This window comes from Pseudomonas sp. FW305-70, assembly GCF_058783925.1.
In genome coordinates this window covers 1-95136 of the sequence record NZ_JBYSYZ010000007.1, presented here as the reverse complement: position 1 = coordinate 95136, position 95136 = coordinate 1, and the positions used below count along the sequence as shown (strand labels likewise).

Annotated in this window: 86 protein-coding genes and 1 pseudogene; 27 read left to right on the top strand and 60 right to left on the bottom strand. The window is 58.0% G+C overall.

Translation table 11 applies throughout. From position 1 onward, the window contains the following. Positions 1 to 303: 303 nt before the first annotated feature. Together AC3WN7_RS07900 and AC3WN7_RS07895 are read left to right on the top strand one after the other, a co-directional pair. Positions 304 to 723 carry an organic hydroperoxide resistance protein gene (locus tag AC3WN7_RS07900; protein WP_095966403.1) on the top strand — a complete coding sequence of 140 codons (420 nt, stop codon included), beginning with the start codon at positions 304 to 306 and terminating at the stop codon, positions 721 to 723. Between the two features lie 34 nt (positions 724 to 757). After that, on the top strand, positions 758 to 1771 hold the full coding sequence (locus tag AC3WN7_RS07895; protein WP_102674244.1) for an alpha/beta hydrolase: 1014 nt from the start codon (positions 758 to 760) through the stop codon (positions 1769 to 1771). Between the two features lie 173 nt (positions 1772 to 1944). On the opposite strand, the gene AC3WN7_RS07890 is transcribed toward AC3WN7_RS07895, so the two are convergent. Together AC3WN7_RS07890 and earP are read right to left on the bottom strand one after the other, a co-directional pair. After that, on the bottom strand, positions 1945 to 2514 hold the full coding sequence (locus tag AC3WN7_RS07890; RefSeq protein ID WP_007955690.1) for an elongation factor P: 570 nt from the start codon (positions 2512 to 2514) through the stop codon (positions 1945 to 1947). Between the two features lie 48 nt (positions 2515 to 2562). Then, entirely contained in the window at positions 2563 to 3705 is a 1143-nt protein-coding gene (gene earP / locus AC3WN7_RS07885) for an elongation factor P maturation arginine rhamnosyltransferase EarP (RefSeq protein ID WP_102674245.1), read from the bottom strand. Between the two features lie 124 nt (positions 3706 to 3829). Between earP and AC3WN7_RS07880 the strand changes: the two genes are divergently transcribed. Beyond that, a complete protein-coding gene (locus tag AC3WN7_RS07880; RefSeq protein ID WP_095966400.1) occupies positions 3830 to 4240 on the top strand; it encodes a hypothetical protein in 411 nt (136 codons plus the stop codon). A 2-nt stretch (positions 4241 to 4242) separates the two neighbouring features. Next, the gene (locus tag AC3WN7_RS07875; protein WP_095966399.1) at positions 4243 to 4725 is read left to right on the top strand and encodes a GreA/GreB family elongation factor; all 483 of its coding nucleotides are present in this window, start codon (positions 4243 to 4245) and stop codon (positions 4723 to 4725) included. 6 nt (positions 4726 to 4731) lie between these two features. Here AC3WN7_RS07875 and cysB read toward each other — a convergent pair whose 3' ends face one another. The 5 genes from cysB to AC3WN7_RS07850 all read right to left on the bottom strand — a co-directional run bounded on the left by cysB (position 4732) and on the right by AC3WN7_RS07850 (position 8686). Beyond that, positions 4732 to 5706: an HTH-type transcriptional regulator CysB gene (cysB, locus tag AC3WN7_RS07870; RefSeq protein WP_015094029.1), complete on the bottom strand. Its 975-nt coding sequence runs from the start codon at positions 5704 to 5706 to the stop codon at positions 4732 to 4734. Between the two features lie 113 nt (positions 5707 to 5819). Next, positions 5820 to 6323 (bottom strand): universal stress protein, encoded by a 504-nt coding sequence (locus AC3WN7_RS07865; protein WP_008023285.1) that lies wholly within the window; start codon positions 6321 to 6323, stop codon positions 5820 to 5822. 95 nt (positions 6324 to 6418) lie between these two features. Beyond that, complete coding sequence (locus AC3WN7_RS07860) at positions 6419 to 7324, bottom strand: 5'-nucleotidase (RefSeq protein WP_102674246.1); 906 nt, start codon at positions 7322 to 7324, stop codon at positions 6419 to 6421. Positions 7325 to 7349: 25 nt separating this feature from the next. Further along, on the bottom strand, positions 7350 to 8303 hold the full coding sequence (locus AC3WN7_RS07855; RefSeq protein WP_102674247.1) for a putative 2-dehydropantoate 2-reductase: 954 nt from the start codon (positions 8301 to 8303) through the stop codon (positions 7350 to 7352). After that, complete coding sequence (locus AC3WN7_RS07850; RefSeq protein WP_095966396.1) at positions 8300 to 8686, bottom strand: thioredoxin family protein; 387 nt, start codon at positions 8684 to 8686, stop codon at positions 8300 to 8302. The genes AC3WN7_RS07855 and AC3WN7_RS07850 overlap by 4 nt, the downstream gene beginning before the upstream one ends. Here AC3WN7_RS07850 and AC3WN7_RS07845 point away from each other — a divergent pair. Then, positions 8685 to 9128 carry a PilZ domain-containing protein gene (locus tag AC3WN7_RS07845; RefSeq protein WP_007973560.1) on the top strand — a complete coding sequence of 148 codons (444 nt, stop codon included), beginning with the start codon at positions 8685 to 8687 and terminating at the stop codon, positions 9126 to 9128. The genes AC3WN7_RS07850 and AC3WN7_RS07845 overlap by 2 nt on opposite strands. A 187-nt stretch (positions 9129 to 9315) precedes the next feature. Then, positions 9316 to 10392, top strand: coding sequence for a 3-deoxy-7-phosphoheptulonate synthase (locus AC3WN7_RS07840; RefSeq protein ID WP_007973561.1), 1077 nt, complete (start codon positions 9316 to 9318; stop codon positions 10390 to 10392). A gap of 85 nt (positions 10393 to 10477) precedes the next feature. Here AC3WN7_RS07840 and AC3WN7_RS07835 read toward each other — a convergent pair whose 3' ends face one another. Further along, positions 10478 to 10765 (bottom strand): GNAT family N-acetyltransferase, encoded by a 288-nt coding sequence (locus AC3WN7_RS07835; RefSeq protein ID WP_007973562.1) that lies wholly within the window; start codon positions 10763 to 10765, stop codon positions 10478 to 10480. A gap of 641 nt (positions 10766 to 11406) precedes the next feature. On the opposite strand from AC3WN7_RS07835, the gene oprI reads away from it, so the two are divergent. Further along, positions 11407 to 11658: an outer membrane lipoprotei OprI gene (oprI, locus tag AC3WN7_RS07830; protein ID WP_003199355.1), complete on the top strand. Its 252-nt coding sequence runs from the start codon at positions 11407 to 11409 to the stop codon at positions 11656 to 11658. A gap of 123 nt (positions 11659 to 11781) precedes the next feature. On the opposite strand, the gene AC3WN7_RS07825 is transcribed toward oprI, so the two are convergent. The 3 genes from AC3WN7_RS07825 to AC3WN7_RS07815 all read right to left on the bottom strand — a co-directional run bounded on the left by AC3WN7_RS07825 (position 11782) and on the right by AC3WN7_RS07815 (position 14782). Beyond that, the gene (locus AC3WN7_RS07825; RefSeq protein ID WP_095966395.1) at positions 11782 to 12756 is read right to left on the bottom strand and encodes a L,D-transpeptidase family protein; all 975 of its coding nucleotides are present in this window, start codon (positions 12754 to 12756) and stop codon (positions 11782 to 11784) included. 1070 nt (positions 12757 to 13826) lie between these two features. Further along, the gene (locus AC3WN7_RS07820; protein ID WP_003226812.1) at positions 13827 to 14120 is read right to left on the bottom strand and encodes a hypothetical protein; all 294 of its coding nucleotides are present in this window, start codon (positions 14118 to 14120) and stop codon (positions 13827 to 13829) included. 56 nt (positions 14121 to 14176) lie between these two features. Continuing rightward, positions 14177 to 14782 carry an arylesterase gene (locus AC3WN7_RS07815; protein WP_095966393.1) on the bottom strand — a complete coding sequence of 202 codons (606 nt, stop codon included), beginning with the start codon at positions 14780 to 14782 and terminating at the stop codon, positions 14177 to 14179. Between the two features lie 10 nt (positions 14783 to 14792). On the opposite strand from AC3WN7_RS07815, the gene AC3WN7_RS07810 reads away from it, so the two are divergent. Genes AC3WN7_RS07810 through greB form a run of 3 tightly spaced genes read left to right on the top strand, consistent with a single transcriptional unit; the run spans position 14793 to position 18512 of the window. Further along, positions 14793 to 15476 carry an ABC transporter ATP-binding protein gene (locus AC3WN7_RS07810; protein WP_095966392.1) on the top strand — a complete coding sequence of 228 codons (684 nt, stop codon included), beginning with the start codon at positions 14793 to 14795 and terminating at the stop codon, positions 15474 to 15476. Further along, positions 15476 to 17980 carry an ABC transporter permease gene (locus AC3WN7_RS07805; RefSeq protein WP_102674248.1) on the top strand — a complete coding sequence of 835 codons (2505 nt, stop codon included), beginning with the start codon at positions 15476 to 15478 and terminating at the stop codon, positions 17978 to 17980. Before AC3WN7_RS07810 ends, AC3WN7_RS07805 begins: the two co-directional genes overlap by 1 nt. 34 nt (positions 17981 to 18014) lie before the next feature. Further along, the gene (greB, locus tag AC3WN7_RS07800) at positions 18015 to 18512 is read left to right on the top strand and encodes a transcription elongation factor GreB (RefSeq protein WP_095966390.1); all 498 of its coding nucleotides are present in this window, start codon (positions 18015 to 18017) and stop codon (positions 18510 to 18512) included. A gap of 3 nt (positions 18513 to 18515) precedes the next feature. Here greB and AC3WN7_RS07795 read toward each other — a convergent pair whose 3' ends face one another. The 3 genes from AC3WN7_RS07795 to AC3WN7_RS07785 form a co-directional block, all read right to left on the bottom strand. Continuing rightward, positions 18516 to 18824, bottom strand: coding sequence for a hypothetical protein (locus AC3WN7_RS07795; protein WP_007973571.1), 309 nt, complete (start codon positions 18822 to 18824; stop codon positions 18516 to 18518). Positions 18825 to 19072: 248 nt separating this feature from the next. After that, positions 19073 to 19507, bottom strand: a complete 435-nt coding sequence (locus tag AC3WN7_RS07790; RefSeq protein WP_095966389.1) for a DoxX family protein — start codon at positions 19505 to 19507, stop codon at positions 19073 to 19075. Positions 19508 to 19610: 103 nt separating this feature from the next. Beyond that, a complete protein-coding gene (locus AC3WN7_RS07785) occupies positions 19611 to 21032 on the bottom strand; it encodes an MltF family protein (RefSeq protein ID WP_095966388.1) in 1422 nt (473 codons plus the stop codon). A gap of 224 nt (positions 21033 to 21256) precedes the next feature. Between AC3WN7_RS07785 and AC3WN7_RS07780 the strand changes: the two genes are divergently transcribed. From AC3WN7_RS07780 to AC3WN7_RS07770, 3 genes are all read left to right on the top strand, one after another. Then, the gene (locus AC3WN7_RS07780) at positions 21257 to 22066 is read left to right on the top strand and encodes a TatD family hydrolase (RefSeq protein ID WP_102674249.1); all 810 of its coding nucleotides are present in this window, start codon (positions 21257 to 21259) and stop codon (positions 22064 to 22066) included. Between the two features lie 204 nt (positions 22067 to 22270). After that, positions 22271 to 23752, top strand: coding sequence for a methyl-accepting chemotaxis protein (locus AC3WN7_RS07775; RefSeq protein ID WP_102674250.1), 1482 nt, complete (start codon positions 22271 to 22273; stop codon positions 23750 to 23752). A 221-nt stretch (positions 23753 to 23973) separates the two neighbouring features. Continuing rightward, positions 23974 to 24339 (top strand): Mpo1-like protein, encoded by a 366-nt coding sequence (locus AC3WN7_RS07770; protein WP_102674251.1) that lies wholly within the window; start codon positions 23974 to 23976, stop codon positions 24337 to 24339. Here the strand turns inward: AC3WN7_RS07770 and AC3WN7_RS07765 are convergent, their stop codons facing one another. The 3 genes from AC3WN7_RS07765 to AC3WN7_RS07755 form a co-directional block, all read right to left on the bottom strand. Continuing rightward, entirely contained in the window at positions 24340 to 25137 is a 798-nt protein-coding gene (locus tag AC3WN7_RS07765) for an acyl-CoA thioesterase (protein WP_102674252.1), read from the bottom strand. A 233-nt stretch (positions 25138 to 25370) separates the two neighbouring features. Beyond that, a complete protein-coding gene (locus AC3WN7_RS07760) occupies positions 25371 to 26129 on the bottom strand; it encodes a CHAD domain-containing protein (RefSeq protein ID WP_102674253.1) in 759 nt (252 codons plus the stop codon). A 100-nt stretch (positions 26130 to 26229) separates the two neighbouring features. After that, the gene (locus AC3WN7_RS07755; protein WP_095966382.1) at positions 26230 to 26508 is read right to left on the bottom strand and encodes a hypothetical protein; all 279 of its coding nucleotides are present in this window, start codon (positions 26506 to 26508) and stop codon (positions 26230 to 26232) included. A gap of 221 nt (positions 26509 to 26729) precedes the next feature. Here AC3WN7_RS07755 and AC3WN7_RS07750 point away from each other — a divergent pair, with 221 nt between their 5' ends. After that, a complete protein-coding gene (locus tag AC3WN7_RS07750) occupies positions 26730 to 27767 on the top strand; it encodes a patatin-like phospholipase family protein (protein WP_095966381.1) in 1038 nt (345 codons plus the stop codon). A 143-nt stretch (positions 27768 to 27910) separates the two neighbouring features. On the opposite strand, the gene AC3WN7_RS07745 is transcribed toward AC3WN7_RS07750, so the two are convergent. The 6 genes from AC3WN7_RS07745 to kdpF all read right to left on the bottom strand — a co-directional run bounded on the left by AC3WN7_RS07745 (position 27911) and on the right by kdpF (position 35986). Beyond that, positions 27911 to 28600 (bottom strand): response regulator, encoded by a 690-nt coding sequence (locus AC3WN7_RS07745; protein WP_095966380.1) that lies wholly within the window; start codon positions 28598 to 28600, stop codon positions 27911 to 27913. A 48-nt stretch (positions 28601 to 28648) separates the two neighbouring features. Continuing rightward, positions 28649 to 31300, bottom strand: coding sequence for a DUF4118 domain-containing protein (locus AC3WN7_RS07740; protein ID WP_095966379.1), 2652 nt, complete (start codon positions 31298 to 31300; stop codon positions 28649 to 28651). A 131-nt stretch (positions 31301 to 31431) separates the two neighbouring features. Then, on the bottom strand, positions 31432 to 31977 hold the full coding sequence (kdpC, locus tag AC3WN7_RS07735; RefSeq protein WP_095966426.1) for a potassium-transporting ATPase subunit KdpC: 546 nt from the start codon (positions 31975 to 31977) through the stop codon (positions 31432 to 31434). Positions 31978 to 32116: 139 nt separating this feature from the next. After that, complete coding sequence (gene kdpB, locus AC3WN7_RS07730) at positions 32117 to 34183, bottom strand: potassium-transporting ATPase subunit KdpB (RefSeq protein ID WP_102674254.1); 2067 nt, start codon at positions 34181 to 34183, stop codon at positions 32117 to 32119. 10 nt (positions 34184 to 34193) lie between these two features. Beyond that, complete coding sequence (gene kdpA / locus AC3WN7_RS07725) at positions 34194 to 35888, bottom strand: potassium-transporting ATPase subunit KdpA (RefSeq protein WP_095966377.1); 1695 nt, start codon at positions 35886 to 35888, stop codon at positions 34194 to 34196. 8 nt (positions 35889 to 35896) lie between these two features. Next, positions 35897 to 35986, bottom strand: coding sequence for a K(+)-transporting ATPase subunit F (gene kdpF / locus AC3WN7_RS07720; protein ID WP_007899818.1), 90 nt, complete (start codon positions 35984 to 35986; stop codon positions 35897 to 35899). Positions 35987 to 36337: 351 nt separating this feature from the next. Between kdpF and rfbB the strand changes: the two genes are divergently transcribed. The 6 genes from rfbB (at position 36338) to AC3WN7_RS07690 (ending at position 41868) form a co-directional block, all read left to right on the top strand. After that, positions 36338 to 37420, top strand: coding sequence for a dTDP-glucose 4,6-dehydratase (gene rfbB / locus AC3WN7_RS07715; RefSeq protein ID WP_015094007.1), 1083 nt, complete (start codon positions 36338 to 36340; stop codon positions 37418 to 37420). Beyond that, positions 37417 to 38289, top strand: coding sequence for a glucose-1-phosphate thymidylyltransferase RfbA (gene rfbA, locus AC3WN7_RS07710; RefSeq protein WP_015094006.1), 873 nt, complete (start codon positions 37417 to 37419; stop codon positions 38287 to 38289). Before rfbB ends, rfbA begins: the two co-directional genes overlap by 4 nt. Positions 38290 to 38338: 49 nt before the next feature. Then, a complete protein-coding gene (gene rfbD, locus AC3WN7_RS07705) occupies positions 38339 to 39208 on the top strand; it encodes a dTDP-4-dehydrorhamnose reductase (protein ID WP_102674255.1) in 870 nt (289 codons plus the stop codon). Positions 39209 to 39468: 260 nt separating this feature from the next. After that, a complete protein-coding gene (gene eat, locus AC3WN7_RS07700; protein WP_102674256.1) occupies positions 39469 to 40833 on the top strand; it encodes an ethanolamine permease in 1365 nt (454 codons plus the stop codon). A 142-nt stretch (positions 40834 to 40975) separates the two neighbouring features. Beyond that, the gene (locus tag AC3WN7_RS07695; protein WP_007973599.1) at positions 40976 to 41143 is read left to right on the top strand and encodes a DUF2897 family protein; all 168 of its coding nucleotides are present in this window, start codon (positions 40976 to 40978) and stop codon (positions 41141 to 41143) included. Positions 41144 to 41310: 167 nt separating this feature from the next. Then, the gene (locus AC3WN7_RS07690) at positions 41311 to 41868 is read left to right on the top strand and encodes a TetR/AcrR family transcriptional regulator (protein ID WP_095966372.1); all 558 of its coding nucleotides are present in this window, start codon (positions 41311 to 41313) and stop codon (positions 41866 to 41868) included. Here AC3WN7_RS07690 and fabF read toward each other — a convergent pair. From fabF to mtnA, 28 genes are all read right to left on the bottom strand, one after another. Further along, on the bottom strand, positions 41865 to 43139 hold the full coding sequence (fabF, locus tag AC3WN7_RS07685) for a beta-ketoacyl-ACP synthase II (RefSeq protein ID WP_095966371.1): 1275 nt from the start codon (positions 43137 to 43139) through the stop codon (positions 41865 to 41867). The two genes, AC3WN7_RS07690 and fabF, sit on opposite strands and share 4 nt — an antisense overlap. 31 nt (positions 43140 to 43170) lie before the next feature. Next, entirely contained in the window at positions 43171 to 43965 is a 795-nt protein-coding gene (locus AC3WN7_RS07680) for an SDR family NAD(P)-dependent oxidoreductase (RefSeq protein ID WP_095966370.1), read from the bottom strand. A gap of 481 nt (positions 43966 to 44446) precedes the next feature. Then, positions 44447 to 44782: a ComEA family DNA-binding protein gene (locus tag AC3WN7_RS07675; protein ID WP_095966369.1), complete on the bottom strand. Its 336-nt coding sequence runs from the start codon at positions 44780 to 44782 to the stop codon at positions 44447 to 44449. A 112-nt stretch (positions 44783 to 44894) separates the two neighbouring features. Continuing rightward, the gene (locus tag AC3WN7_RS07670) at positions 44895 to 46889 is read right to left on the bottom strand and encodes a polysaccharide biosynthesis protein (RefSeq protein WP_095966368.1); all 1995 of its coding nucleotides are present in this window, start codon (positions 46887 to 46889) and stop codon (positions 44895 to 44897) included. Between the two features lie 103 nt (positions 46890 to 46992). Then, positions 46993 to 48018 (bottom strand): MraY family glycosyltransferase, encoded by a 1026-nt coding sequence (locus AC3WN7_RS07665; RefSeq protein WP_095966367.1) that lies wholly within the window; start codon positions 48016 to 48018, stop codon positions 46993 to 46995. 64 nt (positions 48019 to 48082) lie between these two features. Continuing rightward, positions 48083 to 49045, bottom strand: coding sequence for a UDP-glucose 4-epimerase family protein (locus AC3WN7_RS07660; protein ID WP_015093997.1), 963 nt, complete (start codon positions 49043 to 49045; stop codon positions 48083 to 48085). A gap of 20 nt (positions 49046 to 49065) precedes the next feature. Continuing rightward, positions 49066 to 50193, bottom strand: a complete 1128-nt coding sequence (wecB, locus tag AC3WN7_RS07655) for a non-hydrolyzing UDP-N-acetylglucosamine 2-epimerase (protein WP_015093996.1) — start codon at positions 50191 to 50193, stop codon at positions 49066 to 49068. Next, complete coding sequence (locus AC3WN7_RS07650) at positions 50186 to 51196, bottom strand: polysaccharide biosynthesis protein (RefSeq protein ID WP_015093995.1); 1011 nt, start codon at positions 51194 to 51196, stop codon at positions 50186 to 50188. The genes wecB and AC3WN7_RS07650 overlap by 8 nt, the downstream gene beginning before the upstream one ends. 33 nt (positions 51197 to 51229) lie before the next feature. Beyond that, on the bottom strand, positions 51230 to 52087 hold the full coding sequence (locus tag AC3WN7_RS07645) for a dTDP-4-dehydrorhamnose reductase family protein (protein ID WP_095966365.1): 858 nt from the start codon (positions 52085 to 52087) through the stop codon (positions 51230 to 51232). Next, a complete protein-coding gene (locus AC3WN7_RS07640; protein WP_095966364.1) occupies positions 52084 to 53328 on the bottom strand; it encodes a glycosyltransferase family 4 protein in 1245 nt (414 codons plus the stop codon). Before AC3WN7_RS07640 ends, AC3WN7_RS07645 begins: the two co-directional genes overlap by 4 nt. A 222-nt stretch (positions 53329 to 53550) precedes the next feature. Beyond that, positions 53551 to 53955 (bottom strand): nucleotide sugar dehydrogenase, encoded by a 405-nt coding sequence (locus AC3WN7_RS07635; RefSeq protein ID WP_102674257.1) that lies wholly within the window; start codon positions 53953 to 53955, stop codon positions 53551 to 53553. A gap of 78 nt (positions 53956 to 54033) precedes the next feature. Further along, positions 54034 to 55245 (bottom strand): glycosyltransferase family 4 protein, encoded by a 1212-nt coding sequence (locus tag AC3WN7_RS07630; protein ID WP_146022386.1) that lies wholly within the window; start codon positions 55243 to 55245, stop codon positions 54034 to 54036. A gap of 15 nt (positions 55246 to 55260) precedes the next feature. Continuing rightward, positions 55261 to 56379, bottom strand: coding sequence for an EpsG family protein (locus tag AC3WN7_RS07625; protein WP_095966361.1), 1119 nt, complete (start codon positions 56377 to 56379; stop codon positions 55261 to 55263). Beyond that, positions 56379 to 57662, bottom strand: coding sequence for an O-antigen translocase (locus tag AC3WN7_RS07620; RefSeq protein WP_158247835.1), 1284 nt, complete (start codon positions 57660 to 57662; stop codon positions 56379 to 56381). Before AC3WN7_RS07620 ends, AC3WN7_RS07625 begins: the two co-directional genes overlap by 1 nt. Beyond that, positions 57652 to 58794 carry a dTDP-4-amino-4,6-dideoxygalactose transaminase gene (gene rffA, locus AC3WN7_RS07615; RefSeq protein ID WP_095966359.1) on the bottom strand — a complete coding sequence of 381 codons (1143 nt, stop codon included), beginning with the start codon at positions 58792 to 58794 and terminating at the stop codon, positions 57652 to 57654. Before rffA ends, AC3WN7_RS07620 begins: the two co-directional genes overlap by 11 nt. Further along, a complete protein-coding gene (locus AC3WN7_RS07610) occupies positions 58781 to 59353 on the bottom strand; it encodes an acyltransferase (RefSeq protein ID WP_102674260.1) in 573 nt (190 codons plus the stop codon). Before AC3WN7_RS07610 ends, rffA begins: the two co-directional genes overlap by 14 nt. Before the next feature lie 248 nt (positions 59354 to 59601). Then, on the bottom strand, positions 59602 to 60651 hold the full coding sequence (locus AC3WN7_RS07605) for an LPS O-antigen chain length determinant protein WzzB (RefSeq protein WP_095966357.1): 1050 nt from the start codon (positions 60649 to 60651) through the stop codon (positions 59602 to 59604). Between the two features lie 61 nt (positions 60652 to 60712). Then, on the bottom strand, positions 60713 to 60949 hold the full coding sequence (locus AC3WN7_RS07600) for a lipopolysaccharide assembly protein LapA domain-containing protein (RefSeq protein WP_095966356.1): 237 nt from the start codon (positions 60947 to 60949) through the stop codon (positions 60713 to 60715). Between the two features lie 24 nt (positions 60950 to 60973). Further along, positions 60974 to 61270: an integration host factor subunit beta gene (gene ihfB, locus AC3WN7_RS07595; RefSeq protein ID WP_095966355.1), complete on the bottom strand. Its 297-nt coding sequence runs from the start codon at positions 61268 to 61270 to the stop codon at positions 60974 to 60976. Between the two features lie 150 nt (positions 61271 to 61420). Further along, positions 61421 to 61702, bottom strand: coding sequence for a hypothetical protein (locus AC3WN7_RS07590; protein WP_095966354.1), 282 nt, complete (start codon positions 61700 to 61702; stop codon positions 61421 to 61423). Between the two features lie 209 nt (positions 61703 to 61911). Continuing rightward, a complete protein-coding gene (gene rpsA / locus AC3WN7_RS07585) occupies positions 61912 to 63603 on the bottom strand; it encodes a 30S ribosomal protein S1 (protein WP_007973639.1) in 1692 nt (563 codons plus the stop codon). Positions 63604 to 63723: 120 nt separating this feature from the next. After that, positions 63724 to 64413 carry a (d)CMP kinase gene (gene cmk / locus AC3WN7_RS07580; RefSeq protein WP_007973641.1) on the bottom strand — a complete coding sequence of 230 codons (690 nt, stop codon included), beginning with the start codon at positions 64411 to 64413 and terminating at the stop codon, positions 63724 to 63726. Then, on the bottom strand, positions 64410 to 66617 hold the full coding sequence (locus tag AC3WN7_RS07575) for a bifunctional prephenate dehydrogenase/3-phosphoshikimate 1-carboxyvinyltransferase (RefSeq protein WP_256585669.1): 2208 nt from the start codon (positions 66615 to 66617) through the stop codon (positions 64410 to 64412). Before AC3WN7_RS07575 ends, cmk begins: the two co-directional genes overlap by 4 nt. A gap of 28 nt (positions 66618 to 66645) precedes the next feature. Beyond that, positions 66646 to 67758 carry a histidinol-phosphate transaminase gene (hisC, locus tag AC3WN7_RS07570; RefSeq protein ID WP_102674262.1) on the bottom strand — a complete coding sequence of 371 codons (1113 nt, stop codon included), beginning with the start codon at positions 67756 to 67758 and terminating at the stop codon, positions 66646 to 66648. Between the two features lie 12 nt (positions 67759 to 67770). Beyond that, positions 67771 to 68865 carry a prephenate dehydratase gene (pheA, locus tag AC3WN7_RS07565; RefSeq protein ID WP_007939916.1) on the bottom strand — a complete coding sequence of 365 codons (1095 nt, stop codon included), beginning with the start codon at positions 68863 to 68865 and terminating at the stop codon, positions 67771 to 67773. Then, complete coding sequence (serC, locus tag AC3WN7_RS07560) at positions 68865 to 69950, bottom strand: 3-phosphoserine/phosphohydroxythreonine transaminase (protein WP_102674263.1); 1086 nt, start codon at positions 69948 to 69950, stop codon at positions 68865 to 68867. Before serC ends, pheA begins: the two co-directional genes overlap by 1 nt. A gap of 222 nt (positions 69951 to 70172) precedes the next feature. Beyond that, positions 70173 to 72827: a DNA gyrase subunit A gene (gene gyrA, locus AC3WN7_RS07555; protein WP_095966350.1), complete on the bottom strand. Its 2655-nt coding sequence runs from the start codon at positions 72825 to 72827 to the stop codon at positions 70173 to 70175. A 451-nt stretch (positions 72828 to 73278) separates the two neighbouring features. After that, complete coding sequence (mtnA, locus tag AC3WN7_RS07550; RefSeq protein WP_102674264.1) at positions 73279 to 74355, bottom strand: S-methyl-5-thioribose-1-phosphate isomerase; 1077 nt, start codon at positions 74353 to 74355, stop codon at positions 73279 to 73281. 108 nt (positions 74356 to 74463) lie between these two features. Between mtnA and AC3WN7_RS07545 the strand changes: the two genes are divergently transcribed. The 3 genes from AC3WN7_RS07545 to mupP are packed head-to-tail and all read left to right on the top strand — an operon-like array spanning position 74464 to position 77231. After that, positions 74464 to 75798 carry a TRZ/ATZ family hydrolase gene (locus AC3WN7_RS07545; protein ID WP_095966348.1) on the top strand — a complete coding sequence of 445 codons (1335 nt, stop codon included), beginning with the start codon at positions 74464 to 74466 and terminating at the stop codon, positions 75796 to 75798. Positions 75799 to 75856: 58 nt separating this feature from the next. Continuing rightward, entirely contained in the window at positions 75857 to 76555 is a 699-nt protein-coding gene (ubiG, locus tag AC3WN7_RS07540) for a bifunctional 2-polyprenyl-6-hydroxyphenol methylase/3-demethylubiquinol 3-O-methyltransferase UbiG (protein WP_007973655.1), read from the top strand. Between the two features lie 4 nt (positions 76556 to 76559). Then, positions 76560 to 77231: an N-acetylmuramic acid 6-phosphate phosphatase MupP gene (gene mupP / locus AC3WN7_RS07535; RefSeq protein ID WP_095966347.1), complete on the top strand. Its 672-nt coding sequence runs from the start codon at positions 76560 to 76562 to the stop codon at positions 77229 to 77231. A 22-nt stretch (positions 77232 to 77253) separates the two neighbouring features. Here the strand turns inward: mupP and AC3WN7_RS07530 are convergent. Beyond that, positions 77254 to 77331, bottom strand: a pseudogene (locus tag AC3WN7_RS07530) (outer membrane lipoprotein carrier protein LolA); the annotation flags it as partial. Positions 77332 to 77386: 55 nt separating this feature from the next. Here AC3WN7_RS07530 and AC3WN7_RS07525 point away from each other — a divergent pair. After that, the gene (locus AC3WN7_RS07525; RefSeq protein WP_095966346.1) at positions 77387 to 78127 is read left to right on the top strand and encodes a YciK family oxidoreductase; all 741 of its coding nucleotides are present in this window, start codon (positions 77387 to 77389) and stop codon (positions 78125 to 78127) included. Between the two features lie 367 nt (positions 78128 to 78494). Next, positions 78495 to 79421 (top strand): GGDEF domain-containing protein, encoded by a 927-nt coding sequence (locus AC3WN7_RS07520; protein WP_095966345.1) that lies wholly within the window; start codon positions 78495 to 78497, stop codon positions 79419 to 79421. A 136-nt stretch (positions 79422 to 79557) separates the two neighbouring features. On the opposite strand, the gene AC3WN7_RS07515 is transcribed toward AC3WN7_RS07520, so the two are convergent. Both AC3WN7_RS07515 and AC3WN7_RS07510 read right to left on the bottom strand, forming a co-directional pair. Then, a complete protein-coding gene (locus tag AC3WN7_RS07515) occupies positions 79558 to 80319 on the bottom strand; it encodes an iron-containing redox enzyme family protein (protein ID WP_219735577.1) in 762 nt (253 codons plus the stop codon). A 76-nt stretch (positions 80320 to 80395) separates the two neighbouring features. After that, on the bottom strand, positions 80396 to 82855 hold the full coding sequence (locus tag AC3WN7_RS07510; protein WP_095966343.1) for an EAL domain-containing protein: 2460 nt from the start codon (positions 82853 to 82855) through the stop codon (positions 80396 to 80398). Positions 82856 to 83157: 302 nt separating this feature from the next. Here AC3WN7_RS07510 and AC3WN7_RS07505 point away from each other — a divergent pair, with 302 nt between their 5' ends. After that, entirely contained in the window at positions 83158 to 87801 is a 4644-nt protein-coding gene (locus tag AC3WN7_RS07505; protein WP_102674265.1) for a deaminase domain-containing protein, read from the top strand. An 11-nt stretch (positions 87802 to 87812) separates the two neighbouring features. Here AC3WN7_RS07505 and AC3WN7_RS07500 read toward each other — a convergent pair whose 3' ends face one another. The 5 genes from AC3WN7_RS07500 to AC3WN7_RS07480 all read right to left on the bottom strand — a co-directional run bounded on the left by AC3WN7_RS07500 (position 87813) and on the right by AC3WN7_RS07480 (position 92215). Then, positions 87813 to 89630, bottom strand: coding sequence for an ABC transporter ATP-binding protein (locus tag AC3WN7_RS07500; RefSeq protein ID WP_102674266.1), 1818 nt, complete (start codon positions 89628 to 89630; stop codon positions 87813 to 87815). Continuing rightward, on the bottom strand, positions 89623 to 90225 hold the full coding sequence (locus AC3WN7_RS07495; protein WP_172435727.1) for a DsbA family protein: 603 nt from the start codon (positions 90223 to 90225) through the stop codon (positions 89623 to 89625). Before AC3WN7_RS07495 ends, AC3WN7_RS07500 begins: the two co-directional genes overlap by 8 nt. Positions 90226 to 90261: 36 nt before the next feature. Continuing rightward, positions 90262 to 91203: an oxygen-dependent tRNA uridine(34) hydroxylase TrhO gene (trhO, locus tag AC3WN7_RS07490; protein ID WP_095966339.1), complete on the bottom strand. Its 942-nt coding sequence runs from the start codon at positions 91201 to 91203 to the stop codon at positions 90262 to 90264. A 163-nt stretch (positions 91204 to 91366) separates the two neighbouring features. Further along, complete coding sequence (locus AC3WN7_RS07485) at positions 91367 to 91678, bottom strand: BolA family protein (RefSeq protein WP_102674267.1); 312 nt, start codon at positions 91676 to 91678, stop codon at positions 91367 to 91369. A gap of 12 nt (positions 91679 to 91690) precedes the next feature. Next, positions 91691 to 92215 carry a DUF2059 domain-containing protein gene (locus AC3WN7_RS07480; protein WP_015093967.1) on the bottom strand — a complete coding sequence of 175 codons (525 nt, stop codon included), beginning with the start codon at positions 92213 to 92215 and terminating at the stop codon, positions 91691 to 91693. Positions 92216 to 92406: 191 nt separating this feature from the next. Here AC3WN7_RS07480 and AC3WN7_RS07475 point away from each other — a divergent pair, with 191 nt between their 5' ends. Next, complete coding sequence (locus AC3WN7_RS07475; protein WP_102674268.1) at positions 92407 to 93801, top strand: class II fumarate hydratase; 1395 nt, start codon at positions 92407 to 92409, stop codon at positions 93799 to 93801. Positions 93802 to 93910: 109 nt separating this feature from the next. Here AC3WN7_RS07475 and AC3WN7_RS07470 read toward each other — a convergent pair whose 3' ends face one another. Continuing rightward, complete coding sequence (locus tag AC3WN7_RS07470; protein ID WP_095966335.1) at positions 93911 to 94873, bottom strand: DMT family transporter; 963 nt, start codon at positions 94871 to 94873, stop codon at positions 93911 to 93913. Positions 94874 to 95136: the final 263 nt, after the last annotated feature.

Sequence of the window (95136 nt, the reverse complement as noted above, 5' to 3'; positions counted from 1 at the left end):
GGCGGTGTGTCAGTCGATGTAAATTTCGAATGACAAGGCGCCTTCGCGAGCAAGCCCGCTCCCACAGTTGCTTTGTGCGGTGCCATAGAACCGATTCCCCGCCACAAAAAGTCGCCTGTAAAACCTCCATCCGCTCTAATTCAATAGTTTCAGCCAACCTCGTTTAACCGCTCGTCGGCCCTGGCAAATTTATTTTGTTTTTTATCTTGCGCACTAAACATTAGCGCGATACATTCATTTCGCACTTACTTAGCGCGCAAACATTTAGCGCAAAAAAATCAAACCCTGAACGAGGCTTTCACCATGCAAACTCTCTACACCGCAATCGCAACTTCCACCGGTGGCCGTGACGGTCGTGCGGTTTCCAGCGACAACATCCTCGACGTCAAACTCGCCACGCCGAAAGAACTCGGCGGTGCCGGCGGCGCAGCCACCAATCCTGAGCAACTGTTCGCCGCCGGCTACTCCGCCTGCTTCATCGGTGCCCTGAAATTCGTTGCCAGCCAGACCAAGCGCAGCATCCCGAGCGACGCGTCGATCACCGCCCATGTCGGCATCGGCCAGATCCCTGGCGGTTTCGGCCTGGACATCGACCTGCACATCAGCCTGCCGGGTCTTGAACAAGCCGATGCCCAGACACTGGTCGACGCCGCCCACCAGGTCTGCCCGTACTCCAATGCCACCCGTGGCAACGTCGATGTGCGCCTGCACGTAACCGTCTAAGCGCTGACTACCCAGGCCCGAACAGGAAACGAACATGAACACTTTCAGCAAAGTCTTGACCGGTACCCTTCTCGCTCTGTCGATCAACGGTGCGTTCGCAAGTAATGGGGTTGAACACAACACCCAGGCGTTCCTCGATGCGCTGAATGCCGGTACCGGCAAGCCGCTTGAACAACTCAGCCCGAAAGACGCCCGCGCCGTGCTGACGGGCGCGCAGGCCGGGGTGAAACTGACACTGCCAAAAGCCGATGTCAGCCAGAAGACCATTCAAGTCGATGGCCAACCGCTGAACCTGACCATCGTCCGGCCGGCCGGGGTCAAGGGTGAGCTGCCCGTGTTCATGTTCTTCCACGGCGGCGGCTGGGTACTGGGGGACTTCCCGACCCACGAGCGGCTGGTGCGTGACCTGGTGACCGGTTCTGGGGCAGCGGCCGTGTTCGTGAACTACACGCCGTCGCCGGAAGCCCATTACCCGGTGGCGATCAACCAGGCTTACGCCGCGACAAAGTGGGTGGCCGAGCACGGTAAGGAGATCAACGTCGATGGCAAGCGCCTGGCGGTAGCCGGCAACAGTGTCGGCGGCAACATGGCGGCCGTGGTTGCACTGATGGCCAAGGACAAGGGAACCCCGGCGATCAAGTTCCAGGCGTTGCTGTGGCCGGTGACGGATGCCAACTTCGAAACCGCCTCCTACAACCAGTTTGCCGAAGGGCACTTCCTCACCAGAAATGCGATGAAGTGGTTCTGGGACAACTACACCACCGACGCCAACCAGCGTAACGAGATCTACGCCTCACCTCTGCGCGCAACCACCGCCCAGTTGAAAGGCTTGCCACCAGCGCTGGTACAGACCGCGGGTGCTGACGTGTTGCGCGACGAAGGCGAAGCCTACGCCCGCAAACTCGATGAAGCCGGAGTGCCGGTGACCTCGGTGCGCTACAACGGCATGATCCACGATTACGGTTTGCTCAACGTGGTGAGCCAGGTGCCGGCGGTGCGTTCGGCGATGTTGCAGGCGTCTGAAGAGCTCAAGCAACACCTGAAATAAAAAACTGTAGGAGCGAGCTTGCTCGCGATGGAGGTTAACGATAACGCGTATTACCCGATGAAACGCGTCGCCTTCAAGTCCATCGCGAGCAAGCTCGCTCCTACAGGGTGGAATATTTCAGGCACAAAAAAGCCCGACTCAATGGTCGGGCTTTTTCATTCCTCAAGCAGTGCTTATTTGGCACGGCCTTTGTAGGAACCGCCTTCGCGGGTATCGATCTCGATCATGTCGCCGATTTCGATGAAGTCAGCAACCGACAGCTCGGTACCGTTCTTCAGTTTGGCAGGCTTCATTACCTTGCCGGAAGTGTCGCCGCGAGCGGAACCTTCGGTGTAGTCAACCTGACGCACGATGGTGGTCGGCAGCTCTACGGAAACCAGACGGCCTTCGAAGAACACGGCTTCGCAAACGTCGGTCATGCCTTCTTCCACGAATGGCAGAACGCTTTCGATGTCTTCGGCGTTCAGCTCGTACATGGTGTAGTCGGTGGTGTCCATGAACGTGTAGGAGTCGCCGCTGATGAAGGACAGGGTCGCTTCCTTGCGGTCGAGGATCACGTCGTCCAGCTTGTCGTCCGCACCGTATACGGTTTCGGTCTTGTAGCCGGTCAGCAGGTTCTTCAGCTTGGTTTTCATGATCGCGCTGTTACGACCGGACTTGGTGAATTCAGCTTTCTGAACCAGCCAAGGATCGTTGTCGATACGGATCACGGTACCGGGTTTGAGTTCTTTACCAGTTTTCATTGCGAATATCCGAATTTGGATGGGATTTACAAAAATCTAGGCCGCGTATCATATCCAATTTCCATAAAACTGTACCAGCGCCGTGGCAAGATCGGCCTGCAAGGCCTGTTCCAGACACCACGCCTCGGCGTGTTTTTCCAGCTCTGGCCAGTGTTTACGGGTGGATTGCCAGTGGTCGGGCATTTTTTCACCGGCGTTCCAGGCCCGCCAGAGACCGCTGATCGCCTCCCGTGCAGGGTCTGATAGCCCCTTCACATAGAGTTCGAGGAAGGCATCGAGCTTGTCCAGATGGATATCTTCTTCCTGCCGGTAGATGTGCCAGAGAAATGGCCGGCCCGCCCATTGAGCGCGCACAAAGGAATCTTCGCCACGCACGGCATTGAAATCGCAGCACCACAGCAAGCTGTCGTATTGGTCCTGGCGGACGAATGGCAGCACTTGCACGGTCAAGGCGTCACGCACATGCACGGCACCGGCCGCCAGCCCCTGCACACCGAGCCAACGCTCGACGTCGCCGAGAATCCGCCCTTCCGGCACCAGCAGATGAGTGGCCGTCGAATCGCCAGCCATCGCATCGAGCCAACTGGCCAACCCGGTGTTTTCGTAGGCAAACAATGAGATCAACTGTGCACCGGGTGCAGGATCAATCCCTAAACCGTGCAGGAATTCTCTTTGAGCTTGCGGGTCCTGCTGAAATTGCCGACGACGCTCAAGCAATCCGCGCTCTCGCAACAATCCACCAGTGCCCTTCTGGAAACCCGGGAAGAAAAAGAACTTCTGTACGTTCTTGTATTTCACCGAGGGCAAACCGTGACAGCCGATCACCCAGTCCTCGGCACTCAGGTAGTCGAGGTTCATCCACAGCGGAGTCTTTTCCCGTTCGACCATGGCATCCATATAGGCGCTCGGCAATTGGCAGGCGAATGCAGCAATCACCACATCGGCGGCTTCAGTCCGCTGCCACTCGGCTGGCCATTGGCGCACTTCGACGCCTTGCTGCCATTGCTGCGCAGCGTGGATGTCGATTGGCGGACACAGGCGCTCGAACGCTCGCAGATCATCGACCCATAGACGCACCGCCAGCTCATGTTCGGCCACCAGTTGCCGGGCCAGTCGCCAGGTCACGCCGATGTCGCCGAAGTTGTCGACCACGGTGCAAAAAATATCCCAGCGGGTGTTCAGTTCAGGCATTCCAGGCTCCCGTTGGCAAAGGCGCCGATTGTCCGCATAAATTACCCCGTGCAGAAGAGCCGACGACGATTATTCTTCATGCGACAATCGCCACTCGCCAGTGACCTTTCGCCAGGAAGCAACCATGCCCCACCGCCCCGCTCCGCGCCGATCCTTCCCGATCAGCCTCAATGCCCTGCAACTGACCGGCAGCATCGCCCTCGGCATGTGGCTGGGATTCATTGCCATTGTGCTGACCTGCTGGCTCGCTTCACGCCTGCTTTTCAGCGAACAATTGGCACCTGTAGCAGCAGCTGTGGAGCAATTGGCCAAGCCACCGGTGGTGACTCAACCGGTGCCGGACATCCCGCCACAAAGTCCGCTGTTCGAGCAATATGAAGAAAACCTGCGCAAGAACGAGCAGGCACAACGGCTCGATCAGGCACGCGGCAGCACTCGCAACCTGGCCAACCCGAACTGTCAGTTCTGGCTGCAACAGGACCGGACTGCACCCAGCGAAAAAAGTCGCGCCAACGTCCTGCAATTCTGCGATTGATCATGAATAAGCACACCGTCCACCAACTGATTCTCGACAAACTGCAGATCGATCTCGACATCGCCGAACGGGCCGCACAAACCGCCTACGAAACGGCGACCCACGAAGAAAACATCGCCGAAAACAAATACGACACCCTGGGGCTCGAGGCGTCCTATCTCGCGGCCGGGCAAGCCAAAAGGGTCGAGGAAATCCGCCAGTCACTGAGCCTCTGCCAGAGCCTGGCCCTGCGCCCGTATGACGAACAGCGGGGCATCGAAGTCGGCGCGCTGCTCGGGCTCGAAGACGGAAAGGGGCGCGAACAATGGCTGTTCCTCGCCCCTGATGCAGCCGGGTTGAAAGTTGACCTGGTGGGGCAACTGATCACCGTCATCACCCCGCGCTCACCGCTGGGCAAAAGCCTGCTGGGCAAGTTCGAGGGCGACGAGGTGGAAATTACGGTGGCGGGCGCTCGGCAACAGTTCGCTGTCACCGAGGTCGTTTAAACGGGCTTAATGGACTGGCAGTTCGACACCTTCGAACAGCTCTTCCAGTTCCTGCTTGTTGTGGCATTGAATGGCCTTGGCCATGACTTCACGGGTCAGGTGCGGCGCGAACTTCTCGATGAAGTCGCACATAAAACCACGCAGGAAGGTGCCGCGACGGAAGCCGATCTTGGTCACGCTGGACTCGAACAGTTCGCTGGCATCAAGTACGACCAGGTCGCTGTCGAGTTTGGTGTCGACGGCCATTTTCGCCACGATGCCCACGCCCAGACCCAGGCGAACATAGGTCTTGATCACGTCGGCGTCGGCGGCGGTGAACACCACTTTCGGCGTCAGGCCTCGATGGCTGAACGCTTCGTCGAGTTTCGAACGGCCGGTAAAACCGAACACGTAGGTCACGATCGGGTATTCGGCCAGCGCTTCGAGGGTCAGTTTCGACAGTTTGGTCAGCGGGTGCCCCTGAGGCACGACCACGCAGCGGTTCCAGCGGTAGCACGGCATCATCACCAGATCACCGAACAGTTCGAGCGCTTCGGTGGCAATGGCGAAATCCACGGTGCCGTCAGCGGCCATCTCGGCGATTTGCATCGGCGATCCCTGGTGCATATGCAGGGCAACGTCCGGGTATTGCTTGATGAAATTGCTGATCACCGGCGGCAACGCATAACGCGCCTGGGTGTGAGTGGTGGCAATCGACAGGGTGCCTTTCTTCTCATTGGAGAATTCCTGGGCGATCTGCTTGATGCTTTCAACCTTGCGCAGAATCTCGCCAGCGGTGGTGATGATGCGCTCACCGGCCGGGGTGACCCGGGTCAAGTGCTTGCCGCTGCGGGCAAAGACTTCGACGCCCAGTTCATCTTCCAGCAGACGGATCTGTTTGCTGATGCCCGGTTGAGAGGTGTAAAGGCTTTGGGCTGTAGCGGAAACGTTGAGGTCGTGGTGCGCCACTTCCCAGATGTAGCGCAATTGTTGAAGCTTCATATGAATCCCTCAAAGCAGGTAGACGCCACGGGCATCAGCGACGATATATAACTATATTAATGGCTCGAAGAATAAATCTAGAACTTTTTTATCAGATTGCCATTATTCGGGTCCTAGAGGTCCCCTTGACGACGACGTTGCACCAATGGCACCAGATAGACCGGCACCTTGGACAGTTGCAAGACACGGGCGGCGGTGCGGCCCAAAGGCGTTTCCGCACCCGCACCGTGGCTGTGACTTCCTACGATCAACAAATCCACGGAGAGTTTCTGCGCCTGGTCCAGAATCACCTGCGAGGGGTCGCCCTGCAGCACCCTGACCGCCTGAATCCGCTCCAGATCGTGCTCCCCTTCGTCCCCCAGTTCCTCACGAAAACTGTCGAGCACCCGCTGCTCGATACTGGCAATCACTGTATTCAGGCCCTGGCTGTGAAACTCGTTCAGCGCCTGTTCATCGAGATAACTTTGCAGCACCGATTCGGCAAACAACCCCATGGGCTCAACCGCATGCACGACGTACAAATTGGCATTGAAGGTGCGGGCCAGCTCCAGGGCATGCTGCATCACCACGGGCGCGTACAGGCCAAGGTCAGTGGCGTACAGCATCGAACGAATCATATGACCTCCTCGACTGCCAACATGGCGGACATTTGATTCAGCTTAGCAGTGCCTTGGCGACTACGACGTCCGGCGCAACACATTGAACGGCGGGCTTAAACCTTTTGCTCGTTGCTTATGCCGTGGGGCACATGACCGGTGGCGACGACCTCACGGGCCAACTCGCAGTGGCCGGCCTGATCGTCGAAAAACACATCGGCGGCGAAGGCTTCGAGAAAGGCGGACTTGGTCAGGCCGCCGAGGAACAGCGATTCGTCGAGACGGATGTCCCATTCGCGCAACGTGCGAATCACCCGCTCATGGGCGGGCGCCGATCGCGCCGTGACCAGCGCGGTACGAATCGGACAGGCGTCCTCCGGGAACTCACGCTGCAACAGGTTCAGGGCCGCGAGAAAGCCCTTGAACGGCCCACCGCGCAAAGGCTCGCGAGCAGCCTCACGCTCGCTGGCCTGGAACGCCTCCAGACCACCGGCCTGATAAATGCGCTCCGACTCATCGGAAAACAGCACCGCGTCTCCGTCGAAGGCAATGCGCAGCTCGTCGCTGGCCGCACGGCTGGCACCGCCAGACAGAATGGTCGCCGCGGCGAATCCGGCGTCCAGGGCACTGCGTACGTCTTCGGCGTGGGTCGAGAGAAACAGATCGCAGTCAAAGGCCTTGAGGTAGGGATACGGACTACGCCCGCCGACGAATGCCGCACGGGAAATCGCCAGCCCGTAGTGGTCGATCGAATTGAATACCCGCAGCCCGGTGTCGGCGCTGTTGCGCGACACCAGAATCACCTCGACCCGGGCGCGGCCCAGGCTATTGTTGAGGTTCAGGAGTTTCTGCACCAACGGAAAAGCATCGCCGGGCTCAAGGATTTCGTCTTCGTGTTCGATCTGATACTGCCGGTAGGCTTCGACGCCGCTCGACAGATAGACCTTGTGGCTTTCGCTCAAATCAAACAGCGCCCGCGAAGAAATCGCCAGCACCAGCTTGTCGTCAATTGCCTTTGGCATGCCCTTCCCCCTCAGGTCGGTCGACTCAGGTGTTGCGTCGATCAATGAAACACAAGCTGCGATACAAGGCCTCGATGCGCGGCATTTCACATCCCGCGGCCCTGGCGGCCGCCAGTGGTCGGGCGTAGATCGCCGCCAATTCGAGCGGCCGCTTGTGCAGGAAATCGTGGTACATGCTCGGCCAGTAGTCGGGCATTTTTTCGGTCACCATGAACAGGTGCTCGGCATACCCTGGCGGTACGTCGTGCCCGCAGGCAATTGCGCCTTGCACCACTTCAGCCATCAACGCCTTGATCAGTTCGCGACTGTCGGCATCGGCCATCAACGGTGTGGTGCTCGCCCCGAGCAAAACCGAGAGACCGTTGTAAGGGATATTCCAGACCAGTTTTTGCCAGCGCGCCTGGTGCAAGTTCGCCATGGCCTGGGAATCGAGGCCGGCGCTGCGGAACAGGCCGACGCCCTCCTCGACTATCGCAGTGCGTGTCGGCCCATCGGCGGGACCGCTGTGATAACCCACGTGCACCGCGCCCAACGCCTGATGGGTGATGACGCCCGGGGCCTCGCGATGGACGCAGATGTAGCAAAGTCCGCCGAGCACATGCAGCGAATCGGGGAGCAGCTCGCGCAGGCTGTCCTCCACGTCCAGGCCATTTTGCAACAGCAGCACCTTGGCATCCGGTGCCGCCGCCTGCAGGATGGCCGGTGCCAGATCTGCGTTGCTGGTGGTTTTCGCGCCTACCAGCAGCCAGTCGCAGGGCGGCATGTCTTCAGCCTTCGAGTAAGCCTGTACCGGGTTCAGTTTCAGCGCACCGTGGGGTGCGCTATCGACTTGCAACCCGTGCTCGGCCACGGCGAAAAACTCGCTGCGCAGCAGAAAATGCACATCAAAACCGGCACGCGCCAGCATCACCCCGTAGAACCCGCCGATTGCGCCGGCCCCGATAATGCCGATTATCGGCCTGGCAACTGTCCCCTTCATGGCAACTCCTCTGCTGTTCGACTCAACGCCTGGCGCACGGCTCGATTGAGCTCTGTGTCGGTCAGGCGCGATTTCAGTGCTCCGAAGAACTCGCCGTCGCGCACGACAAACAGCGCCGGCAAATGAAAGACCTGATAACGCTCGACCACCCCGCCGTTATTGCCGGCATCGATCCAGCACAGTCGATCGACGGCCAGATCGAGTGCCGGCAATTGTTCGCGGGCAAAACGGCAGCCGGCGCAGCCGACACTGGTGAAAATGACCAGCGAAACACCGCTCATCGCCAGCAGCCGTTGGTCGGCGTCAAAATCGGTCAGTTCCAATTCGACCACTATACTGGGGAGAACAATGTCAGATGGCCGACACATGGAGTCTGTGTTCATGGGACGATTCATTCCTCACCCTGACGATGTGCCTGTCGAATTAACCTTGCTCAAACCTGAGTGTATTTCGCGACGGCAGCTGCACACTATCAGCCTCGGGGGCATGGCTTGCAATTATCACCGCGCGTGGCGCTACGGCACGGCACTGGAAGTACGCATGCCGACCGTGAACCCGGACATGCGCTACCTGGGCTATGTCGCCTGGTGCCTGCGGCGCAAACGCGGTTATCTGGTGGGCATCGCCTTCGTCGACGAACAAACGCTGTTCAGCGCCCGAATGGGTGAGCAGGTGTGCCAGATCGAACGCTACTGCCGCCTGCATGAGTCCCACGAAGACTTGCAGGATGTTCAGGCCCTGGCGCTCGAATGGGTCCAGGAGCATGCCGACGAGTTCTCGCACGAATCGGTGCGCAAGGCTTTTGCGCAACCTGTGCCGGAATAGGGGCGTACTTGATCGGTTTGGCCCTCACGGCAGGGAAACTGACTGCGAAAGCCCACCAAACCGGCGTCTGCCCATTGTCGAGCCACGGTGTAACGCGCTAAGGTTCAGCTCCCCGACGCGCTTAATTTGCTGTGCTCCGCCGCGCGGGTTCGCTGGCGGCCGGCACCCGTGACCTGACGAGTAAACGATGGCTGATTTACCGATCAACGACCTAAACGTCGCCTCCAACGAGACGCTGATCACTCCCGATCAGCTCAAGCGCGATATTCCCCTGAGCGACGCCGCACTGCGCACCGTCACCAAGGGCCGCGAAGTCATTCGCAACATCCTGGATGGCACCGACCACCGCCTGTTCGTCGTCATCGGGCCTTGCTCGATCCACGACATCAAGGCCGCCCACGAATATGCCGAGCGCCTGAAGGTTCTCGCAGCCGAAGTGTCCGATACCCTGTATCTGGTCATGCGCGTGTATTTCGAGAAGCCACGTACCACCGTCGGCTGGAAAGGCTTGATCAACGACCCGTACCTGGACGACTCGTTCAAGATCCAGGATGGCTTGCACATCGGTCGCCAGTTGCTGCTGGACCTGGCCGAAAAAGGCCTGCCAACCGCCACCGAAGCCCTCGACCCGATCTCCCCGCAGTACCTGCAGGACCTGATCAGCTGGTCGGCCATCGGCGCGCGCACCACCGAATCCCAGACTCACCGTGAAATGGCGTCCGGCCTGTCCTCGGCCGTCGGCTTCAAGAACGGTACCGACGGCGGCCTGACCGTGGCCATCAACGCCCTGCAGTCGGTTTCCAGCCCGCACCGCTTCCTGGGCATCAACCAGGAAGGTGGCGTCTCCATCGTGACGACCAAGGGCAATGCCTACGGTCACGTGGTGCTGCGCGGCGGCAACGGCAAGCCGAACTACGATTCGGTCAGCGTTGCGCTTTGCGAGCAGGCGCTGAACAAGGCGAAGATCAAGCCGAACATCATGGTCGATTGCAGCCACGCCAACTCCAACAAGGATCCGGCCCTGCAACCGCTGGTGATGGAAAACGTCGCCAACCAGATCCTCGAGGGCAACAAGTCGATCATCGGCCTGATGGTTGAAAGCCACCTGAACTGGGGCGCCCAGGCGATCCCGAAAGACCTCGCCGACCTGCAGTACGGCGTGTCGATCACCGACGCCTGCATCGACTGGACCGCGACCGAAAACACCTTGCGCAGCATGCATGCCAAGCTCAAGGATGTGCTGCCTAAACGCGATCGCAGCTGATCGCCTGACGGCCTGTTCAAAAAGCGCACACAAAAAAACGCCGGGTAGAACCCGGCGTTTTTTTATGCATTCGTTTGACTGAAAGTCACTGACTCAGCTTGGCCGCATGCCGCTGGTGACGCTCCATGTAGCGCTCGACGTAGGAGCACGATGGAATGACGGTGTAGCCCATTTCGTCAGCGTACTCCAGCGCCTTCTCGGTCAAGGCTGCCGCAATACCGCGACCACGCAATGCGTTGGGCACGAAGGTGCGATAGATATCCAGGGTCTGTTTCCCCAGATCCATATAGGTCAGATAGGCACGATGACCGTCCACATTGGTCTCGAACTGATGACCAGCCTGGTCATGGTGGATGGACAACGCCTCGCTCATCACTACTCCTCGCGGGTCTGGAATTCCGACCCCTACCTTACCGATGTTTTTCCGGCGAAGGAACATCTACGCCACCCCGTGCCTGAATGGACACCGAGAAGAACTGCACCGATCTCGCGCTACCGAGCACGTACAAATAGTAGGCACCATTGGCAGAAATGCTCAAGGTGCGCTCGTCATCATGCCGGTTGGCGGGTGCTGCTCCGTAATCACGCAGGAATGGCTCGACCGAAGGTCACTCCGGGTCGATAGCCTGAACATTGCCGGATGTTGAGACTTAAGACGAGCGTCCGTTGTTAAAGTCACCTGAACATCGAGAAAGATAGTGAGAGGCGCCACGCAAAAGCCGAACAAAAGTGTAGACGAATCCATATAGGCGGACTTTAGCCAGCCGGGGAAAAAGAGCGCTGTGCCGAAGGAACTTTTTCTCGGCAGTTCGCTCAGCCACGGGCCTTGCAGCTGGATATTTTTTAAACAATTCAGTTAAAAGTTGCTCGAAAAAGAATCAACGCCTACAATTTTTTTTGCTTCTTGCTTCACGTCAGTTTTACTTACTACAAGTAATGGGTAGTATGTACGCCGGCTATTTCCTCAATCGGAGGAGATAGCTACTTAATAGAAAGTCCTTGAAGGGGAACACGATGAACAACGTTCTGAAATTCTCTGCTCTGGCTCTGGCCGCAGTTCTGGCTACCGGTTGCAGCAGCGCATCGAAAGAAACCGAAGCACGTCTGACCGCTACTGAAGACGCAGCTGCTCGCTCCCAGGCTCGTGCAGACGAAGCTTACCGTAAAGCTGATGAAGCTCTGGCTGCTGCTCAAAAAGCACAACAGACTGCTGACGAAGCTAACGAGCGTGCTCTGCGCATGCTGGACAAAGCTAGCCGCAAGTAATAATCCCTCGGGATTGTTATCAAGCCGACCCATTTTTTGGGTCGGCTTTTTTATTGCCCGGCGTTTCTCCAGGCAATAAAAAACCCGTCGACGCGGTCAGCGCCGACGGGCTCTTGACCCGCGTTACTGCAGCGGATCGATCGGCGTGCTCGACACCATCGGCGCGATGCCGTTGCCCGGCACCGCGATCTCTACCGGCAGGCCGTCTTCAGCGGCCACCACGTCCCGCACCACATCCCAGTTCATGCGCAGGTTGTTGGTGATGTCTTCACGTTTGAGCATCGCATTGATGACCGCTGTGTGCTTGTCGACCACCGACGGGTTGCCCTTGTCGTCCAGCGGCGTATGCGCCTCCAGATAGACCTTGCCGCCACTCATGCCGAACTTGTACGGGTCGTTGATGATCCGTACCGAGGTACCGACCGGCACCATGCCTGCCATTTGCAGCACGTTGTTGTTGAACATGCGGAAGCAGCCGTGGCTGGTGCGCATGCCGATACCGAACTTCTTGTTCGAACCGTGGATCAGGTAGCCCGGAGTGCCCAGGGTGAACTTGAACGGGCCCAGCGGGTTGTCAGGGCCTGCCGGCACAACGTTGGGCAGCGGGTCACCGTCTGCCGCGTGCTCGGCCTTGATCGACGCCGGAGGCGTCCAGGTCGGGTTAGGCGTCTTGGCGGTGATGCTGGTGTGGGCAATCGGCGAGCCCCAGCCTTCACGACCGATACCCAGCGGGAACGTGTACACCACGTTCTTGCCTTTCGGGTAGTAGTAGAGACGGTACTCGGCCAGGTTGATCACGATGCCTTCACGCGGGCCTGGTGGCAGGATGAAGCGGGTCGGCAGAATGATTTCCGTGCCGGCGCCCGGCAACCATGCATCGACACCCGGGTTGGCCGCGACCATTTCGGTGTAGCCCAGGTCATAGGCAGTACCAAGGTCGGCGAACGTGTCTTCGTACTTGGCCTTGATCACCTGCACCTGGCCGATGATGTCCTCACCGGGCGGTGGCAGGGGCAACTCCAATGCTGCAACGGGACCGGCCACAAAAAGGGCGGCAAGAGTCAGGCAGCGGGTGACGGCAGGAAAGCGCGGCAACATCCGGAAAATCCTTCGCATGATCAACAGAGGGTATAAGCACGCGATTGTACACTGCCGCCCGTTATTTCGGGGAGATGGCCCGATTGCAGGCAGTGCAAGGCGATTTTGCGATTATCCTCGCTCCCACATTGGGTCCCCGGTTTTACTCGGGACTTGTGGCCACTGAAGATCCCTGTGGGAGCGGGCTTGCTCGCGAAAGCTGCGTGACAGGCGACATGGATTTTTGAGGGTGTACATATCCGTTGCTGCGGTCACGGCCGCTTATGGTTCCGCTCTTACAGCGGGGCACTTTGGAAAAACGGAACGCCGCCCGGCCTGTAGGAGCGAGCTTGCTCGCGATGGAGGTCAACGATGATGCGGGGAGCCTGGCACCCCGCGGTGCTCTCAGGTTTTTCGCGAGCAAGCTCGCTCCTACAGAGCCCACTGCGCAGAACCTGCGCTCGGCCTCACGAGGGGGCGTACACCGCAAAAGCAAAGCGAGGCGGCCTACCGACCGGCCTGTTTGCTGGGTTCGTTCGTCTGTGATGTACCTGCGCCTGTCAGGCCGCCATCTCGAGCAAGCTCGCACAGGGGATTGGGTATACCTGTGAGAGGTTGGTCGGCTGGCAGGTCGCCTTCGCGAGCAAGTCGGATCGCCGCACCGCCGCTCCCACAGAAGAGCAAAAGCAGAACAGCCCACACCGCGCCGCTTCTCACCACTCATCAGGCCGAGCGTTAGCTCGCCTGCAGCTTGTGATCTTGATCCACCCGCCCCTTCGGCAGGCTGAGCGCAGGTGTTCATCCGGGGATGGGCGCGCAGCGCCGTTCGACGCAGTCGAACTCATTGCATGCAGGTCGAAGCGAAGCCGACCGGAGGGCAATGCCCCCGGATGAATACCGGAGCGAAGGAACGCCGAGCCTCAGCGAGGGGCCGTACGTAAGGGGCGAGACTTTTTGGTTCCTTTTGTGTCGTTTGACAAAAGGGACTCGCCGTCAGGGCGAAACCATAAGTGGCCGTTACCGCAGCAATGGATATGTACACGGTCAACAAAACACAGGTCGGCTATCAGGCCGCCTGGATTCCCGACGGATCAAAGCTCAAACCGCAATTCAGGCCAGATCGGCGACGTCCCCCGCTTCTGCGACTCAAGAATGGCCCGGCACAACGAACACAGCCGCTGATCCTGAAACACCCGGCGATCAACACTCGACCAGCGCGGTTGTGCCGGCAACAGGCTGCCGCACAGGGTCCGGTCAGCCGAGCCACCCAACTCCAGCTGACGGGTCACCAGATGCACCCGCACTTCCTGGCAGGCGAACAGATCCAGCTGTTCGTCAGGCTCGATCAGTTGATAGGCAAAGAGTGACCAGGCGGGACGCGGCATCGGGGGCTCCAAATCGGGGGCGCCACCTTAGCCGAAAGCCTGCGTCTAGAAAAGTGTCATAACAGCGGTTTTAGAGTAGGCCAGACATTTTCCAGCAACTTGTCCTGGGCCCCGGCGGCCGGGTGTATGCCGTCGGCCTGCATCAACTCCGGATGACCGCCCACGCCGTCGAGGAAAAACGGCACCAGCGGGATCTTTTTCTCATCGGCCAGGTTGCTGTAGACCTCGGCGAACGCCTTGGTGTAACGCGCACCGTAATTGGGTGGCAATTGCATGCCGAGCAACAGCACCTTGGCACCGCTGGCCCGAGAGCTGTCGATCATCGAAGCAAGATTTTGTTGCAATTGAGTTGGCAGCAACCCGCGCAGGCCATCATTACCCCCCAACTCGAGGATCACCAGTTCCGGTCTATGCTCTGCAAGCAGCGCGGGCAGGCGCGCCTGACCTCCGGCACTGGTGTCGCCACTGATGGACGCATTGATCACTTTGTCGTCGAAACCTTCGCGCCTGAGCCGTTGTTCAAGCAGAGACACCCACCCCAGCCGGGTATCCAGCCCGAAACCGGCGCTGATACTATCGCCAACGATCAGGACTGTACCCGCCGCTGCGTTTTGGGCCATGCACATCAAGGCCAGGCCAGCACTCAAAAACCAGACACGCATCGGACTCTCCATGGGCGCAAGCATTCTCATCGCGAAGGACCTTAGCAAAGTGGTTCCCAGCGCGGAAGGTGAACTGACCATCCTGCACGAACTCAGCCTGGAACTGAACAAGGGCGACAGCCTGGCCATCGTCGGCGCTTCCGGTTCCGGCAAATCCACCCTGCTGGGCCTGCTCGCCGGTCTCGACCTGCCGAGCAGCGGCGAAGTCACCCTCGCCGGGCAAGGCCTGAGCACCCTCGATGAGGACCAGCGTGCGCGCATCCGCGCCGAGCATGTGGGTTTTGTCTTTCAATCGTTTCAGCTGCTCGACAGCCTCAATGCCCTGGAAAACGTCATGCTGCCGCTGGAGCTCGATGGCCGCAAGGACGCCCGCGAACGCGCCACCGAGTTACTCCAGCGTGTAGGACTCGGCCAGCGCCTGACGCATTCGCCGCGCCAGCTCTCCGGGGGCGAGCAACAACGCGTGGCGATTGCCCGCGCGTTTGCCGCCGAACCCGATGTGCTGTTCGCCGACGAACCGACCGGCAACCTCGACAGTCACACCGGCGAGCGCATCAGCGACTTGCTGTTCGAACTCAACAAGGAACGCGGCACGACCCTGGTGCTGGTGACCCACGATGAACGCCTGGCCCATCGGTGCCGGCGCCTGATCCGTCTTGAAGCCGGCCTGCTGGTCGCCCCTGTGGAGCCTTGATGGCACGCCTGCCGCTGTTGCGCCTGTTCAGTCTCGCCATCCGCCAATTGCTGCGCGACGCCCGCGCCGGTGAATTGCGCGTATTGTTTTTTGCCTTGCTGGTGGCCGTGGCCGCGAGCACTGCCATTGGCTATTTCGGCGCCCGCCTGAATGGCGCCATGATGCTGCGCGCCACTGAGTTTCTCGGTGCCGACCTGCTCCTCGAAGGCAGTTCGCCCGCGCGCCCCGAACAGATAAGAAGCGGCACGGAGCTGGGACTGCAACATGCGCAGGTGGTGGAGTTTTCCAGCGTTATCGCCACCGACAACGGCATCCAGTTGTCCAGCATCAAGGCGGCCGATGACACCTACCCGCTACGCGGCGAACTGAAAAGCGCGCCCGCCCCGTTCGCCACGCAAAGCGCCGGTGGCGGACCGCAACCCGGTGAAGCCTGGGTCGAGGCACGCCTGCTGACCGCCCTGGACCTGAAGATCGGCGACAGCATCGATGTCGGCATGAAAACCTTGAAACTGGCGCGGGTGCTGACCTACGAACCCGACCGCGCCGGCAATTTCTACAGCCTGACGCCGCGGGTGCTGATCAATCTCGACGACCTTGCGGCAACCGGCGTGGTGCAACCCGGCAGCCGGGTCAGCTATCGCGAATTATGGCGAGGCAATGCCCAGGCACTCGAGATGTACCGGCAACTGATCAAACCGGGACTCGCCGCCAACCAGCGCTTGCAGGACGCCCGGGATGGCAACCGGCAGATCGGCGGAGCCTTGGGCAAGGCCGAACGCTACCTGAACATGGCCAGCCTGGTGGCGGTGTTGCTGTCCGGCGTGGCGGTGGCGTTGTCGGCGACCCGCTTCGCCACCCGCCGCTTCGATGCCAGTGCCTTGCTGCGCTGCCTCGGACTATCGCGCCGGGAAACCCTGGTGTTGTTCAGCCTGCAACTGACTGTGCTCGGGCTGCTGGCCAGCATCAGCGGCGCCCTCCTCGGCTGGCTCGCACAGCTGGGGTTGTTTGCCCTGCTGCACGACTTGCTGCCGACCGACGTACCTGCGGGCGGACTGTTTCCGGCCGTCGCCGGGATCGGCACCGGACTGGTGGCCCTGGCCGGTTTCGCCTTGCCGCCGCTGGCGGCTCTGGGCCGGGTTCCGCCATTGCGCGTGCTGCGCCGGGACATGCTGCCGATCCCTTCCAGCACCTGGATGGTCTACGGCGCGGCGCTGGGAGCCCTCGGCCTGATCATGTGGCGCCTGAGCCTGGACCTGGTGCTGACCTTTGCCCTGCTCGGCGGCGGCGTGATTGCAGCGCTGGTGCTGGGCGGTTTGTTGTTGCTGCTGTTGAAGAGCCTGCGGCGATTGCTCGCGCGTGCGTCCTTGCCCTGGCGCCTGGGCCTCGGGCAATTGCTGCGTCATCCGCTCGCTGCCGCAGGCCAGTCCCTGGCGTTCGGCCTGATCCTGCTGTCGATGGCGCTGATTGCGCTGCTGCGCGGCGAATTGCTGGATACCTGGCAGAACCAGTTGCCGAAAAACGCCCCCAATTACTTCGCCCTGAACATTCTGCCCGCGGATAAACAGGCCTTCACCGATCACCTGATCGCCGTATCGGCAAAATCGGCACCCTTGTACCCGGTGGTGCCGGGGCGCTTGATCAGCATCAACGGCGAACCGGTGCAACAGATCGTCACCAAAGAATCGGCCGGGGACCGGGCAATCCAGCGCGACCTGAGCCTGACCTGGGCGGCGGACCTGCCGGAGGGCAACAAGCTCACGGCGGGCAATTGGTGGAACGAACAAGCGCCAGACGATGTTCCCGGCGTGTCGGTGGAAGGCAAGGTCGCTGAAAGCCTGAAAATCAAGCTCGGCGATCATCTGGTTTTCAGCGTGGGCGGGGTCAATCGCGAGGCGAAAGTCACTAGCCTGCGGGAGATCAACTGGGATAACTTCCAGCCGAACTTTTTCATGATCTTCCAGCCCGGCACCCTCAAGGATCTGCCGGCGACTTACCTGACCAGCTTCTATCTGGCAGCGGGACATGACCAGCAGATTGTCGACCTGTCCCGCGCCTTCCCGGCGGTGACGATCCTGCAGGTCGAAGCCTTGCTGGAACAATTGCGCAGCATCCTCGCCCAGGTCACCCTGGCGGTGGAGTACGTATTGTTGTTTGTGTTGGCGGCTGGGATGACGGTGCTGTTTTCCGGCCTGCAGGCGACGCTGGACGAACGCATTCGCCAGGGCGCGCTGCTGCGTGCGCTGGGGGCCGAACGGCAATTGCTGGTCAAGGCGCGGCGCATCGAGTTCGGTTTGCTGGGGGCGGTCAGCGGCTTGCTGGCGGCATTGGGGTCGGAACTGGTGAGCCTGGTGCTCTACCGCTATGCCTTTGACCTGCCGTGGCATCCGCATCCCTGGCTGTTGCTGCTACCACTGCTGGGCGCGGTGCTGATCGGCGGTGCCGGTGTGTTCGGCACCCGTAGGGCATTGAACGCCAGCCCACTGACAGTCCTGCGCGAGGGTTGATAGACTCCAGCCGTCTCCACCACAAGAAGTTGCCATGAGCCGTTACCGCCCTCCCCGCACCGCCGGCACCGCGTTGATCACCCCCGAGGGTGAAGCGCGGATGCGCGCCGAATTCCATGAGTTGTGGCATGTGCGTCGCCCCCAGGTGACCCAGGCTGTCAGCGAAGCCGCGGCACAGGGTGATCGCTCGGAGAACGCCGAGTACACCTACGGCAAAAAGATGCTGCGAGAGATCGACAGCCGCGTGCGTTTTCTCACCAAACGCCTGGAAGCGCTCAAGGTTGTCAGCGAAAGACCCAGCGATCCGAACAAGGTCTATTTCGGCGCCTGGGTCACGATCGAGGACGAGGATGGCAAGGAGTCGCGCTACCGCATTGTCGGGCCGGATGAACTGGACCTCAAACAAGGCCTGATCAGCATTGACTCGCCATTGGCCCGAGCCCTGATCGGCAAGGCACTGGACGCCGAAGTCCGGGTCCAGACACCGACCGGTGAGCAGTGTGTTTATATCGTGGCGATCGACTACCCGTAAAACTCAAGGGCGGGTGATCAGCCCTTGCCGGGCAACGCGAGTCAGTTGCCTGATCACTTCGGGAGCGTCTTCGAGGCTGGGGGATTGAATCACTGCCAGATCAAAACTGTCGTCGGCGAAACGGGCGAGAGACTCACCGTCTTCGACAAACTGGATCAGAAAGGCAGCGGGACCGCCGGTACGACGTGGCCAGCCATCGAGATAACGCAAGAGCGTCGGCTGATGTTTGCCGCCAAGCAGGATTTTTGGATTGCGCTGGGTGAGATGTGCCGTGATCGGCGCGGGACGTACTACCGGGTTTAGTGCATTCATTGTGTCGTGTCTCTGCCTCAAAAGTCTGCATGGCAGGTGAGAGGCAACACCGAACCAGCGCTTTAGCGGTATTTCGAAGCCTGTTCCGGCTTCTATCGGCAACTGAATGAGTCACCTGGCGCCCCGCAAGTAGCTGTTTAAATCGGCGCATGAGCAACATCCTAGAGAAGCTGACTGGACAGTGTCAAGAATGACGCTCAACAAAAAAGACCCGCACGAGGCGGGCCTTTTTCCTTGAACCAGAGCGGTCAGCCGGCGATGACACGGTCCGCCGAGAGTTTGCCCGCACCTTCGATCAACACCGCGATACTGCCACCGAGCAAGGCCAGGGCGAATTCATAACCGTTGTTGGCCATGAACAGTCCATTGCTGATGTGCACCGAGAAAATCGCGACCAGCGACAGGAAGACCAGGCCCAATGCAGCCGGGCGAACCAGTAAGCCGATGATCAGCGCCAGGCCGGCAAAGAATTCGGTGCCGCCCGCCAGTGCCGCCATCAGGTAACCCGGCGTCAGTCCGAGGCTTTCCATGTACTGTGCGGTTCCGGCCAGACCATAACCACCGAATGCCCCGAAGAGTTTTTGCGCGCCGTGAGCGGCGAAAACAATGCCGACCACGATGCGCAGAACGGTCAGGCCGTAGCCAGCGCGGGTAAACAGTACCTTGTTGATCAGAGTGCTCATGCTGTTTAAATCCTTGTCAGTGTGTGTGGGTTGGGCGCCATATTAATCAATAAATCACATGTTAAAAGCGGAAAAAACCCACTATTACAATCAGATTAGTTGATCATTTGCGAGAGACAACCTTTTGTCCCTGGGGCTCCAACGACTCCCGCTCCCGGTCGAACGCCAAGTAATACTTGTTCACGCTATTAACATAGCTGACAGGCCCCATACCCACCTGCTCCATGGCCACGCGTTCGACCTGGAAGAACCACTGGTTGGGATTCAAGCCTCGCCGCCGGGCTTCGGTGCGCATGCCCTGAACCCGCTCCGGCCCGATGTTGTAGGCCGCCAGCACAAATGCCATGCGTTCTCGCTCGTTGAGTTTCGGGCTGGCAAAGAACTTGCGCCGGATCATCGCCAGGTACTTGGCCCCGGCCTGCACATTGCCGTCTACGTCCTGAATATTGCTGACCCCCACCCGCTGCGCCGCAGAAGGCGTGATCTGCATCAGGCCGGTCGGGCTGCCGCCACTGCGGGCGGTGGGCTGCAACGCTGACTCCTTGAAGGCCAGCGCCGCCAGGTTCAGCCAGTCCATGCCCTGGGCATCGGCGTGTTTCTGCAGCACCGGCCGGAGTTTTTCCAGGCGCTGGCGGTCCGTCTTGGCCAGCGGATAGTGCACTTGATAGAGACGGCGATAGATGCGCAGGAATGCAGCGTCCTGATCCGATGGTTTTTTGTAGACGGTGAGGAAGCGATTAATGCTGGCCCGCAGCATCGACGCATCGCGGCGTACGAACCAGAACTCTTCGCCCGGCTCACGGATGACGACCTGCTTGTCAAAACGCAGCTTGGGCAGGATCTTGCCCCAGCGTTCGGCAATCGGTTGCTCGACGATGGTCAGGTGAAAGATTCCACCCTGGACCATCTCCAGTACGTCCTCGACGGCAAGGCTCGGATCGACCCACTCGACGTTGACCGGCGGCAGTTTGTGCAAGGCGAGCTTTTGATTGATCTGGCTGACGGCATCCCCGGCGGCGCTGCCGGCGGGTAACGCCAGGGTCTTGCCGGAGAGCTGTTCAAGCCGGGTGTAGCGACGTTCGCCCTTGATGCCCACCAGGACCAGCGGGATGTTGCTGGCAATCGGCTCACTGGTGCTGACGGCAAAGCCCGGTTGCAGATCGAGCAACTCGCCTGGCGCCACCAGATCGCCCTCCCCGCGCTGCAAGGCGCCGAGCAGTTGATCCTTGGCCTTGGGAATGATCTTGAGGGTGATTTCCTGACCGTCACGGGCGTGGCCGTTGAGGTATTGCTCGAACGCTCTCAGACGATGGTATTCAACCCCGATCGCCTGCCCCTGGACTTCGCCGGAACTGTTGCGGCTCTGGTTGACCAGCACCCGCAGCACACGACTGCTGCGGATCTGCGCCAGGTCGCGCACCTCGCTGGCCGGTACGGCTTGCAGCGGCCCGGGCAGACGCGCGACCGCCGTCATCGGCAGTAGCAGCGAACAACACAGCAGTAGCAAAACCGAGGGACGAATCATCCACTCTCCGGAAAGAATATGAGGCCGCGTCAATGAAACGCGACGACAAAAACAGGGTGCCCAGGGCGCTGACAACGGGCGAAAGACCGGCACAATGATGGCAAAACTACCAAGCCAGCCTGGTCCGCGGCTCAAGAGACAGCGTTAACCCGTTGTAGTTCTTGGCTTTTCTTATAAATCCACGGCTCTGATATGCTTTCCGGCCTTTGGGCCGAGGTAGCACCATGCAACTCATCGATATCGGCGTCAACCTGACCAACGCCAGTTTTGCCGACAAACACCAGGCCGTACTCGACCGCGCCTACGCGGCCGGCGTGTGCCAACTGGTGCTGACCGGCACCAGTGTCGAGGGCAGCGAACAGGCCCTTGAGCTGTGCCGGCAACTGGACGCAAGCAATCAGCGCCTGTTTGCCACCGCCGGTATTCACCCTCACTGCGCCAGCGACTGGAACGCCGACAGCGCCAGACGTTTGCGCAGCTTGCTTAACGAGCCGAATGTGGTGGCCGTGGGTGAATGCGGGCTGGATTTCAACCGTGATTTCTCGCCACGCCCGCAGCAGGAAAAGGTGCTCGAAGAACATCTGGCCTTGGCCGTCGAATTGCAGTTACCGGTTTTTCTGCACGAACGCGACGCCAGCCAGCGTCTGCTGGAGATCCTGCGCGACTTCCGCGACCAATTGCCGGCCGCGGTGGTGCACTGCTTCACCGGGGAGCAGAAGGCGCTGTTCAGCTACCTCGACCTCGACCTGCACATCGGCATTACCGGCTGGATCTGCGACGAGCGCCGGGGCACGCATTTGCATCCGCTGGTCAGGGAGATCAAGCGCGGACGCCTGATGCTCGAAAGCGATGCACCGTACCTGCTGCCGCGCAGCCTGCGCCCCAAACCGAAAAACGGGCGAAACGAGCCGGCGTACCTGACCGAAGTATTGCGCGAAGTGGCACTGCATCGCGGGGAAAGCCAGGAGGATCTGGCGGCGCACACCACAGCCTGCGCACGGGCGTTCTACGGCTTGCCCTCCATCCCACAGTAAACACAGAACCTCCTGTGGGAGCGGGCTTGCTCGCGAAGAGTCAGTTTCAGACACCAAGGATGTCGACTGATACCCTGCTTTCGCGAGCAAGTCGGATCGCCGCACCGCCGCTCCCACATTGACCTGTATCAAAATCCGAATTCTGCATAGCGGCACAATAATGGCACCTTGCCAAAACTGTTTCCGCTATCAGAGAAGACCTCCATGGGTGCCTGGCTTAGCAATATCTCGCTGAAATACAAATTCTGGGCGGTCAACGCCGTCGCGTTCGTCACCACCCTGTTGTTGGTGCTGTACGCGGTGCAGCTTGAGCAGCAGGCCCGCAGTCACGCCTCCCAGGCTTCAGCCCAGGCCCAGGCGCGATTGCTCGAAGCCTGGCCCGCCGGGCAACCGCTACCCAAAATCGATAACCTGCTGACGTTCAATCGCGGACAAGCGCCTTCGCTGTTTGAACAACCCATTCCCGAGCTCATCAATGCAAACGGCTGGGTCGAGATCAACCCGATGCCGCTGTTCGGTGACAACCCGTTGATGGGCGCCGAAGTGTTCGCGCGCGCCGACGGGCAGCGGGTCGCCGTGATCGCCCACGGTCCAAGCCTGGGCCAGGTGTTCAGCGAGCGCTTCGCCCACTACGCGGTGGCGGTGTTCATCCTGATGCTGGCGATGCTCGGCGCATCGCAGCTGTTGATCCGCTTCCTGCTCAGCCAGCTCAACACCTTGAAGGACGTCATGTTGCACGTGGAGAAAACCGGCGACCTGTCGACCCGCGTGCCATTGGCTTGCAGCGACGAAGTCGGGCAGATGGCCAACGCCTTCAACGCCATGCAGGCCGGTTATCAACGGGTGGTCAACACCGTCGCCAGCACCGCCCGGCAACTGGATATCGGCGCCGCGCGGCTGGCGGCGAGCATGAATGAAGTGCGCCACGGCATGCTCGGTCAGCAAAGCGAAACCGATCAGGCCGCGACGGCGATCAATGAAATGACCGCCACGGTCTATCACATCGCCCAGCACGCGGGCGCCACCCGTGACCTTTCGCAATCGGCCGATACCCTGGCCGGTAGTGGCCAGGAAGTGGTGACGCGGGTGCAGCGCTCGATTGCCGGGCTATCCACCGGCGTGCAGCAGACCGCCGAGATGATTCAACGCCTGGCCGAGGACAGCCAGAAGATCAACGGCGTGGTCAACGTGATTCACAGCATCGCCGAACAGACCAACCTGTTGGCGCTCAACGCCGCCATCGAAGCGGCCCGGGCCGGCGAAATGGGGCGCGGCTTTGCGGTAGTCGCCGATGAAGTACGTAACCTGGCCAAACGCGTGCAAGCCTCCACGGACGAAATCACGATCATGGTGTCAGCGTTGCAGGCCGGTACGCGGGATGCGGTGGATTTCATGCAAGAGAGCTCGTTCAAGGCCGATGACTGCGTACGACAGGCGCAAGAGGCCGGCGCAGCCTTGGCTGAAATCACCGGCGCAGTGGCACAGATGCGTGAAAGCAACACGCAGATCGCCGTGGCGGCCGAGCAGCAGAGCCAGGTGGCGGAAGAGATGAACCGGGCGGTGGTGAGTATCCGTGACGTGACCGAGAACACGGTGCAGCAGACGGTTAATTCGGCGACCACCAGCAACGAGCTGGCGGCGCTGGCCGGGGAGTTGAGCAAGGCGATAGGTCAGCTCAAACTTTGAGGGCCTCTTCGCGAGCAAGCCCGCTCCCACAGGTGACCGCGTTCTTTCATAGGAATACGCTCAAAATGTGGGAGCGGGCTTGCTCGCGAAGGCGTCAGAACTGGCACCATCAATTCCAGTCATGGCACCTATCAAGCCAATAGCCAGCCTTGATTCGCCGCCGGCGTTGGCCGGGCCTATTCTTCATTACATGTGTTCAACATGGATCGAGGATCAGCATCATGGGCAAACGTCACCCCAACCTTCCCGCCTGGCAATGGCGAGCGTACCCGAACAATCATCAGCACCCGACCAATCTGGTGTTGCACCTGATCGCGGTGCCGCTGTTCATCGTCGCGTTTCTGCTGATCGTATCCGGGGTCTTCAGCCTGAGCCTGGCCAACATCGCCATTGGCGTGATCGGCGTGATTGCGGCGATGGCCCTGCAACGCCACGGCCACAGCATGGAAACGCAAGCCGCCGAGCCGTTCAGTGACCGCAAGGATGCAGTATCGCGCCTGTTGGTCGAGCAGTTTCTGACCTTTCCGCGGTTCTTCCTCAGTGGTGGCTGGTGGCGCGCCTGGCGTGAGCGCCACCGCCGTCACTGATCAGGCGAACACCGTCACCGTCTGCCGGCTCATGGCGATCAACCGGCCATCGGCGCTCCACATTTTCGCGGCGGCATGCCCGTAGCCGTCCGCGGCGTGCTCGGTCTCGACGAGGTATTTGCACCAGTCCAGGGTGGTCAATTCCAGCAGCGGTTGCACGAACTCGATGGTCCAGGTCAGCGTGCTGCCCATCGCCGGCTTCTTCAAAAACGGCATCAGGGCCGGCGGCCAGGCGTCCACCAGTGCGAGGATATGCGCCTCGCCGATGGCCTCCTCCTTGTCATCGCCGCGCAAGCGCACCCAACCACCCATTTGCCGCGATGTGCTACCGCTGAACGGCAACCCGCCTACACTCCAGCGCATCGCCAGGTGCCGCATGAACTCCGGGATGACGCCTTCGATAAAAGGCAATTCCTGGCACTCGTCCCAGTGCTTCATTTCAGGTGCCGGTTCAGCGGCCACGGCCACTACCGAAGGGCGCGAAGCGCCAAAGCTCCCCTGGATCAACGTCACCACCTGGCCCTTCTGCATCACCCGACCCAATACCTGGCTGACCGCCTTGCCTTCGCGCAATACGTCGACTTCAAAGCTGACTGGAACCTCGGGCTCAACCGGGCCGACAAAGGTGATCGCCAATGAACGTGCCGGGCGATCCGCTGGCACCCGGGCACGCATGGCTTCGTACTGCAAAGCCGCCACCACGCCACCGAAACTGGCGCGCCCCTGACCCCAGGAAGCCGGAATGGAGAGCTCCAGCGGCTGGCTACGGACAGCGTCAAGCAGTTCGGAAAAACGCATGAAAACCTCGGGGATCGGAAAAAGATGAGGGGATCTTAACCATCTGGCGAGAGGGATACATCGCCTATTCCGGACAAATTGACTGACAGATAAGTCGCGCTGGTTTCATGTCGAACACAAAACACCTGTGGGAGCGGGCTTGCTCGCGAAGACGGTTTGTCAGTCACCAACAATGTCCGGGCTGATGGCCTCTTCGCGAGCAAGCCCGCTCCCACATTTGTTCGGTGGTGATCTCAGGATTTGAAGCAATCGCGACTGAGCTTTTCCAGCACCCGGTCCGCACGGCTTTCTGCCTCGGCCATGGTGGCTGTCCAGACCGCGACACAGGGCTGCAAATCCGCTTCCTGTTCAGCCATGGCCAGCCATTGCACGCAATCGTGCCAGTCACCCAGCGCGCCCTGGGCCGATTTCAATCGGGGCATGGCCGCTTTCGGTAAACGGTCCAGCTCGGGGTAAGCGTCGATACCATAGCGCACGCGCTTGATCAGCAGGCGTAGCCGATGACGGTCGTGGGCCGGGTCGTGCAGTGCTTCGTCGAGTTTTTTCCACTGTTTGCCCAGACGCTTTTCGATACGCTTGCGCAGGCCCTTGAGCAATCCCTGGCGCTGGGCTGCGCGCAGAAAACGCGGAAACGCATCGAGCACGATCAGCAATTGCGCGAGCTCGGGACTGGCCGCAACGGCCGGATAGGCTTCGGCCATTTGCGCCATGCGCCACTGTGCAGCGTGAGGTTGACCGTGCTCAAGCAGGTACGCCGCCAGCACTTCGCGATCACGCAACGGCGTGGTCAGATCGCCCACCCGCGAGGCGGCCGCTTCCAGTTGTTCGACACCGGGCAACCCGAGCAAAGGCCGCAAAAGGCTGCGTAACCGACGCATGGTTGTGCGCAGATCGTGTAAAGCTTCAGGATCAGTCCGCTCTTTCAAGCGGGCCTGACAGGCCAGCAGACGAACTTCCAGGCCCAGGACATGAGCCACCAGCCGATCGATCATGGGGGTTTACTCCGTAAACAGCGCCAGGCTGCAAGCTACGAGCTGCAAGCCCGATGAGTCATGCAACTCGTAGCTTAGAGCCTGCAGCTGCTTTTTGCCTTCAACGCCCCGCGCGCGATTCACGAATATAGAAACGAGCCTTCTCGGCTTTCCTGGTGCAGCCTTCGAACCCTTCGAATTGCTGCTGGGTCTTGGCGGCGGTCAACAGCGACAGGGCCTTGGAGTAGCTGACAGTCCCGGCGAAACCTTCGACTTTGGCCAGGTCCAGTTCATGCCATGCCGCATCCAGGTTACTACCGCAACTGTCGCGGTAGGCGGTCTTTCCGGCACAACCGGCGAGTGCCAGGGCAATCAATGGCACACAGATCCAGGCTTTCATCACTTACTCCTCAAAAATAGGTCAACAGTCATGCAGGTAAGACGGTCTAGCACCTGAAAAGTGCCGTTGGTCCGCTGTGCGAACTATAGCGCTGACGAGAACAACCCTGTGCCGCCATGGAGTGTCGAAAATACGACGCTCTTGCCCCCTCGAACGACCATGACCGTTGAAGCATGACCCTCGATGGGTGCATTGTTGAAGCATTCAAACGAGGGCGATTCATGAAAAAGCGTGTCGCACTGGTATTGGGCTCGGGTGGAGCCCGGGGTTACGCACATATTGGGGTCATTGAAGAGATCGAACGGCGCGGCTATGACATTGCCTGTATCGCCGGTTGCTCCATGGGCGCAGTGGTGGGCGGGATCTATGCCGCCGGCAAACTCAACGATTACCGCGACTGGATCGAGAGCCTGGACTATCTCGACGTGTTGCGCCTGGTGGACGTCAGTTTTCGTCTGGGGGCGATTCGTGGCGAGAAGGTGTTCGGGCAGATTCGCAAGATCGTCGGCGAGATCAACATCGAAGACTTGCGCATCCCCTATACCGCCGTTGCCGCCGACCTGACCAACCAGCAGGAAATCTGGTTCCAGGAAGGTTGCCTGCACCAGGCGATGCGCGCCTCGGCAGCGATTCCCAGCCTGTTCACCCCGGTGATGCAGGGCAACCGCATGCTGGTCGATGGCGGCATTCTCAACCCGCTGCCGATCGTGCCGGTAGTGTCGAGCCATTGCGACCTGATCATCGCGGTCAACCTCAACTCCACCAACCAGCGCCACTATCAATTGCCGGTGATCCAGCGCCCTGCCGCGTTCAAGACCCGCTTCGACAACCTGATCAGCTCTGTCGGCTCGAAGTTGCCGTTCCGGCGTAAACAGGCGGAACAATTGTTGATCCTGGAGCAGGAAGCGTTGAAAGCCGAAGGTGCGGATTTCAATCCGTGGATCGAGTCCGCCGAACCCGAAGCCCAGCAACCCGCTGCAGCTCCGGAAGCCAGTGGCGCGCCCCGCTCCGCCGCCGGCTCGTTCATCATCGACAACGTCGGACCGGCGTCCTTGCTCGACTTGATCAACCAGAGCTTCGAGGTGATGCAGACGTCGTTGGCGCAGTACAAGATTGCCGGGTATCCGCCGGACATCCTGATCAACGTGCCCAAGCGCGTGTGCCGGTTTTTCGAGTTCTACAAGGCGCCGGAGCTGATCGCACTGGGACGGGAGATTGCGCGCGATACGCTGGATCGGTATGAGAATGAGCAGAATTGAAAGCCTGAAAGTTCTCGATTGAATGTAATGCCCTCTTCGCGAGCAAGCCCGCTCCCACAGTGAATCTTTGGTGTACACAAAATCCCATGTGGGAGCGGGCTTGCTCGCGAAAGCGCCAGATCAGTCACCACAAAATTTCAAAACTACTCACTCAACAACCGATACCCCACCCCCGCCTCGGTCACGATAAACCTGGGTTGGGTCGGGTCATCCGCCAGTTTCTGGCGCAAGTGCCCGACCACGATGCGCAAGTAGTGAGTGTCTTCGGTGTGTGTCGGCCCCCAGATGTCCTTGAGCAATTGCTGCTGGGTGATCACCCGCCCCGGATGCCGCGCCAGTTGCGCCAGCACGGCGTATTCCTTGCGAGTCAACGCGACTTCGATACCGTCGAGCAATACCCGGCGATACGCCAGGTCGACCGTCAAAGGACCGAAGCTCAGCGCCGCTGGCTGGGTTTCGCCGACGGGCGCCTGGCGCAGCAACGCACGAATCCGCGCCAGGAATTCCTGGATGCCGAACGGCTTGGTCACGTAGTCATTGGCGCCGCCATCCAGGGCCTCGACTTTCTGCCCTTCACCGGCGCGCACGGAGAGCACCAGCACCGGCACCGTCGACCACTCGCGAAAATCGCGCAATACCTGTTGGCCGTCCATATCCGGCAAGCCGAGGTCGAGCACCAGCAAGTCCGGTTTGTTCAATGCAGCCTGGGCCAAGCCTTCACTGCCCGTGCCGGCCTCCAGCACTTTGTAGCCCTGGGAAACGAGGCTGATGCGCAGGAACTTACGGATCTGCGGTTCGTCGTCGATGACCAGGATGGTCGCAGTCTGGCTCATGAATTCACATCAACAAAAAGAAGTGGCAAGAGAGTAGCGCAAGCACGATCAGGCTTCACTCTCGTATCCCGGCTGAGCCTGGAGCGGCAGGTGCAACGTGATGCCGGTGCCGCGCCCCTCGATGCCGTCGGCGACGCTGATACGCCCGCCATGGGCACCGACCATACCCTGACAGATCGCCAGCCCCAGCCCGGTACCCTGCCCACCACGATCCCCTCGCGCCGCGGTGTAGAACATGTCGAAAATCTTCGCCCGATCTTCCTCCGGAATCCCCGGGCCCTCATCGCTGACCGAAAAGAACAGCTCACCGTCGTCGGCCCCGGCGCACAATTGCAAACGCCCGTGGGGCGGCGAGAACCGCGCGGCGTTTTCCAGCACGTTGACCAATGCCTGTTCGATCAGCGCGGCGTGCACATACAGCAGCGGTAACTCAGCCGGCACGTCGGTACTGACTTGCAGCGGCGCAAGGACTGCACGCAGGCGATTGAGCGCACTGCCGACGATATCGGCCGGTGACACCCAGTCCCTCGCGAGCTTCAGGGCTCCGTGGCCGAGACGGGTCATGTCGAGCAGATTCTGGATATATCGATCAAGGCGCTCGGCTTCATCGCGGGTGCCTTCGAGCAGTTCACGCCGGTCCTCCAGCGGGATCGCTTCACCCAGGGCCAGCAGGCTATCGATACTGCCGCGCATGGACGTCAAGGGTGTGCGCAAATCGTGGGACACCGAAGCCAGCAAGGCACTGCGCAACTGCTCGGTTTCACCGTGCAGCCGCGCCGCTTCCAGATCATCGGCCAGTTGCGCCCGGGCCAGCGCCTGAGCCAGCGGCTGGCTCAGCGCGGTCAACAAGCGACGGCGCTGGCCGGTCAGGGTCTGGCCTTCCTTGGCGCACACGCCAAGCAGCGCGAGCGGGCCGTCCTCGACCGATAACGGCCACCACCACCAGCGGCCGAACGGCAAGGTACCGGTGCCCGCACCTGCCGGTTGATCGTGCTGCCAGGCCCAATCGGCGGCGGCGCGCTCAGCTTCGGTAAACGCCAGCGGGCCACCGGTTTCGACTTTCCAGCCGCTCTGCCCGTCGCGATTGAGCAGACACAGCTGCACGTCGCTCCAACCGTTGAGGTGCTGGGCGGCCGCACTGACCACGGCTTGGCGGTCGGTGGCGGCTGTCAGTTTGCGTGACAGGTCGAGCAATTCAGTGGTCTCTTCCTGGGTATCTCGCAGTGCCTGCAATTGCCTGCGCTGGCGCGCCGCGAGGTTGCCGGTGAGGGCTGCCATCAGCAGGAAAAACAGCAAGGTCAGCACGTCTTCTTCGCGCTGGATGCTGAAAGAGAAATTCGGTGGAATGAACAGGAAGTCATAGGTCAGGAACGACAGCGCCGCACAGGCCAGTGCCGGCCCGAGACTGCTGCGCACCGCCACCAGCAACACGGCGGCGAGGAACACCAGTGAAATGTTGGGCAGTGGCAGAACGCTCGCCACGGCCCAGGCCAGGGCGCTGGCCAGAACCGTCGCGACCACGGCCAGCGCGTAGTCGAACCAGACCAGTGACCCCATCGACCGCTGATGGGGTTGATGCTGTTGGTGATCGCCGTCGAGAACGTTGATTTCCAGTCCGCGCGCATTGCGCAGCAGCCGCGCCGCCAGCCCGCCACCGAACAGGCGTCGGCGCAATCTCGGCCGGGACTGGCCGACCAGCACCAGGCTGGCACGACGCTCGGCGGCATGCTGGATCAGGGTTTTCGCCACTTCACCGGCGCGCAGCAACACCACTTCGCCGCCCAGGCGTTCGGCCAGTTGCTGGGCGCTCTGCAGGCGCAGGCGGGACTGTTCGTCACGCACGCGGCCGTTGTCCACGTGCACCAGGCTCCAGGGCAGGTGCCGCCGCTGGGCCACGCGACTGGCATGCCGTACCAGACGCTCGGCCTGGGCATCGCCGTCCACCCCTACCAGCAAACGCCCGCGCACCGCTGGCGCCGCTTGTCCGAGTTGGCGATAGCCCAGGGCCAGATCGTTATCGACCTGAGCCGCCGCGGTTTGCATCGCCAGTTCGCGCAGGGCTGTCAGATTGGTCTGGGAAAAGAACGCGTCGATGGCCGCCCGCGCCTGCTCCGGCACATAGACCTTGCCATCGCGCAGGCGCTCGAGCAGTTCCCGTGGTGGCAAGTCGATCAGCAGCAGTTCGTAGGCTTCTTGCAGCACCCAGTCCGGCAAGGTCTCACGGACCTGCACGCCGGTGATACCACGCACCTGATCGTTGAGGCTTTCCAGGTGCTGGACGTTGACTGTCGTGTAGACATCAATGCCGGCGGCGAGCAGCTCCTGAATGTCCTGCCAGCGTTTTTCGTGACGGCTGCCGGGTGCGTTGGTGTGCGCCAGTTCGTCGACCAGCACCAGCTTCGGTTTGGCGAGGAGCAGACCGTCCAGGTCCATTTCTTCGAGCAACACACCACGGTATTCCGAGCGCACCAACGGCTGCTGCGGCAAGCCGCTGAGCAGTACTTCGGTTTCCGCTCGGCCGTGGGTTTCGACGACGCCGGCAATGATCTTCACGCCTTGACGCAGTTGGGTGTGGGCCGCCTGGAGCATGGCGTAGGTCTTGCCGACTCCAGGCGCGGCGCCGAGAAATACCTTGAGCCGGCCACGGCCATCGCGGGGCAGGTCTGCTAACAGCGCGTCGGCGCGGCCGGAGTTGCTCATGCTTGGAGTTCTCGTCTTTCAGATGTTGATGTAGTGATTGTCAAACCGTCTTCGCGAGCAAGCCCGCTCCCACAGGAGTACGCATTCCAATTGTGGGAGCGGGCTTGCTCGCGAATGGCAGCACCACGGACCTAAAGCTTTTCCAGCGCCAGATTCAACTCAAGCACATTCACCACCGGCGGGCCTACCAATGGCTGCTCGATGTGCGCGTCCAGCAGCTGTTGCAGTGACGCGACCGGCAGATTGTGCGCCGCCGCGACACGCGCCAGTTGATAGGCAATCGCCGCCGGTGGCAAGTGCGGATCGAGACCGCTGCCCGACGTCGTGACCAGCGCCAACGGCACGGGTCCCTGGCCGGGCACCAGCAGCTTGCCGGCTTCGTCGATCACCCGCGTGGCCAGGGCCGGGTTGCTCGGCGACAGGTTGCTGGCGCTGCTCGATACAGTGGCAAAGGCACCGGCCGAAGGACGCGGGTGGAACCAGGCGTCGCCGACGAAATCCTGGGCGATCAGCGAGGAACCGCGGACCTTGCCCTCGGCATCGCGCACCAGGCTGCCGTTGGCCTGATCCGGGAATACGACCTGGGCGACGCCGGTAACCACCAGTGGATAGGCGACGCCGGTGATCAGCGTCATCAGGACCAGCAGGCTCAGGGCCGGGCGTATCAATGTGGACATTTCAAAATCCTCGAATTCACGGAAAAAACCTGTAGGAGCGAGCTTGCTCGCGATGTAATTGAGAGCGCCGCGTACAGTCAGCAAGCACGCGTCATCGTTAACCACCATCGCGAGCTCGCTCCTACAGGGGCGTGTTCAGTCAAACCAGATGCAACGCCGTCAACAGCATGTCGATCGCCTTGATGCCCACGAACGGCACCAGAATCCCGCCCAGGCCATAGATCAGCAGATTGCGTCGCAACAGCGCCGCCGCACTCGCCGCCTGCACGCGCACACCGCGCAATGCCAGGGGAATCAGCACCACGATGATCAACGCGTTGAAAACGATCGCCGACAGAATCGCGCTCTGCGGACTGCTCAGGTGCATCACGTTGAGCACGCCCAGTTGCGGGTAGATCGCGGCGAACAGCGCCGGCAGGATCGCGAAGTACTTGGCCACGTCGTTGGCGATGGAAAAGGTCGTCAGCGCACCGCGGGTGACCAGCAATTCCTTGCCGATCTGCACCACGTCCAGCAACTTGGTCGGGTCGCTGTCGAGGTCGACCATGTTGGCCGCTTCACGTGCCGCTTGGGTGCCATCGTTCATCGCCATGCCGACATCCGCCTGGGCCAGTGCCGGGGCATCGTTGGCGCCGTCGCCGCACATGGCGACCAGACGACCGTCGTTTTGTTCGTGACGAATGCGCGCCAGTTTTTTCTCCGGCGTGGCTTCCGCCAGCACATCGTCCACACCTGCCTCAGCGGCGATGGCGGCTGCAGTCAACGGGTTGTCACCGGTGACCATGACCGTGCGAATGCCCAGCTTGCGCAACTCGGCGAAACGCTCGCGGATACCGGGCTTGACCACGTCCTTGAGGTGGATCGCGCCGAGCAACTTGCCCTCGGCGCAGACCAGCAAGGGGGTGCCGCCGCTTTGCGCGATCTTGTCGATTTCGCGGGACAGGGCCGGTGCCAGGTCCGCACGTTTCAGGCCGACGAAGGCCAGCAATGAATCCACCGCCCCCTTGCGGTACACGCGCCCTTGATAGTCGACACCGGACAAGCGGGTTTCGGCACTGAACGGCACGGCTGTCAGCAGGTCGGCGGACGGTTCCGGTTGCGGATGAGTGCCACGCAGGTACTCGACGATCGACCTGCCTTCAGCGGTGTCGTCGGCCAGCGACGCCAGCAACGCGCCTTCGGCCAATTCCCTGGCTGTCACGCCTGGCGCGGCATACACCGCCGAGCAACGACGGTTACCGAAGGTGATGGTGCCGGTCTTGTCCAGCAGCAGGACGTGCACGTCCCCCGCCGCTTCCACCGCACGACCGGACTTGGCGATCACGTTCAGGCGCACCAGACGATCCATACCGGCGATACCGATGGCCGACAACAGACCGCCGATAGTGGTCGGAATCAAGGTGACCAACAGTGCCACCAGGAACACCAGCGGCAGGCTGCCGTTGGCGAAGTGAGCGAACGGTTGCAGGGTGACGACCACCAGCAGGAAGATCAGGGTCAGGCCGATCAGCAGGATGTCGAGCGCCACTTCGTTCGGGGTTTTCTGGCGTTTGGCGCCTTCGACCAGGGCGATCATGCGGTCCAGGGTCGACTCGCCAGGGTTGGCGGTGATCCTCACCAACAGCCAGTCGGACACCAGCCGTGTATTGCCGGTAACGGCCGAGCGGTCGCCGCCGGACTCACGAATCACCGGTGCCGACTCACCGGTAATCGCCGCTTCGTTGACCGCTGCGATACCTTCGAGCACTTCGCCGTCACCGGGGATCATCTCCCCGGCTTCGACACGCACCACATCACCTTTGCGCAGGCTGGTGGCCGGCACTACCTGAAAGGTGCCATTGCTGGTTTTGCGCCGGGCGCTCAAGCCTTCGCTACCGGCCTTGAGGCTGTCGGCACGGGCCTTGCCACGACCTTCGGCCAAGGCTTCGGCGAAGTTGGCGAACAGCACGGTGAACCACAGCCACACGGCAATTTGCGCGGCGACGAAGGTCGGTACGGCCGTATCGGGAATGAAGCACAGCACGGTGGTCAGGATCGCGGTCAGTTCGACCACCAGCATCACCGGCGCACGTTGCAATTGCCGTGGGTCGAGCTTGACGAAGGCTTGCACCAGCGCCAGGCGCCACAGGGCCGAGATCGCGGTTTTCGGGGCTTCGGCCAACTTGGTCGGTGATGCAGGTTTTGAAGCTGGAACATGCATATTCATGATGGATTCCTTAGAAGCCCATACTCAGGTGTTCAGCAATAGGCCCCAGTGCCAGGGTCGGCAGGAAGGTCAAACCACCCACCAGCAAAATGGTCACGGTCAGCAAGGTCACGAACAGCGGGCCGTGGGTCGGGAAGCTGTTCTGGCCAATCGGTGCGGTTTTCTTCATCGCCAGGCTGCCGGCCAGGGCCAGAACCGGGAGGATGTAACCGAAGCGACCGATCAACATGCCCAGGCCCAGCATCAGGTTGTGAAACGGCGTGTTGGCACCGAAGCCACCGAACGCCGAACCGTTGTTGGCACTGGCCGAGGTGTAGGCGTAGAGCAACTGACTGAAACCGTGGGCGCCGGGGTTGCTCACGGCAGCCACCGGACCTGGCAGGCTGGCGGCAATCGCGCCGAGCACCAATACGCCAATCGGCATGACCATCAGGGTCACCACCAGCAATTGCACTTCCCTGGCTTGCAGTTTCTTGCCGAGGTACTCCGGCGTACGACCGATCATCAGGCCGGCGAGGAACACCGCGATCAACACGTTGAGCAACATGCCGTAGAGCCCGGCACCGACACCGCCGAAGATCACCTCGCCAACCATCATGTTGACCAGCGCGACCATGCCGCTCAGCGGGCTGAGGCTGTCATGCATGCCGTTGACCGAGCCGTTGGACGCCGCCGTGGTGGTTACCGACCAAAGCACCGTGGCGGTAGTGCCGAAACGCGCTTCCTTGCCTTCCAGCGGCGCCGTCTGCTCGACGGCTACGTTGTTCAGGGGCGGGTTCGGCTGGTATTCAGCCCATAGCGAGGTCGCGCCGCCGATCAGAAACAGCGCCAGCATGCAGGCGATGATCGCGCGACTCTGACGCAGGTCCTTCACGTAGTGGCCGAAGGTGAACACCAGCGCCACCGGGATCAGGATGATCGAGGCCACTTCGAACAGGTTGCTCCAGGCCGTCGGGTTCTCGAACGGATGCGCCGAGTTGACGCCGAAGAAGCCGCCACCGTTGGTACCCAATTGCTTGATCGCAATCTGGCTGGCAGCCGGGCCCAGGGGAATGACCTGGTCGACGCCTTGCACCGTCACCGCATTCACGTACTGCGCGAAGGTTTGCGGCACGCCCTGCCAGACCAGATACAGCGCCAGCAACAGGCACAGCGGCAGCAGGCCGTAGAGGGTGGCGCGGGTCATGTCGACCCAGAAGTTGCCCAGCGATGCCGTGGATTTGCGCCCGATGCCGCGGCACAGCGCAACCAGTACGGCCAGGCCAGTGGCGGCGCTGACGAAGTTCTGCACGGTAAGGCCGGCCATCTGGCTCAAGTAGCTCAAGGACGCTTCGCCGCTGTAAGACTGCCAGTTGGTGTTGGTCATGAAACTGACGGCGGTGTTGAACGCCTGCGTCCACTCCTGACCCGGCAGGTGTTGCGGGTTCAGCGGCAAATGGCCCTGGAACAGCAGGATCGCGAACAGCAGCAGGAAACCCGCAAGGTTGAAGGCGAGCAAGGCCAGGGTGTATCTCTGCCAACTCTGTTCGGCGTGCGGATCGACGCCGGCCAGCCGATAGCAACCACGTTCGACCGGGCCCAGGACCGGCGACAGCCACGTGCGCTGCCCCTCCATTACCTTGTAGTAGAAGCGTCCGAGAAACGGCGCCGGGACCCATACCAGGGCGAAAAACCCGAGGATCAGCCAATAGTCATAACTGTGCATAGCCGCTCCTAGTTCCGGTCCGCGCGCAACAGCGCAACCAACAGATAAATGAACAGCCCCACTGCCAACAGCAGTGACACTCCGTCCAGAACGCTCATGGAAGTTCTCCGTGTTACGGCGTATTGCCGCGTGTGGAGTCATTGTCGGAAAGAAGGCTGTAAAGGAACGAGACCGTGGGTGTGGGCCGGGCATAAAGAAAGCGTAAAAAGTGGTTTTACGCTGGGGTTATGGGGTGCGCGAAGGGGCTCCGGTACGGAGAAAACCGTGAGTTTCGCAGGTAAAGCTCTAAATTTTGCGCAAGATTTAGTGAGTGAAGGCGGCAAGTCATGGATAATCCAGCCCGATTGGCACGACGTAACCGAATACGAATGGGGTCAGGAATTCTTGCGCCTCCTCGCTCGTGCCTGCAAGCTACCGATATTCGCATTACTGAAAAAGGCTGGCCCAACATGCGTATCCTTATTACCGGCGGAGCCGGTTTCATAGGCTCGGCCCTTGTTCGCGAGCTGATCCAACACACTGAGCATGATGTGCTCAACCTGGACAAACTGACGTATGCCGGCAATCTCGAGTCGCTGACCAGTATTGCCAACAACACTCGTTACGAGTTCGTTCAGGCCGATATTGTTGACCAGGCCACCGTCAGTGCAGTGCTGGCGCGTTTCCAGCCTGACGCGATCATGCACCTGGCAGCCGAGTCCCACGTCGATCGTTCCATCGATGGTCCATCAGAGTTCATCCAGACCAACATCGTCGGCACCTACAGCCTGCTCGAAGCCACCCGTGCCTATTGGCAAGCCCTCCCGGAGCCTGAGAAAAGCGCCTTCCGCTTTCATCACATTTCCACCGACGAGGTTTACGGTGACCTGCACGGCGTCGATGACCTGTTTACGGAAACGACGCCCTACGCACCCAGCTCGCCCTACTCCGCCAGCAAGGCCGCGTCCGACCACCTGGTCCGCGCCTGGCAGCGAACCTATGGCCTGCCGGTGCTGCTGACCAATTGTTCGAACAATTACGGGCCTTTCCACTTTCCCGAGAAATTGATTCCGCTGGTTATCCTCAACGCCCTGGCCGGCAAGCCACTGCCGGTTTATGGCAACGGCCTGCAAGTGCGCGACTGGCTGTTCGTCGAAGATCACGCCCGGGCACTGCTCACAGTGGTGACCACCGGCAAGGTCGGCGAGACCTACAACATCGGCGGGCACAACGAACAAAAGAACATCGACGTGGTGCGCGGCATCTGTGCCCTGCTTGAAGAACTGGCACCGCAAAAGCCGGAGGGCGTTGCGCATTACGCCGACCTGATCACCTTCGTCCAGGATCGTCCTGGACATGACTTACGCTACGCAATCGACGCCAGCAAGATTGAACGCGAACTGGGCTGGGTGCCCGAAGAGACGTTCGAAACCGGCTTGCGCAAAACCGTTCAATGGTACCTGAACAACATGGACTGGTGCCGCCGTGTTCAAGATGGCAGCTATCAGGGCGAACGCCTTGGCGCCATCAATTCCAAGGAGTTGCTCCCATGATGAAAGGTATCGTTTTGGCAGGTGGCTCGGGCACACGCCTGCACCCGATTACGCTCGGTGTGTCGAAACAGCTGTTGCCGGTCTACGACAAGCCCATGATCTACTACCCGATCTCGGTGCTGATGCTGGCCGGCATCAAGGATATCCTGCTGATCTCCACCCCGCAGGATCTGCCGCAATATCGCAATCTGCTGGGTGACGGCAGCCAGTTCGGGGTGAACTTCAGCTTTGCCGAGCAGCCATCTCCGGACGGTCTGGCCCAGGCTTTCCTGATTGGCGAGGAGTTCATTGGCGATGACCCTGTGTGCCTGATCCTGGGCGACAACATCTTTCACGGTCAGCACTTTGGCGAACAATTGCAGAACGCGGCACAACGCTGTTCCGGCGCCACCGTGTTCGGTTATTGGGTCAAGGACCCCGAACGCTTCGGCGTCATCGATTTCGACAGCGAGGGCCGTGCGCTTTCGATCGAAGAAAAACCGAAAAAGCCAAAATCCAGCTATGCCGTAACCGGCCTGTATTTCTACGACAACGACGTGATCGAGATCGCCAAGGCGGTGAAACCTTCGCCTCGCGGCGAGCTGGAAATCACTGACGTCAACAATGCCTATCTGCAACGCGGAGACCTGCAGGTCGAGCGTTTTGGTCGAGGTTTCGCCTGGCTCGACACCGGCACCCACGACAGCTTGCTCGAAGCCTCTCAATACGTGCAGACCATCGAACACCGCCAAGGCCTCAAAGTCGCCTGTCTCGAAGAAATAGCCTATGAAAATGGCTGGATCAACCGCGAACAACTGCTGGAACGCGCCCAGTACTTCGGCAAGACGGGATATGGTCAGTACCTGGCCAAATTGGCAGGGGGAGAGTAATGAGCCTGTGTGAGCCCGATTTGCCCCATGGCGAGACTGAACCGTTCTCATGAAAGTACTCATCAATGGCAGACATGGTCAGGTCTCACACGAGCTGCAACGCCGACTGGGTGTGCTCGGCGAATTGATCGTATTGGGTCGCGAACAGCTCGATCTCGCGCAACCCGATCAGATTCGCCGCCAGGTGCAAAACCTCAGGCCCGACCTGATCATCAACGCGGCAGCCCATACAGCGGTTGACCTGGCAGAAAGCGAGCCGCAAGCAGCCTTTGCCATCAACGCGATCGCTCCCGGCATTCTCGCCGAAGAGGCGCTGGCTCTCGACATCCCGTTGATACATTACTCCACGGACTATGTTTTCGACGGATTGAAATCCGGACCTTACAACGAGGACGACACGCCCAATCCGCTCGGCGTATATGGTAAGAGCAAGTTGGCCGGTGAGCAGGCTATCAAGGACGTGCAAGGCAAACACCTGATCCTTCGTACCAGTTGGGTCTATTCAAACCATGGCCGTAACTTTCTGCTGACGATGCAGCGATTGCTGCAAGAGAAACCGGAGTTACGTGTAGTTGCCGATCAAATCGGAGCCCCTACCTGGGCCGGCACACTCGCCAACAGCACCCTTGCCCTGATTGAACACTGGCAGGCGCGCGAGGTGGCCAACTGGGGCATTTATCACTTGACCGCTCAAGGTGAGACCTCCTGGTTTGGTTTCGCTCAGGCAATCGGCGAAGCATTGCGACAACAGGGCAAACCCTGCGCCGCCCTGTTACCGATCCCGTCCAGCGACTACCCGACGCCTGCTGCCCGGCCGCTCAACTCGCGCCTGGATTGCAGTCGCTTGCAACGCGATTGGGGCGTCAGTCAACCTGACTGGCAGACGGCGTTGCGCGAGTGCCTTACCGAACAAACCTGAACATCAACGGCGGCCCGCGCTTGCTTTGAAACACGACGTATCCGCATCGCAGCGGCGTCGTGTAGCAGACAGGCGGGCTTGCTCGCGAAAGCGGCATTTGTAGCAACGACGCCCCCGACTGACGCACAAAGTTCGCACATTCGGTTGCGAACATCTCCGATACGACGCCTTTCAGCCCATTACGACGCCCCCTCGAAAAATGGCACGCCCACTGCACTGGCCTCCCCCCGAGCGTTCCAAACCACTCAGGGAGCAAGCGCATGAACACACAACTCAAACCCACGCTGGGCACGTTGCATCTGTGGGGCATTGCCGTCGGGCTGGTGATTTCCGGGGAGTATTTCGGCTGGAGTTATGGCTGGGGCGTGGCCGGGACCTTGGGTTTTCTGGTGACCTCTTTCATGGTCGCCACCCTGTACACCTGCTTCATCTTCAGCTTCACCGAGCTGACCACCGCCATTCCTCACGCTGGAGGCCCCTTTGCCTACAGCCGTCGTGCGTTTGGGGAAAAAGGCGGATTGATCGCCGGCCTGGCGACATTGATCGAATTCGTCTTCGCCCCACCGGCGATTGCCCTGGCCATCGGCGCCTATCTCAATGTCCAGTTTCCAGCCCTGGACCCGAAACACGCGGCAGTCGGTGCCTATATCCTGTTCATGGGTCTCAACATCCTCGGCGTGAAACTGGCGGCGACCTTCGAACTGGTGGTCTGTGTGTTGGCGGTCGCTGAATTGCTGGTGTTCATGGGCGTGGTGGCGCCGGCGTTCAGCTTCAGCAACTTCGCCCTCAATGGCTGGGCCGGCACCGACGTGTTCGGCGCTCCGGCGATCGCCGGAATGTTCGCGGCCATCCCCTTTGCCATCTGGTTCTTCCTGGCCATCGAAGGCGCCGCCATGGCCGCCGAAGAAGCCAAGGACCCGAAACGCACCATTCCCAAGGCCTACATCAGCGGTATTTTGACCCTGGTGCTGCTGGCGATGGGCGTGATGTTCTTCGCCGGTGGCGTCGGCGACTGGCGCACCCTGTCGAACATCAACGACCCGCTGCCCCAGGCGATGAAAACCGTGGTTGGCGAAAGCTCCGGGTGGCTGCACATGCTGGTGTGGATCGGCCTGTTCGGCCTGGTGGCGAGTTTCCACGGGATCATCCTTGGCTATTCGCGCCAGTTCTTCGCCCTCGCCCGCGCCGGCTACTTGCCGGCGTCCCTGGCCAGATTGTCGCGTTTCCAGACTCCCCACCGGGCGATCATCGCCGGCGGCGTGATCGGTATCGCGGCGATCTACAGCGACGGTTTGATCAACCTCGGCGGCATGACGCTGACGGCGGCGATGATCACCATGGCAGTGTTCGGCGCCATCGTCATGTACATCATGAGCATGCTCAGCCTGTTCAAACTGCGCAAAACCGAGCCAAACCTGGAGCGCACCTTCCGCGCGCCGTGCTACCCGCTGGTGCCGTTCATTGCGCTGATGCTGGCGGTGGTATGCCTGGTGGCGATGGCCTGGTTCAACACCTTGATCGGCCTGATCTTCCTGGGCTTCATGGCCGCAGGTTTCGTGTACTTCACGCTCACCGCGCAATTGCGCGCCGATGCACCGGCGGATGCGATGCTGACCGGACTTTGAAAGCGTTCAAGTGAAGCTTGAACAACAGGCATAGAATGGGGGTGATAGCGATGGAACTGCGATGAAATCCCGTCACTCAAAGTGCTATACGCGATCGGTTGGCGAACCCTCGTCGACCCGCCTGCTTTTCAAGGAGAATCCTATGCCCTGGTATGCCTGGTTGATTCTGGTCGTTGCCATTGGCTCGATCGTTGGTGGTCTGATGATGCTGCGCGACACAGCCCACAAAGTCGAACTGACCGAAGAGCAACGTAAGCGCGTCGCCGAACGCAATGCGGAAATGGACGCCAAGGAAGCGCAGGACCGCTGAATGAAAACCCCGCCTTGAACAGCGGGGTTTGTTTTTACGTGGTTTGCCCTGAAATCATGCCGCTTTGTACCCATATCGAAGCATCTGCATGCTTTTTAGAAATAGAAGTACAGTCACCATGCAATTTTCATTGGTTAATATGGGCCGCATTGATGCGGAGATATCAGATGCGTTACTCGCAGGACCATAAAGCCCAGACCCACCAACGCATAATCAAGGAAGCTTCAGCGCGATTTCGACGCGACGGTATCGGCGCGACCGGGCTGCAACCTCTGATGAAAGCGCTGGGCCTGACCCACGGTGGCTTTTACTCGCACTTCAAGTCCAAGGACGAACTGGTGGAAAAAGCCTTGCAAGAGGCTGGCGCACAAGTCGACGAATTGTGCGCGCAAATCTTCGCCGAGGAGCATCCTCTCGAAGCCTTCATCGACGCTTACCTGTCCGAATGGCATCAAACCTCACCTCACGAGGGTTGCCCGCTGCCGACCATTTCTTCGGAACTGGGGCTGCGTGGTCAACCGAGCCCCACCAGCGACGTCGTGCTCCAGGCGCGACTCGACCAGATCCGGCGCACCCTTGACGGAGAGCGCACCGCCGACCGCAGCATCGTCATCATGTCTACGCTGGTCGGCGCCTTGCTGTTATCGCGCAGCGTGGCCGACGCCGGGTTTGCCCAACGGATTCTCGACGTCGCACGCGAACACCTCAAACACCCGCAGGATTAACCCTGCCAACGCTTGAACAGCACACTGGCGTTGACCCCGCCAAATCCGAAGCCGTTGGACAACGCATATTCGATGGCCATCGGCCGTGCGCTGCCATGAACAATGTCCACGCCTTCAGTGGCAGGGTCCGGGTTTTCGAAATTGAGGGTCGCCGGCACGACCTGGTCGCGGATCGCCAGTAGCGTAAAGATCGCTTCGAGTCCACCCGCGGCACCGAGCAAATGTCCGGTCGCCGACTTGGTCGATGTCACGGCGATGCCGTTTTGCGCACCGAACAACGCCTTGATCGCCGCCAGCTCACCCAGATCCCCCACCGGAGTCGAGGTTGCATGAGCATTCAGATGCTGGACCTGAGCCGGTGAAACACCGGCCTGTGCCAATGCCAACGACATCGCTCGCCGCGCACCGCTGCCGTCCTCGGGACCGGCGGTCAAGTGATAGGCATCGGCGCTGGTGCCGTAGCCGACCAGCTCCGCCAGGGGCTTGGCGCCCCGGGCCAGCGCATGGTCCAGAGACTCGATGACCAGTAGCCCGGCCCCCTCCCCCATGACAAAGCCATCGCGACCACTGTCGAAAGGTCGTGAAGCGCGTTCAGGCGTATCGTTGTAAGCACTGGACAAGGCGCGAGCAGCGGCGAACCCGGCAAGGCTGACCCGATCGATCGCCGCTTCAGCACCGCCGCACACCGCGATATCCGCCTCACCCGCACGAATCATTCGCGCCGCGTCGCCAATTGCCTGAACCCCGGCGGCGCATGCCGTGACCGGCGCGCCCAGTGGCCCCTTGAAGCCATGCTGGATCGACACATGACCGGCCGCGAGGTTGACCAGAAATGAAGGAATGGTGAATGGAGACAAACGCCTCGGACCACGGCTATCGGTAGTCCGTACTGCGTCGGCAATCGCACCGAAACCACCCACGCCTGAACCGATGATGGTGGCCGTGCGCTCCTGGGCATTGGCATCCAGCGCTTGCCAGCCGGCTTGCTCCAATGCCTGACGCGCGGCTTCCATGGCGAACAGAATGAAGCGATCCATCTTCTTCTGTTCCTTGGGTGGAGTCGCCAGGTCCGGATCGAAACCCGCCTGCGGGTCATCCGCCAAGGTCGGCACCGCACCGCCGACCTTGGCCGGCAGATCGGCAACCACCTCATCCGGCAGATTACGCAGCCCGGAACGCCCGGCCAACAGCCGCTCCCAGACCACTTCGACACCGCTCCCCAGCGGCGACACCAGGCCCATGCCTGTTACAACCACACGACGATCATTCATACCGCTCACACCTCAATCTGATTGATGGCACTTACCGATAGCGGGCAGCAGCCTTGCTTTTGGACAGGTTAGGCGCCATCACAAGACGCGCCGCCACGAACGCATTCCAATCCGCCGCATCGGGCAATGAAGGAATAGTGATCAATTCACCCTGATCCAGACCCGACAATGCAGCATCGACCATCTCACCCGCCTCCATCACCATGTCCGCAGGAATTTGTGACGCATCGATGCCGGAGCGCTCCCAGATCTCGGTTCGGGTTACACCGGGCAGCACCGCCTGGATCTTCACCCCAGTGCCGTCCAGTTCGGCGTTCAACGATTGAGTCAGGCTCAATACATAGGCCTTGCTGGCGCTGTAGGTCGCGTTGAAACGCTCGGGAAACAAGGCCACCACCGACGCAATATTGATGATTGTGCCGCGCCCGGCCTTGGTAAAACCGGCTGCAGCCGCCGCGGCCAATCGCGTGACAGCGGTGATATTCAACTGAATCATTCGCTCCAGCTGGTCGATATCGGCATTGGCCAAAAGCCCGTCCGCCGCCACGCCGGCGTTATTGAGCAACAGACTGATACTCGAATCGCTGCGTAACCGCTGTTCGAGCTGCAGCACGTCTGCTTTTTGAGTCAGGTCCGCCTTCAGCACTTCAACCTTGATCCCATGCTCCGAACGCAGTTTGCTCGCGGCCGCCTCCAATCGCTGTTCGTCGCGAGCCACGAGCAACAAATCAAAACCACGGGCCGCCAACCGCTCGGCGTAAACCGCCCCTATACCGGAAGAAGCGCCGGTGACGAGGGCCGTACCTCGGGACTGAACTGAATTCATGACGGTGCTCCTGAAGGATGCTGAAGGACGCCTGACGCCAAGGCACTTCGACGCAAGCGGTATTTATTATACGCATAATTCAAACGAAATATGATAGCCGTAATTTTCCATATCCACGAAGCGGTCGGCTCTCGTCGGTGCCCAGGCCTGCATGAGAGAGTAGACCCTGTATGAACGCAAAACCGCGCCGAACCTCTACGATGGTATGAACGGTATTGCGGGCCGACCGATAAATGGCGGGGCGGATGAACAGTGCGTATTCAGCGGTGACTGAGCGACAGGACTTTCATGCGTCGAAGCAGCCCGATAGTCGATCAAAGCGATGTCTGATTGGCGACCCTGCTGAACAACGCGGGCCTGTACTTTGTCTGATTTCAGGTAACCGAAAAACCATTCAAGTACTGCGACTGGTCCGCCGGGCATAACTCTCGCTATAGACAAAGGCCGATCAATGACCGGCCCTTGTCGTCCAGTCCCGCCCCTAGTTCACCTCGATCCTGTCGCGGTTCCTGTCCAGAAGCGCTTTGCCGATACCCTTCACTTCCAGCAACTCGTCAACTGACGCAAACGCACCATTACTTTCACGATAAGCAACAATTGCTTTCGCTTTGGCCTCGCCCACTCCCGTCAGCTCACGTTGCAACGTAGATACATCAGCACTATTGAGATCGACTTTACCGGATGGCGCCTGGACGGCAACATCCTGCACCAGAGGCGCATTCATCGCCTCAGGCGCCTTGACAGGCGCGGCGATTGCCGTAAGAGAAGCACTGGTGAGGAGGGCGAATACCAGAGAGTAGAAACTGCTTGTACGCATAAGTGAAGCTCCATGCCGTCGTTTGAGAAAGCAGCTTTTCCGAAGCTGCTCTCCAAACCTAGGCTATGCCATGGGACTGTCAAAAATGTGTACGTTACAGCATATGAAACAATCAGGGCTCAAGGCGGCGCTGCTGGTAGATCCAGTCGACAATCTCACCGTCGGGGGTGTAGCCGCTGACAGTGTCGCGCAACAACTGGCGGACGCGCGTGTAGTCGTCCTGATCCACCGCTGCGAGCAACTCGGTCAACTTGCCCTTCAGCAAATCCCAGGACAGGTGATCCTCGTTGGCCGTCATGATCATCGGATGCTGTGTGGCTGCTACGTTGTCACCGATCAGTAGCTCTTCGTAAAGCTTTTCGCCCGGACGCAGCCCGGTGAACTCGATAGCGATGTCACCATGCAGGTTTTTTTCCGAACGAACACTCAGGCCGGATAAATGGATCATCTTCTCGGCCAGTTCAACGATTTTCACGGGCTCGCCCATGTCCAGGACAAAAACATCCCCCCCCTGCCCCATGGAACCCGCTTGAATCACCAACTGCGCCGCTTCCGGGATGGTCATGAAGTATCGAGTGATCTTCGGATGCGTGACCGTCAGAGGACCACCCGACTTGATCTGCTTGTGAAACAGCGGAATGACCGAACCCGATGACCCCAGGACGTTACCAAACCGCACCATCGTGAAGCGCGTTTTGTTCACACGGGAGACATTGCTCGTATCTCCGAACAAAACCGGAGCCAACTCACGACTCAGCGCTTGCAACGTCAACTCGGCAAGACGTTTGGTGCTACCCATGACATTGGTGGGACGCACGGCCTTGTCCGTCGAAATCAGGACGAAGTTGGCCACTCCTGCCTGAAGTGCGGCCTGGGCCGTATTAAGCGTGCCTATTACATTATTGAGCACACCCTCGGCAATGTTGTGTTCGACCATAGGCACATGCTTGTAGGCGGCTGCGTGATAAACCGTGTCCACTCGCCAGGTTTTCATGACGTCCAGCAACTTGTCCGGGTTGCGAACCGATCCGAGAATCGGCAGGAGACGGATGGACAGCGACTCTCGAGCGACCCGCTGCTCCAGCTCGGACAAAATGGAGTAAAGGTTGAACTCGCTGTGTTCAAACAGAAGAAGCGTTGTCGGGCGCAGCGCCAGAATCTGCCGGCAAAGCTCTGAGCCAATGGACCCTCCGGCGCCCGTGACCAACACGGACTGCCCCGTGATGCAATGTTCGAGTAAATCAGCCTGGGCCGGGACGGCGTCACGCCCGAGCAGGTCGGCAATGTCTACTTCCTGGATATCGTCGACCTTTACCCGGCCACTGGCCAGATCCATGAAACCCGGGACGCTACGAACGTGCAGCGGAAAGCCTTCGAGAAACCCGAGAATCTCGCGACGGCGGCCACGGTTTGACGAAGGAATGGCGAGGAGAATTTCCTGGGCACCGGTGTTATCGATCATCTGCTGGATGTGCTTGGGCTTGTACACCTGCAATCCGGAAATCACCCGGTCGGCGATCCCGCTATCGTCATCGATAAAGGCAACAGGCCGCATGACGCGCCCCATCCGCAAGGCTGCAACAAGTTGATTACCCGCCGACCCTGCGCCGTAGATAGCCACTTTCGGCAGACCGTCATCCCGGCTGGTAAACGGGACGTGCTGGGCGGCGCTGAACCAGTCGCCCATAAAGTACTGACGCATGGCCAGGCGCAGACCGCCGATCATGATCAGGCTCAACCACCAGTAGTTGAAAATGATCGAGCGCGGAACGACGTTTTGATGATTACTGTACCAGTACACCACGACGCCAAGTATCAGGGACGATAGTGTCACCGCCTTGATAATGGCAATGAGCGCGTCATTTCCAAAGTACCGCATGACCGCACGGTACATGCCAAAGCGAATGAAAAGAGGAATGGCGATGACAGGTGCACTGACAAAAAGCCAGACATGCTGAGTGAACGGGTTGACCAATTCGTCCACCCCAAGTCGCACGACAAACGCCATCCACAGGGCACACCAGACCAGCGAAATATCAGTCAGGACCTGCAGAATGCGTTTATGTCGTCTTGGCAGACTTAACAACTTTGCCCGAATCTTATCCATAACCCCTCTAAACACCTGTCGAAGCTCCTAGCATTGATACAGCAACTGCAGCTTTCGGTAACTCACTTACCGACAAAGCAATACTCAAAAACCAATGCGTTCATCACGCCTTGCCAGCGATTTCCAACTCGCCCGCGTGAAACTTGAAAGCCAGCAACACCAGAGGCACGTAGGCCAGGGCCACGCCTGCCACGCCATCGATATATTGCATGACGACCAATATAGCCACTGGCACTAACCACAACAAATTGATCGCAGCAATTGTCAGCGTGACCGCCCGATGGCTGCCATATTGTCGTGAAGCATACTGGTATCCATGACTGCGATGGGCCTCATAAACCTTATCCCCACGCAACAGCCGACGAATGAGGGTAAAGGTGGCATCAACAATAAAAACGCCCAACAATATGAGCCAGGCCCAGAGGAACAGTGGATTCGTCCATGCTGCATAGAGCGACATCACCGCCAGCACTATGCCCAGAAAACCACTGCCGGCATCGCCCATAAAAATCTTCGCTGGCGGGAAATTCCAGGCGAGGAAACCCGATACGGCCATCGCCAGCACCAGCGGAGCAATCGCGAGGTTGGTGTGGCCTGCGATCCAGTAGACCAGGCAAGCACCGACACAGGCACAAATCGCCTCGACGCTGGCCAGGCCATCAATACCATCCATGAAGTTATAGAGATTGAGCATCCAGACCAAGTAGAAGGCGCCGATGACATATCCGAACCAACCGAGACTGAACTCGAAGCCGAACAGGTTGATCGACGCCATCCCGCCAATCCAGATCAATGCCCAGATGGCACCCGCGAAATGCGCAAGCAGGCGCCAGCGCGCGGCAATATGCCCATGATCGTCGAGAAACCCGATGATCGCGATCCAGCCGCCGGCCCCCAGCAGAGCCAGCGCTATCGGCCAGGCGACGGCATCTGTCCAGGCCAGGACTGGCAACGCGATCAGAAAGCTCAGGACGATAGCCACACCACCACCCCGGGGGGTCGGGACCGAGTGTGAACTACGCGCATTAGGAACATCTATCAAGCTGCGTGCCAGCGCGTATTTGCGCAATGCACCGGTGCCCAAAAATGAAACACCCACCACCAACGCCAACAACCATATTGTGTTCAAAGGTCAACTTCCTGAAACAGCCACAATCAATTCTGCAATTGAACCGGCATTGCCATAAGCCAGCTTAGCGCTGCCTTTCCTTGTAGTAGTTGGCAGCCGAGACAAGCGCCTCATCGACGCTGACCGGCGGAATCCAGCCCAGCAACTCCCGAGTTTTGCTGATATCGACTTGCAACGAACCGCACAGACGTTGCGACAAAGCCTTCTTGCCGAGCAACTGCGCCCCTCGTTCAAGCAACACGCTTGGCACAGGCAACAGGCGGGCAGGTTTACCCAATGCCTTTGCCATCCGCGTCAACAATTGTGTCGTGGACAAATCCTCCCCGTCGCTGACGAGGAAAGTCTGATTGGCGGCGGCCGGATGACGGATGCAGGTCACGATCAAATCCGCAAGATTTTCCAGAGCGACCAGGCTGCGTCGATTATGGATAGCGCCGAACGGCAAGGGTATTCCCTTGTCCAGCCAACGCATCATGTTCAGAAAGTTGGCTCTCACGCCCGGACCGTAAACCAGTACCGGACGGATGATCACCACTTCCATCCCGCAAGTGCTCGCAATTTCACGCAGCCCTTGCTCGGCCTCCATTTTCGAAACGCCGTACGGATCACCTGGTGCGGGCGTCGCGTCGGCGAAGTAAGGCTGATTGAGCGGCGTACCTTCGCCATTCACCTTGATCGAACTGATGAACACAAAGCGGCGAACACCCGACGAGGCTGCCTGCCGAGCGAGGCTTAGCGTGCCCTCGACATTCACCTTGCGAAACGCCTCCAGCGGATCGGATTCGGTGTCATTCATGACGTGAACGCGAGCCGCGCCATGAATGACAACCTCCACTTGATCCAGCGCCTGAGACCAATCGGTATCAGCACTGAGCCCGGCGGTTCGAACGGTAATAACGCGCGACGGACAGTCAGGCAGGGCGTGCCCGCGAATGGCAGCCACCGGTTCCAGATCGTCAGAGGCCGCCAAGCGACCCAATACTGCGCGACCGACGAAACCCGTAGCACCTGTCAATAAAACACGCATTTTTCAAACCTCGACGACGCTCAGGATTTCGACCAGACAGTACGATTGATGTAGTCGGTGTAACTCAGTACGACCCGAACGACCTGCTTCGACACAGGACCTGCCTGGTAATCCCTGACAACCGGGATAACACGCTGGCTACGATCATGTTGGCTGGTAACTACACGTACGGCATCCAGAACACCCTCCACTTTCAGGCCGCTCATGATGAGAGTGCCTTCATCCATCCCTTCCGGACGCTCGTGCGCATTACGAATGGTAATGGCGGGCAGATTCAGAAGAGAGGCTTCCTCTGTGATGGTGCCGCTATCGGACAGCACGCAGAACGCCGACATCTGCAACTTGATGTAGTCGAGCAGACCGAATGGCTTCGAGAAGCGAATCAAGGGGTGGTCCAGCGATTCGCCTATCGCTTCCAGACGTTTGCGCGTACGAGGATGCGTGGAAACAATGATCGGGTACTGGTACTTGTCGGCCAGGGCTCGCAGCGTTTTGAGCAAGTCGCGAAGGTTTTCCGGCGTATCGACGTTTTCCTCACGGTGAGCGCTGATGATGAAGAACTTGTCCTGCTCCAGGCCTTCTCGCGCCAGCACGTCGGAAGTGAGAATTTTCGGCATGTAGTAGTCGAGCACCTCCTCCATATGCGAGCCGGTCTTGATGATGGTTTCAGGACGAATGCCTTCAGCGATCAGGTAACGCCGGGCATGTTCGGTCAAGACCATATTGATATCGCTGAGGTGATCGAGCACCTTGCGGTTCAACTCTTCAGGGACGCGCTGGTCAAAACAGCGGTTGCCGGCTTCCATATGGAACACCGGAATCTTGCGGCGCTTGGCGGCAATGACGGCCAGACAGGTATTGGTATCGCCGTAGAGCAGAAGTGCATCAGGCTTTTCGGCCTCGAATACTTCGTCCGCCTTCGAAATGACTTCGGCGATGGTCTTGGCTGCGGTATCACCGGCAGCCCCCAGAAAGTAATCAGGCTTGCGGATTTCGAGATCATCGAAAAAGACCTGATTCAATTCGAAGTCGTAATTCTGACCCGAGTGAACCAACACATGATTAACCTGCTTATCAAGCTCGGCAATAACGCGGCTCATCTTGATAAGTTCTGGTCGCGTCCCGACCAGCGTCATGACCTTAAGCATCAAGTTGCTCCTGAATGTATTCCAGATTCAACAGAACTTTCTTCACGCCTTCTACATCGAGACGCTCGGTGTTGTGGGAGGTGTAGTCGTCGAGATCGGAAATTTCCTGCTCGCCCTCGACAAAAAACTTCTTGTAGTTAAGGTCGCGATTGTCCGAAGGGATGCGGTAGTAGCGCCCCATGTCTTCGGCCTTGGCCATTTCTTCTCGGGAGATCAGCGACTCGTAGAGTTTTTCGCCGTGGCGAGTACCAATGACCTTGACGGCATTGTCGCGAACAAACAGTTCCTTGAGTGCCTGGGCCAGGTCCGCCACTGTCGAGGCTGGTGCTTTCTGGACGAAAATATCACCTTGCTCGGCATGCTCGAACGCGTGCAGGACCAGGTCAACGGAATCCTCGAGCGACATCAGGAAACGTGTCATGTTCGGGTCGGTGACGGTCAGCGGCTCGCCACTCTGCAACTGATTGATGAACAACGGGATCACAGAACCGCGGGATGCCATGACGTTACCGTAGCGGGTTGCGCAAATCACCGGGCCTGTCGCCGGAATCATCCGCGATTTGGCAACCATCAGCTTTTCAGCCATGGCCTTGGAAATGCCCATGGCATTGATTGGGTATACTGCTTTGTCGGTACTGAGTACGACAACGCGTTGCACGCCCGAAGCAATAGCCGCATTCAAAACGTTCTCGGTACCCATGACGTTGGTACGCACGGCTTCCATCGGGTAAAACTCGCAGGAAGGCACCTGTTTCAGGGCTGCGGCGTGGAAAATGTAATCCACCCCCACCATCGCCTGATCCAGGCTGTCGCGATCACGCACGTCACCGATGTAGAACTTCACCTTGTCATTCGACAAGGCAATGCGCATATCTTCCTGCTTCTTCTCGTCACGGCTGAATACACGAATCTCTTTTACATCAGTATCCAGAAAACGCTTCAACACCGTATGGCCAAACGAGCCCGTACCGCCCGTGATCATCAAAACCTTATTATCGAACATAACTACCTTCCCAAACCTGATTGAATTTAATGATCAACGCAACGCGCGCATCGATTTAACCAATTCCAACCACGACGGTGGAACGTAACCGGTTGCCGCCTGAAACTTCGAGGAGTTTAGTGAGCGATCTATGGAAACTTGACTATCCGCGATGATATCGATTTCTTTTTCGTAAACTTTCGCCACCATCTTCAGAAGAGACAGTTTGTCAATTGGCGCCACGGAAACATGATAAAGGCCATGGAGACCTGGATTCGGGATCACGTAATCGCGAATGACACGCGCCAATTCTGCGGTTGGAAGCCCCGAAAAAATGGCCTTCTCATAACCCTTGACCGGTGCGTTCTGGGACAGGAACCAGTCCACCAGCGAATACTGGCTCCCCAGTTCGTGACCAATGATCGAAGTCCGCAGGGTGATAGCATTCAGTTCATCGTGAAGCTCACCGATGTACTTGGACTTACCGTAGAGATCCTCTGCATCGGAGATGTCCTCTTCGGTGTACATGCCTTTGCGGCCAGAAAACACGCAATCGGTGCTGATATGAATCAGCCGGGAACCTGACAGCGTGCACAACTTGGCAATGCGATGCGGCAACATGGCATTGATAGGGAGTGCGGAAAGGGGGTCCTTGGCATCGGCCAATTGTTTGATCAGTCCGACGCAGTTGATGACGACGTCCGGCTTGACCCGTGCCAGCACCGAAACCAGCGAATCCTGGTCTAGCACGTCGACATTACTGATCAACGAACTGTGCATGTCCTCAGAAAAGTATCTTGCGCCACCCGGATTGCGCAAAGTGCCCCACACCTCGTAGTGCGGGTTTCCATGGAATTGCCTGAACACTGTACTGCCCAGCATTCCGGTGACCCCTAACACGAGAACTTTCATTTTGAGCTACCTTTTAATTCATTGATCCTGCTACTGAGAATTTCGACCAGACGCTGACTTTGCCGCTCCATTTCGAAATGCTCGAGGTAATACGCTCGACCTGCCTGTCCCATCGATTCCCGCTCATCCGAAGTCATGCGAAAAAGCTGCTCAATGCAATAGGCCATACCTTCGGCGTCTTGCGCCGCGGTGGTCAGACCGGCTCCCGCCTCTTGAATGACGCGCGCGCCCTCCCCGTCCAGCGCGGCGATAATCGGCCTCCCCGCTGCCAGGTAAGCCTGAACTTTACTAGGGATGGTATAGGAGAACGCCTCATCTTGCTTCAACGTCACCAACAATCCCTCAGCGCGACTGAAAAAATGCGGCATTTCAGTGGCTGCAAAGCGTCCGGCGAGTATAAGGTTGTCCAAACCTCGGGATTCCTTCTGGGTTTCGATCCAGCTCGACATACTGCCGCTTCCGACCAAAACAATCCTGACTTCCGACAAATGGCGAAGCTTGTCAGCTACCTCGATGAGGGTTTCGACCGACTGGGCAGTCCCCAGGTTTCCAGCAAAAACCAGACAGAAATGATTGTCTAGCTCCGCGAGCAAGGGGGCGGGAATCCGGGTCTCCTCGATACTCCGCGGTACGTCCTGATATGAGTTGGGGTAATACACAACCTTGCCAGGATTGGCGTAACGGGCGACCGGTTCTCGAAATGCCCTCGACTGAACAAGAAGCGTATCGACGAAGGCATAAATACCTTTCACCATCCAGCCCACAACGCGCAATATTGCTTTGTTCTTGATGAACCCGGTCGCACTCAAGCTCTCCGGCCAGAGATCCTGAACCCATACAGCCAGATGGTTCTTGAGTTTCCACTTCAAGTAAATCGCAGGAATTACTGAAGTAATAGGTGAAGGTGCAAACACAAAAATCGCGTCAAAATCTTCACCTTTTACTGCTGCCGGGTAAAACTTAAGTCCATTTAAAATAAACGAAAAATAGTTCAGCATCAGATTTTTTGCGCCGGAAGCACCACGTGGTCTGAGTGGTGCACGACAAACACTGACGGAAGAGTCGAATTTTTCTTCCTGATATCCAGAAGCACTGTAACCACCAAAGACAATGCCATCAGGGTAATTTGGCTTACCAGTAAGAACCTTGATGTCATGCCCTTGAGCCGCCAAAGTCTTGACCAAATCATTAATAATGAACGACTCAGGCCAGAAATATTGCGTTACCACCAGGATTTTCATCTAGCAAGCACCTTCTTTTGAGCGTTTGGCCAACGCGAGTAACTCGGACCAAGTATTTTTCGAGGTGCTTTCCCAATCAAATCTGCCAATCTGCAAACGGCTGCAGTCGACAACTTAGTCAATAGCTCGGGAGCTGATAGGGCCTCTGTCAGCACACCACCTATATTTTTCGAGTAAAACGGTATGGTTTTACGAAAACGAAAATCGAAAGAAATTATATTCCTAAACATCGTAATGATCGCGCAGCCGGCCGATGCACGAGCCCCCAATATTCAAATCGCGCAGAGCATTATCAATAGTCTCTGCCGCTTCGGTGACATTAATGCCTTGGGTCTTATGAGCCCCTGCCTTGATAAGGCTGCCATATAACAAATCGACCAGACCAGCGGTTTTCCGAGTGAATCCAGAGGTGACTTTTTTAATATTTTTTATTCGATGAAACTCAGACCTTAATACACTGCCAGGTACTTCACACGTAAAACCATGATAAGTTTTCAGCGCATCAACCCCAGTTTTTCCAAAATAAAACCCGACCTCGTTCACTTTCTTGCCAAACTCTACAGCCAGCGACAGGCCCACATAACCAAGACCCGCAACAGCCAAATTTACACCTTCGAGTTTAAGCATTTAATTTCCTTGCGACTAACTGCTGGACCAACCGTAAATGAGTCAAATATATGCAGGCCCAGAAACTCACGCAACATTTTACACGCTATCAAATCTTGACTTCAGAGCCTTTGGCCCAAGCTTCACAATAGAGTACACAAAAGAAAGTACAGCTCGGCATCTACTGAATCTAATCTTAAAGTCCGGATAACATGTCGACAAATCGATAAACCTTGAAGTTGTATCCTCAATATTAAACTGCCCAGCTTTATCTCTATGAGCATCAGACAGTGAATTATATTGGGCAACTTCCATTCGATATAGCATTTCTATGCATTCAAGAATAGGAATTCGACGCGTTGTTGCTGAAGCTTCGTTGTATGAGTAGCCGTCAATTTCTGAAAAAAACCCACACGTATCGGGAGTCGATATTGATTCTATCCCAACAATCGATGGCACACCCGCTGCAGAAGCTTCGATCAGAGTGGTACCAGAACCTATAAAGCAAAAAGCGTCATTAAAAATCTCAGGAAGATCCGAATACTTTACTTCACCCATAAAGTGCACAAACTGCGCTACACCACACTGGATCGAGTAAGCCTCTAGCGCTTCTCTTTCGGGCCCGTCACCATATATAAAATAATGAAAATCACCAACAAGTCGCAAGCTGGATAATATAGATATTACATGCCTATTATAAACCTTGAAGTCCACCAAACGACCAACAGACAACAGCTTTAATGACAGTTTGTCAGGATAACATTTACTATAATGCTCAAGTGATATACCCAATGGCAACAATGCCACATCACCAACATCTAAAGCCTTGTAAGTAGCTGCAATCTCCGCAGTACTCTCATTCGGAAACAGAGTAAGCTTTACATTTTGATCGTACAATTCAAGCATCTTTTCTCTAAAATATACATTTCGACCGCGCCACCAAACAATTTCTCGAGAATGATAGATACCGATAGATAATGCGTCGAAAGAATATTTTTTCCGCTGGAAATACACATATGACAAAGTTAATAAATCAACAACATGGACCACGTCAAAATGAGTATGAGAACACGCACTCGCAGGCACCAAAGCGTTTAGCCAACTGGACGCCCCAAAAAAAGGAAAATACTCAACAACACAAACTGTTGCTACAGACGATAGCTTTTGGAAGAGTAAGTCATCATGCTTATTGGAGAGCAAAATCACAGTGACGGAGTGGCCCTGCTTCTGTAATTCGGTGGCCAAACGGACCACGTAGGTTTCTACGCCCCCCATGGATAGGCCACCCATCACAAAAAGTATATTTTTCAATTTACTCTCTACTTACTAATTATTGAAATTAAAAAACTGAACTGCTTCACCTGTCCAACCTGCATTATCTGTCAGATTCAAGTATAAAGTCAGCCCTGCATACAACACTATTAGAGCGTAGCCCACCCACTTGCCAAACAGCGAAAAAAAGACAAACGGTAACAAGACGTACTCAAACATCGAAATAGCCGCATAACTCCTTCCCGCGACAATTGCAAAATCGCCCAATGCAATCCGTATAAACGTTGCGCAAAAAAAGAAGCAAAAAACCAACTCAAAATACTCATATCTACTTGAGATTGTGCGCCAGAAAGCCAAGGCTAACCCCACAAAAAACAAATTCTTTAAATTTACAGCACTAAACAAGGGTAACGGATAGTTATAAATTTCCGCATTGAGATACAGATTTATTTTCTCACCTATAAACCCAAAATTGATCAAATATGAAAAAAATGTTTGTATATCAAAAAGCGCCGTAAAAGTCAGAAGAAAAAGCGCGACGGCCGCGTACATAGTGCGACCTGGTCGAAGCTGATAAATAGCGAACGGTAGTAGAATCAACAATGATGACACATGCACAAATGCGGCACAGATCACCAGAAGCATGAACATACCGACCTTCCGCACAGGAATAAACGTCACGGCCCAAAATAGAAGCGCGGAAGCCAAACCAAGACGAATAGCATTTAGTTCTTTATTAAGATAAAAATGACAAAAATATACAAGGATCGCTGCGCCGGCATGGGGAGAAAAAAATTTTATCGCCCTGACATTCAGCGCTACAGAGGCTAATGCAACCACACTGAAAAGCACAAGAGGCTCGCTACCAAAACCGCGCAACATAGATAGCAGAGTAAAAAAACCGAGTTCCACATTGAACTGGGAGTAGTTATAACCGCATAAAAATTCATCACATCCAAAAAAAAACGGAATATCCGTGAACATTTGCGCGTAGGCAACGTCATCGCTACCTACGCCCAAACTCCGCAATGCCGCTAATATGACGAGAGCTATAGCCGACGAAAAAACCGCAAGCTGCTTGACCCACCCTTGTTTAATCAGCATTTCCGCACCGCCGGAAATGGTCAAAAATATGAATACCGCGTAAATAGGCCAAACAAACTCAAAAGACATCAGTTACGCACCCAAAACTTCAACGCAAGAACACTTACAAGAAAACACATGACATAGGACATCATATACGCAACCGTGACACCTTCTGCGCCAACAATAAACCGCCCAATCAACAAGCTTAGAGATACAAATAAACCAGCCTGAAAAAGCTCTGAAATAATGTAAATACGGGTTGCCGCCCTCGCAACCGCAACAAAACCAATGACATAGTTAGACGCTTTAAAAAAATCACCAACTAACTGGTATAGCAAAAACTCATTTAACCCCTCAAACTCTTTAGAGAGCAGCAAGGGGACAAAAAAATCCCGCCAAAAATAAAGCGTTCCACCTCCGACTGCGAAAACGACCATGACAAAAACTACAAATTTATGGGTAAGTCGCTCTACTTCCCTTTTATTATTAATCCTAGAAATCATCGGCATGAAATAGGATGCCAAAAAAACACTAAAAAAACCTAAGTATGCACTAGAGAGCCTAATCAGACCTTGCCAAATTCCCGCCTGGGTATAGCCAGCATTACTAATTAGATTTTGTCGTATATAAATTTCGACAACGGGAAATGCGACCGCACTAACGCACAACATTAAACTGAACCAGCTTAATTTTTTAAGTAAAAACGGATCTATTTTCCCACATCTAAACCTGAAACGTAGCGAAGACCTCAGATACAAATAAACACTTGGGAATACCGCCATTGCCAAGATCGATATAATCGCGATCGCCGCACCCGGCAACCCAAACTTCAATATCAGCAACCAAGCAAAAGGTAATGAGATTAAATTACCAACTATCTGAGCAACTGCGAACGATTTAACATCAGCAAGTCCATTTGCGACAGAGGAAAACAGCATATTAAAGGCAAGCAAAAACTGAAAAACCGATAACAGTGATATAACCCAGGCGAGACTACCATCCCCAAGTATGAACTCTGATATCGGATGAGCAAAAAGCAAAAACAACAAAGCAAAAACGACAGAAACGACAAATGCAAAAGCCGAGGCCGTACTCAAAAGCCTATAGAGATTAAATTTATTATTCCTGTACTCTGCGGAATATTTTATGACGCCATGAGCGATACCTCCGCCAGCCAGCAGAGCGAGTATCGAAGTCAGACTCATAAAGTGGCCAAGCTTCCCCAATCCGTCTGGCCCTAAATATAGAGCGATCAGTTTAAGAACGAGAAAGCCGACAACTATTTTTGAAGCCTGGGCGAGAGTGGTCAATACGGCGCTGGAAACAGCTTTCCGATATTGAAGCTTGTCGCTACACTCGTTACGCGCCACAGGACATAATCGCTGCAGTTACTTGGCTCTTGACCTCATTTTCCTCATCGGCATTCATACCTAACCAGAGAGGCAAACGAATAAGGCGCTCACTTTCACGGGTGGTAAACTTATCATCACCTGAAAACACACCAAGTTTTTTTCCAGCCGGCGCCGAATGCAACGGAATATAATGAAACACTGCACCAACACCAGCTTCCTTTAGTTTGCTCAGTACCGCTGTACGTACATTAATATCTTTCACTTTCATATAATACATATGGGCATTCGCAACACAGCCATCTGGTATCACAGGGAGATCAACAACCCCCTTTTTTTCATAAGACTTAAAATGCTGATGATACTTTTCCCAGAGGGCAAGACGCGCAGAATTTATATATTCACAACGCTCTAACTGACCATACAAATAAGCTGCCTGCAACTCACCAGGAAGATAACTACTTCCCACATCTACCCATGTATATTTATCAATCATCCCTCTAAAAAACTGACTGCGGTTTGTCCCTTTTTCCCGAATTATTTCTGCTCGAGCAACGAAGCGAGCATCATTAATAATCAACAACCCCCCTTCACCACCACTTGTAAAATTTTTTGTTTCATGAAAACTAAACGCAGCCATGTGGCCAATAGAGCCCAGTTGACGCCCTTTGTAAGTGGACATCATTCCCTGAGCAGCGTCCTCTATTACAAACAAACCATTGCGCTGGGCAATATCCATTATTGTATCCATCTCGCAAGCGACGCCTGCATAATGCACAGGCACGATCGCCTTGGTTCGAGATGTAATAGCACCCTCAATAAGAGTTTCATCAATATTCATTGTGTCTGGACGAATGTCGACAAACACGATTTTTGCCCCTCGCAGCACAAAGGCGTTTGCCGTACTAACAAAGGTATAGCTTGGCATGATGACTTCATCACCAGGCTGAATATCGATGAGAATTGCGGCCATTTCCAATGCCTGAGTACAGGAAGGCGTCAATAGCGCCTTGGCGCAGCCCAACGTTTTCTCAAACCACTGATGGCACAAAGCAGTGAACTCACCATCTCCCGACATTTTGCCACTGCGCATGGCACGGAGAACGTACTGATCTTCATTGCCAGTATATGGCGGTTTGTTAAATGGGATCATTTTTTTGCTCACTTAAAAATTCGACTTCGAGTTTCAGCAGATCTTTTTTACGTTGTTTTATAAGCTTCGCTGGCACGCCGGCATATATACCCCATGCCTCAGTCGACCTAGTGACTAATGCCATTGAGCCTATAGAACAACCTTCTGATATTTCAACACCCGGAAAAACAACCGCCCCTGCTCCTACAATGACATGTCTACCGAGTCGAACAGCGGAAAATTTCTCGTTTTTGAATTTTTTCGGAACGAGAGAGTTGGTCAATGTCTCGCCGCTATAATCGTCCGATTGCGAAAAGACTTTTACTCCATATGCCAATGTACAAAAATCTTCCATGACAATGCCAGGAATACCTCCGGCGACGAGGCACATTGGTGTGATGTGATTGTACCGACCAATTTTTACGCATCCCGAGATCACGCAAAAATCGTCAATCCTGGAAAAATCGCCTATCTCAATTTTTTCCGCATTGTAAATACACGCCTTGTCGCTGATCTTTACCTGCTTGCCAAGACTCTTGAAACCCAATTTTTGAAGTTCTTCGTCGGTTAGATAGGCCATTCTTGATGTACCAATTGAATTTGTAGTGCTAAATATTATTTTTCTACCATTACCAGTTACAAGCTTGCTTTAAGGCACATCAGCTAAGCCCTGCGTTTTCTGCTCACAACCAAGAGTAGTGATTGTAATGGTAACCGGTAACTATCAGTCGAAAACCATTGACTGTACATCCACGAACCTGATCTCGCACAATGCTATCGAAGAGTCAATGCAAGCACCCAATATCCAGCACTTGCCTTAGAGAAATCTCAAGAAAGCACTTTACGCCGCCCCCACAAATAACGAACCAAACCAATCAGTAAACCCAGGAGCCCGCCTCCAATCAAAGCCAACCCTATGGACAGCATCTTCTTAGGCTTGATGGGTTCATCAGGTAACTCAATAGATCCATCCTGCCGGTAAACAGAAACGCTGGAGGGATCAATCTGCAAGTCTTCATAGAAGAACTTCTTGATTTGAAGCATACGAAGATTTTTTATGAAGGGATCGTTACTTTTTCTGTCCTGCAAATTTTTTATTTCTGCACTTAACGCTTTGGTGCCTCGCATGTACGTCAACTGGCCATCCATGGTCGCAGTCACTTCGGCGGCAACATTACCAGCAATTATAGGAGGCTCTTCAAGACCAATCGACTGCGCAACCCTCAACGCTTCTTGTAGTCGGCTAATCGAATCATTCCGTATCCCACTCTCAGTCTGCCGCAAAATACTTATTTGCTGACCAATATTACGTGCGCGAACTTCTGCTTCCCGCGTAACGTTGGTAATCACCTCATTTTTAGAGGCTTTACCTGCATTTGCTGTGAAGGTTTTCACCCACTCGGTTGCGCGCGCAGGATCTTTATCCTGGACTGAAACTGAATATCGATCTGGTTGTTCTTTGGAGGGCAACCCTATAGTCAGCTTCTTTAAAAACCTTGAATACAATTCATCTTGTGAGTCTTTTCGATCTGCATCAGATAGCGATGGCAAATACACTTCTAGAAAGAATGCGCGACGCAAAGCCTCACTTTGCAAGTTGCGAGTAAAAACATCATACACATCCTTTACTGTATAAGGTGTAAGCTCCAACTCTTTGGTTCGACCATAGTTAAAATCGGCTATTCCATTTAAAGTTGGGGGAAGCAAATATACACGCGCCTCATAGACTGGCTTACTGATAAACGCATAAGCTGCCGCACACAAAACAACAACCAAGGTAGTGCACAGTATCATTACTTTTTGAGCCCAAATGGATCTCATCAACTCAAATAAATCTATCTCATCCGACCCGGGCTTGGTCGATGGGGCATTCGTCATTCTGGCCAGCCTTTTCTAGTATGCATTTATGATGTTGCGCTTCGTATTCCAAACTCGTATTTTAACTAATTCTAGGATGCCTTTTCTTCTTTTGCGCAAAAATAAAAGCTAGAAGCGGCCCTATTGCCATACCGCTCAGTAACACCAAAATTAGCGATATGGATAACGGAAGCTTCGGCGATGACCAGCCAAGGAACACCAGCGAAACGTCTTGCCTATTTTCAAGCACAAAAATGACTATCACAAATACAATCAGTAGTGCAGCTACAAAAAAAACTATGCGTTTGGCATTAGTCATCGGAAAACCACCCGTCGTTCCTGATTACAGCTCAACGTCTTCATCTTCATTCACCCGATCCCTCAGCTCCTTGCCTGGCTTGAAATGCGGAACGAATTTTCCGTCGAGACTGACAGACTGACCGGTTTTCGGATTACGGCCAACCCGTGGAGCACGGTAGTGCAGAGAGAAGCTGCCAAACCCCCGGATCTCGATACGGTCTCCGGTAGCCAGACACTGGGACATTTGCTCAAGCATGGTCTTGATGGCCAGCTCCACATCCTTGGATGAAAGCAGCCCTTGATGGGTGACAATTCGTTCGATCAACTCCGACTTCGTCATATTTTTCCCTTCTTTTTCAAGCAGCTAGATCAGCGCTCCAAAGGTTTTAGCACGCCGGCATGATTTTGAACAGCCCGAGTTTTGCCATACATCCCACCACCCCGGAATGCCTGATTCCTGGACCGAGGAGACCTCCGAGCCATCACTGTCTCATCGGCAAATCACCAGCATAGTGCGCGTCAGGAAACCTGCGGGATTGAAGCCGAAGGGGAAGCCATCTTCCTCTTCCTTGACATCGTCAGACCTCGCCACCACTTTATAGCCCGCCCCCCTGCACTCCTTGGCCGCGCGCTTGTAGCACTTATCCCAATTCGAACCGAGCCCCGAACAATCAACCTCAATGCCGCTCACCCCGCGCACTGCATGAGTTTTGGCATTGGTGGCACAACCCGCTAGCGCCAGCACTGCTACTGCGACAATTAGCTTGTTCATTCACGTCCTTTTGCCAGAAAGCCCAACGGGCGATCATTAGTCTCAAGCTAAAGACTAGCCGCAAACAAGCACTTGATCCGACTAAACAATCAGACATTTTCTCAGTAGCTTTGGTTCACGACTCGAGCAACCAAAGCAGGGCGCACCCCACCAAATTCCAGGCACAAAAAAGGGCGACCAAAGTCGCCCTTTTTACAGAAAATCAGAACTTAGTTCTGTTTTTCCATTTGTGCACGCAGCAGGTCACCCAGAGTGGTGGCCACAGGAGCATCAGTAGCTACTGGCTTGTCGCGCAGGCTCTGGATTGCTTCTTTCTCGTCTTCAACGTCTTTCGACTTGATCGAGAGCTGGATTACACGGCTCTTGCGGTCAACGCTGATGATCTTGGCTTCTACTTCTTCGCCTTCTTTCAGAACGTTGCGCGCGTCTTCAACGCGGTCACGGCTGATTTCGGAGGCTTTCAGAGTCGCTTCGATATCGTCGGCCAGAGTGATGATGGCGCCTTTAGCGTCAACTTCCTTCACGATGCCTTTAACGATGGCGCCTTTGTCGTTCTCTTGAACGTACTCGGAGAACGGATCGCTTTCCAGTTGCTTGATACCCAGGGAGATGCGCTCGCGCTCTGGGTCAACCGACAGGATAACGGTGTCCAGCTCGTCGCCCTTCTTGAAGCGGCGTACGGCTTCTTCGCCCACTTCGTTCCAGGAGATGTCGGACAGGTGAACCAGACCGTCGATGCCGCCGTCCAGACCAATGAAGATACCGAAATCGGTGATCGACTTGATGGTGCCGGAGATTTTATCGCCCTTGTTGAACTGGCCAGAGAAATCTTCCCATGGGTTAGATTTGCACTGCTTGATGCCCAGGGAGATACGACGACGCTCTTCGTCGATGTCCAGAACCATGACTTCCACTTCGTCGCCGACTTGTACGACTTTCGAAGGGTGGATGTTCTTGTTGGTCCAGTCCATTTCGGAAACGTGTACCAGACCTTCAACGCCTTCTTCCAGCTCAGCGAAGCAGCCATAGTCGGTCAGGTTGGTTACACGCGCGGTAACGCGAGTGCTTTCCGGGTAACGGGCTTTGATAGCAACCCATGGATCTTCGCCCAGTTGCTTCAGGCCCAGGGAAACACGATTGCGCTCGCGATCGTACTTCAGAACCTTGACATCGATCTCGTCGCCAACGTTGACGATTTCGGAAGGATGCTTGATACGCTTCCAAGCCATGTCGGTAATGTGCAGCAGGCCATCGACGCCACCCAGATCGACGAATGCGCCGTAATCGGTGAGGTTCTTGACGATACCTTTGACTTGTTGGCCTTCCTGCAGGGATTCCAGCAGAGCTTCGCGCTCGGCGGAGTTCTCGGCTTCCAGGACGCTGCGACGGGAAACGACAACGTTGTTGCGCTTCTGGTCCAGCTTGATGACCTTGAATTCCAGCTCTTTGCCTTCCAGGTGCGTGGTGTCGCGCACTGGACGGACGTCAACCAGAGAACCTGGCAGGAACGCACGGATGCCGTTAACGTCGACAGTGAAGCCGCCTTTAACCTTACCGTTGATAACGCCCTTGACCACTTCTTCGGCTGCGAAGGCTGCTTCCAGAACAATCCAGCATTCAGCGCGCTTGGCTTTTTCACGGGACAGCTTGGTTTCACCAAAGCCGTCTTCAACCGAGTCCAGAGCAACGTGAACTTCGTCACCGACGTTGATGTTCAGTTCGCCAGCGTCGTTGTAGAACTGCTCAAGCGGGATGAGTGCTTCAGACTTCAGGCCAGCGTGAACGGTTACCCAGCGAGCCTGGTAATCGATATCAACGATAACACCGGTGATGATGGAGCCTGCCTGAAGGTTCAGGGTTTTTAGGCTTTCTTCAAAGAGTTCCGCAAAGCTTTCGCTCATTTTAATTCCTGTTGATGAGGGCGAAGAAAACGCCCATCTCCACACCCCAGACGGTGTGGGTTAGTTTCATTTAAAAGAAGCCACCGCAGGACTATGACTGGTCCCCTGCGGCCTTCTTGGTCACCCGGCGATATCGCGGATGGCGATCTCGCTCATGATGCGTTCCAGCACCTGGTCGATGGACAATTCCGTGGAATCCAGCTGTATGGCGTCAGCCGCCGGTTTGAGCGGGGCTACCGCTCGCTGGGTGTCACGCTCATCGCGTGCACGTATCTCATCTAGCAGACTCGACAGACTAACACCCTCGACTTTGCCCTTCAACTGCAAATATCGGCGGCGTGCCCTCTCCTCGGCACTGGCGGTCAGAAAAATCTTCAGCGGCGCATCAGGAAAAACCACCGTTCCCATGTCGCGCCCATCCGCCACCAGGCCCGGCGCTTCCTGAAAAGCACGCTGGCGCTGCAGCAGCGCCTCGCGCACAGCGGGCAACGCAGCCACCTGGGACGCGCCGGAACCGACGCTTTCGGTGCGGATGACATCGCTGACTTCATCACCTTCCAGAATGATGCGTTGCAGCTGACCGTCCGTCGCCGCGATGAACTGCACGTCCAGATGAGCGGCAAGTTTCTTCAGCAACTCTTCGTTGGTCAGGTCGACACCATGGTTATGCGCGGCGAAAGCCAGCAGGCGGTACAACGCACCGGAATCCAGCAGGTTCCAGCCCAGGCGCTTGGCCAGAATCCCGGCTACCGTGCCCTTGCCCGAGCCGCTTGGCCCATCGATGGTGATGACCGGTGCAATGTTGTTCACGACTGCGCCTCTTGTGCCACACGAATGCCGACCTGTGCGCACAGCGCCAGGAAGTTCGGGAACGACGTCGCGACGTTGGCGCAATCATGAATGCGGATCGGCGCACTGGCGCGCAGCGAGGCAACGCTGAACGCCATGGCGATACGGTGGTCACCATGACCGTGCACTTCACCGCCGCCGATCTGGCCGCCGTCGATGATGATGCCGTCCGGGGTCGGTTCGCATTTGACGCCCAGCGCCAGCAGACCATCCGCCATGACCTGGATACGATCCGATTCCTTGACCCGCAACTCTTCGGCGCCGGTCAGCACGGTGCGCCCTTCGGCACAGGCAGCGGCCACGAACAGTACCGGGAATTCGTCGATGGCCAACGGGACCAACTCTTCAGGAATCTCGATACCTTTGAGTTTAGCTGCCCGCACACGCAGGTCAGCCACGGGTTCGCCGCCGACTTCACGCTGGTTTTCCAAAGTGATGTCCGCGCCCATCAGGCGCAGGATGTCGATCACACCGGTACGGGTCGGATTGATGCCGACATGCTCGAGCACCAGATCCGAACCTTCGGCGATCGATGCAGCCACCAGGAAGAACGCCGACGACGAAATGTCGCCCGGAACTTCGATGTGGGTCGCGGCCAGCTTGCCACCGGACTCAACCGATGCCGTGGCACCGTCAACGCTCACCGGATAGCCGAAACCGCGCAGCATGCGCTCGGTATGGTCGCGGGTCGGAGCCGGCTCGGTAACGGTGGTCTTGCCCTCGGCATACAGACCGGCCAGCAGCAGGCAGGATTTAACCTGGGCGCTGGCCATCGGCATGGTGTAGGTCAAGCCCTTGAGCTTGTTGCCACCACGGATGGTCATCGGTGGACGACCCTCTGCAGCGGTCTCGATCACCGCACCCATCTCACGCAGCGGATTGGCCACGCGATTCATCGGGCGCTTGGACAGCGAGGCGTCGCCGGTCAGGGTGCTGTCGAAGTTCTGCGCAGCCAACAGGCCGGACAGCAGACGCATCGAAGTACCGGAGTTGCCCAGGTAGATCGGGCCCGGTGCCGGCTTCAGGCCGTGCAGGCCAACGCCGTGAATGGTCACGCGTCCGTGGTGCGGACCTTCGATGACCACGCCCATGTCACGGAACGCCTGCAAGGTCGCCAGGGCATCTTCACCCTCGAGGAAGCCTTCGACTTCGGTGACGCCCTCAGCGAGGGAACCGAGCATGATCGAACGGTGGGAAATCGATTTGTCACCCGGTACGCGAATCCGACCGGACAGGCGGCCACCAGGTTGAGCCAGGAAAATCAGATCGTTGGAATTCATAGCGTCCACATAGGCCCTGCGGGCCAGGATTTTACTGAAATGCTCGCGGGCAACCCGGGCGCGAGTGAAAACGCCCAACAATTGGTGCCCATCCCCTGCATCGACCGCGTCGCGCAAGGCGTCGAGATCGCTGCGAAATGTATCGAGTGTGCGCAGGACAGCTTCGCGGTTGGCGAGGAAGATGTCGTGCCACATGACCGGGTCGCTACCGGCGATTCTTGTGAAATCGCGGAAACCGCCCGCAGCGTAACGGAAGATCTCAAGATTTTCATTGCGCTTGGCCAACGAATCGACCAGGCCGAACGCCAGCAAGTGCGGCAGATGACTGGTCGCAGCCAATACTTCGTCGTGACGTTCGACTTGCATGTGCTCGACATCGGCACCCAGCGCGCGCCACAAACGGTCGACCACGGCCAAGGCTGCCGGATCGGTCTGATCCAGCGGCGTCAGGATCACCTTGTGCCGACGGAACAGCTCGGCGTTGGAGGCCTCGACCCCACTCTGCTCGGAACCGGCAATCGGATGCCCCGGCACGAAGCATGGCGGCATCGTGCCAAATGCTTCAGTGGCAGCGCGCACCACGTTGCCCTTGGCACTACCGACATCGGTCAGGATCGCCTGCCCCAGGTCCATGCCAGCCAGACGCGCAAGCACTTTCTCCATGGCCAGGATCGGCACCGCCAGCTGAATGACGTCGGCGCCCTGACAAGCAACGCCCAGGTCTTCTTCGCAGCGATCCACCACCCCCAACTCGACCGCGAGCTTGCGCGATTGTGGATCGAGATCGACCCCGACCACTTCGCGACACATCCCGCTTTCGCGCAACCCCTTGGCAAACGAACCGCCGATCAACCCCAGACCGACCACCACCAGGCGACCGATCATAGGTTCAGCAGATTGCAGTGCAGTGACATCAACCACGAGCCAGAACCTTGGTCAGCGCATCCAGGAAGCGGCTGTTCTCTGCCGGCAGACCAATGGTGACGCGCAGGTGATTCGGCATGCCGTAGTTGGCCACCGGGCGCACGATCACACCTTCACGCAGCAAGCCCTGGAACACCGGAGCCGCCACTTGACCGAGATCGACGCAGATGAAATTGCCCTTGGATGGAATCCAGCTCAGCCCCAGCTCACGGAAACCGGCTTCCAGCTGCTGCATGCCGGACTCGTTCAACTGACGGCTTTGCGCCAGATACTCGTCGTCCTTCAACGCCGCACAGGCTGCGGCCAGGGCCAGGCTGTTGACGTTGAATGGCTGGCGCACACGGTTCAGCACATCTGCGACTACTGACGTGGACAAGCCATAACCCACGCGCAACGCCGCCAGACCATAGGCCTTGGAGAAGGTGCGGGAAACCAGCAGGTTCGGGTAGGCCGCCAGGAAGTCCAGGCCATCCGGCAGATCGCTGCCTTCGGCGTACTCGATATAAGCCTCATCCAGTACGACCAGCACATGCTCCGGAACATCCTGCAGGAATTCGTCCAGCGCCTCGGCGTCGAACCAGGTCCCGGTCGGGTTGTTCGGGTTGGCGATGAAGACCACGCGGGTATTGGCGTCGATGGCTGCCAGCATTGCCGGCAGGTCATGCCCCCAATCCCTGGCCGGAACGACCTTGGCCTGTGCACCGACCGCCTGAGTGGCAATCGGGTAGACCGCGAACGCATGCTCGCTGAACACGGCGTTCAGGCCTGGCGCCAGATAGGCACGCGCGACCAGTTCCAGGATGTCGTTGGAACCATTGCCCAGCGTAACCTGATCAAGTTCGACGCGGCACTGCCCGGCCAACAGGCTCTTGAGGGCAAAGCCGTTGCCGTCCGGATAACGGGTCAGCTCGGCCAGCGCATCGCGGATGGCCGCCAACGCCTTGGGACCAGGGCCCAGCGGGTTTTCGTTGCTCGCCAGCTTGATGATGCTGGCTGGATCGAGGTCCAGCTCGCGAGCCAGTTCGTCCACGGGCTTGCCCGGAACGTAAGGCGAAAGTTGTTGCACGCCCGGCTGTGCCAGAGCGAGGAAATTGCCACTCATTTGCTACCGCCCTTAGAGAACTGCTTTCGGGTAGGAACCCAGCACTTTGAGTGCCACTGCTTCCTGACTGATTTTTTCCAGCACACCTTTTACCAGCGGATCGCGGTGGTGGCCGACAAAATCGATGAAGAACACGTAGGTCCATTTGCCGCTGCGCGACGGACGAGTCTCGATTCGCGTCAGGTCGATGCCGTTGTCGTGGAACGGTACCAGCAACTCATGAAGCGCACCCGGCTTGTTGCTCATCGAGACGATGATCGAGGTCTTGTCGTCGCCGGTCGGCGGCACTTCCTGGTTACCAATCATGAGGAAGCGCGTGGAGTTATCCGGGCGGTCCTCGATTTTTTCGGCCAGACGGGTCAAGCCGTACAGACCGGCCGCCATGTCACCGGCAATCGCCGCCGAGTTCCACTCGCCCTTGACCCGCTTGGCCGCTTCGGCGTTGCTGGACACCGCCACGCGCTCGACATTCGGGTAATGGGCGTCCAGCCACTTGCGGCACTGGGCCAGGGACTGGGCGTGGGAGTAGATGCGGCTGATGCTGTCGGTCTTGGTGTTTTCACCGACCAGCAGGTGATGGTGGATACGCAGCTCGACTTCGCCGCAGATCACCATGTCATGTTCGAGGAAGCTGTCGAGGGTGTGGTTGACCGCGCCTTCGGTGGAGTTTTCCACCGGCACCACGCCAAAGTTCACCGCCCCGGCCGCCACTTCACGGAACACTTCGTCGATCGCCGCCATCGGCTTGCTGATCACCGCGTGACCAAAGTGCTTCATGGCCGCCGCCTGGGTGAAGGTACCCTCAGGGCCGAGATAAGCCACTTTCAACGGCTGCTCGAGTGCCAGGCAGGAAGACATGATTTCGCGGAACAGCCGCGCCATCTCTTCGTTGCCCAGCGGCCCCTGGTTACGCTCCATGACACGCTTGAGCACCTGAGCCTCACGCTCAGGACGATAGAACACCGGCACTTCGCCTTCGGCCAGCGAGGCCATCTTTACTCGCGCGACTTCCTGGGCGCAGCGCGCACGCTCACTGATCAGCTCCAGGACCTTTTCGTCCAGGGCATCAATGCGCAGGCGCAGTGCCTTGAGTTCTTGCTCAGACATTAGCCGTGTTCCTTCTCGAACTCTGCCATGTACGAAACCAGCGCATTGACGGCGTTGATGTCGACGGCGTTATAGATGGAGGCGCGCATACCACCCACGGAACGGTGGCCCTTGAGGTTCAACAGGCCACGCTCGTCGGCACCGGCCAGGAACGGCTTGTCCAGACGATCATCAGCCAGGCGGAACGGCACGTTCATCCACGAGCGGTCCGACTTGTTGATCGGGTTGCTGTACAGGCCGCTGGCATCGATGAAGCTGTACAGCGTGCGCTGCTTGACTTCGTTGAGCTTGCCGATGGCCTCGACACCGCCCTGCTCTTTGAGCCACTCGAAAACCAGGCCGGACAAATACCACGCCAGGGTCGGCGGGGTGTTGTACATCGAGCCGTTGTCGGCCGCGACCTTGTAATTGAGCATGGTGGGGCAAATGGAGCGGGCCTTGCCCAGCAGGTCTTCGCGCACGATATTGACGACGATACCGCTCGGGCCGATGTTTTTCTGGGCACCGGCGTAGATCATGCCGAAACGCGAAACATCCACCGGGCGCGACAGGATGTCCGAGGACATGTCGGCCACCAGCGGAACGTCACCGGTTTGCGGAATCCACTGGAACTCCAGGCCACCGATGGTTTCGTTCGGCGCGTAGTGAACGTAGGCCGCGTCTTTCGACAGCTTCCACTCGTTCTGACCGGGAATGGCGAAATAGTCGTAGGGCTTGGCGGTGCCGGCAACGTTGACATGGCCGTAGCGCGAAGCTTCTTCGATGGCTTTCTGCGACCAGATACCGGTGTCGATATAGTCGGCCGAGCCGTTTTCCGGCAGCAGGTTCAGAGGAATCTGCGCGAATTGCTGGCTGGCGCCACCTTGCAGGAACAGCACTTTATAGTTCGAAGGGATATTCAGCAGATCACGCAGATCCTGCTCGGCCTTGGTGGCAATGGACACGAACTCATCACTGCGATGGCTCATTTCCATGACCGACAGACCCTTGCCGTGCCAGTCGAGGAGTTCACCCTGGGCGCGCTGCAGGACAGCTTCGGGAAGCGCCGCAGGACCGGCACAGAAGTTATAGGCTCTCTTGCTCACATCCAATCTCGCTCTGATTTGAGGGTATCACATATCAGTCGACGCCAACTTGATGTGGGAGCGGGCTTGCTCGCGAAAACGGGCTGACATTCAGCAAAGATGTCGCCTGATACTCCGCTTTCGCGAGCAAGCCCGCTCCCACAGGGGATCTCATGGGCGTCGATATTTCATTACGGACAAACAACAAGGGGGCGAATTCTCATCCGCCCCCTGCTTACCCGCTTATTCCTGTGGTTCTTCGTCAGCAGCAGCGTCGAGTTGCTGGTCTTCAACGGCATCGTCGATCACGACTTCACCCTCGAACACCGCCCCCTCTTCACCTTCCAGTTCTTCACCTTCGATTTCCGAAGGTTCCTGAACCCGCTCAAGGCCGACCAGGGTTTCATCCTTGGCCAGTTTGATCAGGGTCACGCCCTGGGTGTTACGACCCAGGCTGGACACTTCGTCGACACGAGTACGCACCAGGGTGCCCTGGTCGGAAATCAGCATGATTTCCTCGCCGTCGAGCACCTGGACGGCGCCGACCAGGCGGCCGTTACGCTCGTTGCTGACCATGGCGATAACGCCCTGACCGCCACGCTTGTACTCAGGGAACTCGGTGATCGCGGTGCGCTTGCCAAAACCACGCTCGGAAGCGGTGAGAATCTGGCTGCCTTCTTCCGGGATCAGCATGGAAATCAGCTTCTGGCCTTCCGGCAGACGCATGCCGCGCACACCGCGGGCGGTACGGCCCATGGCGCGAACGTCGGATTCCTTGAAGCGGGTGACCTTGCCGCCGTCGGAGAACAGCATCACTTCACGCTCGCCATCGGTAATGGCGGCAGAAATCAGCACGTCACCTTCATCCAGTTCCAGTGCGATCAGGCCGACGCTGCGCTGACGGCTGAAGGATTCCAGCGGGGTCTTCTTCACGGTGCCGTTGGCGGTGGCCATGAAGATGTAGTGACCTTCGGTGTATTCCTCGACCGGCAGCATGGTGGTGATGTATTCACCGTCATCCAGCGGCAGCAGGTTGACCAGCGGACGACCACGGGCAGCGCGGGACGCTTCAGGGATTTCGTAGGTCTTCAGCCAGTACACCTTGCCCTTGCTGGAGAACAGCAGCAGCGTGGTGTGGCTGTTGGCAACCAGCAGGTGAGCGATGTAGTCCTCATCCTTGACGCCGGTCGCCGACTTGCCTTTACCGCCACGACGCTGGGCCTGGTACGCCGCCAGCGGCTGGGTCTTGGCATAGCCACCGTGGGAGATGGTCACGACGCGCTCTTCTTCCGGGATCATGTCACCCAGGGTCAGGTCGAGACGAGCATCGAGGATCTCGGTGCGGCGCACGTCGCCATACTCGGCGCGAATCACTTCCAGCTCTTCGCGGATCACTTCCATCAGGCGCGTGGCGCTATTGAGGATGCGGATCAGCTCGCCGATCTGGTTGAGGATCTCTTGATACTCGGCCAGCAGTTTTTCGTGTTCCAGACCGGTCAGGCGGTGCAGACGCAGTTCCAGAATGGCTTGCGCCTGTTCCGGCGACAGGAAGTACTTGCCGTCACGCAGACCGTATTGCGGATCGAGGTTTTCCGGACGGCACGAATCGGCGCCGGCACGCTCCACCATCGCCACCACGGCCGAGGACTCCCAAGGGGTGCTGACCAGCGCTTCCTTGGCTTCCGACGGCGTTGGCGACGCCTTGATCAGGGCGATGACCGGGTCGATGTTCGACAGGGCAACCGCTTGACCTTCAAGAATGTGACCACGCTCGCGGGCTTTGCGCAATTCGAACACGGTACGACGGGTCACCACTTCGCGACGGTGACGAACGAAGGCTTCCAGCAGGTCCTTGAGGTTCAGGATCCGCGGACGGCCGTCGATCAGCGCGACGATGTTGATGCCGAACACCGCTTGCAGCTGGGTCTGGGCATAGAGGTTGTTGAGGATCACCTCAGGCACTTCGCCACGACGCAGCTCGATCACGACGCGCATACCGTCCTTGTCGGACTCGTCGCGCAGTTCGGTGATGCCTTCGAGCTTCTTCTCTTTTACCAGCTCGGCGATCTTCTCGATCAGACGCGCCTTGTTCAACTGGTAAGGGAGTTCGGTGATGACGATCTGCTGGCGGCCACCGACCTTGTCGATGTCTTCGATCATCGAGCGGGCGCGCATGTAAATGCGGCCACGGCCAGTGCGGTAGGCTTCAATGATGCCGGCGCGACCGTTGATGATCGCAGCGGTCGGGAAGTCCGGACCCGGGATGTATTGCATCAGCTCGTCGACAGTCAGCTCGGGATTGTCGATGAGCGCCAGGCAACCGTCGATGACTTCACCGAGGTTGTGTGGCGGAATGTTGGTCGCCATGCCCACGGCGATACCGCTGGAGCCGTTGACCAGCAGGTTGGGAATACGGGTCGGCATGACCGCCGGGATCATTTCGGTGCCGTCGTAGTTCGGCACCCAGTCCACGGTTTCCTTATGCAGGTCGGCCAGCAGCTCGTGCGCCAGCTTGGTCATGCGCACTTCGGTGTATCGCATGGCCGCGGCGTTGTCGCCGTCCACCGAACCGAAGTTGCCCTGGCCGTCTACCAGCAGGTAGCGCAGGGAGAATGGCTGTGCCATCCGAACGATGGTGTCGTACACCGCGGTATCACCGTGCGGGTGATACTTACCGATCACGTCACCGACAACACGGGCAGATTTCTTGTACGGCTTGTTGAAGTCGTTGCCCAGCTCGCTCATCGCGAACAGCACGCGCCGGTGCACGGGCTTCAAGCCATCGCGCGCATCCGGCAGTGCCCGCCCGACAATTACGCTCATCGCGTAGTCGAGGTAGGACTGCTTCAGCTCGTCTTCGATATTGACCGGGAGGATTTCTTTGGCCAGTTCGCCCATGAGAAGCCTGATTCCTTTTTCTGGTGAAACTTCGTCAGGACCAACGAAGCTCGCCGCTGCAGGCTCGGTGCCATGCAGTGGCTTACGACAAATCAACGAGTTATGCCATGGATCTGCGCAGTAAAGGTCACCCCGCAGGGTAACCATGGAAACCGCCGGATGTTATCACAAGAGCCGCCACGCACCTATCCCCCAGATGCGCATGGAGAGTAGTTAGTTGACCGGTGACAGGCTTGAAGGGGACGAGAGGGGCTTAGAGCCGTGTTGAATGGAGAAATGGGGCTGGATTTTGGGTTGTTCGGTGCCTGTGCAGGCCTCTTCGCGGGCAAGCCCGCTCCCACAGTGGTTCTTTATTGTGCCGACGATTGCGGTCACACCTCGATCAACTGTGGGAGCGGGCTTGCTCCGGGCGGCGATCCGACGAAAGCGATTGAACAGACGCCAACGATAATTAATGCAGACGCTTGCGGCACATCAACTGCGCCATCTTCGCCGTGTCCGGGCGTTCGACAATGCCTTTTTCGGTGACGATCGCATCGATCAGATCCGCCGGCGTCACGTCGAACACCGGGTTGAAGGCATGGACATCGGCCCCGACGCGCTTGCCACCCACTTCCAGCAACTCGCGACCATCACGCTCTTCAATCGGAATGTCGTCGCCACTGGCCAGGTTCATGTCGATGGTCGAACTCGGCGCCACCACCATGAAGCGCACGCCGTGGTGCATGGCGTTGACGGCCAGCTGATAGGTGCCGATCTTGTTGGCCACATCGCCATTGGCGGTGATCCGGTCAGCGCCGACGATGACCCAGGTAGGGCCTTTGGTCTTCATGATATGCGCAGCGGCGGAGTCGACATTGAGGGTCACGGGAATGCCTTCATTGGCCAGCTCCCATGCGGTCAGCCGCGAGCCCTGCAGCCATGGGCGGGTTTCGTCGACATAGACCTGCTCGACCATCCCCTCGATGAATGCAGCGCGAATCACGCCCAGCGCCGTGCCAAAGCCGCCCGTGGCCAGTGCGCCAGTGTTGCAGTGGGTCAGGATCGCCTGGGCGTTGCCCTGATGCTTGCGGATCAGGTCGACACCCAGTTGCGCCATGGTCAGATTGGCTTCGCGATCACTTTCGTGAATGGCAATGGCCTCGGCCTCCAGCGCCTCCAGCGGATCGGCATTGTCTTTCAGGCGATCAAGCCGGTCGTGCATGCGACCCAGCGCCCAGAACAGGTTGACCGCAGTAGGACGGGAATCAGCCAGCAGTATGAAATCCTCTTCCAGCGCCGCATACCAGTCGCCACCTTCGGCAATCCGGGCACGGGCCGCGAGCACAATGCCATAAGCGGCACTAATACCGATGGCCGGCGCGCCACGCACCACCATCGAGCGAATGGCCTCGGCCACACCGGCTGCACTGGTGTAGGCGATCCAGGTTTCCTCGAACGGCAAAATGCGCTGATCCAGCAGATGGAGAGCGCCATCACGCCAATCGATGGCCTTTACCTTTTCCGCAGCCAACAGTCGATCGCGCATCCCTCACCCCGCACTCATGAACAAAAGCCGCCGATTATAGCGATCCCCCCGCGAAGACGCTCGGGTATACTTCGCCATCCTTTACAAAAGCACTGGAACCGACCCTCGATGCCGAACACTGCCGCTGCGCTCGACCTGTTATTGCTGCCGACCTGGCTGGTACCCGTCGAACCCGCTGGTGTCGTCCTCAAGGAACATGGCGTGGGCATCCGTGATGGACGCATCGTGTTTATCGGCCCACGTTCCGCCGCACTGAAGCTTAACGCAACCGAAATCCGCGAATTGCCCGACATGCTGCTCAGCCCCGGCCTGATCAATGCCCACGGGCACGCGGCGATGACACTGTTCCGCGGCCTGGCCGATGACCTGCCATTGATGACCTGGCTGGAAAACCACATCTGGCCCGCCGAAGCCAAGTGGGTCGACGAGGACTTCGTGCGCGACGGCACCGACCTTGCCATCGCCGAGCAAATCAAAGGCGGCATCACCTGTTTCTCTGACATGTACTTCTTCCCGAAGGTTGCCAGCGAACGCGTGCACAACAGCGGCATTCGCGCGCAGATCGCGATTCCGATCCTCGATTTCCCGATTCCGGGCGCCGGCTCCGCGGATGAAGCCATTCGTCAGGGCGTTGAACTGTTTGGCGATCTCAAGCACCACGAACGCATCAAAATCACCTTCGGCCCCCACGCACCCTACACCGTGGGCGACGAAAACCTGGAAAAAATCCGGGTAATCTCCGAGGAACTGGACGCCTCGATCCACATGCACGTGCATGAAACCGCCTTCGAAGTGCAGCAATCGGTCGAACAGCGCGGTGAACGCCCGCTGGCCCGCCTGGCGCGCCTGGGCTTGCTGGGGCCGCGTTTCCAGGCGGTTCACATGACCCAGATCAGCGATGAAGACCTGGCACTGCTGGTAGAAAGCAACACCAATGTGATTCATTGCCCGGAGTCGAATCTGAAGCTGGCCAGCGGGTTCTGCCCGGTCGAGCGTTTGTGGCAGGCGGGGGTCAATGTCGCGGTCGGCACCGATGGCGCGGCGAGCAACAATGACCTGGACCTGCTCGGCGAAACCCGCACCGCAGCCCTGCTGGCCAAGGCTGTCGCCGGCTCGGCCACCGCGCTGGATGCCCATCGCGCCTTGCGCATGGCCACCCTCAACGGTGCCCGCGCGCTGGGCATCGAAGCCGAAACCGGCTCGCTGGAAATCGGCAAGGCCGCGGACATGGTGGCTTTCGACCTCTCCGGTCTGGCCCAGCAACCGGTCTACGACCCGGTTTCGCAGCTTATATACGCCACCGGCCGGGACTGCGTGAAACACCTTTGGGTTGCCGGCAAGCAACTGCTCGACGACCGTCGCCTGACTCGCCTTGATGAACAACAGCTTTGCGCTGTCGCGAAGGCCTGGGGCCAGCGCATCAGCGGCCGTACCGAATCGTAAGCACCCCGGAACGCCATCCGGGGCAACAGGATTTTTCAAGTTTTAGAGGACTTAGACCATGAGCAACGTCGACTACGCCGAAATCGCCAAATTCGAGGCCCTGGCCCATCGCTGGTGGGACCGCGAAAGCGAATTCAAACCGCTGCACGACATCAACCCGCTGCGGGTCAACTGGATTGACGAGCGGGTCAATCTGGCCGGCAAGAAAGTGCTCGACGTGGGTTGCGGCGGTGGCATCCTCAGTGAAGCCATGGCCCAGCGCGGCGCGACCGTGACGGGTATCGACATGGGCGAAGCGCCGCTGGCGGTTGCCCAGTTGCATCAACTGGAATCGGGCGTCAACGTCGAATATCGGCAGATCACCGCCGAAGCCCTGGCCGAGGAAATGCCGGAGCAGTTCGACGTGGTCACCTGCCTGGAAATGCTTGAGCACGTGCCGGACCCGTCGTCGGTCATCCGCGCCTGCTTCCGCATGGTCAAGCCCGGTGGCCAGGTGTTCTTCTCGACCATCAACCGCAACCCGAAGGCGTACCTGTTCGCCATCGTCGGCGCCGAATACATCATGAAGCTGCTGCCGCGCGGCACCCACGACTTCAAGAAATTCATCCGCCCTTCCGAACTCGGTGCCTGGAGCCGCATGGCCGGCCTGACCGTCAAGGACATCATCGGCCTGACCTACAACCCGCTGACCAAGCACTACAAGCTGGCCGCCGACGTGGACGTCAACTACATGATCCAGACCCTGCGCGAGGAATAAGCCGATGCGAATCAGAGCAGTTCTTTTCGACATGGACGGCACCCTGCTCGACACCGCGCCAGACTTCATTGCGATCTGTCAGGCGATGCGTGCCGACCGCGGCTTGCCCCCAATGAACGACAAGCACATCCGCGACGAGATTTCCGGCGGTGCCAAGGCGATGGTCGCCGTGACCTTCGCCATGGATCCGGAATCGCCAGGGTTCGAAGCGTTGCGCCTGGAGTTCCTGGAGCGCTACCTCGTCGGTTGTGCGGTGCACAGCAAGCTGTTCGACGGCATGGCCGAGTTGCTCGCCGATATCGAGAAAGCCAACCTGATCTGGGGCGTGGTCACCAACAAGCCACTGCGCTTCGCCGAACCGATCATGCAACAACTGGGGCTGTCCGAACGTTCGGCGCTGCTGATCTGCCCGGATCACGTGAAGAACAGCAAGCCGGATCCGGAGCCGCTGATCCTGGCGTGCAAGATGCTCGACCTGGACCCGGCCAGCGTGCTGTTCGTCGGCGACGACCTGCGCGACATCGAGTCGGGCCGTGATGCCGGCACCAGGACGGCTGCAGTGACCTTCGGCTATATCCACCCTGACGATAACCCGCGTCACTGGGGTGCGGACGTGGTGGTCGATCATCCGCTGGAGTTGCGCAAAGTGCTCGATAGCGCGCTCTGCGGCTGCTGAATCTCTTTACTGAGTTCGCCCCTGTAGGAGCGAGCTTGCTCGCGAAAAACCTGAGAGCGCCGCGGGCATCCAGACAGCCCGCGTAATCGTTGACGACCATCGCGAGCAAGCTCGCTCCTACAAGGTTCGCTCGTTCTGATTTGTTGAGGTTTTTTATGTTTGATTATTCCGCCCGCCCCGAACTGCTCAAGGATCGGGTCATTCTGGTCACCGGTGCAGGACGCGGCATCGGCGCCGCAGCGGCAAAGACTTACGCCGCCCACGGCGCAACCGTGTTGCTGCTGGGCAAGACCGAAGCCAACCTGACCCAGCTCTACGACGAAATTGAAGCCGCCGGCCATCCACAACCAGCGGTGATCCCGTTCAACCTCGAAACCGCCCTGCCCCATCAATACGATGAACTGGCGGCGATGATCGAAAACGAATTCGGGCATCTCGACGGCCTGCTGCACAATGCCTCGATCATCGGCCCGCGCACGCCGATCGAACAGCTTTCCGGCGAAAACTTCATGCGGGTCATGCAAGTCAACGTCAATGCCATGTTCATGCTCACCAGCACATTGCTGCCGCTGCTCAAGCTGTCACAGGACGCCTCGGTGGTGTTCACATCCAGCAGCGTCGGTCGCAAGGGACGTGCGTACTGGGGCGCTTACGGCGTCTCCAAGTTCGCCACCGAAGGCCTGATGCAAACCCTGGCTGACGAAGTCGACACCGTGGCCCCGGTACGCTCCAACAGCATCAACCCGGGCGCTACCCGCACCAGCATGCGCGCCCAGGCTTACCCGGGTGAAAACCCGCTGAACAACCCGACGCCCGAGGAGATCATGCCGGTCTACCTGTACCTGATGGGCCCGGACAGCGCCGGTATCAATGGTCAGGCGTTCAACGCCCAATAACGACCGTACGTCGCTTTTTCGATGCCGCGCCGGCTTCCCGACGCGGCACTCGAAGACACCCCATGCACCTGTCAAACAAACGTCACACGCTGCGCCATACAGGTTGCAGATGATGCACAACCATTTGATTTAATACGAATTTTATTCTGATGAAGCGAATGGCACGACTTTCGCTCTAAGTTTGCTCAGACACGCAAGGTGAAAGCAGACGGGGTGAAGCATGGGTGCAGGAGTTACTCATCTTCCACAAAGCAGATTAAACTTGTACGAAATGTCCTACGGGACTGACGGACCAGTACGACGCGCAGCCCTAAGCCGCTCTCACCCAGCTTGTAAGACAGCCTTACTGCTCAGGGGCGCACGCCTAATGAAACCACCTTCCCAGACCAACGCAATTGACTTCGATAGCGCCAAATTGCAGCGCCTGGGCTTTGGTCAGCAACCGCCTCTTCTGGAACGGCCCGTCAACCTTGCGCAAATGCGCCAGCAACTGGGCCTGCAACTGCAAACCAGTCTGGAACCGCAGCGCATTCTTGGGACTTTCTATCGCGAGATTCAGCGATTGGTGCCGTTGGACGCCTTGTGCTACCTGCACAAGAGCAGTGATCTGCGCCTGGAGTTCGGCCAGCGTGGTCACCATTCCATCAGTTACAGCCTCAGTCACGATGGCGAACACCTGGGTGAACTGATTTTCCGCCGCAATCAGCGTTTCAGCGAACAGGAACAGGGCAATCTCGAATCACTGCTGGCTACGCTGCTGTTTCCGATGCGTAACGCGCTGCTATACCGTACCGCCACCCAAAGCGCACTGCGCGACCCGCTGACGCGCACCGGTAACCGCATCGCCATGGACCAGACGCTGCAAAGGGAAATCGAGCTGTCCCGGCGCCATCTGCAACCGTTATCGGTGTTGATGCTGGACATCGATCATTTCAAGCAGGTCAATGACACCCATGGCCACAGCACGGGTGATCACGTGCTCAAGGCGGTCGCCGCCTCGATCAAAAACCAGCTGCGCAACGTCGACATGGTGTTCCGCTATGGCGGTGAAGAGTTTCTGATACTGCTGTCCAATACCAGCCGCGAAGCCGCGGCCATGGTGGGGGAACGGCTGCGGTTTGCAGTGCAGGCTGAGGAGTACCTGGCCGACGGTCATACGATCGTGCTGACAGTCAGCCTCGGCTGTTCGACCCTGTTGCCCGGCGAGTCCGCCGACAGCCTGTTGCGGCGGGCAGACAGTGCACTGTATGTGGCCAAGCGCGAAGGTCGTAACCGGCTGGAGATGGCGGGCTGAGTCATTAGCTGCGACACAAGACAATGTGGGAGCGGGCTTGCTCGCGAAGGCGGCGTATCAGCTGACATCTAAGCTGAATGACACTCCGCTTTCGCGAGCAAGCCCGCTCCCACAGTTTTATTGCGTGATAGCTGAATCAGCCTTCGGCCAATGCCATCCGCTCACGCACGACCGGCGCCCGCTCTGCGTGCTCCAATTGCATGCAACGCTCGAGAAACAGGTACATGTAGTCGTAACTCTTGCAAACGGCCTGGCGCAATTCCACCTGCAGGGATTTGCTCGGGTTGGTGCCCGCCAATGTGCAGATGATTTCCAGGGCTTCCCACGGATGGGCATCGTCGTACTGGGCATGCATCTTCAACCACTTCATCGCCCGCTTGCGATCCTCCTCGGGGAACGAGGCGGCGTAGATACCGTTGGAACACACGAGCGCCGACCATTCCCCGGTCGCTCCTTCGATGGCGTAGTTGGTGGCGGCAATCGCAACGATCAGCGAGTCGGCCGAACTGGTGTGCCAGCACCAATGGCTCAACGCGTGAAGCTCCGGTGCAACCTGCTGTGCCTGCAGGTCCTCAAGGCTGACACCGTGCGCGCGACTCCAGTGCACCCAATAATCGGCGTGGTTCAATTCGACGCGGATGTTGCGCATCAGCCAGCGACGGGCCATGTCTTCGCCGGGATGACGGGCGAAGCGGGTCTTGGTCAGGTTTTTTGCCATATACAACGCGAACTGTTCGACCACCGGCCAACCACCGATCAGGTATTGGCGCATGGTCTTCGCACTGAGCTTGTTGTCTCGCATGCGTTGGTACAGTTCGTGTTCGACAACCCGGCGCTTGCTCTCGCTGCAATCCTGGATCAGGCGCTGGGCCCAGGCAGGGTAACTTGCAGCTTCCATGAGCGGTCCGGTTCGGTTGAATGTGTCGATCACTGTCGAGCTCCTTTTGATTGTGATTGTCAGACCGGCAGGAATTTCAACGGAACGTGCCAGGGGCCTTGAACAACATCGGCTGGGGCCTGGCAGGACGACTCAACAAGCTATCGCTGGTAAACAGATGCGGGCGTTCAATCACATACCCTTGAGCGTAATCAACCCCGATCTCCAGCAGTGCCTGCTCGATCTGGGGCGTTTCGACAAACTCGGCAATCGTGCGCTTACCCATGACATGGCCGATGTGATTGATCACCTCGACCATGGCGCGGTTAATCGGGTCGTCCAGCATATCCTTTACAAAACTCCCGTCGATCTTCAGGAAGTCTACAGGCAAATGTTTCAGGTACGCGAATGAGGACATTCCGGCACAAAAGTCGTCCAGTGAAAAATGGCATCCTAAGCCTTTGAGTTCATTAATGAATCTAATGGCGCTGCCAAGATTTGAAATAGCACTGGTTTCAGTAATTTCAAAACAAATCATTTCAGGCGGAATCGAATAGGTCACAAACTGTTCACGCAGGAAGTCCAGGAACGCCTCATCCCCGATCGTCGTGCCTGACAGATTAATCGCACACATGGCCAGCGGGCCTTGGCTTCGCTCGGCCCGACATTGGGCAATGATCTTGAACACGTTCTGCACCACCCAACGATCAAGCGAGCTCATCAGGCCATAACGCTCGGCAGCCGGAATGAAGCTGTCGGGCAAGATCATCCGCCCGGCTTCATCATGCAATCGCAGCAGAATTTCAATATGCCCGCCGTGCTGCTCGACATGACCCAAGGGGACGATTTCCTGGGCATACAGGCAGAAGCGGTTTTCCTCCAGCGCCATGTGCAAACGTTGCACCCAGGCCATTTCGCCGAAACGCAGGGACAGTTCCGAGTCATCCGGATGATAGACCTGGACCCGGTTGCGGCCCTTTTCCTTGGCCATGTAGCACGCCATGTCAGCAGCACGTAGCGAGACTTCGAGCGTCGTCGGATTCTGCGCGACATGAACCAGCCCGATACTGACAGTGGTGACGAAAGGTCGGCCCTTCCAGACAAAATGCAGATTCTGCACAGTCTGGCGCAGGCTCTCGGCAATTTTCTCCGCCGCTTCCGGCGCGCAGTTTTCCAGCAGGATGCCAAACTCGTCGCCGCCCAGGCGCGCCAGGGTATCGCCTTCGCGCAGCCCCGACTGCAGCAAGGCGCAGATATGCCGCAACAGTTCGTCGCCCGCCGCATGGCCGCAGGTATCGTTGACCAGCTTGAACTGATCCAGATCGAGGAACATCAGGGCATGGCGCCCCGAGTAGCGGGTCAGGCTGTGCAGCGCCTGTTCCAGGCGATATTCGAATTCACGGCGGTTGGCGAGTCCGGTCAAGGCATCGTGGGTCGCCTGCCATGACAGATTGGCGATGTATTGCCGCTCCTGGGTCATGTCATGCAGCACCAGCACCGTACCGCTGACTTTGCCGGCATTGCGGATGGGCGCGCCCACCAGTGTGACCGACACCGTGCTGCCGTCCAGGCGTTGAATCAGCCTGGAGTGCTCGCTGCCGCCACTGAGCTGGCCGCTGAGAATATGCTCGATAAGGGTGAAGCCATCGGCCTGGGCCTCTTCATCCAGCAGGTTGAACAGCGCTGCCAGCGGCAAGCCTGTCGCCTGCTCGGCCTTCCAGTGGGTCAATGCCTCGGCCGCCGGGTTCATATAGGCAATCGCACCGGAAACATCTGTGGTGATCACGCCGTCGCCAATCGATTGCAGGGTGATCTGCGCCCGCTCTTTCTCCAGCTGCAGCGCATCGGCGAAGGCATGGCGCTGCTTGAGCAGCTTGCGGGTGCGCATCAGCGCCAGCGCAATCAATCCAAGCGCAGTGGCGAGGTTAGTCAGCAGCAGCAGACGAAGAATGACCCGCGACCCTTCCCCCAGTGCATCACTGAAGGCTTTCGCCGCCGGAGTCACTTCATCATTGATCGCGAAGATCTGCTCCTTCCAGCGCTGGATATCCGCATCAGAGGCAGGGCGGGTATTGATGTGCTGATGCATGTCCCTGGCAACGTCATCGAGCTTGGCCAGATAGGCATCCCCCACGGTCCACAGATCGATGGCTTTTTCGAGGTAACTGAAGTGACGAAAGTTGAGGTACAGCCAGATCAGGCTGGAAACGTCGTCCGGGTGGTTGCCCCCCTTGAGGATCGCCAGCCTCGCCGCTTCGATGTCTGGCGGTTGCTGATCCAGCGCCACACGCAATTCATGCCCGCCTTGAGGCACGGAAATGGCGTTCCGGTACTTATCAAATATCCCTTCGTCGCCGCTGTCGGCGTAGAGGTTCAGGTAATAGATGGCATCTTTCTGGCCCTTGGACCAAAGGCTTTCGCCGGCAACATAGCCACGAACAGCCGACAGCACATAAAGGCTAACGCCGCCCAGCAAGGCTTGAAACAACACAACGGCGATAAATGGCCAGACAATGCCCAACAACCGTGGCGTTCCGAGAGTCCGCGTTTGATTCATGAGGTCCCTTGCATTAGCACTGCTTGCTCGTCTTCCGGACGAAATCGCTATAGCCAGACTAGGGGGCATTCGTGATCCCGGCAAGTAAGAACTGCCGCCCACCGTGAGCAGCACTCTTGCAGCAACGCCAGCGCCGTCCCCCCCTGCCATAGACCTCGAACAGAAATCGACTTCTTCAAAAACGGTGCATTATCTATGTACCGCACAGCCCTTGCCATGAACCGTTGTAATCGGTGGCGAAACGCCAATGCTCGTTCAATCGAGCGCATACCAACCGATGCAACGAAAAGAGAAGCTGGCTTATGCAAACTCCCCCTTCAACTAGCACATCAACTGAAACTCTAAATTCAACCCCGACCACTGCGCAGATCCATCAGAGCCAACTGGATGACTATGAATTATTACTGTCTTTCCTGCGCGCAGAAGTCGGCTCTATGTCTCATTTCACGCGAACACTGCTCAGCCCCTGCACGCTCTCTCCGCTGGATCAAGAAAATGAAGCCGGTCAAACCGCTTTGCAAGACTTGATGAAAGACAGCAAGTATCAAGCACTGTGTAAAAGTAAAAACGTGTCCCCTCATTATTTGATTGTCACTGCAAAAGACGGAACCTGCGTCTACGAGACGTCGAATCGCGATGACCAGAACAAAGTAGTTCTGGCATTAACCGGATCTGAAAAATGGTCAGAATTTAAAGCACGCATCGAAAAGACGGCTAAGTTGCTGGGCGGACAGATCCGTTACGACCGCCTTGTCAGCCTGCCAGGAATGGCCACTTTTTACGGTCTTGCCCCCTGGGATCCGACCAACTCGGCTGAACAGCAAGCCGCCATCAATGCCCTTGAGGAAAAAATCGCAAGCTATCGTCTGAAACTGGAAGGCGACTTCAACATTGTCGACTTGAAGCGTCCTCCCAGCGCAAAGGATCGCAAAGTGTTCAACGTTGTCAGGGCAGCTTCATCCGATCCCTCAAGTATCACTATGCAAAAAGTGCAAGAGCAGATCATCGGTGCGGAAACGATCGAAACGATAAGAACGTTTCTGCCCGAGGCGGGCATTTCTCCATTCACTCATCTGGCCAACGACATTCTTATGTCGGCTACCGCTGAACAAATCCGCGCCACTCCTACCGTTTTTCTTGAAAAAATCCTGCAAAACCCTGAAGCCGAGAAGCTGGCAACCGGCTTGCTGTCGACTTTGAACTGGTATGGAGGAGCACCAGGCGAAGAAACGTCGCCGCACATCCGCATCAAAGTCATAGCCAACGCATTGCAAATCTGGTTTGAGACACCGAGCCAAAAACCGGAAGAAGTTGCCGGTTTCGATTGGCAGTCACGTTCACACTGGGGCAAAAGTTATCCGGCCATCCGAAACGAATTCGAGACCCATCTACTCAGGTCAAAACGGGCCGCGTCGGAAAAAGAAGCGATTGTTATGGCCCGATTGTTTCTGCACCAGTTTCCGGTCGAGTTCCGTGTCACCGATATTCCGACCGCGCTTCCATACCGGAGCTCCCTTGTTTGGGTGAACTTCATGAATGGCGTGAACCTGATAAACGCTACCGACCCCGAAGCGTTGTGCAGAATGACCTTTCAGCATTTGGTTAACCTGGCTCTCGATCGGGCCGAGGGAGCGACAGACGAGCAACTCAAAGAAGTCAGCCTGGCAAGGCTGCTGCCGACACTGGACTGGGCAGTGACCCAAGGCATCATCCTGCCTAAGCGTCATGAGGATTACACAGAGCCCGAAATCGAACTGGCGCTATCGGAGCTGGATAAACACACCAATGCGCTCGGCACTGCCATCACCCGAATCAACGAAACCCCGCCAAACCGACTATCAATGGCGAAAACCGTAGCGGAAAAGTTCTTTGGAAAACGCTTTGTCGCGCAAAACAGGAAGCTGGCGAGGAAAGAACGCGAAACCATCCGATGGAATAGCGTTCCGACCCTCCGTGGCAAGGGGTACGATCGCTATTCGCTCATCGACATCCTCGCCTCAAATGAATTCGATGAGCAGACACGATGGTATTACACGCAGGCTGATGGCGCCGTCAGTCAATACTATTTCAGGATCGACAGTAACCGAAAGGTAGCGTCGCCATTTTACTGGGAAGCATCAGGGATACCGGCGGTATATGGCATCTTGCCAGAAGTGAAATCGATGTTCTATGACGGCTTCCTGGATTACTTTGAACGACAGACAACTGCTTACAAAACGCTGATTCGCAGTCAACTGGCCTCACTCCCATTCGACGATCGCCAGGCCATTGAATGGGGTGAACTCAAAATCCATAGCCTGAGAAAGGAAACCAGCGGTGTAGAAGCCCAAAACGAAACACCTGAAATAATCCTGCCACTACGAGCCCGTAACGGCCTGATTTTGCAGACGACCTACGCCGAGGAAACAAGAACCTACGAACTGCTGCCCCGAGCTGGGGTGATACGCCGCGTAGAAAACCCCGACCCGGAGCAATTCGGGGGTGTCCAGAAAACCGAGACGTGGCGAATGAACAAAGGGACCGTTTCCGTTTCGGTGTTGCGCAACCAGACATTACCCTTTGACTGGGATGCTCATTCGATCGGGAGCGCACCCAACGCCGGAGCGGTCTGTGAGGCAATCATCGAACAGCTAGGTGATACGTTCACCGCTCCTTCCAACGATGTGCAAACCGCAAACAGCACTCCACTGACACTTTCCTCACCCCGTTGCCTGGCAATCAGTCATTTCATTGCCAGCCTGCTACCGTTTGTAGACCCCAAACAGCTCTACAAGGACTGTGCCGGGCAGACTGAGTTTGAACGCGAAAAAGCCGAGAAAGATGAAATCCGCGAAGTTATCAAAATCTTCGTGCCATTCTGGAAAAGTATCGAAGATCTGGCCTCAGGCGAAAAGACACGCCTTATCAATGGAGTGTTCGGAGTGTTCATCGACCTGTTGTCATTCGCACAACCGATCGGCAAGTTTGCTTCGGGCTCGACAAAACTGATCAGCAATGCCGGCCGACTGACCTTACGCGCCAGACTTCCAGCATTTAAATTGCTGACCAAAGAGTTTTTGATTTTGAGCTTGATGGCACTGAACCCGCTTGACGGCATCGGAGCGCTGCTCAAGGCATTGGGATCAAAAGGACTTAAAATCGGCAGATCCGGTATTTTCCGCATCAAGGAATTGGCGGGCAGTGCAGGGCACTATAATTTCTCCCGCAGCCTGCCGCAGGTCACTGGTGCGGGCCGCTGGAAACCTTTGGTCAACGGCGACCAGTTAACGTCCCTTAGAGGTCTGGACGATGTACCCGTACGCAATCTGTCGTCCTCAGGCAAGGCCCGGTATTACCTGGTCGATCCATTGTCGTCCAAGCCCTATGGCCCCTTGCTACGCAGCCGTTCGAGAGAGTTCTCATTGGGGCGATCCCACTACAGCCCCCTGGAAAAAACCAAGGACAATGTCATTGTCGAGTTGGCTGACAAAAGCAGCGTGCGCGAAGTGCTTGAAGTCGATGGCCGGACGACGCTCTTCATTGACGACCAACCTTACCGACTGAAGGATGATGTGTTACGCCGCGCCGACCTGATGGACCTGAAGGACAGCTATAAGGCGGCTCCTTGCAGGATCCGTCGCATGCCCGGTTCCGCGCCGTGTAAAACCAGCTATGTCATTCGCGACCCTGCCCCCACACCCGACATCGGCAGTTTTGATACCGCCAAGGGTTGGGCGCCCTGGTTCGGGGATGTTACTTACATCCCCGCGACCAACAGAGCTGCAATGCAAGTGGACGCGATCCGCGCCCACTCAACCCTTCAGGGCACAATGGAATTTCAAAAAGGTATTTATGGGCGGGTCATGGTCAGTGTCCCCGTTCCGGGAGAAGAGCTCGTCGATAACTTCCACATCGGCAGTATCATTGTCGAAGCGGCGGACGGTTCAAAACACTACGTTTTCACGCGATTGAACGCCGGGGACTATTATTTCGCCGAGCGCGCATCTGGACATGGCGTGCATGACCTCCTGACGTTCAAGAAAGCCGACACCCTTCCCGATGAACTGAAAAACGAGTTATTGGTGGTGTACACCGGTTCTCTGAATGCCAACAACATGGTCAGAATCCATGGCCAGGCGTCGGTAGAGCGAGCACTGAAAGCGATGGATGAGATTGCCATCCCGATCGGCGGCCATGCCAATCCGCCTGAAACACTCAAATGGCTCAAGGTTGATACCAGCCCGGGGGAAGCGGCTTTATTCGATCATTCCACACGAATGATCATTCGGTTTTCCACCGACGGTGCCGCAACCTGGTCGCTGTCCAAGGCTGCCCCCGACAGCGCACGTGAAACGACTGCGGAAATTTTCAACAACCTGTTTGAAGAAAACGTCATCACCGTCGCATCGTCGACGCAGGCGGGGCCCAAGGCATTAAAAATCGATGACACGATGAGGCGCCTGCAACGCCTCATCAGCAAGAAAACACGACGCCCCCTGCACAAACCCCGGAACATCGCGTTCGCCGAAATCAAGACAAAAGCCGGGGGGCGCGAGGTGTATGTCAGCGTTTCCGGCAACAAGGGTGATACGGGTTTCCTGCCATTGTTTGCCAACAACAGACATACGAATGAGGTTAAAGTCGGCAGCACCAGCTACTTCAATATCGATCATAAAGTCAGCTTCCCGCAGACCGCACTTGAGGTATCACCCCAAGGCAAGTTGCAGGCGATCCCGCGCACCATCAATGACATTGAAACCTACACGCCTGCGCTCACATCTCGCCCTACCTCGCTGGACACCGAAAGCAAACTAATCAGTGTCATCCGCGGCAAATACCCCAATCCCAAGGATCTGGACTCCATCACGATCGCCACCGCCCTGGCGCCATGCGAATCGTGCTCGGTCGTGATGAAGCAGTTCGGTTATGACGGCAGCGCCGATGCACTGGGCGTGATCTGGAAGTAATTGCTTGCTGGTCAGTGCCGCTGCAAATGCCCATACAGCTTGGCATACAGACCACCATCGGCAATCAGCTGCTGGTGGTCGCCGTCCTCGGCCACTTGCCCACCGTCGAATACCAGCACTCGATCAGCCTGCTTCACCGCCGAAAGGCGGTGGGCAATGATCAACGTGGTGCGGTTGCTCAGAAACCGCGCCAGGGCCTGGTGCAGGTTGTATTCGGTGGCGGCATCCAGCGCGGAGGTGGCTTCGTCGAGGATCACCACCTTGGGCTCGGCGAGCACCATCCGGGCGATGGCCAGGCGTTGGCGCTGTCCACCGGACAAACGCACGCCGGAGCGCCCGACGATACTGTCCAGGCCATTGGGCAAATCCCGCACCGTGCCGTGCAACTGGGCTATTTCCAGTGCATGCCAGCAAGCCTCGTCAGTGCGCTCACGCCCCATGGTCAGGTTGGCCCGGATGGTGTCGTTGAACAGCGCCGGATGTTGCAGGACCACGGCAACATTTTCCCGCACGGTTTCCAGGCCGATCTCCTGCTGGGTCGAACCGCCAAATCGAATGGTTCCGGCCAACGGCGTGTACAAACCCAGCAGCAGTTGCACCAGCGTGCTCTTGCCCCCGCCACTGGCGCCGACGATCGCGACCTTTTCGCCGGGGGCGATGGACAGGTTCATCTGGTTCAGGACCAGTTCATCGCCGTAACCGAAGCTCAACCCTTGTACTTCCAGCCCGACGGTCTCGCGCCCGATGAACGGGTCGACGCCGCCCGGGTATTCAGGCTCATCAGCGCGCGACAGCAGCTCATTGATCCGCGACAGCGCACCGCCGGCAGCGTAGTAGGCATATTGCAGGTTCAGCAGCTGTTCGACCGGACCGATCATGAACCACAGGTAGCTGAACACCGCGAGCATCTGGCCGATGGACAAGTCGGAGAACAACACCGTGAGCATGGCCGCGGCACGGAAAATATCGATGCCGAACTGGAACAACAAACCGCTGGCCCGGTTCGACGCATCGGTTTTCCATTGCGAATTCACCGCATAGTCGCGCACGTCACGGGCGCGTTGCCCCAAGCGACCGAGGAAAAACCCCTGACGGTTGCCGGCGCGAACTTCCTGGATGGCATCCAGGGTTTCGGTCAGTGCCTGGGTAAAGCGCGAAGTACTGTCGTTCTCGAGTTTTTTCAGGTGCTTGACCCGTTTGCCCAGTTGCACCGTGGCGTAGATCACCAGCGGGTTGAACAGCAGGATCAGCAATGCCAGTTTCCAGTGCATCCACATCAGAATGCCCGCCGTACCGACCAGGGTCAGCATGGCCACGAGGAAACGACTGAGGGTTTCACCTACGAATTTGTCCAGCGTGTCCAGGTCGGTGACCAGATGCGTGGTCACCGTGCCACTGCCCAGGCTTTCGTATTCACCCAGCGAGATACGCTTGAGCCGTTCGATCAGACGTATGCGAATGCGGTAGACGATGTCCTTGGCCAACCCGGCGAACAATTTCGCCTGCACCACGTTGAACAGCAACGCCGTACACCTCAGGGTCAAGGTCACCAGCAGCATCAGGCCGATGTAGCCCGCCGCTTTTTGCCAGCCTTCGGGCAGCGCGTGGTTCATGATCTTCAGCGCGGCGTCACCGTGCCCCAGCAACACCTCGTCCACCAGCAACGGCAGGAGCAAGGGAATCGGCACGCTGCACAAGGTCGCCAGCACGGCCACGCCGTTGGCGATCCACAGAGACTTCTTGTGATGCAGGGCCAGGCGACGGATTTCCGCCCAGCTCAGACGGTCGACACGTTTAGCGGTGGCGACGTCATCGGGCAGGTCATGCACAGGCAGCGCGCTCCAGCCAGCGGCCGAGCAGCGGGGACAGCACACTCAGAGGCTGATAGCCGTTGGTCAGCAATGCCAATTGACCATTGCGTTCAGCGAGCAATGTAGGAAAACCGGCGATACCCAGGTCCTGGACCCAGGTGAAATCGGCGGCGGTGGCTGCGTGCATATCAGCCCGATCGAAAGCACCGGCGAACTCGATGCGCGGCAGACCGGCCTGTTCCGCCAACTCGACCAACACGCTGGCCTGGGTGACATCACGGCCTTCGGCATAAAATGCGTGCTGAATCAGCCCGAGCAGTCTCAACGCGCAATCCGGCGCCAGGCTGCGCGCCGTCACCAAGGCCCGGCAGGCAGGTTCGGTATCGTAGACAAAACCGTCGGGCAGCGCGCCTTCGAACTTGAACGGCTGGCCAGTGGCCTCGGTGACCGCCTGCCAATGCTCAAAAATATAGCGTCGGGTGGTCGGCTCCAGCGCCGCACCGCTACCGGTGCGCAAGCCACCCACGATCAGATGCACATCCACACCCGCGGCTTGCGCCTGCTCGACCAGTGCCTTGGCCACCGGGGCAAACCCCCAGCACCAGGAACACATCGGGTCCATCACATAGAGCAGGCGCGCAGACATGGTTCAGGCCTCTGTGGATGCTTGCTTGTAGTTGTAGCCGATCGGGTGGGGCTGGTTACGAGCCTTGGCCAGCTCGATCTGCTTCTGCCGGTCGATGGCGCTGCGACGGGTCTTCTCACTCAGCTTATCCCAGCAATGCGGGCAACTGATGCCGGCCACGTAATGCTCGGACGCGCGGTCTTCAATGCTGACCGGAGTGCGGCAGGCATGACATTGATCGTAGTCACCTTCGCTCAGGTCGTGACGCACGGTCACGCGGTTGTCGAACACGAAGCAGTCGCCCTGCCACTTGGTTTCTTCCTGCGGCACCTCTTCGAGGTACTTCAGGATGCCGCCCTTGAGGTGGTAGACCTCACCGAAGCCCTCGCTGAGCATGTAGCTCGACGCCTTCTCGCAGCGGATGCCGCCGGTGCAGAACATCGCAACCTTCTTGTGCACGGCCGGGTCGAAGTTGGCTTTGATGTAGTCGGGAAATTCGCGAAAACTGGTGGTTTTCGGGTCGATGGCGCCTTCGAAGGTGCCAATCGAGACTTCGTAATCGTTGCGGGTGTCGATCAACAGCACTTGCGGGTCGCTGATCAGCGCGTTCCAGTCCTGTGGATCGACGTAGGTGCCGACCTTTTTGTTCGGGTCCACGCCTTCCACACCGAGGGTGACGATTTCTTTCTTGAGTTTGACTTTGGTGCGGTAGAACGGCTGCTCATCGCAGTACGACTCTTTATGGTCGATGTCGTCCATGCGTGGGTCGTTCTTGAGCCAGGCCATCAGCCCGTCGATGCCTTCACGGCTGCCGGACACGGTACCGTTGATGCCTTCTTCGGCAATCAGCAGGGTGCCTTTGATGCCGTTGTCGACCATCGCTTGCAGCAGGGGCTCGCGCAGGGCGACGTAATCTTCAAGGGTGACGAACTTATACAGTGCCGCCACGACAATCTGTTGTGTCATGGGTAAATCTCCAGGTGGCTACCCTCGTAAGGGGTGAACCGGATGCGAAAAAAAACGCGCCGGGTGAGCGGCGCGTTGGGCATTGTAGCAAAACAGCAGCTTCTAGCGGCAAGCTTCAGGCCACAAGTTTGGAGCGCGGCGCCTTGAACTTGCAGCTTGCAGCTTATAGCTGTTTTTGCTGCTTCTCTCCGCCCGCACAGGTCGGCGAGGCCGGAGCCGCGTCGATCTGTGCCCATTCCTCTGGCGTGTAGGTATGCAGCGCCAACGCATGGAACTCGCCCATCAGCTCGCCGAGCGTGCCGTAGACTTTCTGGTGGCGTTTGACCCGGTTCAGGCCATCGAACTGCGCGCTGACCACCACGGCCTTGAAATGGGTTTGCAGCCCACGGCTGTGCATGTGGCTCTCATCCAGCACTTGCAGATGCTCGGGCTGAAGCAGGGCCAGCGTCGATTCGATGCGTTGTTGCATAGTCATACCGAACTCCGCTTAAGGCTTTTTCTTGGCGGGTGCAGCCGCGTCTTTCGGGGCCAGCTCGGCCGTCATGTCAGCCAGCAGCTTGTTGACCACCGGCACAGCGCTTTCCAGCTTGGACTGGGTCATCTGGGCCGATTGCTGGGTCAGCTGGGGCATTTTTTCCATGACTTTCTTGCCCAGTGGCGACTGGTAGAACGCAACCAGGTCCTTGAGCTCGGATTCGCTGAAGTTGCTGGTGTACAGCTTGACCATGTCCGGCTTCAGCTTGTTCCAGCCAATGGCCTGGTCCAGAGCGGCGTTAGCCTTGGCCTGGTAGGTTTCCAGTACGGCTTTTTTCGATTCAGGGGCTTTGGACTGTTCGAAACGCTGGGCAAACATCTGCTGTACTTGCATGTACACCGGAGTGCCCAGTTTGTCGGCGTGCGCCATGGTCAGGAAAGCCTCGGCACTGGCGTTATGGCTGGCAGTGTCGGCGAGAACCTGGCCGCTGGCGCAGACCAAAGCAACGGCGGTACAGATGGCACGAAGACGAGTCATCGAGTTTCCTATTCTAGCTGGCGAGGTAAGACCCCAAGGGCATCCATTCTGCGCCTAAAAAAGTGTGTCGCTCAACCCCAAGCCTTGTCGCACCTGATTTAGAGGGGTTGAATGGACAAATTCAGACTGATGGAACCACGGCCGTCGATCACGGCCTAAACTGCGCAATCGGACCTACAGGAGTGAGCAAGATGAGCCGTATCGAAACCGACAGCCTCGGCCAGGTTGAAGTCCCGGATGAAGCCTATTGGGGTGCTCAGACGCAACGCTCGCTGATCAACTTCGCCATCGGCACCGAACGCATGCCGCTGGCGGTGTTACATGCCCTGGCGCTGATCAAGAAAGCCGCGGCGCGGGTCAATGATCGCAACGGCGACCTGCCCGCCGATATCGCCCGTCTGATCGAGCAGGCCGCCGACGAGGTGCTCGCCGGCGACCATGATGACCAGTTTCCGCTGGTGGTCTGGCAAACCGGCAGTGGCACCCAGAGCAACATGAACGTCAACGAAGTGATCGCCGGTCGCGCCAACGAGCTGGCTGGCAACCCCCGTGGCGGCAAGTCCCCCGTGCACCCCAACGATCACGTCAATCGCTCCCAGAGTTCCAACGACTGTTTCCCCACTGCCATGCACATCGCGGCCGTGCAGGCGGTGCAGCAGCACTTGCTGCCGGCGATCAGCGAATTGTCCGGCGGCCTGGCCGAGCTGGCTGCTCGCCATATGAAGCTGGTCAAGACCGGCCGCACCCACATGATGGATGCGACACCGATCAGCTTCGGTCAGGAAATCTCGGCCTTCATCGCGCAACTCGATTACGCCGAGCGGGCCATCCGCAGCGCACTGCCCGCGGTCTGCGAGCTGGCCCAGGGCGGCACAGCGGTCGGCACCGGGCTGAATTCGCCCCACGGTTTCGGTGAAGCCATCGCCGCCGAACTGGACGCCCTCTCCGGCTTGCCGTTTATCACCGCGCCGAACAAATTCGCCGCACTGGCCGGCCATGAGCCGCTGACCACGCTGTCTGGCGCGCTGAAAACCCTCGCCGTGACCCTGATGAAAATCGCCAACGACCTGCGCCTGCTGGGCTCCGGTCCCCGCGCCGGCTTCGCCGAAGTCAGGCTGCCGGCCAATGAACCGGGCAGTTCGATCATGCCGGGCAAGGTCAACCCGACCCAGTGCGAAGCGTTATCGATGCTGGCCTGCCAGGTGCTGGGCAACGACGTCGCTATCGGCTTTGCGGCCAGTCAGGGCCACTTGCAGTTGAACGTGTTCAAACCGGTGATCATCCATAACCTGCTGCAATCGATCCGATTGCTCGGTGATGGCTGCAGCAACTTCCAGCAGCATTGCGTGGCCGGCCTGGAGCCGGATGCGGAAAAAATGGCTGAACACCTGGAACGTGGCCTGATGCTGGTGACGGCGCTCAACCCGCACATTGGCTATGACAAATCGGCGGAGATCGCCAAGAAGGCCTACAGCGAAGGGCTGACCTTGCGTGAGGCGGCGTTGCAACTCGGGTACCTGACCGATGAAGAGTTCGATACGTGGGTGAGGCCGGAGAACATGCTAGAGGCTGGGGCCAAGGGCTGAATCTGTAGCGCCTGAAAATCCGTCTTCGCGGGCAAGCCCGCTCCCACATTGAACTGCGAACGCGGTCAAATGTGGGAGCGGGCTTGCTCGCGAAGAACGATAATACGGTCTACCGACCGACCGCCATCCGCATCCGCCGCGCCCGCAACCCGGCAATCAACGAAGGCCCCAACGCCACCAGCGCCGACCCCAGCACCACCAGCACCGCACCACCATAACCCAACCCATTGATCGTCTCGGCATGCACATACTCGGGCCACAGCCATGCCGCCATGGCAACCGCCGCAAATGTCACCAACGGCGTGATGGCCAGCGTCGCGCTGACCCGGGAAGCTTCCCAGTGGGCCAAGGCCTCGGCAAAGGCGCCATAGGCAATCAGCGTGTTGAGACAGCACGCCAGCAGCAACCACCCCTGCAAGGGGTTCAATTGCAGCGCTTCAAGCGGATGCACCCAGGGCGTCAGCAGCGCCGCGCAAAACAGGTAGATCACCATCATCACCTGCAGCGAATTCCACACCGTCAGCAATTGCTTCTGCCCCAGGGCATAGAAGGTCCAGACCGTGGATGCCAGCAGCACCAGCAGCACGCCGGCGGTGTAGTCGGTCAGCGACGTGAGCAATTCACTCAAGCGCTGGTTGAAGAACAGCGCAAAGCCGATCAGCAGCACCAGCAGGCCAATCCCCTGCCCCAGGCTGAAGCGTTCCTTGAACACAAACAGACTGGCGATCAGCAGCATGATCGGCCCCATCTGCACCACCAGTTGCGCGGTGCCGGGGCTGAGCAGGTTCAGGCCCATCAAATACAAGACATAGTTGCCCACCAGGCCGAGCACGGCCATCAGCACCAGCCAGCCACCGCGAGGACCGAGCACTTTGCGGCTGGGCAGGCGTCTGGTGGCCGCCAGGTAAATGAACAGGCAACCGCCAGACACCAGCAGGCGAAACCAGGTCACCGTCACAGGGTCCATCACCAGTAACACTTGCTTGAGCTTGATCGGCAGGATTCCCCACAACAACGCGGTCAGCAAGGCCAGGAACAGACCGTAAACCCAGCGACCCGATGAAATGTGCATGTGAACCCCGAAGCCAACTGACAGGAGCCGTCATTCTAGGCGCAGAGCGGTGGCGTACACAGGGACAGTTACGGTCTGGCCGCGATTGAAACTGTGCGGGTCGCAATGTGAAAGACCGCGGAGCCTGCATTCGCGAGCAAGCCCGCTCCCACATTGAACGGTGTACGCGGTCAAATGTGGGAGCGGGCTTGCTCGCGAAAGCTATCTGGCAGACAACGCAAAAAACCGGGGTTTACCTCACCGCTTCAAACAACCCCGTAGCC

Coding starts and splice junctions, on each gene's coding strand:
- AC3WN7_RS07900 (WP_095966403.1), top strand. CDS start 304: ATGCAAACTCTCTACACCGCAATCGCAACTTCCACCGGTGGCCGTGAC.
- AC3WN7_RS07895 (WP_102674244.1), top strand. CDS start 758: ATGAACACTTTCAGCAAAGTCTTGACCGGTACCCTTCTCGCTCTGTCG.
- AC3WN7_RS07890 (WP_007955690.1), bottom strand. CDS start 2,514: ATGAAAACTGGTAAAGAACTCAAACCCGGTACCGTGATCCGTATCGAC.
- earP (WP_102674245.1), bottom strand. CDS start 3,705: ATGCCTGAACTGAACACCCGCTGGGATATTTTTTGCACCGTGGTCGAC.
- AC3WN7_RS07880 (WP_095966400.1), top strand. CDS start 3,830: ATGCCCCACCGCCCCGCTCCGCGCCGATCCTTCCCGATCAGCCTCAAT.
- AC3WN7_RS07875 (WP_095966399.1), top strand. CDS start 4,243: ATGAATAAGCACACCGTCCACCAACTGATTCTCGACAAACTGCAGATC.
- cysB (WP_015094029.1), bottom strand. CDS start 5,706: ATGAAGCTTCAACAATTGCGCTACATCTGGGAAGTGGCGCACCACGAC.
- AC3WN7_RS07865 (WP_008023285.1), bottom strand. CDS start 6,323: ATGATTCGTTCGATGCTGTACGCCACTGACCTTGGCCTGTACGCGCCC.
- AC3WN7_RS07860 (WP_102674246.1), bottom strand. CDS start 7,324: ATGCCAAAGGCAATTGACGACAAGCTGGTGCTGGCGATTTCTTCGCGG.
- AC3WN7_RS07855 (WP_102674247.1), bottom strand. CDS start 8,303: ATGAAGGGGACAGTTGCCAGGCCGATAATCGGCATTATCGGGGCCGGC.
- AC3WN7_RS07845 (WP_007973560.1), top strand. CDS start 8,685: ATGGGACGATTCATTCCTCACCCTGACGATGTGCCTGTCGAATTAACC.
- AC3WN7_RS07850 (WP_095966396.1), bottom strand. CDS start 8,686: ATGAACACAGACTCCATGTGTCGGCCATCTGACATTGTTCTCCCCAGT.
- AC3WN7_RS07840 (WP_007973561.1), top strand. CDS start 9,316: ATGGCTGATTTACCGATCAACGACCTAAACGTCGCCTCCAACGAGACG.
- AC3WN7_RS07835 (WP_007973562.1), bottom strand. CDS start 10,765: ATGAGCGAGGCGTTGTCCATCCACCATGACCAGGCTGGTCATCAGTTC.
- oprI (WP_003199355.1), top strand. CDS start 11,407: ATGAACAACGTTCTGAAATTCTCTGCTCTGGCTCTGGCCGCAGTTCTG.
- AC3WN7_RS07825 (WP_095966395.1), bottom strand. CDS start 12,756: ATGTTGCCGCGCTTTCCTGCCGTCACCCGCTGCCTGACTCTTGCCGCC.
- AC3WN7_RS07820 (WP_003226812.1), bottom strand. CDS start 14,120: ATGCCGCGTCCCGCCTGGTCACTCTTTGCCTATCAACTGATCGAGCCT.
- AC3WN7_RS07815 (WP_095966393.1), bottom strand. CDS start 14,782: ATGCGTGTCTGGTTTTTGAGTGCTGGCCTGGCCTTGATGTGCATGGCC.
- AC3WN7_RS07810 (WP_095966392.1), top strand. CDS start 14,793: ATGGGCGCAAGCATTCTCATCGCGAAGGACCTTAGCAAAGTGGTTCCC.
- AC3WN7_RS07805 (WP_102674248.1), top strand. CDS start 15,476: ATGGCACGCCTGCCGCTGTTGCGCCTGTTCAGTCTCGCCATCCGCCAA.
- greB (WP_095966390.1), top strand. CDS start 18,015: ATGAGCCGTTACCGCCCTCCCCGCACCGCCGGCACCGCGTTGATCACC.
- AC3WN7_RS07795 (WP_007973571.1), bottom strand. CDS start 18,824: ATGAATGCACTAAACCCGGTAGTACGTCCCGCGCCGATCACGGCACAT.
- AC3WN7_RS07790 (WP_095966389.1), bottom strand. CDS start 19,507: ATGAGCACTCTGATCAACAAGGTACTGTTTACCCGCGCTGGCTACGGC.
- AC3WN7_RS07785 (WP_095966388.1), bottom strand. CDS start 21,032: ATGATTCGTCCCTCGGTTTTGCTACTGCTGTGTTGTTCGCTGCTACTG.
- AC3WN7_RS07780 (WP_102674249.1), top strand. CDS start 21,257: ATGCAACTCATCGATATCGGCGTCAACCTGACCAACGCCAGTTTTGCC.
- AC3WN7_RS07775 (WP_102674250.1), top strand. CDS start 22,271: ATGGGTGCCTGGCTTAGCAATATCTCGCTGAAATACAAATTCTGGGCG.
- AC3WN7_RS07770 (WP_102674251.1), top strand. CDS start 23,974: ATGGGCAAACGTCACCCCAACCTTCCCGCCTGGCAATGGCGAGCGTAC.
- AC3WN7_RS07765 (WP_102674252.1), bottom strand. CDS start 25,137: ATGCGTTTTTCCGAACTGCTTGACGCTGTCCGTAGCCAGCCGCTGGAG.
- AC3WN7_RS07760 (WP_102674253.1), bottom strand. CDS start 26,129: ATGATCGATCGGCTGGTGGCTCATGTCCTGGGCCTGGAAGTTCGTCTG.
- AC3WN7_RS07755 (WP_095966382.1), bottom strand. CDS start 26,508: ATGAAAGCCTGGATCTGTGTGCCATTGATTGCCCTGGCACTCGCCGGT.
- AC3WN7_RS07750 (WP_095966381.1), top strand. CDS start 26,730: ATGAAAAAGCGTGTCGCACTGGTATTGGGCTCGGGTGGAGCCCGGGGT.
- AC3WN7_RS07745 (WP_095966380.1), bottom strand. CDS start 28,600: ATGAGCCAGACTGCGACCATCCTGGTCATCGACGACGAACCGCAGATC.
- AC3WN7_RS07740 (WP_095966379.1), bottom strand. CDS start 31,300: ATGAGCAACTCCGGCCGCGCCGACGCGCTGTTAGCAGACCTGCCCCGC.
- kdpC (WP_095966426.1), bottom strand. CDS start 31,977: ATGTCCACATTGATACGCCCGGCCCTGAGCCTGCTGGTCCTGATGACG.
- kdpB (WP_102674254.1), bottom strand. CDS start 34,183: ATGAATATGCATGTTCCAGCTTCAAAACCTGCATCACCGACCAAGTTG.
- kdpA (WP_095966377.1), bottom strand. CDS start 35,888: ATGCACAGTTATGACTATTGGCTGATCCTCGGGTTTTTCGCCCTGGTA.
- kdpF (WP_007899818.1), bottom strand. CDS start 35,986: ATGAGCGTTCTGGACGGAGTGTCACTGCTGTTGGCAGTGGGGCTGTTC.
- rfbB (WP_015094007.1), top strand. CDS start 36,338: ATGCGTATCCTTATTACCGGCGGAGCCGGTTTCATAGGCTCGGCCCTT.
- rfbA (WP_015094006.1), top strand. CDS start 37,417: ATGATGAAAGGTATCGTTTTGGCAGGTGGCTCGGGCACACGCCTGCAC.
- rfbD (WP_102674255.1), top strand. CDS start 38,339: ATGAAAGTACTCATCAATGGCAGACATGGTCAGGTCTCACACGAGCTG.
- eat (WP_102674256.1), top strand. CDS start 39,469: ATGAACACACAACTCAAACCCACGCTGGGCACGTTGCATCTGTGGGGC.
- AC3WN7_RS07695 (WP_007973599.1), top strand. CDS start 40,976: ATGCCCTGGTATGCCTGGTTGATTCTGGTCGTTGCCATTGGCTCGATC.
- AC3WN7_RS07690 (WP_095966372.1), top strand. CDS start 41,311: ATGCGTTACTCGCAGGACCATAAAGCCCAGACCCACCAACGCATAATC.
- fabF (WP_095966371.1), bottom strand. CDS start 43,139: ATGAATGATCGTCGTGTGGTTGTAACAGGCATGGGCCTGGTGTCGCCG.
- AC3WN7_RS07680 (WP_095966370.1), bottom strand. CDS start 43,965: ATGAATTCAGTTCAGTCCCGAGGTACGGCCCTCGTCACCGGCGCTTCT.
- AC3WN7_RS07675 (WP_095966369.1), bottom strand. CDS start 44,782: ATGCGTACAAGCAGTTTCTACTCTCTGGTATTCGCCCTCCTCACCAGT.
- AC3WN7_RS07670 (WP_095966368.1), bottom strand. CDS start 46,889: ATGGATAAGATTCGGGCAAAGTTGTTAAGTCTGCCAAGACGACATAAA.
- AC3WN7_RS07660 (WP_015093997.1), bottom strand. CDS start 49,045: ATGCGTGTTTTATTGACAGGTGCTACGGGTTTCGTCGGTCGCGCAGTA.
- wecB (WP_015093996.1), bottom strand. CDS start 50,193: ATGCTTAAGGTCATGACGCTGGTCGGGACGCGACCAGAACTTATCAAG.
- AC3WN7_RS07650 (WP_015093995.1), bottom strand. CDS start 51,196: ATGTTCGATAATAAGGTTTTGATGATCACGGGCGGTACGGGCTCGTTT.
- AC3WN7_RS07645 (WP_095966365.1), bottom strand. CDS start 52,087: ATGAAAGTTCTCGTGTTAGGGGTCACCGGAATGCTGGGCAGTACAGTG.
- AC3WN7_RS07640 (WP_095966364.1), bottom strand. CDS start 53,328: ATGAAAATCCTGGTGGTAACGCAATATTTCTGGCCTGAGTCGTTCATT.
- AC3WN7_RS07635 (WP_102674257.1), bottom strand. CDS start 53,955: ATGCTTAAACTCGAAGGTGTAAATTTGGCTGTTGCGGGTCTTGGTTAT.
- AC3WN7_RS07625 (WP_095966361.1), bottom strand. CDS start 56,379: ATGTCTTTTGAGTTTGTTTGGCCTATTTACGCGGTATTCATATTTTTG.
- rffA (WP_095966359.1), bottom strand. CDS start 58,794: ATGATCCCATTTAACAAACCGCCATATACTGGCAATGAAGATCAGTAC.
- AC3WN7_RS07610 (WP_102674260.1), bottom strand. CDS start 59,353: ATGGCCTATCTAACCGACGAAGAACTTCAAAAATTGGGTTTCAAGAGT.
- AC3WN7_RS07605 (WP_095966357.1), bottom strand. CDS start 60,651: ATGACGAATGCCCCATCGACCAAGCCCGGGTCGGATGAGATAGATTTA.
- AC3WN7_RS07600 (WP_095966356.1), bottom strand. CDS start 60,949: ATGACTAATGCCAAACGCATAGTTTTTTTTGTAGCTGCACTACTGATT.
- ihfB (WP_095966355.1), bottom strand. CDS start 61,270: ATGACGAAGTCGGAGTTGATCGAACGAATTGTCACCCATCAAGGGCTG.
- AC3WN7_RS07590 (WP_095966354.1), bottom strand. CDS start 61,702: ATGAACAAGCTAATTGTCGCAGTAGCAGTGCTGGCGCTAGCGGGTTGT.
- rpsA (WP_007973639.1), bottom strand. CDS start 63,603: ATGAGCGAAAGCTTTGCGGAACTCTTTGAAGAAAGCCTAAAAACCCTG.
- AC3WN7_RS07575 (WP_256585669.1), bottom strand. CDS start 66,617: ATGATCGGTCGCCTGGTGGTGGTCGGTCTGGGGTTGATCGGCGGTTCG.
- hisC (WP_102674262.1), bottom strand. CDS start 67,758: ATGAGTGGCAATTTCCTCGCTCTGGCACAGCCGGGCGTGCAACAACTT.
- pheA (WP_007939916.1), bottom strand. CDS start 68,865: ATGTCTGAGCAAGAACTCAAGGCACTGCGCCTGCGCATTGATGCCCTG.
- gyrA (WP_095966350.1), bottom strand. CDS start 72,827: ATGGGCGAACTGGCCAAAGAAATCCTCCCGGTCAATATCGAAGACGAG.
- mtnA (WP_102674264.1), bottom strand. CDS start 74,355: ATGCGCGATCGACTGTTGGCTGCGGAAAAGGTAAAGGCCATCGATTGG.
- AC3WN7_RS07545 (WP_095966348.1), top strand. CDS start 74,464: ATGCCGAACACTGCCGCTGCGCTCGACCTGTTATTGCTGCCGACCTGG.
- ubiG (WP_007973655.1), top strand. CDS start 75,857: ATGAGCAACGTCGACTACGCCGAAATCGCCAAATTCGAGGCCCTGGCC.
- mupP (WP_095966347.1), top strand. CDS start 76,560: ATGCGAATCAGAGCAGTTCTTTTCGACATGGACGGCACCCTGCTCGAC.
- AC3WN7_RS07525 (WP_095966346.1), top strand. CDS start 77,387: ATGTTTGATTATTCCGCCCGCCCCGAACTGCTCAAGGATCGGGTCATT.
- AC3WN7_RS07520 (WP_095966345.1), top strand. CDS start 78,495: ATGAAACCACCTTCCCAGACCAACGCAATTGACTTCGATAGCGCCAAA.
- AC3WN7_RS07515 (WP_219735577.1), bottom strand. CDS start 80,319: ATGGAAGCTGCAAGTTACCCTGCCTGGGCCCAGCGCCTGATCCAGGAT.
- AC3WN7_RS07510 (WP_095966343.1), bottom strand. CDS start 82,855: ATGAATCAAACGCGGACTCTCGGAACGCCACGGTTGTTGGGCATTGTC.
- AC3WN7_RS07505 (WP_102674265.1), top strand. CDS start 83,158: ATGCAAACTCCCCCTTCAACTAGCACATCAACTGAAACTCTAAATTCA.
- AC3WN7_RS07495 (WP_172435727.1), bottom strand. CDS start 90,225: ATGTGTTCCTGGTGCTGGGGGTTTGCCCCGGTGGCCAAGGCACTGGTC.
- trhO (WP_095966339.1), bottom strand. CDS start 91,203: ATGACACAACAGATTGTCGTGGCGGCACTGTATAAGTTCGTCACCCTT.
- AC3WN7_RS07485 (WP_102674267.1), bottom strand. CDS start 91,678: ATGACTATGCAACAACGCATCGAATCGACGCTGGCCCTGCTTCAGCCC.
- AC3WN7_RS07480 (WP_015093967.1), bottom strand. CDS start 92,215: ATGACTCGTCTTCGTGCCATCTGTACCGCCGTTGCTTTGGTCTGCGCC.
- AC3WN7_RS07475 (WP_102674268.1), top strand. CDS start 92,407: ATGAGCCGTATCGAAACCGACAGCCTCGGCCAGGTTGAAGTCCCGGAT.
- AC3WN7_RS07470 (WP_095966335.1), bottom strand. CDS start 94,873: ATGCACATTTCATCGGGTCGCTGGGTTTACGGTCTGTTCCTGGCCTTG.